Source organism: Pseudomonas sp. RC10-4-2, assembly GCF_050433085.1.
GTDB lineage: Bacteria > Pseudomonadota > Gammaproteobacteria > Pseudomonadales > Pseudomonadaceae > Pseudomonas > Pseudomonas aeruginosa.
Genome location: NZ_JBNPXX010000001.1, coordinates 55,823 through 168,574 on the forward strand (window position 1 = coordinate 55,823; position 112,752 = coordinate 168,574).

Consider the following 112,752-nt stretch of genomic DNA (forward strand, 5'->3'; position numbering starts at 1 on the left):
GGTGAAGGCATCGCGCTGGGCCACCAGGTCCTTGAACGCCGGGCTGCCGGAAGCCGCGGTGAGGCCCTTGACCAGGTAGCTGTCCTTGGCGGTGTAGGGAATGCCGTCCAGCGGACCGAGGGGCTCGCCACGCGCCCGGCGGGCGTCGGAGGCCTGCGCTTCGGCCAGCGCATCGGGATTGCGCACCACCACCGCGTTCAGCGCGGTGGGCGTGCCGGGTGCATCGTAGGCGTCGATCCGCGCCAGGTAGGCCTGGACCAGTTCGACCGCCGTGGTACGACCGGACTCGAGCGCGTCACGCAGCTCGGCGATGGAAACCTCGGTGACCTCGATCATGCTGTCACCGCCTGGCGAATGGAGACGGGGAGACCGTTAGCGACGCTCATCATCGTTCCTCTTGTTCTCTGCTTGCTGCGACGGGGGCCGCGAGGCGGCCGGGTCGATACAGGGGATGCAGTGTACATCCTGGCCGGCGCTCGCGGCTTCCCTGGCGGGGCGCGGCAACGGCCTCGCAGGTCCTGGCCAGTGTCTGGGGTTGCCGCCGAAGCGCGGCGTCGGAGAAAGTCCGCGGGCTGTCGCCGGCCGCCGGCGAGGCGTAAGGTGCGGCGTCGGGGGGACCATTTCACACAGGGGAATCGTCATGACGAATCATCGTACCGCGCTGGTCACCGGCGCCACCCGTGGCATCGGCCTGGCCCTGGCCAGGCGCTTGGCGGCCTCCGGCTGGAGTGTAGTGGGCATCGCCCGCCATGCGAGCGACGACTTTCCTGGACGTCTGCTGTGCTGCGACCTGGCCGATCCTGCGCAAACCGCCGAGACGCTGCGCGGATTGCTCTCGGAAAGCGCCGTGGATGCCTTGGTCAACAACGCCGGGATCGCCTTGCCGCAAAGCCTGGAGAACCTCGACCTGGCCGCTCTGCAACAGGTCTTCGACCTCAACGTGCGGGTCGCCGTGCAGCTTGCCCAGGCCTGCCTGCCGGGGCTCAAGCGTTCGCCGGCGGGCCGCATCGTCAACCTGTGCAGCCGGGCGATCCACGGCGCCCGCGAACGCACCGCCTACGCCGCGGCGAAGAGCGCGCTGGTCGGGGTGACTCGCACCTGGGCGCTGGAGCTGGCGCCGCTGGGCATCACGGTCAACGCGGTGGCGCCCGGGCCGATCGAGACCGAGCTGTTCCGCCAGACCCGCCCGGTCGGCGGCGAGGAGGAACGGCGGATTCTCTCGACCATCCCCATGCAGCGGCTCGGGCGGCCGGACGAAGTGGCCGCGCTGATCGAGTTCCTGCTCAGCGAGGGCGCTTCGTTCGTCACCGGCCAGGTGATCGGTGTCGACGGCGGCGGCAGCCTGGGCGGTCGTTGAGGCCGGGGCTTCAGATCCGGCGGCTGCGCAGCAGTAGCCAGAGCAGGTAGAAACCGCCGAGCAGGCCGGTCATCAGGCCGATCGGCAGGTTGGCGACGTATGCCAGGCGCTGGCCGAGCAGGTCGGCGGCCAGCAGCAGGACCGCGCCCATCAATGCGCCGGACAGCAACGGCACCCCGGCCGAGCGGGTCAGGCGCCGGGCCAGTTGCGGGCCGGCCAGGGCGATGAAGGCGATGGGGCCGGCCGCGGCGGTGGCGATGGCGGTCATGCCGACGGCGACCATGACCATCTGCAAGCGCACGCGCTCCACCGCCACGCCGAGCTGGGCGGCGCTGGCATCGCCCAGCTCCAGCACTTCCAGGCGACGACCGTGGTACAGCGCCAGCGGCACGCTGGCGAGCAGGCCCAGCGCTGCCGGGACGACGTGCGACCAGGTCCGGGTGTTCAGCGAGCCGGCCAGCCAGAGCTGGGCGTACATCGCCTGGTCGAGGTTGCCGGTGACCAGCAGCAGGCTGTTCAGACCCGACAGGCTGGCGCCGACACCGATGCCCACCAGCACCAGGCGGTAGCCGCCGGCGGTGGCGCCCCGGCGCGCCAGCAGCACCACCGCCAGCGCCGTGCAGAGGCCGGCGGCCAGCGCCGCCAGCGAGGTGGCCAGCGGGCCGGCATCGAACAGGATGATCTGCACGATGGCGCCGCTGGCGGCGCCGGTGGTGAAACCGATGACGTCGGGCGAGCCCAGCGGATTGCGCGAGATCGACTGGAAGATCGCCCCGGCCATGCCCAGCGCGGCGCCGACCAGGCAGGCGGTGAGCACCCGTGGCAGGCGTACGCGCTGGACGATGCGCTGGGCGGTGGGGTCCTGGCCCTGGCCGAGCAGGCTGGCGAACACCTCTGCCGGGCCCAGCGCCAGGCTGCCGGTCCCCAGCAGCGCCGCCGCCAGCGCCAGTCCGACCCCCGCGAGGACCAGGCAGGCCAGCGCCGCCCGTGGCCGCCAACGCAGCGACAGGGAGCCCAGGCGCAGGGCGTGGAGACCGTTCACAGGCGGCTCAGGCGGAAGCGCCTGACCAGGACGATGAAGGCCGGTCCGCCGAGCAGCAAAGCGACGATTCCGGCGGCGATCTCCGCCGGCGCCGCCAGCAGCCGCCCGAGGATGTCGGCGCCGAGCAGCAGGCCGGCGGCGATCAGCGCCGAGAAAGGCAGGATCCAGCGCTGGTCCGGTCCGGCCAGCAGTCGCGCGAGGTGCGGGGCGACCAGGCCGACGAAGGCGATCGGCCCGGCCAGGGCGGTCGCCGCGCCGGCCAGCAGCATCACCGCCAGGCAGGCGAGCAGCCAGGTCAGGCGCAGGTCGACGCCGAGCGCCCGGCCGATCTCCTGGCCCAGGGCCAGGGCATTGAGCCTGGCGGCGAGGGCGAAGGCGGCGGCCAGCCCGGCGCCGATGGCCAGGCCCGGCCATCCGAGCAGGGCGAAGCCGCTGCCGGAAAGCGAGCCGGCGGCCCAGTGGCGGAAGCGGTCGAAGACTTCCGGCGGGGCGTTCAGCACGATGATCCCGGTCAGCGAGGCGAGCATCACTGACAAGCCGGCACCCGCCAGCACCAGGCGCACCGGGTTGGTGCCGGTCTCGCGGGCCTGGCCGAGAAGGAATACGGCGATGCCGGCCAGGCCGGCGCCGAGGAAGGCGCAACCGAGGTACTGGCCCATGCTCGCCAGGTCGAACAGCGCGACCCCGACGATCACCGCCAGCGCCGCGCCGGCGTTGATCCCCAGCAGGCCGGGTTCGGCCAGCGGATTGCGCGTCAGCGCTTGCATCAGCGCGCCGGCCACTCCCAGCGCCGCGCCGGCCAGCAGCGCCACCAGGGTGCGTGGCAGGCGCAGTTCGCGTACCACCAGGTGGCGATCATCGTGCGGATCGACGGCTTGCAGGGCGTCCAGTGTGACCGCCAGGGGCACCGGCCGCGAGCCCAGCGCCAGGCTGGCCAGGGCCGCCAGCGCGAGCAGCAGCGCGCCGGCGAGCAGGCCCCAGGCGCGCAGGCGCCGGCGGCGCATCGGGGACGCCTGCATGAGCGGACTTCCGGCGAACGGGCGCATGGCTCAGCGGAAATGGCGGGCGACGTTGTCGATCATCTGCCGTCCCGAGTAGTAGTCGATGCGGAAGGAACTGGGGCCCAGGGCGTACACGCGCTTTTCGCGGACCGCCGACAGGTTGGCCAGTACCGGGTCGGCGAGGAACGCCTGCACGTCGTCGTCGCTGGCGCCGAGCAGGAACACGCTGTCGCCGGCGATGGCGGCGGGCAGGTTTTCCCGCGAGATGAACTGGAAGTCCGAGGCGCGCGTCACCTTGCCCGCCAGCGCCTCCGGCAGTTCCGCCACCTGGAAGCCGAGGGCCTCGAGCAGGCGTGCCTGGGGGCTGGCCTGGCGGCCGATGGAATAGCTGCCGGCGATGTTGTAGCCGACCACGCTGACCGGGCCCTGCGGCGGCGCGATGGCCGCGGCGACTTCGGCGGTGTAGGCGTCGAAGCGCTGGATGGCGGCCTGCGCCTGGCGTTCCAGGCCGGTGTGCCGGCCCAGCTCGGTAGCCAGTTCCTGCCAGCTGTGTTTCGAGTAGTCGACCACCAGCGTCGGTACGCCCTGCGCCTCCAGCTCCGCACGGTATGGCGCGGCGCTGTCGGCGCCGGTGGCGGAGGCGACCAGCAGGTCCGGATCCTGGGCGATCACCGCTTCGATGTCGAAGCGCAGGTTGCGGTAGAGCACCTCGACGCCACGTTGGTCGGCGACCTTCGCCCATTGCGAGAAGAAGCCCTTGGCGTCGGTCAGGCGACTTGGCGTGGTGGCGGCGCTGGCCACCAGCGGTGCGTCCATCGCCAGCAGGATGCCGGTGACGCTCGGGGTGGTGGAGACGATCCGCGCCGGCTTCGGCTCCCCGGCCGCGGCGAGGGTGGCGAACAGGCTCAGGGCGAGGGCGAGTAACGGCAGGGCGGAGCGGCGGCGGGTCGGCATGAAGGCTGTTTTCGCTGTAGGGGACGCCGGGCGGACGGATTCATATGATAATGCTTCTCATACAGTCTATTCCATAATGTAGAATCGATTCCACATATTCGAGCCATTCTTATCCAGGAACCTCCCATGACCCATCGCCTGCACGCGGACGCCGTGACCTTGCGCCGCGACGCGCGGACCGTTTCGCGGAATCTCTCGCTGGCCATCCCCGAGGGTTCGTTCAGTGTGATCGTCGGGCCCAACGCCTGCGGCAAGTCGACCCTGCTGGCGGCATTGTCGCGCCTGTTGGCGCCGGCCGAGGGCCGGGTGGTGCTGGACGGCAGGGATATCCACAGCCTGCCGGGACGGGAAGTGGCGCGGCGTCTCGGCCTGCTGCCGCAGAGCGCGCTGGCGCCGGATGGCATCACGGTGGCCGAGCTGGTGGCGCGCGGGCGCTATCCGCACCAGTCGTTCCTGCGCCAGTGGTCGCCGGCGGATGAGCGCGCGGTAGCGGCGGCGTTACGCGCCACGCGGGTCGACGGCCTGGCCGAGCGACCGCTCGATGCGCTCTCCGGCGGCCAGCGGCAACGCGTGTGGATCGCCATGGTGCTGGCGCAGGAAACCCCGTTGCTGCTGCTCGACGAGCCAACCACCTACCTGGATATCGTCCACCAGATCGAATTGCTCGAACTGCTCGCCGAGCTGAATCGCCAGGGGCGCACCATCGTCGCCGTGCTGCACGACCTCAACCAGGCATGCCGCTACGCCTCGCACCTGATCGCCATGCGTGACGGCGCGATCCTCGCCGAGGGCGCGCCGGCGCATATCTTCACCGAGCGTCTGGTGGAGGAGGTGTTCGGCTTGCGCTCGTTGATCATCGCCGACCCGGTCAGCGGCACGCCGCTGCTGGTGCCGCGCGGGATCGCCGCCGACGCGCCGGGCTGAGGTGGCTCAGCGCGGCGGCGGCCGCATGCCGGGGTGGAGTACCAGGCCACCGGTGGACTGGTTGACCTGCAGCGCCTCGTGGAACAGCGCGTCGCGGTCTTCCGCCGACTGCAACTGGCCGAGATCGGTCACCGTGGTCATGGCGCAGACGATCTCCTGCTGGGCGTCGAACACCGGCGCCGCCTGGCCGGTGACATTCGACAGCAGGTGGCTGGTCAGTTCGGCCCAGCAGCGCTCACGCACCTCGTCGAGCAGCGCGCGGCTCGGCGGGCTGCCGCGGAAGTGCGCCGGTTGCTGCTTGCGCGCGGCGTCGACCACGGCCTTCGGCAGGAAGGCCTGGAACACCAGGCCGCAAGCGGTATTGTCGATGGGCAGGATATCGCCCAGGGCCAGCGGGTTGATCGAGAAATAGGCGCTGCGGTACCAGCGCACCAGGGTCGGGCCGCGCTCGGTCCAGATCGCCACCCCGCCGCTGGCGGCATGCCGTTGGGCCAGGGCCTTCATGTGGCGGGCGGCGATATCCACCGCGTCGATCCGCTTCAGCGCGCCTATGCCGATGCTCAGCGCCGCCGGCCCGAGGTCGTAGAGACCGCTGAGCGGGTCCTGGCGGGCCAGGCCTTCCTTCACCAGGCTCTGCAGGTAGCGGTGCGCGGTGGAGCCGCCGGTGCCGGTGCGCCGGGCCACTTCGCCGAGGGCCAGCTCGCCTTCGGCGTTGGCCAGGGTCTTCAGGAAGCGCGCGGCGATGGACACCGACTGGATGGTGCCGGAGCGCTTTTCGCCCGGGGCGTCCGGCATCTCGTCCGCCGGGGGCTGCGAAGTATTCAACGGCTCGGTCTCCTCACCACGGTTGATCCATAGGCTTCGGTCCGCGCTGCGGTGGCGCGGGCGGCGCCCATGATACCGATTCCCCGGGGCGGTGGGGCGCCGCGGAAGGGACGGGTGTAGGAGATCTCATATTTCGCAATGAGGAATCTATTCCCCATTGAGGAATGTTCTGGTGGCGTGATAGCCTGAATGTAAAAGAGAGTCATTCCCATTTGGAGAAGATCCTTGAACGCCCGCACGCACCGCACGCTCAACCGGGGAATCGGCGTCGTCACGCTGTCCACCCTGCTCGCCTCGCCATCGGCACTGGCCCGGGAAAACCCGCCCGCCGAGGACGAACCCGCCGCCCTCGAGGCGCTGGTCGTGACCGGCGAGAAACGTGAACGCTCGCTGAAGGACACGGCGTCCTCGGTATCGCTCACCAGCGCCCGCGACATCGACCGCAAGCAGACCGGCAACGCCTCGGTCGCCGAGGTGATCAATGGCAGTCCCAACGTGGTCTACACCGACTCGGTGGGCGCGCCGATCATCCGCGGCCAGGACACCCAGGGCCCGAACAACGGGCAGAACGTGTTCTGGGGCGGCACAGTGCCGCGGGCGACGATCAACCTCGATGGCCACTACCTGAACTACAACGAGATGTTCTTCGGCGCGACCTCGGTCTGGGACGTCGACAGCATCGAGGTGTTCCGCGGCCCGCAGACCACCTCCCAGGGCGCCAACGCCATCGCCGGGGCGATCATCGTCAACACCAAGGACCCGACCTTCAGCCCCGAGGCTGCCTACCAGGCGGAGATCGGCAGCTACCATTCGCGGCGCAGCTCGATCGCAGTGTCCGGCCCGCTGGCGCAGGACTTCGCCGGGCGCCTGGCGGTGGACTACGCGGGCCGCGACACCTTCATCGACTACGACAACCCGAAGTTCCAGGACAGCGGCACCGACCAGGACTTCCGCGCCCTCAACGCGCGCGCCAAGCTGCTCTGGCTGCCCAGCGGAATTCCGGGCCTGGAGAGCAAGTTCACCTTCTCCCACAACGACAGCAACCGTCCGACCCAGGAAGCGGCGACCCGCCCGTTCGACAAGCTCGACCATCGCTCGACCACCATGCCCAGCTGGGAGCAGGACACCAACACCAGCATCCTCGACGTCGCCTATGACCTCGACAACGGCATCCGCCTGTTCAACCAGGCGCAGTACTCGCTGTCCTCGGTGCACCGCACCACCGGCGCGGGCGGCGAGGGCGACGCCGACATCCGCCAGAAGAACGCCTCCAACGAATCGCGGGTCAGCTTCGGCGAGCAGGAGGACCGGATCAGTGGCATGGGCGGGGTCTACTACGCCCGCACCCGCACCGACGAGACACTGCACCTGCGCGGGCTGTCGGCCTTCGACGACACGAAGAAGAACCTCGGTGTGTTCGGCGAGCTGAACTACCGCCTGAGCGACCGCTGGACCCTGACCACCGGCCTGCGCTACCAGGAGGATCGCATCGAGCGCAGCGGCAACTCGGTGCTGGCGCCGCGTCCGCTGGACTACCAGAAGACCTTCTCGGCCTTCCTGCCGAAAGTCTCCCTGGCCTTCGCCGCGACCCCGGACTGGACCGTCGGCGGCCTGGTCAGCCGCGGCTACAACCCCGGCGGCGTGTCGCTCAACCTGACCACCCGCAACTGGGCCTACTTCAAGGAAGAAACCATCTGGAACTACGAACTGTTCACCCGCGCCAGCCTGCTCGACGGCCGCCTGGTGCTGAACGGCAACCTGTTCTTCATGGATTTCAAGGACGCCCAGTACAACATCCCGGTGGTGGTTTCGCCGGGGGTGGCGCAGTCGTACACCATCAACGCCGAGAAGGCCCACGCCTACGGCATGGAGCTGGACCTCGACTATCGCCTGCGCGACGACCTGCGGCTGAAGGCCAGCGCCGGCGTGCTACGCACCCGGATCGACGAGATGTCCGGCAATACCGGCTACGAGCACAACGAGTTCGCCCGCTCGCCGGGCTATACCCTCAGCTTCGGACCGAGCTGGGACGTCACCGAGCGCCTCAACCTGAACGCCCAGGTGCGCTACCTGGACGGCTACTACTCGGACACCGCCAACACCAAGGCCTACTCGATCAAGGCCTACACCCTCACCGACGCCCGCGCCAGCTACCGCTTCAACGACCAGGTGCAGCTCTATGGCTACGTGAAGAACGTGTTCGACGACCGCTCGCCCACCTACATGCAGGAAAACCGGGGGATCGGCGGCATCGAGGCGAGCATGACGCAGCCGCGGACCCTCGGCATCGGCATCAAGGGCACCTTCTAGGCGCCCCGAGAAGCCGGCCCCGCGCAGGGCCGGCCCAGCCCCAGAGCCCATACAGGAGATTGGCACGATGAGTACCCCGAAACGCCTGCACATCGGCATGTCGCTGGCCCCCACCTGGCTCAGCGGCGATGCCTGGCGGCGCCCCGACAGCAATATCGAAGGCATCTTCGGCAGCGATTTCGCCGTCGACATCGCCAGGCGCTCCGAAGCCGCCCACCTCGACTTCGTGTTTCGCCCGGACGTCAGCAGCCTGCCACTGGACGTGCTGGAGACCGGCTCCGGCTTCGCCAGCCTGGATCCCACCGTACTGCTTGCCGCGGTCGCCCGCGAAACCTCGCGGATCGGCCTGGTGTCGACGGTCTCCACCACGTTCTATCCGCCCTACGTGGTGGCCCGGCAGCTGCAATCGCTGCACTGGATCAGCAACGGCCGCGCCGGCTGGAACATCGTCACCGCGCTGCAGGGCCACGAGAACTTCGGCCTGGACGCGATGCCCGATGCGGAGCAGCGCTACGCGCGCGCCGCCGAGTTCACCCGGCTGGTGCACGACCTGTGGGACAGCTTCCCCCGCGAGGCACTCCTGGTCGACCGCGAGAGCGGCCGCTACGCCGACGTTTCCCGGGTGCACCCGGTCGACCACGACGGCGAATTCCTCAAGGTCAAGGGACCGCTCAACCTGCCGGCCTTCGGCGAGGCGCGGATTCCCCTGGTGCAGGCCGGCGCCTCCGAGAGCGGGCGCGACTTCGCCGCCTCGGTGGCCGACCTGGTGTTCGCGCCGACCCCGGACAAGGAGGCTGCCCTGGAACTGCGCCGCGACCTTTCCTGCCGCGCCGAACGCCACGGTCGCTCGCCGCGCGACGTGCGCCTGCTGCCGGGCTTCAGCCTGTACCTGGCGGAGAGCCGCGAGGAGGCGCGGGAAATCTTCATGCAGACCCACGCGCGCCTGGACCGCACGCGCAAGTTCGCCACGATCAGGCAGATGCTCGGCCTCGACCTCAGCGACTGGCCGCTGGACCGGCCGATTTCCGCGGCCGACCTGCCGCCGCCGGTGGCCAACCCCGGCAGCCGCACCCACACTGACCTGCTGCGGCGCCTGATCGAGCGCGAGACGTTACGCCTGGACCAGTTGCTGCTGCGCCCCGAGGTGGTTTCCGCGGCGCACTGGCAGGTCATCGGTACGGTGGACGATGCCGTCGAGCAGATCGTCGACTGGGCCGCCGCCGGCGCCATGGATGGTTTCATCGCCGCGCCGGGAGGCTCGGTCGGCTCGCTGCGGCTGTTCCTCGAACAGGTGGTGCCGCGCCTGGTGGAAAAGGGGCTGTTCCGCGAGCGCTACAGCGCCACTACCTTCGCCGGGCACCTGGCAGAGGAATGATGGAAAGGGCCGGCGACGGCCGCGTCCTGGCGGCGATGGCGAGCGAGTGACCGCCTGCGGATTGGCCGCCTGACGGGCCCGCTGTATCGCAGCACGCCATCCGACCGGTGGGACGTGGTACAGGCGAGGGAGCCTCTGCCTTGGCGTAGATACCGTCGTACCCCGGGGATCATCCGGACAGGTCGCAGCCTGGGCAGCGCTGGCCGTCGGCAGGCCTGGCATTCTGCTGTTACAACCATCCATCCATTCCTGCGGAAACGAGTGAACTCAATCGCCCCGAGCGCTGTCTGTCAGCCGTCGGCCCAACCGGGCCGGGCGCATGGCCCTTGGCCATGCGGTAGCCCCGCCCCGGTCGCGCGCTTGTCCATAACAATTCGACTGGCCGGCTTTTTCGCTCCCCTTTGCGGGTTTCGTTCTCTCGCCATGTGAAGATTGCCATGTCCCTATCCCGTCGCATCCCCGCCGCTCTTTCCCCGTTCCAGAACCGCGTCATCGGAGCCTGCCTGCTCGGCGGCCTGCTGGCGGCCGGCGCCCCGGCGCAGGCCGAGGAGGCGACCGGCAACGCGCGCTGGGTGAGCGACAGCCTGACCACTTTCGTGCGCAGCGGCCCCACCGATGGCTATCGCATCGTCGGCACCCTCACCTCCGGGCAGAAGGTCGAGCTGCTTGGCACCCAGGGCAACTACAGCCAGGTGCGCGGCGAGAACGGCAGCACCGTGTGGATTCCCAGCCGCGACTTGCAGGAGGTTCCCGGCCAGGCCGAGCGCCTGCCGCAACTGGAACAGAAGGTGGCCGCCCTGACCGCCGAGCTGGACGGCATCAACGACACCTGGAAGACCCGCGTGCAGGGCATGCAGGAAACCCTCGACACGCGCAAGAAGCTGATCGACGAATTGCAGGCGGCGCGCAGCAACCTGGACGCCGAGCTCGGCAAGGCCCGCTCCGACCTGCGTGCGGTGCAGGCGCAACTGGGCGACGAGAACAAGCAGGTGCTGATGCGCTACATGGTCTACGGCGGCAGCATCGCCGGCGCCGGCCTGTTCGCCGGGCTGATCCTGCCGTCGCTGCTGAGGGTGCGGCGCAAGCGCAACGACAAGTGGTTCTGAGCCTCCGCCCGCGTCTCTGCGTTTCGTAAAGCAAGCCCCGCCGGCCGCGGGGCTGTGTCGCAAGCGCGACAAGGGCTGAAGCGTCAGCCGCCCGGCGAGACGATGATCTTCACGTTGTGCTCCTTGTTGTTCACCAACTCTTCGAAACCGCGCTCGACGATTTCTTCCAGGCCGATGCGACCGGTCACCAGCGGTGCGATGTCGAGGCGGCCGTCGGCTATGAAGGCGATCACGTCGGCGAACTCGCCGTTGTAGGCGAGGGCCCCGAGCAACTGCTTCTCGGTGGAAACCAGCTCGAAGAAATTGAATTCACTGGGCTCCTCGAAGATTCCCACAAGCACGCATTTGCCGGCCTTGCGGATGGCATCGATGGCCAGCTTGGCGGTGTGCTTGTTGCCGATGCATTCGAAGCTGACGTCGGCGCCAAGCCCGCCGGTGAGGGCGCGGATTTCGCCTAGGGCGTCGCACCGCGAGGGGTCGAGCACCTGGCTGGCGCCGACCTCCAGGGCCTTGGCCTTGCGCGCCGAGGACATCTCCAGGGCGATCACCTGTGCCGCGCCGGCGGCGCGCGCGCACATGATGGTGCTCAGGCCGATGGTGCCGGCGCCGACCACTACCACGTTCTGCCCGAGCAGGCTGCCGGCCTTCTTCACCGCGTGCATGCCCACCGCCAGCGGCTCGATCAGCGCGCCGGCCTCGCTGGGAAATCCGGCCGGCAGGGCGTAGAGCAGGTTGGCCGGTACGTTGACGTATTCGGCGAAGGCGCCGTTGTTCATCAGCCCGGTGAAGGCCAGGTTCTCGCAGATGTTGTACAGCCCATGCCGGCAGTAGTAGCAGGTGCCGCAATGCTGGCAGGCGTCTGCGGCGACCGCCTGGCCGACGGCGAAGCCGGTCACGCCGTTGCCGAGGCGGACGATTTCGCCGCTGAACTCGTGGCCGAGGATGCATTGATCCTTGAGGCCGGTGAGCGGGTGCGGCGCCTCCACGGGGATGAATACCGGGCCGGCCAGGTATTCGTGCAGGTCGGAGCCGCAGATGCCGCACCAGTGCACACGGATCTGCACCCAGCCGGGCGGCGGCTCGGCCGGGAGCGGCACGTCTTCCACGCGGATATCGTGGCGGCCGTGCCAGACGGCGGCGCGCATCGCCGCGTTGGCTTGCGGGGAACTGTTCATGTCGGTCGTCTCCTCAAAGCTGGCGGAGGAAGTCGAGCAGCAGGCGGTTGACCTGCTCGGCGGCTTCCATCTGCACCATGTGCGCCTGTCCGGGAATGATCTCCACCTGGGCTGGCAGGCCCTCGGCATGCCGCGCCGGGATGATCGCGTCATCGCTGCCCCAGATCGCCAGGACCGGCTGGCGGCCCTCGCTCGCCACGGCACGCAGGTCGTTGCGCTGGCGACCGTCGGCGAACAGGTTGTCCAGCAACTGGCGCAGGGCCGCATCGACGCCTTCCAGGCGCTTGTAGCGGAGCATGTCCTCGAGCATCTGCCGGGTGACCAGCGCGGGGTCGGAGAACAACTGCACCAGTTGCGGCTTCAACGCGTTGCGGTTGGCCGCCTCGACGAAGCCGCGCAGGTAGTCGCCGTTGATCTCCTCGCCGAGGCCGGCGCTGCCGATCAGGCTCAGCGACAGCACCCGCTGCGGCGCCAGGCGCGCGCAGTTCAGCGCCACCGCTCCCCCCATGGAGTGACCGGCCAGGTGTACCTGTTCCAGGTCGAGGTGGTCGAGCAGGGCCAGCACGCTGCCGCTGAGTTCATCGAGGTCGCCGCGCACCAGGGCCTTGCCGGACTCGCCGTGGCCCGGCAGGTCTAGAGCGATCACCCGCCGCTCGGCGGCCAGCGCCTCGTGGTTGAACAACCAGTTGTTCAGGTCGCCACCGAAACCGTGGATCAGCAGTAGCGCCGGATCGCCCTCGCCGCGGTCGAAATAGCGCAGGAGGCGCCCGTCCAGCTCGACTTTCCGCGGTGCCGGTCCGCTATCCCCAGCGTCCTCGTCGGCGGGTACGAATTCGGCCTGGAAGCGTTGCACCAGTGCGTCGATCTCCTCGTCGCTCGCCTCGCCCTCGACCACCACGCCGAGCAGCGCGCCGACCGCCAGGGTCTCGTCCTCGCGCGCCACCTTGCGCCGCAGCACGCCCGAGAAGGGCGCCTCGACGCTGCTGGAGATCTTGTCGGTCTCCACGTCGAGCACCTCGTCGCCTTTCTCGATATGCGCGCCCTCTTCCTTGAGCCAGGCGTCCACCCGACCCTCGGTCATCGACAGGCCCCACTTGGGCATGGTCAGTGTATGGATCCGGCTCATGCCGCGTCCCTCCCTTCCAGGGCCTGGCGCACGGCTGCCTCGATCTTCGCCGCGTCGGGGATGTAGAGGTCTTCCAGGGCGTCGGAGAAAGGCACCGGCGTATGGGGCGCGGTGACCCGGCGGATCGGCGCGCGCAGCGCGGAGAAGGCCCGTTCGGCGACCAGCGCGGCGATGTCGGTGGCCATCGAGCAGCGTGGGTTGGCTTCGTCGACCACTACCAGGCGGCCGGTCTTTTCCACGCTTTCGAGAATGCTGTCCTCGTCCAGCGGGCTGGTGCTGCGCAGGTCCAGTACTTCGCAGGATATGCCCTGGCGCGCCAGGCTGGCGGCGGCGTCCAGCGCCAGGTGGACCATGCGGCCGTAGGTCACCAGGGTGACGTCGTCGCCGTCGCGGAGGAAGTTCGCCTCGCCGAAGGGTACGCTGTACAGCTCCTCGGGTACCTCGCCCTGCATCGAATAGAGCAGCTTGTGCTCGCAGAAGATCACCGGGTCGTTGTCGCGGATCGCCTGGACCAGCAGGCCCTTGGCGTCGTAGGGCGACGACGGGCAGACCACCTTGAGGCCGGGGATGTGGGTCCATAGCGAAGTGAGCATCTGCGAATGCTGGGCGGCGGCGCGCAGGCCGGCGCCGACCATGGTACGGATCACCAGCGGGGTGACCGCCTTGCCGCCGAACATGTAGCGGAACTTGGCGGCCTGGTTGAGGATCTGGTCCAGGCAGCAACCGGCGAAGTCGACGAACATCAGTTCGCACACCGGGCGCATGCCGCGGGTGGCGGCGCCGACCGCGGCGCCGACATAGCCGATCTCTGACAACGGGGTATCCAGCACACGGCCGGGGAACTGGTGGTAGAGGCCCTTGGTGACCCCCAGCACGCCGCCCCAGGCGTCGTCCTCGCCGGGCGCGCCGGCGCCGCCGGCATTGTCTTCGCCCATGATGAAGACGCTCGGGTCGCGGCGCATTTCCTGGGCCAGCGCCTCGTTGATGGCCTGCTGGTAGCTGATCTTTCTCGCCATGATGGTTCTCCTCGTTCTTGTTTTCGGGCGGCTCAGGGATAGGACACGTAGACGTCGCGCAGCAGGTCGTCCGGCTCCGGCTTGGGATCGTTCTTCGCGCGCTGCACGGCATCCTCGATGCGCGCCTCGACCTCGGCGTCGATGGCGTCCAGGTCGCTGGCGGAGAGCAGGCCGGCGTGGCAGGTGCGTTCGCGGAACTGCTTGAGGCAGTCGCGGGTTTCCCGGTAGTGCTTTACTTCGTCGGGATCGCGGTAGGTCTGTGCGTCGCCCTCGAAGTGTCCGTAGTAGCGGGTCAGCTTGACTTCGATCAGCGACGGCCCCTCGCCGGCGCGGGCGCGCTCGATGGCGGCGCCGGCAGCCTCGTGGACGGCGAAGAAGTCGAAGCCGTCGACGGTCACCCCGGGCATGCCGAAACCGGCGGCGCGGTCGGCGATGTGGTCGCAGGCCACCGACCAGTTGGCCGCGGTGGCCTCGGCATAGCCGTTGTTCTCGGCGACGAACAGGCACGGCAGGTTCCACACCGCGGCCAGGTTCATCGCCTCGAACACCGCGCCTTCGTTGGAGCCGCCATCGCCGAAGAAGGCCACCGCCACCGCATCGCTGCCTTTCAGCTTGGCCGCCAGCGCGGCGCCGGCGGCCAGCGGCGCGCCGGCGCCGACGATTCCGTTGGCGCCGAGCATGCCTTTCTCCAGGTCGGCGATATGCATGGAGCCGCCCTTGCCCTGGCAGACCCCGGTCTTCTTGCCATAGATTTCCGCCATCATGCCGTGCACGTCTACGCCCTTGGCGATGCAGTGGCCGTGGCCGCGATGGGTGGAGGCGATGCAGTCGTCGTCGCGCAGGTGCGCCATCACGCCGGCGGCGGAGGCTTCCTCGCCGGCGTAGAGGTGGACGAAGCCGGGTATCTCGCCCGTGGCGAACTCGACGTGCAGGCGTTCCTCGAAGGCGCGGATGGTGCGCATCACGCGGTAGGCATGGAGCAGTTGGTCGGTGCTCAGAGTGGACATCTTGTTGTTCTCCAGGTTGTCTTCACGGGGTCATCGGGGTTCGCTGGCCGGCCAGCAGGCGGTGGCGGGCGGCGTAGGCGAGGGTGGCCGGCACATCGACGCTGAACGGGCCGGAAGGGTCGAGGGTGATGCTCGGGCGGTCGGTGGCGCTGAACTCGATCTCGCGCTCTCCGTCCAGCGCCAGGGTCCCGCTGGACAGGCTCGGTGCGTGGGCCACGCCGGGTTGCAGGTAGCCGGCGGCAGAGACCCCGCAGCCCACCAGCAGGCCCGGCGCCAGCGGCACCAGCAGGCTCTCGCGGGCGTCCGGATGCAGGCGCATCCAGGCGCCGTGGGGCTCCTCGCGGCTCACCGGCGACCACAGTCCGCAAAGCGCCGAAAGGCCGATGGCGTGGGGTTCGGCGAAGCTGACGAAGACTTCGGCGAGGTCTTCGGCGCGACTGATGGCGCGGGCGCCGATGAACGGCTGCGGCGACACCGCGACGTCCACCAGCGCCCACTCGCAGAGCCCGCGGCGCGGCTCGCGCACCAGCAGGCGCTTGTTGCGTCGCAGGCCGATCTCCGGCGGCACCCGGTTGCTGGCGCAGAGGCCGCCGGCGAGCCCCGCGCCGGTGGCTTCGCGCAGCTCCGGGAAGGCGTTGTTGGTCCCGGTGGACAGCGCCAGCAGGGGGACGTCGCCGACCTCGGCGGCCACTGCCTTGTGCGTGCCGTCGCCGCCGAGCACGGCGATCAGCGCCACGCCGCGCTCGACCATGCGCCGCGCCGCCAGGCGGGTATCCTCGACGCTCTGGCGCAGCGGCATGTCGAGGAACTCCAGGAACGGCCAGTGGCCGTCGCGGGCCTGGCGGGTCTGGCTGGCCCGGAGCACGGCGGCGGCGATGCCGGTCATGTCCGGCGGCAGCAACGCATGGCGGATGCCAGTGGCGCCGAAGGCGGCGAGCAGGCGTTGCACCACCGATGCCTTGTCGGTGCTGGAGTGCAGCCCGGCATGGGCGGTGAGGCGACGCAGGTCGCGACCGGAGGCCGGGTTGGCGATGATGCCGACGATCGGCGAGGGCGGGGTCATAGCGAGAATCCGCCGTCGACGGCGATGGCCTGGCCGGTGACGTGCGGCGCGCAGGCCAGGTAGACGACGAGCTGGCCCATGTCTTCGACGGTCTGCGCCTCGCCCTGGGGCAGCAGGCTGGCCTGGTGGCGTTCCCAGGACTGCGCCTCGCTTTCGCCGGCCTGCCGCCAGCGGCCCGACAAGCCGTCCTCGCCGCGCCACATTCCGGTGCCGACGATTCCCGGGCAGAGCGCGTTGACCGTCACCCCGTCGCGCGCGACCTCCTTGGCCAGGGCATTGCTGAAACCGATCACGGCAAACTTCGAGGCACAGTAGTGGGCGAGGTCGGGGAGACCGACCTTGCCGGCGATCGATGACAGGTTGACGATCCGCCCCCAGCGCTGCGCCTGCATCAGCGGCAGTTCGGCCTGGCAGCAGAGGAACACGCCGCGGGCGTTGACGTTCATCACCCGGTCCCAGTCGGCGAGGCTGAGTTCGGCGACCTTGCGGATGCTGATCACCCCGGCATTGTTCACCGCCACGTCGAGCCGGCCGAACTCCGTGGCGACCCGCTCGACCATCGCCCGGACGCTGTCGCCGTCGCTGACGTCGACCCCAAGGGCCAGGCTGCGGCGACCGAGGCTGCGGATCGCGGCGGCGGTTTCCTCGGCGACCTGCGGATCGAGGTCGGCCACCGCCACGTCGGCGCCGGCGCGCGCCAGGGCGAGGGCGATGCCCCGGCCGATGCCGCGTCCGGCGCCGGTCACCAGCGCGACCCGGGAAGACAGGGAGAAATCGTCGGACGACGTAGCGTGCATGCTTCACCTCTGATTGTTCTTGTAGGTGTATGCGGCAGGGCGTTGGGAGGAGCGGACAGTCCGCCCTGCCGTCGCCGTGGCTGGAGCAAGGCCGATGCCAGGTTGCGGCGTGGCGGCCGGAAGGCCCGTCGTAGAGCGCCGGCATGGGAAGGCCGGCGACCGCCGGGGCGACGTCCGGCGAGACAACCCATGTCATCGCGCACGGGTTCCCGGCGAGACGCTGAGACGCTCCGTCTCAGTCGTCGGCTGTGGCGGCCCGGCGCTTGTCGAGGGTCGCCGATGGGCGCTTAATGGGCGGCACAACAACAAGATGCCGAGCAACGGAGGCCCCATGCTTTCCGCACACTCGAAGGACCATGTGGACTGTGTCAGCCGTGTCCTGAGGAACGCCGCGCGCCTGCCGCAGGCGCCGGTGCCGACGCCGATCCTCGACTCCTGGCGCCGCTCCATGGAGCAGCACCGTCTCGACCCGGGGTCCCTGCAAGGGCCGCGGATTCTCTCGCAGACCCTCCTCGACGAATGTCGCGAGCGTTCCGAACTGTTCCTGCGCATCGCCAGCGAAGAGGTGGCGCGACTGCATGGACGGGTGCGCGATGCCGACTACTGCGTACTGCTCACCGATGCCCAGGGGCGGACCATCGACTACCGTGTCGAGTCGACCATCCGCAACGACTGCCGCAAGGCCGGGCTGTATCTCGGCACCTGCTGGTCGGAAGGCGAGGAGGGCACCTGCGGGGTGGCCGCCGTACTCACCGACAGGACTGCGGTGACGGTGCACAAGCGCGATCACTTCCGCGCCGCCTTCATCGACCTGACCTGTTCCGCGGCGCCGGTCTTCGATCCGCAGGGCGAGTTGCTCGGTGTGCTCGACGTTTCCGCCGTGCAATCGCCGGACGACCGCCGTAGCCAGCATCTGATCCGGCAGATGGTGGCGCAGAGCGCGCGGGAGATCGAGAACGCCTTCTTCATGCACAGCGCCCAGGGCCATTGGGTGCTGCGCGCGCACCGTGCGCCGGGCTACGTCGACAGCCAGCCGGACTACCTGTTCGCCTGGGACGCCGATGGGCGCCTGCTGGCGTTGAACCCGGCGGCGCGGCACTACCTGCGGCAGCGCCTGGGGCAGGTGCCGAGCCACATCGGCGAGGTGTTCGACCTCGACGCCCTGCACGCCGCCGCCGACCAGGCGCCGTGCCTGCTGCGCGGCCAGGCCGGCGAGCTGCACGTGCGTCTCAGCGCGCCGCGGGCCAAGGCGCGGCGGCTGGAGCGCGAGGTGCCCGACGACGCTGCGCTCGACCCGCGCATCGCCGAAAGCCTGCGCCTGGCGGTGCGGGTCAAGGACCGCAACCTGCCGGTGCTGATCCAGGGCGAGACCGGCGCCGGCAAGGAGGTTTTCGCCCGCCAGTTGCACCAGGCCAGCGCCCGTCGCGACAAACCCTTCGTCGCGCTCAACTGCGCGGCGATTCCCGAAAGCCTGATCGAGAGCGAGCTGTTCGGCTACGTTGGCGGAGCCTTTACCGGCGCGGCGGCGAAAGGGATGCGCGGCCTGCTCCAGCAGGCCGATGGCGGTACCCTGTTCCTCGACGAGATCGGTGACATGCCGCTGGGCCTGCAGACCCGCCTGCTGCGCGTGCTGGCCGAGGGCGAGGTGGCGCCGCTGGGGGCTGCGCGCCGGCAGGCTGTGGATATCCAGGTGATCTGCGCCACCCACCGCGACCTGGCGGCGCTGGTGGCGGCCGGCGGCTTCCGCGAGGATCTCTACTTCCGCCTCGGCGGCGCTCGCTTCGAACTGCCGCCGCTACGCGAACGCAGCGACCGGCTGGCGCTGATCCGGCGCATCCTCGACGAGGAAACCGCGCACTGCGGCGTACGCATCGAACTCGGCGAGGCAGCCCTGGAATGCCTGCTCGGCTATCGCTGGCCGGGCAATGTCCGCCAGTTGCGGCATGTGTTGCGCTACGCCTGCGCGCTGTGCGGCGGCGCCACCCTGCAACTCGCCGACCTTCCGGCAGAGCTGCGTGGCGAAGGCCGGACACCGACCAGTGCGTGCGAGAGCGGCGGCGGTCCGGAGCGCGACGCCCTGCTCGACGCCCTCGTGCGGCATCGCTGGAAACCCATGGCCGCGGCGCGGGAACTGGGTATCTCGCGAGCGACCCTGTATCGGCGGGTGCGCCGGCATGGCATCCGCATGCCGGGCCAGGCGGACGACTGAGGTGCGCCGGCGGCCGGCGCAGTCGTCAAGCGCGGAAAATCAAAACCAGCCTTGAGCCTTGCCCCGTTAATGCCGGTGGGCTTTCCCTGTAGCGTTCCGGGCAGCGGCGCAACCCGTTCGGTCGCGCCCCGCCAGGAGCCTACGGAGGAAACCCATGCCCGCCCCGCACCAGCCAGCCCGCAATCCGACCGGGGAGTTCGACCCATGCCGCTAGCCCTGCTGCTCGCCATGGGCGCGTTCTCCCTGAGCCTGTCGATTTCCCCCGGTCCGGTGAACCTGACCATCGTCGCTTCCGGCGCCAACCATGGTTTCCGCCGGACCCTGCCGTTCGTCACCGGCGCCACCCTCGGCTTCGTCCTGCTGCTGGCCTTCGTCGGCTTCTGGTTCGTCCGCGCGATCGAGGCCTACCCGCGCTTCTTCGACTACCTGGGGATGGCCGGCGCGGCGTTCATCGCTCATGTGGGCTACCGCATCGCCACCGCGGATCCACGCCTGGCCCTGGAGGAAAACGGGGTCCCCGGGTTCTTCCAGGGCGTGCTCCTGCAATGGCTCAATCCCAAGGCCTGGATCGCCTGCGCTTCCGGCGTGGCCTTGTTCGCCAGCCCGAGCACGCACGCGCCGCTGCTGGTCTTCATGGCCATCTACCTGGTGGTCTGCTACCTCTCGCTGGCCGCCTGGGCACTGCTCGGTGACCGCGTGGCGCTGCTGCTCGACAGCCCCCGGCGGGTGCGCCTGTTCAATCGGGCGATGGGCGGCACCCTGGTGCTGACCGCTGGCTACATGCTCTACCTGGAGCTCGCCGCTAGCCCGGATTGAAGGCCTCGTAGAGGCGATTGATGAGGGTATAGGCGATGCTGCTGGCGGGTACGTTGGGCGGCCACACCGCATACACCTTCAACGGCTCCAGGCGCCATTCCGGCAGCACCGCGCGCAACTCGCCGCGGCGGATCGGCTTGTCGCTCAGGTAGGTCGGCGGCGCGGCCAGGCCGACGCCGAGGCGGGCCAGGCGGCAGGAGGCTTCGACGCTGTCGACGCGCACCCGCGCGGTGTAGTCGACGCGTACCTCCTCGTCGTCCCGCGCATGACGGAATAGCCGGCTGTCGGGGCGCATGCCGAGCCCGATCCATTCCAGCCGCTGCAGGTCGCGCGGGTGTTCCAGCGGCGCGTGCCGGGCCAGGAATGCCGGTGCCGCCACTACCTGGCGCGGCAGCAGGAACAGGTGACGGGCCTTCAGCGAGCTGTCCGGCAGGTCGCCGATGCGGAAGGCGATGTCGATGCCGTCGCCGATGATGTCGTGGCGGCTGTCGTCGCAGGCGATGCCGAGGTCGAGGTCGGGATGCTCCTCGATGAAGGCTGCCAGGTGACGGGTGAAGTCGCCGTTGACGAACACCGCGGGCATCGAGATGCGCAGGCTGTTGCGGGTCGAGACGGCGCGCTGGCGGAACTCGATGAAGCCCTTCTCGTAGAGTTCCAGCATGGAGCGGGCGGTGTCCAGCAACTGCGTGCCGTCCTGGGTCAGCGACAGCTTGCGGCTGTTGCGGTAGAGCAGCGCACGGCCCAGGTTCCGTTCCAGCCTGGACAGGTGCAGGCTGGCGGTCGCGGCGCTCAGGCCCAGCGCCTCGGCGCCGCCGGAGACGGAGCCGGTCTCGGCGATCTTGGCGAATACGATCAGGTAGCGGATGTCGTCGATCATGCGGTCTCTCGTCGCGGGGGCTGGGTGCATCCTGCGCGATGGCGGCCAGCCGGACAAGCGCGAGAGGTAGAGAGCGGCGGCGCTTCCCGGGCTTTTCAGCGCAGGCTCCAGAAACCCAGGCGACCGAGGCTCGCCGCCAGTCGCAGACGCGAGGTCTGCCAGTTGCCGAGGGCGCGGATGTGCTGGTCCTCGGCGCTGGCGTAGGCGGTCAGGGCGTTGAGCAGCTCGATCATGCTGCCGACCCCTGAGCGGTAGCGGCCCTGCACCACCTCCAGGCTTTGCCGCGACTGTTCGACCAGTTCGCGGGTGCGCGCCAGGCTGCGGGTCTCGACGCTGAGCGACTGGTAGTTGTTCCACACCTCCAGCGAAACCTGCTGCTCGGTGTCGGCCAGCTCCGCTTCGCTGGCTTCGCGGCGGGCCAGGGCGTTGCGGACCTGGTAGGTGCGTTCGAAGCCTTCGAACAACGGGATGTTCAGTTGCAGGCCGATGCTGCGGTCGCGTTCGCGGGTATCGCCGTTGAACGCCATCGCCTGGTCGCTATGGCTGCGTGCCAGGTTGGCGCTCAGCGCCAGGCTCGGCCGGCCGGCGGCGCGGCTTTCCTCCACCGAGGCGGCGGCGGCTTTCAGCCGCGCCTGGGCGGCGAGCAGCGCCGGATGCTCGCGGCGGGCTTCGGCGAGCATCTCGTCGATGGCCTTGACGAAGCCGGTGTCGGGTTGCGCCTCCAGCTCGCCGGAGAGGCGCAGCGGGGTATCCGGCGCCAGGCCCATGCGCAGGGCGATGACGCCGAGGGCGTTGCTCAGGGCGCCTTCGTCGCGGACCTGGGCGAGGCTCGCCTGGGACAGCGCGGTCTGCGCCTGCAGGCGATCGGAAAGGGCGGCGGCGCCGGCCCGGTACTTGGCGTCGGCGGCTTCCAGGTTCTGCGCCGCCAGCTCCGCGACCTGCCGCGAGGCGGCCAGGCTGCGCTGGGCGGCGAGGGCGTCGTAGTAGGCCTGGGCGGCGAGGGCGAAGGTGTTCTGCAGGGTCGCGTCCTGGCTGGCGTTGGCCGCCAGCAGCAACTGCTGGGCGTTGCGCAGGGCGGCGCTGCGGCGGCCGAAGTCGAACAGCACCCAGCTCAATTGGAGGCTGGCGCCACGCCGGTGGCGATGGCCGTCGCCGGAGAGGTAGGGGGCATCGCGATAATCCATGTCGCTGTAGCCGCGACTGGCGTCGAGACGGCCGTCCAGGCGCGGCAGGTAGGCGGACTTGCCGATCCCGACCTGGGCCGCCTGGGCCTTGGCATTGGCCCAGGCGAGGCGGGTCTGTGGGTCGTGGCAGAGGATCCGCTCGATGGCTTCCTCCAGGCTCAGCTCGGTCGGTGGCGGCCCGCCGCGGCAGGGCAAACCGCTGCCGCCGAGGTCGTAGACCGCCTGGCCGGCGACCTGGCCGGCGGTGCCGAACACGTCCGGCTCGTAGGCGGCGGCGCCGGGAACCAGGCCGAGCAGGCCGCACAACAGGCCGGCGAGGGCACGCATCAGGCCTGCTCCCGCGCCGCGGCGGCCTGGCGTTCGGCCAGGCGCGCGGTGCTTTCGTCGAGGCTTACCTTGCCCTGGCCGAGGACTATCACGCGGTCCGCCGAGGCGATGGTCTCGGGCCGATGGGCGACCATGATGCGGGTGATGCGCAGCGCGCGAATGGCGGCGTTGACCCGCTGTTCGCAGTGTACGTCGAGATGGCTGGTGGCTTCGTCGAGGAACAGGATGCGCGGCTTCTTGTACAGCGCCCGGGCCAGCATCACCCGCTGCTTCTGGCCGCCGGAGAGCACCGTGCCCATGTCGCCGACCAGGGTGTTGTAGCCCATCGGCATGGCCTGGATGTCATCGTGGATGGCAGCCATCTGCGCGCACTGCAGCAGCCAGGGCATGTCCGGTTGCGGGTCGAAGAAACTGATGTTGTCGCTGAGCGAACCGGCGAACAGCACGTCGTCCTGCAGCACCGTGCCGACCAGTTCGCGCAGGCCGTCCAGGCCCAGTTGCGCAAGGTCCAGGCCGGCCATGCGGATCTGTCCCTCCACTGGCGGGAGGATGCCCAGCAGGACGTTGAACAGGGTGCTCTTGCCGCAGCCCGAGGGGCCGACGATGGCCACCGACTCGCCGCCGGCGATGCGCAGGTCGAGGCCGTCGAGGACCCAGGGCTCCTGTTCCGCGTAGCGGTAGCGCAGGCCCTGGATCTCGATGCTCGCCTCGCGCTCGCGGAGGTTCTCCGGGAGGATGTCGCCGTGGCTGACCTCCGGGGCCTGGAGCACGATGTCGGCCAGGCGCTCGCCCTGCAACTGGAGCATGCGCAGCTCGAAGAACTTGTCGATCAGGCTGCCGACGCGGCTGTCGAACTGCGACTTGTAGGCGTTGAAGGCCATCAGGATGCCGACGCTGAACTGGCCGTCCATCACCATGGTCGCGCCGAGCCAGATCACCAGCAGGTTCTCCACGCCGAACAGCAGGCCGTTGAGCTGCTGGTAGAACAGTTGCAGCTTCTGCGTACGCAGGCCGGCGTTGATCTGTTCCACCAGCAGGCCGAGCCATACCGAGCGGCGCTCGTCCTGGCGCTGGAACAGCTTCAGCGGGCGGATGCCGCGCACCGTCTCGAGGAAGTGGCTCTGCTGGCGCGCGGCGTGGACGATCTGCTCCTCGGTGGCGTTGCGCAACGGCCGGTACCAGATCCAGCGACCGAGGGCGTAGAGGCTCATGGCGGCGATGGCGATGGCCGCCAGCGGCGGACTGTAGAGCAGCATCATGCCGAGGGTGGCGACGGTCATCAGGCCGTCCAGCACCGCCGAGAGGAAGGCCGCGGTGAGGGTCTGCTGGATGCTGTTCACCGCGCCGAAGCGCGACACCACGTCGCCCAGGTGGCGCTTCTCGAAATACTGCGCGGGCAGCCGCAGCAGGTGGCTGAAGACGTTGGCCTGCCACTGCACGCCGAGCAGGGTGCTCATGTGCATCATCACCCAGGCGCGCACCCCGCTGACCGCCTGCTGCATCAGCAGCAACAGGCCGAAGCCGATGGCCAGGGTGCTGAGCAGGTCACGGTCTTCGCTGACGATGACGTTGTCGATGGTCCATTGCAGGAAGAACGGACTGATCAGCGAGAACACTTCCAGCGCGCCGGCGAGCAGCAGCACCTGGGCCAGCGAGCGGTACAGCCCGGTGACCTTGCCGAGCATGCCCAGCAGCTTGATCCGCGGCGGCGCCTCCTGTTTCTCGAAGCCGCTCTCCGGCCAGAGTTCCAGGGCTACCCCGGTGAAGCTCCGCGAGACTTCCTCCAGGCCCAGCCGGCGCTGGCCGTGGGCGGGGTCGTGGAGCACCGCGCCGCGCCCGTCGACCGCCTTGAGCACGACGAAGTGGTTGAAGTTCCAGTGCAGCACGCAGGGCAGCTTGAGCTTGCCGAGGTCGCCGAGGTCGAGCTTCACCGCGCGGGTGCCCAGGCCGAGGCGGTGGGCGGTCTGGATCAGTTGCTTGAGGGAGATGCCCTTGAGCGATACGGAGAAGCGCCGGCGCAGTTCCATCAGGCCGGTATGGTGGCCGTGGTAGCCGGCGATCATCGCCAGGCAGGCCAGGCCGCATTCGGTGGCTTCGGTCTGCAGCACCAGCGGCAGGCGGCGGCCCAGGCGCAGGGCGAGAGCGTCGAGAAAGGCCATGGGTCGTTCCTAGAGTTTGCCGGTCAGGCTGTAGAGCGGTTCCAGCACCCATTCGTAGAGGCGCCGGGTGTCCTGGAGGATGTCGGCGTCCAGCAGCATGCCGCTCTGCAGCGGACGCGGCTGGCCGTAGGCGGTCACCGCCTGGTCGTCGAGGGTTACCCGCAGCCGGTACAGCTGCTCGCCATCCTGGCCGAGCCCCGGTACGCCGCCGACCATGCTGGAAAGCTCGGCATAGGAGACGCTGGCGCGGGAGATCGACTGCACCTTGCCGTGGTACTGGCCGAACTTCTGGTACGGATAGGCCTGGTAGCGGATCAGCACCGCGTCGCCCGGCCGGATGAAACCGATGGACTTGCTCGGCGCGTAGAGTTCGGCCTGCAACGGGGTGTCGGCGGGAACGATGCTCAGCAGCGGACGCGAGCTGTCGACGGTCTGCCCGGCTTCGGCGAGCACGGCGGTGGCGATGCCGCTCTCCGGCGCGGTGACCAGCAAGGTGCGCTTGGCTTCGCTTTCGGCCAGGTCCTGCTCCACCGCGCTGAGCTGGCGGCGGGTTTCCGCGAGCTGGTTGGCCTGGCGCGCGGAAAGCCCGGCGAGTTCGTTGCGGCGCTCGGTCAACTGCTGCCGCAGCGACGTGCGTTCGCGCTCCAGGCCTTGCAGGGTCTGGCGCTGGCCGAGCAGCTCGGCCTGGCGCTGCTGCAACTGGTCCATGGAGATGTAGCCCTTGTCCATCAGCCCCTGGTAGCGCGCGGCGGCGTCGCTGGCCAGCGCCAGCAGGCGTCGCTGGCTGTCGGTCTGGGCGGCGAGGGTGGTGAGTTCGCGCTGCAGGCTGGCGACCTTGCTGGTCAGGCTGTCGCGCTCGTCGTCTTGCAGGCGGCGAAGCTTTTCCAGTTCGTCGCGCAGGGAGTCGCGGCGTTGTTCCAGGCGCCTGCTGATACCGGCCTGCACCGGGCCGGCATCGCTGCCGTAGCGTTCGCTGGAAAGCACCATCAGGCGCTCGCCGCGTCGTACCGCCTGGCCTTCCTGGACGAACTTGCGCAGCACGATGCCGGCCTGCGGTGCGTGCACCTTGACCTGGCCGCTGGCGGGCACCAATTGGCCGCTGACGGTGCTGCGCTTGGTGTAGCTGCCGAACAGGAAGAAGCCCACCACCAGCAGCGCCATCGCCGCGGCCAGCAGGGTGAGAAAAGTGAAGGAGACCGGGCGGATCAGCACGATCTCGCCCAGGCCGCCGGCATGCTGGGCGTCGAGGGCTTCCTGGCGAAACATGGTGGCTGGATCCTGGATTCGAATAATACTTGCATGACACTCCGACACCCTTGCGAAAGTTCAAACGCATGAAGTGCCGGAGTGCGACTTTTCTAATTAGATGGTGGTGCGGCCTACATCACCGGGACCGAAGTTTTCCCGGTATTGGCCCAAGTAACCGACAGCCGTCTCTGCATTGGTGAAGAGACCGACCGTGCCCCCGGCAATAGCACCCATGGCGGTTGGCACGATCAGGCCGACCAACTGGGAAAGAGCGCCGAAGCCGAAGCCGCCGGCACCGCCCCATTTCCCGCCGATTGCCATGCCCGTCGCGGCGCCGTCGACGGCGCCTACGATCATGCCGGAAAGAGTTCCACCCGAAACGCAGGTGACTTCAATGTCATTGAGTTCTTTCATTTCATATATCTCCTTTAGGCTTTCCGTGAGTCTGGAAAGCCATTCGATGGTACTAATCCGAAAGAGTGGGATGAACTGCCAGGATTAGCGGTTTTTCATGGGATCGATAATTCGTTTGACAATGAGTTTCAATATTCGGCGGATGAAGGTTTGCCACTCCGGGTAAACTTTGCGAATGATTAAGGCCGGTTCGTGCGACACCTCGATAAGACCTGTTGAACAAGTCAACGCCGTATCGAGGGCTCATTCATATCGGCTCCGGCCAACCGCTCTTCGTCCGAGTCAGTACGGCCTCGCATAGCGGCATTTCATGGCATCAGCCGGTCGAGCAGCGGCGAGCTGAACAGCCGATGCGGATCGGCTTCGTTCAACTGGCGCACCGCGCTGTCCCAATCGTTGTCTGCGACCAGGCCCTGGCGTAGCGACTGCGCCACCAACTGGTCGACCACCGTCGGCTCGTCCCAGGCGGCGGCGGGGCTGTAGCCCCAGCCCTTGCTCCACTCCACCCGCAGCGAGGCGTAGTCGCCGCTGAAGTGGTCGAACAGCCAGGCCTCGAACTCGTGGTAGAAGGCATTGGCCTGCGGGGTACCGGGCAGGCTGAGGATGTCCAGCCAGATCGCCGTGTCCCACTCCGGTTGGTCGGGGCGCGGACGGATCGCCGACAGGCTGGGCACCTGGGCGCCGGGAACGATCGACTCGCCGGGCTGGTCGAGCCCGCTGACGCGAATCTCCACCGGGCCGTTCATGGGGTAGTGGCCGTTGGCGCGGTAGGCGGCGACCATCGTCTGGTACTGCAGGTAGAACTCGTTGATCACCCGCTGCACGTCGCGACGCCGGGTCAGCACCGCGTAGCCGTTGGCGGTGACGCGCAGGGTGCTGGGCTTGATGTACAGCAGCAGGTCCTTGCTCCAGCCCCACAGGTCGTAGCCCAGGGTCAGCGCCATGCCGCCCACTACCAGGTCGTACTGCAGCTTGCCGAGCAGCGGGGTGAGTTCCGGGTGGCCGGTGTTGATCGCCGCCAGCAGGTCGGACAGCGCCTTGGGAATGTTGTCGGAGAAGGGGTAGTTGAACGGGCCGTTGACCGCGCGGGCGCCGAACGGGCAGCGCGGGGTCGGCGTCCAGACCTTCAGCCAGGGCTTGTCGGTGAAGGGGAACCAGATGGCCTCGGCGCGTCCGCTTTTCTGCAGGAAGCTGTCGAAGGTCCTTCCGCCGCTGCCGGCCGCGGCGAACATCTCGCTCGCCGGGATGTTCACGTAGCTCTGGCAGCGCATGCGCTTGTTGACCCCGGCCTGGAGGGTCGCCTCGACGATGAAGGCGCGTCCGAGGTGGACGAGGAACGGCGCGCAGGCCGGATCGTCGCGGCGGAAGGTCTTCAGCACGTATTGTCCGGCGGCGCCGTCCCAGACCACCGCGGTCAGCGCCACGATGCTGTTGCTCAGGGAGCCGTAGCTCTGCCCCGGCAGGCGGCTTTCGCCCTGCGCCGGGATGCCGGTGCCGTGGCCGTCGATGGCGAGCACCCCGCCGAGGGTCAGGTCGCCCGGCGCCGGCGTGGCGACGAAGCCGAGCTTGACCCGCTCCAGTTGTTTCAGCAGGGCTTCCATGGTGACGCCGGTCTGCGCGCTGAACAGGCCGAACTCGCCCTGGGCGTCGATCCGTACGCGGGTCAGGTAACGGCTGGTTTCCACCAGCACGATGCGGCTCTCGCAGTTCTCGCCGCCTTTCAGCAGCAGCGGGGACCAGTTGTGACCCATGCCGCGCGGGCGCACCTTGAAGCCGTTCTGCCAGGCCCAGTTGACCACCGCGAGAACCTCTTCGTTGGTGCGCGGGGCGCAGCTCCAGAGGTCGTCGGCGGCGATTTCCCCCGACCAGTTGCGGAACGCCCGCCGATAAAGTTCGAGGCCGGCCGGAAAGCCTGCCGGCGCCGGACAACTGCTGGCGGCGGCTTCGGCGGGCTGGATGACGAAGGCCGGGGTCCAGCCGGCCACCAGGCCGACCGCGCCGAGCGTGGCACTCTTGCCGAGGAAGCTGCGGCGCGACAGGCCGCCGGATTCCTGGTCGGGATCGCCGACGAAGGCGTCGGCGTGCTGGATGAGGTCGTGCATGGCGGTTCTCCTGATCGGGGCGCTGGTCGCCCCTTCCCGGTTGCCGGGTCCTAGGTCGCCGCCGGGGGCGTCCGGGTCTCCGGCGACGGTGGAGGCCCGCTCCGCGACGGGAGCGGGCCGAGGTCCTGGGATCAGGTCCACTCGGTGTCGTAGTGGTAATCGATGCGGCTGGTGTCGCCGCCGAGCAGGCCGCCGACCGCGGCGACGCCCTTGAACACGCCGTAGCCGAGGGTGTCGGCCAGTTGATGGATGGGGGTCAGGCCGACGGCGTTGAACACCTTGCCGACCGAAGAGATGACCGACGTGTTGAGCAGGTCGTTGGACACCTTGACCACATCGACGATGGCATCGCCGACGAAGCTGAAGAGTCCGGCGCCCGATACCTGGTCGATTTCATCGAAGCTCAGTTCCTGAAGTGTGGCGAGTTGCATGGCGCTATTCCTTCATCAATCAAGTTTTGAGCGATAGCCGGCCCTCTCGCATAAACATCGGTTTGCGAAGATAGAGTGACTATCGGTTGCCAGCCGCTCTGGAAAAGTACTTTGCCGGCTGGTCGCTGAAAATTACTGATCTGCCGGCGAGAGTGTCAATCTGGGAAGTTGATAGGGTGAACTTGGAATATCCATGCTAGGCAAATGACGCCGATATTCTGTCAGTGGAATTGGTCGATGTTTTTTCGAATGCCGCGATAAGCATCTGGATATTGCTGATCCATTGATATTCGTGGGTACTGGGAAGCGGTTCGCTATTTTTATGAGATGATGCGCCAATCCAGAAAAGTATCGAATTATTGCTTTCGGAAAAAATTCAACTGCCTTGCTGATAGGTTTCTTCCGGTCGAGTTATTGAAGTCCATGTCCGGTCTTGCGTTGTTTTTCAAAGTAGAGAAACCGGCGTCATAAATTTGTGCGGATAACTGGCGGGCAAACTTTCCCAGGCTGCGCTTCTGTTGCGGGGAAGTGCTTCGGTTCGTGTCGAGGCGCTTTCCAGTCTTGACAGCCCGGCACAGGCGCGTAGAGTGCCGCGCATGAATCGTGCAGCCCTGACCTTCAAGCGCTATTACGCCTATCTGCTCCCTCATTGAGGCGGTAGATGCGTCGCTGCATTCCCGAACCGCCCGAGGCGGCGGTCCGGTGAACTCCCTCCCAACCTGTCTCCTCGGGCATCCACCGTGCCAAAGGAGATACCCGTGTCCGTCCCGACCCATCAGCAAGACCTGATCGCCCTGCTCGAAGAGCGTGGCTTCGTCCACCAGTGCACCGACCGCGACGGCCTCGCCGCGCACCTGGCCGCCGGTCCGGCAACCGCCTACCTGGGCTTCGACGCCACCGCCGACAGCCTGCACGTCGGCCACCTACAGGGCCTGATGCTGATGCGCTGGCTACAGAAGGCCGGGCACCACCCGTTGCTGCTGATCGGTGGCGCGACCACCCGGATCGGCGATCCGAGCTTCCGCGATTCGAGCCGGCCGATCCTCACCGAGGCGCAGATCCAGGCCAACATCGACGGCATCGCCCGGGTTTTCTCGCGCTACGTCGAACTGCACGACGACAGCCTGGTGAACAACGCCGAATGGCTGGACGGCGTCGGCTACCTGGAGTTCCTCGACCGGGTCGGCCGGCACTTCTCGATCAACCGCCTGCTGACCTTCGACGCCATCAGGCAGCGCCTGGACCGCGAGCATTCGCTGTCGTTCCTCGAGTTCGGCTACACCCTGCTGCAGGCCTACGATTTCGTCGAACTGTCGCGCCGGCGCGGCTGCACCCTGCAACTCGGCGGCGCCGACCAGTGGGCGAACATCATCAACGGCGTGGAGCTGTCGCGACGCCAGGGCGGCGCCCAGCTGTTCGGCCTGACCATGCCGCTGCTGGCCACCAGTGACGGGCGCAAGATGGGCAAGTCGGCGCAGGGTGCGGTATGGCTCAACGCCGAGCGCCTGGCGCCGTTCGACTTCTGGCAGTTCTGGCGCAACTGCGATGATCGCGACGTCGGTCGCTTCCTCGCCCTGTTCAGCGAACTGCCGATGGATGAGGTGCGCCGCCTGGGCGCCTTGCAGGGCGCCGAGCTGAACGAAGCGAAGGTGGTCCTGGCCAATGCCGCCACCGCCCTGGCGCACGGCGAGCACGCCGCGCGATCCGCCGCCGATGCCGCGCGCGGGGTGTTCGCCGACGGTACGCGGGACAGCGGCCTGCCGGTGATGAAGCTATCCCGCGCGCGCCTGGCGCAGGGACTGTCGCTGACCGACCTGCTGCTGGAACACGCGATCCAGCCCTCCCGCAGCGCGGTCCGCCGCCTCGCCGCCGGCGGCGGCCTGCGCCTGGACGGCACGCCGGTCAGCGATCCGGACACGCCGCTGGCGGGCGAGGTCGACGGGCTGCGCTTGAGCCTGGGCAAGAAGCAGCATTTGCACCTGCGACTCGAGGATTGAGGTGCCTGCGGCCCCAAGGGGCCGCGCTTCACCAGAGCTTTAGCGTGTAATTGACGATGAAGCGGTTCTCGTCCAGGTCCGCACCGTAGCGGCTGCGGTAGGTGATGTTGCGCCATTTCAAGGCGACGCTCTTCAGCGGTCCGCTCTGGATCACGTAGGACAGGTCGGTGTTGCGCTCCCATTCGCTGTCGTCGGCGCGGCCGGCGCCGCGGTCGATGTCGCGGCCCTGTACATAGCGGGTCATGAGGTTCAGGCCGGGCAGGCCGAGGCCGGCGAAGTCGTAGTCGTAGCGCAGTTGCCAGGATTTCTCCTGCGGTCGGGTGAAGGTCTGGTAGGCCATGAGGTTGGCCACGTAGGGCGTGGTGTAGCCGTTGAGCACCGGAAAGGCGTCGTTGCCGATCATCTTCTGGACACCGATGCCGAAGGCGTGGGCGCCGGCGCGCAGGGTGAGCATGGCGTTGAGGTTGCGATTGTCCACCGGCCCGGAGATCGCCGCGCCGTCTTCGCCGCTGTCGAAGTAGCGCAGGTCGCTGCGCAGCGACAGCCCTTCGCCCAGCGGCAGGGTGTGCAGCAGGCCGAGATAGTGCTGCCGGTAGATGTCCTTGAGCTGGCCGTAGTAATAGCTGGCGCTGAGCCGAGGGGTGAAGGCGTAGGTCGCGCCGGCGAGATTGAACTCGTCGCTGGCGTGGGCCTTGTCGCGGCCCATGATGTACATGTCGTCGCTGCCGGCCGACTCGCGAGTGCGCGACTTCCACAATTGCCCCGCGGTGAGGGTGAGACCCTCGATCTCGCTGGAGGTCAGCAGCGCGCCGTCGAAGGTCTGCGGCAACAGGCGCACGTCGTCGCGGAACGCCACCGGCAGTTGCGGCATGAGGATGCCGACCTGTAGCTGGGTCTGCGAATAGCGCAGCTTGGCGGTCAGGCCGAGGTGACTGTAGTCGTCCACCGGCTCCTTCGAATTCGCTCCGAACGGCAGCGTGCCATCGTTGCTACGCCCGCGTCCCGAGTCGAGCTTGACGCCGAGCAGCCCGGTAGCGTCCAGGCCGAAGCCGAGCGGGCCGCCGGTGAAACCGGATTGCAGGCGCAGGACGAAGCCCTGCGACCAGTTGCCGGCCTGCGATTGGGGCGCATCGTGCTGGCGGTAGTCGCGCAACTGGTAGAAGTTGCGGAGGTCGAGGTGGGCGCTGCTGTCCGCGAGGAATTCCGCTTGCGCGGCGAGGGGCAGGAGGCCGAGGCCAAGCGCATAGCTGCGCCAGGCGCACGGGCGGGGGCATGCCGTGATCATCGATTCTTCCCTTGGTTGTTGTTCTTGTAGGTATGGGTGACGCCGATTGCACGGTGAGTTTTAGCATATTGTTAACTTGTTAATGAAGTGTTGGCGATCCTCCCGGAAGCTTCGCTAGCCTCTGCCCCTTTCCATGCTCATCGAGCATTGACGGTAAGGCGCTGGAGAGCGAAGCTAGCCTGGAATCTTTCGCCTTCTGCGCATTTGGTTAATCTGTTAACGTTGTCGGCCCGCGAAAGGAGCCAGGCCCGCGCGCTGCCAGGGTGAACGAGGTCGCGGCGCGAGGATTTCCCGGACGGCGAACTTGCATCCGCGTGCACGGCGGTGTCGTCTGGACCGAAAGGCGAAGAAGAGGAGGGCGAGCGTGCCTGCGAGTGCATCGAAGATTCAGGTCGGAAGCGGCGAACGACGCCTGTTGCTGCTGTTGTCGGCGCTGGTGGCGTTCGGCCCGCTGTCGATCGACATGTACCTGCCGAGCCTGCCGGCGATCGCCGCCGATCTCGGCGCCAGCGATGCCCAGGTGCAGCGGAGCATCAGCGGCTTCCTGGTCGGCTTCTGCGTCGGCATGCTGTTCTACGGCCCCTTGTCCGACCGTTTCGGCCGGCGCCCGGTGCTGCTGGCCGGTATCGCCTTGTACCTGTTCAGCAGTCTGGCCTGCGCGCTGGCCGACAGCGCGGGGCAACTGGTCCTGCTGAGGGTGCTCCAGGCCCTCGGCGGCGGCGCCGCGTCGGTGCTGGCGCGGGCCATGGTGCGCGACCTCTATCCGTTGGGCGAGGCCGCCCGGATGCTGGCATTGATGCACATGGTGACCATGCTGGCACCGCTGGCCGCGCCGCTGCTCGGCGGCTACCTGATGCTCTGGGCCGGCTGGCGCGCGTTGTTCGTGGTCCTGGCGCTGTTCGCCGGGCTCTGCCTGCTGGCGGTCTGGCGGGTCGCCGAAAGCCACCCGCCGGAGCGCCGCGGCGGCAGCCTGGCCCAGGCCTTTCTCGCCTATGGGCGGCTGCTCGGCGACCGTCGCGCGCTGGGCTACGTGCTGTGCATGGGGCTGGCGTTCGCCGGGATGTTCGCCTACATCAGCGCCGCGCCCTTCGTGTTCATCGAGCATTTCGGCGTGCGCGCGGAGCGCTTCGGCTGGTTCTTCGGCCTGAACATCCTCGGCGTGATGCTCGCCACCTGGTGCAGCGCGCGCCTGGTGCGCCGCCACGGTCCGCGGCCGCTGCTGCGGGCCGGCAGCCTGCTGGCCTGCGTGTCCGGGCTGTTCCTCCTCGGCTATGCGGCGCTCGGCGAGCGGGGCGGGTTGTGGGCGCTGGTGCCCGGGCTGCTGTGCTTCGTCAGCGTCACCGGCCTGCTCGGCGCCAACTGCATCGCCAGCCTGCTGGCGTTGTATCCCGGACAGGCCGGGGCGGCTTCGGCGGTGGCGGTGTCCGGGCAGTTCGGCCTCGGCTGCCTGGCCAGCCTGGCGGTCGGCTGGCTGGCGCTGCCCGGCGTGCTGCCGATGGCGCTGGTGATGGCCGTCTGCGGCGTCGGCAGCCTGCTCGCGCTGGGCTTGGCCCTGCACGGCGGAAACCGTTGATTTCCTTCTGCATACCCGCATGCAGCCTGTGTTTTTTCCGCTACTCTTCTGCACTTTCGAAACCAGTCATCCAAGCTCGGACCCTATGTCAACGCCAAGACCCTCCCTGACCCTGACCCTGTTGCAGGCTCGCGAAGCCGCGATGAGTTTCTTCCGCCCCTCCCTCAACCAGCACGGCCTCACCGAGCAGCAGTGGCGGGTGATCCGCATCCTGCGCCAGCAGGGCGAGATGGAGAGCTACCAGTTGGCCAACCAGGCCTGCATCCTGCGCCCGAGCATGACCGGCGTGCTGGCGCGCCTGGAGCGCGACGGCATCGTCCGGCGCTGGAAGGCGCCCAAGGACCAGCGGCGGGTCTACGTGAACCTGACGGAAAAGGGCCAGCAGTGCTTCGTCTCCATGAGCGGCGACATGGAGAAGAACTACCAGCGCATCCAGGAGCGGTTCGGCGAGGAAAAGCTCGCGCAGTTGCTGGAACTGCTCAACGAGCTGAAGAAGATAAAGCCCTGAAGCGACTGGCCGGCGTCATGCCGGCCAATTCTTGTCCCAGTGCCGGCAGTCGCCCTGGCAGCGACCGGGACAGCCGCAGCCGGTGCGGCTCCTGCCGGTTTCCCGCTCGACCCGGCGGGCCACCTCCTCGTCGTCGGCGAACGGCAGCATGCTCGCCTGGTCCAGGGTCTTGGCGTGGCGCAGGCTCCAATGCACGCCGAAGAACAGCACGGCGACCGCCAGCAGCTCCAGCAGGATCTCGCTCCAGCTGAATTCCATGATGATTCTCCTCGTCGGCTGTCGAGCCTTGCCCGCAGCGTGGCGGGCGAGGCTCGGGAAGGGAAGGGACGCGCTGTCGCGGCTCAGGCCATGCGGGCCGCCGCGAGGATTCCTTCCGGGCGCGCCTGGCGTACCGTGCGCCAGGTGTTGTAGCTCATCAGCAGCATGCCGGTGAGGAAGAACCCGCCACCGACCAGGCGCACGATGAAGCCCGGATGGCTGGCCACCAGCGACTCGACGAAGGAGTAGGTCAGCGTGCCGTCCTCGTTGACCGCGCGCCACATCAGGCCCTGGGTAATGCCGTTGACCCACAGCGAGGCGATGTACAGCACGGTGCCGATGGTGGCCAGCCAGAAGTGCGCATTGATCAGGCCGACGCTGTGCATCTTCTCGACCCCGTAGACCTTGGGAATCAGGTGGTAGAGCGAGCCGATGGTGATCATCGCGACCCAGCCGAGGGCGCCGGCGTGGACGTGGCCGATGGTCCAGTCGGTGTAGTGGGAGAGGGCGTTGACGGTCTTGATCGCCATCATCGGGCCTTCGAAGGTGGACATGCCGTAGAACGCCAGGGACACCACCAGGAAGCGCAGTATCGGGTCGTCGCGCAGCTTATGCCAGGCCCCGGAGAGGGTCATCATGCCGTTGATCATGCCGCCCCAGCTCGGCGCCAGGAGGATCAGCGACATCACCATGCCCAGCGACTGCGCCCAGTCCGGCAGCGCGGTGTAGTGCAGGTGGTGCGGGCCGGCCCAGATGTACAGGGTGATCAGCGCCCAGAAGTGGACGATGGACAGCCGGTAGGAGTAGACCGGGCGCCCGGCTTGCTTGGGCACGAAGTAGTACATCATGCCGAGGAAGCCGGTGGTCAGGAAGAAGCCTACGGCGTTGTGCCCGTACCACCACTGGACCATGGCATCGGTGGCGCCGGAGTACATCGAGTAGGACTTGAACCAGCTCACCGGCAGCGACATGTGGTTGACGATGTGCAGCATCGCGGTGGTCAGGATGAACGAGCCGAAGAACCAGTTGCCGACATAGATGTGCTTGACCTTGCGCTTGATCAGGGTGCCGAAGAACACCACCGCGTAGGCGACCCAGACGATCGCCAGCCAGATCGCGCCGGTGAACTCGATCTCGGCGTATTCCTTGGTGGTGGTGTTGCCCAGCGGCAGGCTGACCAGCAGGATCACCGCCACCGCCTGCCAGCCCCAGAAGGTGAAGGCGGCCAGGGTGTCGGAGAACAGTCGCACCTGGCAGGTACGCTGCACCGTGTAGTAGCTGGTGGCGAACAGCGCGCAGCCGCCGAAGGCGAAGATCACCAGGTTGGTATGCAGCGGCCGCAGGCGGCCGAAGCTGGTCCAGGGCAGGTCGAAGTTCATCTGGGGCCAGACCAGTTGCGAGGCGATCAGTACGCCCAACCCCATGCCGATCACGCCCCATACCACGGTCATGATGGCGAACTGGCGAACCACCTTGTAGTTGTAGGCAGGTTCCGTCGTTGCTTTGTTCATCTGTACAGTCCCGAAAGAAATGAACAGCCGGCGACCGCCGTCGAGGGGGGAGACGGGGCGCCGGCCGGAGCCTGCAATCTAAGGGCTGGGGCGGGGGTAAAACAGCTTCAGGTCGATATGGAATTTGGGTATCAGATGGGGCGGGGGAAGGCGTTCGTGCAGGGCGGCGGCGCATACCGGGATGGGGGACGCGAGCCGATCATGGCGGATGACCGCGCGCGGTTATCCGCCCTACGCCGGGGTGGCTTTCCGTCTGCGGGGCGTCATCCCGCCAGCGACTGGGTGATCCGCCCGAGTGTCTCCATCGCCTTCTCCTGCCGCGCGCTCCACGGGTGCCCGTAGTTGAGCCGGGCGCAATGGGCGAAGCGGCGGGTGGCGGAGAAGATCGGCCCCGGGGCGAGGCTGATGCCCTGGGCCAGGGCCAGTTGGAACAGGCGCAGCGAGTCGACCGCCTCGGGCAACTCCAGCCAGAGGAAGTAGCCGCCGCTGGGACGGCTGACCCGGGTCTGCTCGGGGAAGTAACGCGCCACCGCCGCGAGCATGGCGTTCTGCTGGGTCTCCAGGGCGTAGCGCAGCTTGCGCAGGTGGCGGTCGTAGCCGCCGTGCTGGAGATAGTCGGCGATGGCCGCCTGGGCCGGGATCGACGCCGACAGGCTGGTCATCAGCTTCAGTCGCTCGATCTGCTCGGCGTAGCGTCCGCCGGCCACCCAGCCGACCCGGTAGCCCGGCGCCAGGCTCTTGGAGAAGGAACTGCAGTGCATCACCAGGCCTTCCTGGTCGTAGGCCTTGACCGGTTTCGGCGCCTGCTGGCCGAAGTACAGCTCGGCGTAGACGTCATCCTCGATCATCGGCACCTGGTGGCGCGCCAGCAGCTCGGCGAGGGCGCGTTTCTTCTCGTCGTCCATGCTCGCGCCCATCGGGTTCTGGAAGTTGCTCATGAACCAGCAGGCCTTGATCGGCAGGCGCTCCAGGCTGTCGGCGAGCACTTCCAGGTCGATGCCTTCGCGCGGATGCACGGGGATTTCCACCGCCTTCAGCTTCAACCGTTCCAGCACCTGCAGGGTGGCGTAGAACGCCGGCGCCTCGATGGCCACCAGGTCGCCGGGACGGGTGACCACCTGCAGGCAGAGGTTGAGTGCCTCCAGCGCGCCGTTGCTGATGACCAGTTCTTCCACCGGCAGCAGCAGGCCGCCGACCATGTAGCGCAGGGCGATCTGCCGGCGCAGGCCATGGTTGCCCGGCGTCATGTCGGCGACCACCGATTGCGGGTCCATGTCGCGCACCGCGTGGGCCATCGAGCGCGCCAGGCGCGGCAGGGGAAACAGTTGCGGACTGGGGAACGCCGAGCCGAAGGGTACGGTGTCCGGGTCCTTGATCGAACTGAGTACGGAGAACACCAGCTCGCTGACGTCGACCTCGGTGGCGTCGGCCTGGCGCGGGCTGATCTCCGGTTCCGGCAGCGGCCGCTGCACGTGCTGGCAGACGAAGTAGCCGGAGCGTGCGCGGGCCATGATCAGCCCACGGCTTTCCAGCAGGTAGTAGGCCTGGAACACGGTGGAAGCGCTGACCCCGTAGGTACGGCTGGCGTGCCGTACCGAGGGCACCTTCTGCCCGGGGGCGAGGACGCCGGTGCGGATCAGCTCGGCAATCTCGTCGGCGAATTTCTCGTAGCGCTTCATCTTGTCCTGGCCGCTGTCCTGGCTGGCCGTGGGCACGGCCGCTGGCGCCCACTCTATGCGCGCCGGGACCGTGTTGTCATGCCTCATCGCGGCCTCCTCAGCGCGCCGGCGAAACGAAGGTGCTGGTGCTGCCGACCGCCAGGCTCGGGTCGTCGATGCCGCGCAGGCTGAACGCCAGCGGTTGCGAGCCGGCCCTGGCGCGTTCGGCGGTAGAGGCCACCGACACCGGGAAGTCGAGGATCTCGCCGGGCTTCAGGCTCAGGGTGTGCTCGCCCTGCAGGCGGAACTCCGGCGCGTCGTCGAGTTGCAGGCGATAGCGCTGCGGCTGCTGGGTCTTGTTGATGACCTTGAGGGTGTAGATGTTCTCGATCTGCCCGGCGGCGTTCTCGCGGAACAGCCCACGGTCGCGGGTCACGTCCAGCGAGGCCAGCGGGCGGGCATCAAGGGCGACGACGAAGGCGCCGATCATCGCCAGCATCACCGCCGCGTAGCCGACCAGGCGTGGACGCAGGAAGCGGGTCTGGCCACCTTCCAGGGCGCGTTCCGAGGTGTAGCGCACCAGGCCGCGTTCATAGCCCATCTTGTCCATGATCGAGTCGCAGGCGTCGACGCAGGCGGCGCAGCCGATGCAGGCGATCTGCAGGCCGTCGCGGATGTCGATGCCGGTGGGGCAGACCTGCACGCACTGCTGGCAGTCGATGCAGTCGCCGAGCCCCTGGGCGCGCGGATCGCTGCCTTTCTTGCGGGCGCCGCGGGACTCGCCGCGGGCGGCATCGTAGGACACGATCAGGGTGTCCTTGTCGAACATCACGCTCTGGAAGCGCGAGTAGGGGCACATGTGGATGCACACCTGCTCGCGCAGCCAGCCGGCGTTGACATAGGTGGCGGCGGTGAAGAACAGCACCCAGAACAGGCTTTCCAGGTCCAGCTGGAAGCTGAACAGGTCGGCCACCAGCGGCCGCACCGGAGTGAAGTAGCCGATGAAGGTGATCGCCGTGACCAGGCTCACACCCAGCCACAGCGCGTGCTTGGCCGTTTTGCGCAAGAGCTTGGCGGCGCTCGCCGGACCCTGGTCGAGCTTGATCCGCGCATTGCGGTCGCCCTCGGTGACCTTCTCGCACCACATGAACACCCAGGTCCACACGCTCTGCGGGCAGGTATAGCCGCACCAGACGCGGCCGGCGAACACGGTGATGAAGAACAGGCCGAAGGCGGCGATGATCAGCAGCGCCGAGAGCAGGATGAAGTCCTGCGGCCAGAAGGTCGCGCCGAAAATGTAGAACTTGCGTTCGGGCAGGTCCCAGAGCACCGCCTGGCGGCCGTTCCAGTTCAGCCACAGGGTGCCGAAGAACAGCAGGAACAGCAGGCCGCCGCCGAGGCGGCGGAAGTTGCGGAACAGACCGGTGAAGCTGCGGGTGTAGATCGGGCCGTTCACCGCCGACGGCAGCTTGCCGGGCGCGGGCGGCTGTTTCGACGGAGCGGCCGGTGCGGCGGGCTCGACCTGGATCGCGGGAATTCTTTCGCTCATTTTTCGTAGGCCCATCAGGCTGGAGAGGCGGTTGCGACTATAGGAACCGGCTGATGGGCGAAACAGCGGCAGATCGAGCGGGAAAAACCGTATCAGATGCCTCCGGAAAGCAGCGGCCCAGCATTGCCGCGGGTTGCCGGGCGACCTCGGGCAGTACAGATATGCGCCCCGTGGCAACCGGTCGCAGGCGGCACGAATTCGCCGCCGTCGGCCATCTGATGTGTTTTTTTCGGCGGAATCTGCCGCTGTTTCGCTGTCTGTACGCGGGCGATAGTGGGTGCCAGTGAACACCGGCCCATCCTGTCGCCAGAAACAGGGGCGCAGCCGGTCCCCGGTTTCTTCGCCACGCACCCTGCCCGTCATCGGTGGAGAAACCCTGTCGATGAGGGCTTTGCGATGTACCAGTACGACGAATACGACCAGGCGCTGGTGAGCGAGCGGGTGGCGCAGTTCCGCGACCAGATCGCCCGCCGCCTCGACGGCGAACTGAGCGAGGAGGAGTTCCTCCCGCTGCGCCTGCAGAACGGCCTGTACCTGCAGAAGCACGCCTACATGCTGCGCGTGGCGATTCCCTACGGCACCCTCTCGTCGCCGCAACTGCGCGCCTTGGCGCACGTCGCCCGGCACTACGACCGCGGCTACGGGCACTTCACCACGCGGCAGAACATCCAGTTCAACTGGATCGAACTGGAGCAGGTCGGCGATATCCTCGAACACCTCGCCGGCGCGCAGATGCATGCGATCCAGACCTCCGGCAACTGCGTGCGCAACATCACCACCGAAGCCTTCGCCGGGGTCGCCGCGGACGAATGGACCGACCCCCGGCCGCTGGCCGAGATCCTGCGCCAGTGGTCGACGGTGAACCCGGAGTTCCTGTTCCTCCCGCGCAAGTTCAAGATCGCCCTCAGTTCGGCGGTGGAAGACCGCGCCGCGGTGCAGATGCACGACATCGGCCTGTACCTTTACCGCCACCCCGACGCCGGCGAGTTGCGCCTGCGGGTCCTGGTCGGCGGCGGCCTGGGACGCACGCCGATGCTCGGCCAGGTGATCCGCGACGACCTGCCCTGGCAGCACCTGTTGTCCTACGTCGAGGCGATCCTGCGGGTCTACAACCGCTACGGCCGGCGCGACAACAAGTACAAGGCGCGGATCAAGATCCTGGTCAAGGCGCTGGGCATCGAGGCTTTCGCCCGCGAGGTGGAGGAAGAGTGGCAGCACCTGCGCGACGGCCCGGCGCAACTGACTGCCGAGGAGTGCCAGCGGGTCGCCGAGCGCTTCGTATTGCCGCGCTACCTGCCGCCGGCCGGCGGCGAGCTGGCCTACGGCAGCGCCCGTGCGGCCGATCCGGCCTTCGCCCGCTGGGCCTCGCGCAACGTCCAGGCGCACAAGGTGCCGGGCTACGCCTCGGTGGTGCTGTCGACCAAGCCCGGCGCCAGCGCGCCGCCGGGCGACGTCACCGCGGAGCAGATGGAACGTGTCGCCGACTGGGCCGAGCGCTACGGTTTCGGCGAGATCCGTGTGGCCCACGAACAGAACCTGGTGCTCCCCGACGTGCGCCTGGAGAACCTCCACGCGCTGTGGCGCGAGGCCTGCGCAGCCGGCCTCGGCACGCCTAACCAAGGCCTGCTCAGCGACATCATCGCCTGTCCCGGCGGCGACTACTGCGCGCTGGCCAACGCCAAGTCGATCCCCATCGCCCAGGGTATCCAGCAGCGCTTCGAGGACCTCGACCACCTGCACGACATCGGCGAGCTTAGCCTGAACATCTCCGGCTGCATGAACGCCTGCGGCCACCACCACATCGGCAACATCGGCATCCTCGGCGTCGACAAGAACGGCAGCGAGTGGTACCAGGTCACCCTCGGCGGCGCCCAGGGCAAGGACAGCGCGCTGGGCAAGGTGATCGGGCCATCGTTCAGCGCTGCCGAGGTGCCGGCGGTGATCGAACGGATCGTCGAAACCTTCACCGACCTGCGGGTCGGCCCGGAACGTTTCATCGACACCTTCAACCGGGTCGGCCTGGAGCCGTTCAAGGCCCGGGTCTACGCCAGGATGGAGGAACCGGCATGAACAACCTGATCCGTTTGCGCGATGGCGTCGCCGAGGTCTGCCGCGACGATCCCTGGCAACTCCTGCGCGAGTTGCCCGACGCGCTGCCGCCGGGGCCGTTGCTGCTGCCTCTGGCGGCCTGGCTGGAGCGCCGCGGCGAGGCCGGAGCCGCCGCGCCCTGGCTGGCGCCGGACGATGAGGTGGAGGCCTTGCTGCCGCACTTCGCCGAGCTGCCGCTGATCGCCGTCGACTTCCCCAGCTTCCGCGACGGTCGTGGCTACAGCCTGGCCTACCTGCTGCGCGTGCGCCTGGGGTGGAGCGGCGAGTTGCGCGCAGTGGGCGACGTGTTGCGCGACCAGCTCAGCCATATGCGCCAGTGCGGCTTCGATGCCTTCGCGGTGCGCGAGGACAAGAACGTCGAGGATGCGCTCAAGGGGCTGGCGGGCTTGAGCGTGCTCTACGGCCGCTCGGCGATCGAGCCGCGACCGTTGTTCCGCCGACGCTAGGCATACGCCCCCGGACCGACGCCGATACCTGCCGCAACGCCGACCTGGCCCCTCTCCCGCAGCGGGAGCGGGGCGCACCCCTCAGCCGTAGACCGAGGAACTGGCGGACGGCGCCGGCGCGCCGCCCTTGAAGCGCCCCGCCAGCTCGCGCAGCGAACGCATCAGCAGGCTGGTGTCCACGCCCACCGCGACGAACGCGCAGCCCAGCTCCAAGTAGCGCCGCGCCAGTGTCTCGTCGGCGGAGAGGATGCCGGCGGCCTTGCCGGCCGTGCGGATGCGGTGGATGGCGTCCTCTATGGCCGCCTGCACCTCGGGATGGCCTGGATTGCCGCGATGGCCCATGGCTGCGCTGAGGTCGGCCGGACCGATGAACACGCCGTCGACGCCCTCGACGGCGGCGATCGCGTCGAGGTTGGCCAGGCCCTCCAGGTTTTCCACCTGGACCAGCAGGCACATCTGCTCGTCGGCGTGGTTCAGGTACTCCGCCACGCTGTTCCAGCGCGAGGCCCGGGCCAGCGCACTGCCGACCCCGCGTACGCCCGCCGGCGGATAGCGCACGGCGCGCACCAGCCCTTCGGCCTGGGCGGCGCTGTCGACCATCGGTACCAGCAGGGTCTGCGCGCCGATGTCGAGCAATTGCTTGATCAGCGCAGTGTCGCCCTGCACCGGGCGGATCACCGGCTGGCCGGGGTAGGGCGCCAGCGCCTGCAACTGGCCGAGCAGGCTGCGCAGGTCGTTGGGCGCGTGCTCGCCGTCCAGCAGCAGCCAGTCGAAGCCGGCGTTGGCGGCCAGCTCCGCGCAGTAGGGATCGGCCAGGCCGAGCCACAGGCCGATCTGCGCCTCGCCGCTGCGCAGGCGTTGCTTGAAGCGATTGACGGGCAGGTCCATGGAAATGCCTCCTCAGACGAAACGGCAGGAGATGCTGCCGAGCAGGTCGTAGTCGACGTGGAAGGTGTCCCCCGGCGCGGCCGCCACCGGGCGGGTGAAGGAGCCGCCGAGGATCACCTGGCCGGCCTCCAGGCAGACGCCGTAGGGCGCCAGCTTGTTGGCCAGCCAGGCGACGCCCTTGGCCGGGTGGTTGAGCACCGCGGCGGAGACGCCAGACTCCTCGATCACGCCATTGCGGTAGAGGATCGCCGGTACCCGCCGCAGGTCGATATCGCCTGGCCGCACGGCCCGGCCGCCCATCACCACGCCGGCGTTGGCGGCGTTGTCGGAGATGGTGTCGAAGACCTTGCGCGTGACTTTCGTTTGCGGGTCGACCTGCTGGATGCGCGCATCGATGATCTCCAGCGCCGGGATCACCCACTCGGTGGCCTCGAGCACGTCGAACAGGGTGCAGCCCGGTCCCTTCAGCGGCTTGCCGAGGATGAACGCCAGCTCCACCTCGACCCGCGGCACGATGAAGCGCTGGAAGGGGATGTCGCTGCCCTCCTCGAAGAACATGTCGTCGAGCAAGGCGCCGTAGTCCGGCTCGCTGATGTTCGACGAGACCTGCATGGCGCGCGAGGTCAGGCCGATCTTGTGGCCCTTGAGCACGCGCCCGTCGGCGATCTTGCGCTCGACCCAGGCGCGCTGGATGGCGTAGGCGTCCTCGATGGCGATGTCCGGGTAGTCGAGGGAGAACTGCCTTACCTGCTGGCGCGAGCGTTCGGCGGCGTCGAGGCGGTTGGCGGCTTCCTGGATCAGACGGGGATCGAGCATGGTCGGGGTCTCTCGGTTCAGCGTGGGTTGACCACGGCGGCGGGGGTCCGCAGGACCAGGCCGGCGCCGAGGGCGATGAGGATGGCCAGCAGGTACAGGGCCAGGCTGGCGCTCTGGGTGGTGTCGCGCATCCAGCCGATCAGGTAGGGCGCGAGGAAGGCGGCGATGCTGCCGAAGGAACTGATCAGGGCGATTCCGGCGGCCAGGGTGGCGCTGGAAAGGAAGGCCGGCGGCAGTTGCCAGAACATCGGCAGGGCGGCGCTGGCGCCCATCCCGGCGATCACCAGGCCGCCCATCACCAGCCAGGCGCTGGTCGGTGCCAGGGCCGCCAGGCTGAGCCCGGCGGCGGCCATCAGCAACGGAATGCCCAGGTGCCAGCGGCGCTCGCGCAGGCGGTCGGAGGAACGGCCGATGAAGATCATGAAGGCGCAGCCGGCGAGATAGGGCACCGCGCTGAGCATGCCGATGCGGCTGTCCTGGGCGATGCCGGCGCCATGGATCAGGCTCGGCATCCAGAACGCGATGGTGTTCACCGCCAGCATCACCGCGAAATAGATCGCCACCAGCAGCCACACCTGCGGATTGCTGAAGATGCCGGAGAAGGAGGTGATGGTCTTGCGCTGCTCCTCGCCGGCCAGTTCCTCGCGCAGCAGGTGCTTCTGTTCGTCGCTGAGCCACGTCACCCGTTCGAAGCTTTCCGGCAGCGAGCACCAGACCACCACGCCGAGCAACACAACCGGCAGGCCTTCGATCAGGAACATCCACTGCCAGCCGCGCAGTCCGAGGGCGTCATGGAAGCCTTCTAGGATCCAGCCCGAAAGCGGTCCGCCGATCACCCCGGCCATGGGCACGGCGATGGCGAACAGAGCGGTGATCTGCCCGCGTCGGCGCGCCGGGAACCAACGGTTCAGGTAGACCAGGATACCGGGGAAGAAGCCGGCCTCGGCGACCCCCAGGAGAAAGCGCAGCAGGTAGAAGCCGCGCGCGGTCTCCACCAGCAGCATGGCGGTGGAGAGACAGCCCCAGACCAGCATCAGGCAGGCGATCCAGCGGCGCGGGCCGATCCGTTCCAGCATCAGGTTGCTGGGCAGGCCGAACAGCGCATAGGCGATGAAGAACAGCCCGGCGCCGAGACCGTAGACGGTGTCGCTGAAGTGCAGGTCGGCGCTCATCTGCAACTTGGCGAAACCGATGTTGATGCGGTCCAGATGGGCGAAGACGTAGCACACCAGCAGCAGCGGCATCAGCCGCCAGGTGACGCGGTCGTGGGTGCTGTCGCTGAGAGGCAGGGTGGTGCTGTTCAGGGTGCTGGCTGTGCTCATGATCTTGTACTTTTTGTGAGCGCCCGGACGTCCCGGCGACCTGTCGGTGGCCGGGAGGCGAGCTGGGTGAGTGCAGCGTTATGGCGGGCTGGTCAGTCCGCCGGGTTGTTCAGGAATTCATGCACGTTGTTGCGCTTGTAGTTCAGCTCCGCGTCCAGTTCGGTGAGTTCGAAGGACAGCGCCAGCAGGCGTCGCGCCTGGAGCTCGGCGAAGTGCGCGGTGATCACCTCGAAAAGTGCCTCGGCGACTTGCCGGCGAGTCTCCAGGTCGCGACCGGCGCCGACCTTCAGGGTCATGTGGACGAAGGCGTAGTCGTGCCTGCCGTCGGCCATGCGCCAGGTGTCCAGGCGCACGCCGCGGCTGCGGATGCCGCCGAGCGGGAAAACGCCGCTGGCGCCGAGGCAGGCGTGGACCTTCTCGAACAGGCCGGGCAGGTCGGCTTCGGCTTCGATGTTGTCGGTGTATTCGGCGATGAAGTGCGGCATGGTGGTGTCCTCAGAGGCGGCTGGCGCAACTGGCGCCGGCCGGGTTGCCGGCCTGGGCGGCGGGGATCGCCGAGCCGTCCTGGGCGGTGACCGGGAATACCGCGTTGATCTGCCCGGTGCCGGAGGAGCCGAAGTAGGGCGTCACGACCTCCGCCTTGCCGTCGTAGGCCGACCAGCCGAGGGCGCCGAGGAGCATCGCGGTGTCGTGCATGAAGCCTTCGCCATGGCCCTTGGAGGCGTACTCGGGGAGCATCCCGCAGAACTCGGCCCAGCGGCCCTCCTGCCACATCTGCACGACTTCATGATCGAGAACCTCGAGGAACGGGCTCCAGATGCGGTCGGAGAAGTCCGGCGCCTGGCCGTTCTGGGCGAAGCGGTGGGACAGCGAGCCGCTGGCGAGGAACGCCACCGTGCCGTCGTAGTGCTCTTCCACCGCCTTGCGCATGGCCCAGCCCAGGCGCGCGCTGTCGTTCAGGTAATGCACGGTGCACAGGGCGGAGACCGAGACCACCTTGAAGTGGCGGTCCTGGTTCATGTAGCGCATCGGTACCAGGGTGCCGTACTCCGGGCCGAGGGTGGTGGCGTCGTGGGCCAGGGTCTCCACGCCGAGCGCGTTGCAGCCCTCGGCGAGGATGCGGCCCAGCTCCGGGTTGCCGGGGAAGCCGTACTCCATGTTGGCGATGAAGTGCGGCAACTCGTTGCTGGTGTAGAGCCCCTCGAAGTGCGGCGCGCAGTTGATGTGGTAGCCGGCGTTGACCAGCCAGTGGGTGTCGAACACCACGATGGTGTCGACCCCCAGTTCGCGGCAGCGCCGGCCGATCTCGCGGTGCCCGTCGATCGCCGGCTGGCGGCAGCCGTGGCGCGGGCCGGGCAGCTCGGACAGGTACAGCGAGGGTACGTGGGTGATCTTGGCAGCCAGAGCGACTTTGCCCATGACGATTCTCCTGGTGGCCCGTTGGGCCTGGCAGCGGGCGCGGCCGTTGGCGGCTGGCCCGGATTCTTCTGATTGTGTCTGCACGCCGGCGCTGCTGGCGGCCTCGGGCGGCCGCTCTGCACGAGCGCGCCCTACACGCCCCAGCGGGGGATGTGATGGCTGCCCATGGATATACACACGTTCTTGATCTCGGCGAATACCTCGAAGCTGTATTCCCCGCCTTCGCGTCCGGTGCCCGAGGCCTTCACCCCGCCGAACGGCTGGCGCAGGTCGCGCACGTTCTGGCTGTTGATGAAGACCATCCCGGCCTCGATGCCGCGTGCCAGGCGATGGGCCTTGCCGATGTCCTGGGTCCAGATGTAGGAGGCCAGGCCGTATTCCACGTCGTTGGCCAGGCGCAGCGCCTCGGCTTCGTCCTTGAACGGGATCAGGCAGACCACCGGGCCGAAGATCTCCTCCTGGGCGATGCGCATGCGGTTGTCCACGTCGGCGAACACCGTGGGCTGGATGAACTGCCCCTTGCTCAGGTGCGCCGGCAGGCCGGCCGGACGCTCCAGGCCGCCGGCCACCAGGGTGGCGCCTTCCTCGAGGCCGATGCGGATGTAGCCGGTGACCTTGTCGTAGTGGGCCTGGGTGATCATCGAGCCGACCTGGGTCTTCGGGTCCTGCGGATCGCCGACGATCAGGCGCCTGGCGCGCGCGGCGAACTCGGCGACGAACTGCGGGTAGACGCTTTCCTGGACGAAGATGCGACTGCCGGCGGTGCAGCGCTCGCCGTTCAGCGAGAAGATGGTGAACAGCGCGGCGTCCAGCGCCCGCTCGAGGTCGGCGTCTTCGAAGACCAGCACCGGCGACTTGCCGCCCAGTTCCATCGAGTATTTCTTGATCCCGGCCGCCTCCATGATCCGTCGCCCGGTGGCGGTGCCGCCGGTGAAGGACACCGCGCGCACGTCGCGGTGGCGAACCAGCGCGTCGCCGGCGCTGGCGCCGTAGCCCTGGACCACGTTGAACACCCCCGGCGGAATGCCCGCCTCGTGCACCAGGCGGCCCAGCTCGTTGGCGGTCAGCGGCGACAGCTCGGACATCTTCAGCACCGCCGTGTTGCCCAGCGCCAGGCACGGCGCGGTCTTCCAGGTGGCGGTCATGAACGGTACGTTCCACGGCGAGACCAGGCCGCAGACGCCCACCGGCTGGTACAGGGTGTAGTTGAGCATCTGGTCGTCGACCGGATAGCTGTGCCCGTTCATCCGCGTGCAGACTTCGGCGAAGAACTCGAAGTTGTGCGAGGCGCGCGGGATCAGCACGTTCTTCGTCTGGTGGATCGGCAGGCCGGTGTCGAGGGTCTCAAGTTCCGCCAGGTGCGGCACGTTCCGGTCGATCAGCTCGCCGAGCCGGCGCATCAGGCGCGCGCGCTCCTTGGCCGGGGTATTGGCCCATTTCGGGAAGGCTTCCCGGGCCGCCGCCACCGCCGCGTCGATTTCCGCCGCGCCGCCGCTGGCGACCTCGCCGATCAGCTCGCCGGTGGCCGGGTTGTAGTTCTCGAAGACGTCCTTGCTTTCGACCTCGCGGCCATTGATCCAGTGTTTGATCATTCTGCGTGCTCCTGTGCGCGGGCGCGGAAGAATTCGGCCTCGCTGACGATTCGGTTGACCAGGCGACCGACGCCTTCCACCTCCACCACCACTTCGTCGCCGGGGACCACGTCGGACAGGCCTTCCGGGGTGCCGGTGGCGATCATGTCGCCCGGCTGCAGGGTCATGAAGCTGGAGAAGTATTCGATCAGGTAGGGAATGTCGAAGATCATGTCCGCGGTGCTGCCTTCCTGGCGCAGCTCGCCGTTGACCCAGGTGCGCAGGACCAGCCGGTTCGGCTCGGGAACCTCGGCCGCGTCGACGATCCACGGCCCCACCGGGGTGGTGGCGTCGCGGTTCTTCACCCGCAGGTTGGGCCGGTAGTAGTTCTCCAGGTAGTCGCGGATCGCGTAGTCGTTGCACACCGTGTAGCCGGCCAGGTAGCCGAGGGCGTCCTCGCGGCGGACGTTGCGCGCCGGCTTGCCGATCACCGCCACCAGTTCGCACTCGTAGTGCATGTAGTCGACGTTGTCCGGACGCCAGCTGACCTGGCGGTGGCCGGTGTAGGTGCCCGGCGACTTGATGAACGCCAGCGGTTCGCTGGGCGCCTTGAACGACAGTTCGGCGGCATGGTCGGCGTAGTTCAGGCCGAGGGCGAACATGCTCCCGGTGGCCGGCGGCAGCCACTCCACCCGGTCCTCGGCGAGCAGGGTGCCGTCGGCCAGGCGGACGACGTTGGCGTCTTCCACGGTGACCTGGTGAACCCGGCCCTGGTAGCGGATGCGTGCGTGTTTCATGGTCGGTTCCTCATTCCGCGACGATGCTGTTGGCGAGGCGGCCGAGGCCGTCGATCTCGACCTCGACGCGGTCGCCGGGATGCACGTCGACTCGCCCTTCGGGGGTGCCGGTGATCAGCACGTCGCCGGCGTGCAGGGTCATGAACTCGCTGATCTCGGCGATCAGCCGCGGGATGTCGCGCACCAGGTTGGCGGTGTTGTTGCGCTGGCGCAGTTCGCCGTTGACGTACAGCTTCAGCTCCAGCGCATGGGGATCGGCGATCTCCTGCGTCGGCACCAGTTGCGGACCGAACGGGCAGAAGCCGTCGCGGCACTTGGCTTTCACCGCCGGGCGGTAGTAGCTGTCTTCCGGCAGGCTGAACTCGTTGACGATCACGTAGCCGGCGACATGCGCCATGGCCTCTTCCTCCTTCACCCGGCTGGCGTCGCGAGCGATCACCACGCCCAGCGCCGGGCCCGGTTGCAGGCGCTCGACGCCGCGCGGGAAGAGCACCGGGGCGTCGTGCTCGTTGCGGGTATTCGGTGTCTTGATGAACAACACCGGCTTCACTGGCGGCTTCTGGTAGGGCGGCTGCTGGAACTCCGGCAGGCGGCTGTCGAGCAGGCCCTTGTAGTTCAGCGCGACGCCGAACAGGGTGCCGGCGGCGACGTCATTCAGTGCGCGGCTCATTGTGGTGGTGTCTCCTGGCGCGATAAGCGAACGGCGAGGGGGGCGTCCTGGCGAAAACTCGTTAATGTGTTAACGTTATATTTAACATGTTAATGATCGTCAACCCCGGTTGCTGCGCCATTCGTCCCGGGGAGGTGGCAAGAGGCGCCGTCTGCGGTATACGGAAGCCCGCGACGGCTTGCGTGCGCAGCCGGGAAGAACAACAAAGAGAAGATCGCCATGCCAGAGCGCCAGCCGATCCCCAACATCAACATCGGGCAGGTCTACGACCAGCGCTATGCCGACGCCGAGGTGCACTACGATGCGCTGGGCAACCTGGCCGGATTCTTCGGTCGCAACATGCCGGCGCACCGGCACGACCGCTTCTTCCAGGTGCACTACGTGAAGAACGGCGCGGTGCGGGTCTATCTCGACGAGCGCCAGTACCTGGAGTCGGGGCCGATGTTCTTCCTCACCCCGCCGACCGTGCCGCACGCCTTCGTCACCGAGGCGGACGCCGATGGCCATGTGCTGACCGTGCGCCAGCAACTGGTGTGGAGCCTCACCGAGGCCGAGCCGGGCCTGGCGCCCGGCCCGCAGGTGGCGCCGGCCTGTGTGGCGCTGGGCAACCTGGAGGGCGGCGCGGCCGAGGAGGCGGCGCGCCTGGCGCTGCTCTTCGAGCAGTTGCGCAGCGAGTCGATGGCCAGCCGTCCTGGCCGCCAGCAGACGCTGCTGGCGCTGACCCGCCTGGTCATGATCAGCCTGCTGCGTCTCTCGGCCAATTCGGTGGCTGCGCGGCCGATGCGCCACGAAGACCTGCAGATCTTCCAGCGCTTCAACGCGCTGATCGAGGAGCGCTATGCCGAGCACTGGCCGCTGTCGCTCTACGCCAGCCGGATCGGCGTCACCGAGGCGCGCCTCAACGACGTCTGCCGGCGCATCGCCGACCTGCCGTCGAAGCGCCTGGTGTACGAACGGCTTATGCAGGAGTCCAAGCGCCTGCTGCTGTTCACCGGCGGCTCGGTGAACGAGATCTGCTACCAGCTCGGCTTCAAGGACCCGGCCTACTTCAGTCGTTTCTTCGTGCGTTACGCAGGGCTTACCCCCAGCGCTTACCGCCAGCGACAGGCCGACGGGGAGTCCCGTCGCTGAGCGGGTGGGCGGGTATACTCGCGCTCCCACTCGAACAGGAAGCGTTTCTCCATGCATGATGCAGCCACCTCCATGCCGCCGCAGGCTCCCTCAACCTGGGCCGACTACCTTGCCGGCTACCGCTGGCGAGGGCAGGGCGAAGGATGTTCCGCGGCCACGGTCCACCGCCTGGAGGCTGCGCGGCGGCCGACCCTGTTCGTCAAGCAGGAAGTGCTGTCCGCACATGCCGAGCTGCCCGCCGAAATCGCCCGCCTGCGCTGGCTGCACGGTGCCGGCATCGATTGCCCGCAGGTGCTGAACGAAACCCAGAGCGACGGCCGGCAATGGCTGCTGATGAGCGCAGTGCCGGGGGACACGCTGTCCGCGCTGGCGCAGCGCGGCGAGCTGGAGCCCGAGCGCCTGGTGCGCCTGGTGGCCGCCGCCCTGCGCCGGCTGCACGATCTCGATCCGGCCGCCTGTCCCTTCGACCATCGCCTGGAACGGCGTCTGGACACCGTGCGCCAGCGGGTCGAGGCCGGGCTGGTGGACGAGGCGGACTTCGACGACGACCATCGCGGTCGCAGCGCCACGGAGCTGTACCGCCTGCTGCTCGACCGGCGTCCGGCGGTCGAAGACCTGGTGGTCGCCCATGGCGACGCCTGCCTGCCAAATCTGCTGGCGGAGGGGCGGCGCTTCAGCGGCTTCATCGATTGCGGGCGGCTCGGCGTCGCCGACCGGCACCAGGACCTGGCCCTGGCCGCGCGGGACATCGAGGCCGAACTCGGCGCGGCCTGGGCCGCGGCCTTCCTCGTCGAATACGGCGGCGATATCGACGGCGAACGGCTGGCGTACTTCAGGCTATTGGACGAGTTCTTCTAGAGTAGGGCCGGTTCGGATCCGGACTGGATTCGGCCTGCCGTTGCACGAAAACGAGGTACAACGGCATCGGCCACTATCGCCAACGCCACCGCGCGCCCTCGCTCGTTCCGCGGAGTCGCCGGTTCAGTTCAGCCGGTACTGCGCCAGTTCCTTCGCCGAAAGCACGCGCATCCGTTTGGGATCGGTGCTTTGCATGGCCTGTACCAAGGTGCTGGGGATATCCATTTCGCGGAAGTAGGCGGCGGAGTCGTAGCGCATGCCGTTGGCCGAGCGCGAGTGCAGCGAGTCGCCGTGGGCGTAGTAGGGACGGTGCAGGCCGACGTAGCCGCGTACGGTCTTGCGCTTGCCGGCCGCCAGCAGGTAGACGCAGGTGCCCTGGCAGACGCTGCTCGACGGCACCAGCGCGTCGAAGCCGGATTCGCGCAGCAGGCGGCCCATGCGGATCGCCTCCGGCACGCTGCCGCCGATGCTGTTCAGCAGGAGCAGCTTGCGCGAGTAGGTTCCCGGATTGTTGCGCAAACCCTTGAGCAGCGTCTCGTAGTCGCCCGGCGCGATCTCCTCCGAGACGCGGACCGTCAGCACCCGCCCCATGCTCTTGTGTTGCAGCGAATGCACTTCGACCCTGGCCAGTGCGGGAGCCGCGCAGAACACGGCGAGGCAGGCGAGGACGGTCCGGAGGCGGAGGCGGGGCATGGAACGGGGCGATCCTGTCAGACGGCGATGGCTGCCGAAGATACCTGCAAGCGTTGCATTGTGCACGGTCCTCGTCGTCAGGACGAGGAGCCGGTCTCCGCCTGGCGCACCGGCAGGCGCAGGCAGAAGGTGATGACGTCGTCGCGGCAGTCCACGTCGATACGCCCCTGGTGGGCCTGGGCGATGGCCTGGGAGATGTACAGGCCGATACCGAGGCCGTTGCGGTTGCGCTGGTTGTCCGCCGACTCGCGCTTGAACGGTTCGAACAGGTTGGCCAGTTGCGCTTCGGAGAGGCCGCTGGTTTCGTTGAGCACGCTCAGGCACACCTCGTCGCCCTGGCGGGTCAGGGTGACCAGCACCGGCCGGCCGGGCAGGCCGTGATGACGGGCGTTGCTCAGCAGGTTGGCGGCGACCTGGGCGTAGCGGTCCGGGTCGACCACGGCACGAACCTGCGGGTCGATGGCGATCTCGATCACCAGGCCGGGATAGGCGACGTCGGTTTCGCAGACGATCTGCCGCACCAGTTGCGAGACGTCGGTGTCGACCGGGTTCACGGTGAGGCCGATGCCCGATTGCAGGCGGCTCATGTCGAGGATCTGGCTGACCAGCCGTTCCATGCGGCTGCTGGACGCGGAAATGTGTTGGCGCAGTTCGGTGGTGCGGGTGTCGCTGGAGGACAGCAGGGCCGCCGCCATGGAGATCGACTGCAACGGGTTGCGCAGGTCGTGGCCGAGCACCGCGATCAGGCGCTGGCGCATGCGGTCGACCTCGGCCGCATGGTTGAGGCACAGTTCCATCAGGTCCAGGCGCAGCTTTTCGGCGATCGCCAGGTCGGTTTCGCTCCAGGGCGTGGAGTGGCCGCGGACCACTTCCTCCCAGGCCTCGAACGAGCCGCGCGGGGTCAGCCGCGGGCCGGAGGGGCCGATGGTCAACAGCTTTTCCGGCTTGCCGCCCCAGCGGATGCGGTGCACTTCCTCGTGGCGGAACCAGAAGATCCAGCCCGATTCCTGGCGGTGGAAACGGATCGCCAGCACACCGCAGCAGTCGCCGCCGTCCGGAGAGTCCTCGCTGGGCTGCGGCCAGTTGTCGGTGTGGTAGATGTCCCGTTCCGGGTCGCGCTGCAGGCGTTGCAGGACATTCCCGGCCTGGCGCTCGAAGTCGCCGCGGATGCTCAGGGTGCGGCCGCCGAGCATGACCAGGGCGCCGTCGCAGGGAATCAGTGCGGCGATGCCATCGTCCGGGTGGGCCAGTGCGCCGAACAGGTCGTCGGCGTCCCGCGCGCGGCGAGCCAGGGCCAGCCTGCGCTCGGTGGACACGCGCAGCAGTTCGGCGATACGCCCCTGCTCCAGGCGCTCGACGATGGCGCTGCAGACCTGGGAGAAGATCTGGAACGACATGCGCACCGGGTAGGGAATCAGTTTGGGCGACATGTGATGGCAGGAGAACAGTCCCCAGAGCTTGCCGCCGACCACGATGGAGATGCTCATCGAGGCGCGCACGCCCATGTTGGTCAGGTATTCGCAGTGGATCGGCGAAACGCTGCGCAGCACGCTGTAGCTGAGATCGAACGATTCGTTGGTCTCCGGGTTCAGCGCGGGAAACACGCGCATCGGCGTATAGGCCACGTCGGCGATCAGCCTGATCGGGTTCTGGATGTACAGGCGACGCGCCTGGGCCGGGATGTCCGAGGCCGGGTAGCGTTGCCCCAGGTAGCTTTCGAGGTCTTCGCGACGGCTCTCGGCGACCACCTCGCCGGAGTCGTCATGACGGAAACGGTAGGCCATCACCCGGTCGTAGCCGGTCATCCGGCGCAGTTCGTCGGTGACGTTGCTGAGCAGGCTGGCGGTGTCGTTGTGCAACTGGACCTGGGCGATGATGCGCTGGGCGTTGAGGGTGAAGGAGGTGATCGACAGCGTGTCCGCGGTGCGGATCTCGAACTCCAGGTAGAACACTTCCTTGTAGCTGTGGCCGATCACGTCGAACAGGTGTTCGCCGATCCGCGTCTCGACGCTGTTCGACCATGGGCCGTTGCCGGTCAGTCCCTCTTCGAGCATGCGCAGGACCTCCGGCCCCACCTGCTCCTGCGTCAGGTAGGAACCCGGCGAGGCGACGAAACCCAGTAGCGCCTGGATGTTCTCGCTTGCCGCGAGGACCATGCCGTCCGCGCGCAGGGCGATCAGCGCCCCGTGCGGCTGGATCGCGCCAGGCACGTGGATGGGTTCGTCCTCGCAGTTCGCCAGGGTAACCGGGGTGATGCTCGTCATCTATCGTCCAGCCTGGTCTCCAGGCAGTCAGGCTTCGTCGAGAACCCATCGACGAAACGAAAGGAATGTAGCCTGTGCCGCATCCTGCGCAAGGCCGATGGCTTCGGGGCTGTCGATCTGCCGGGCGAGCTGTTCGAGAAACTCCTGCCAGCGCACCCCGGTTGCCTGGCCGTAGCCCCGCAACCACTGTAGCGGCAGACCGGGCAGGCGTGGAGCTAGTCGTTTGTAGAGATACGCGCCGCCCAGCGTCGCGCCTTCCATCACGTAGGCCACCCCGAAGACCTCCGCGGCCCGTGTCGCATTCGGCAGGTCGGCGCAGCGCGGTAGCGCCTCCACCTGCGCGCGGCTCATGCCGCCGGCCAGCAGGTCGCTTTCCAGCCAGGCGCTCTTGACCAGCCGCGCTTCGGCCCGCAGCGCCGCCGGCCAGCCGCTGCGGTTGTCGCGCAGCGCGCGCTCCAGGGGTTCGAGCCAGCCAAGGATGCGTCCGGCATGGTCGAGGTAGGCGCGGTCGTCGAGATCGTCGTCGCCCAACGGCGAACGGCGGTCCAGTTCTGCGTGCAGGTCACGGGTGGCGTCGCGGAGTGCGGCGAGGGCTGGCGATGGAGATGGGGACATGAGGTCAGGGCCAGCGATTCGAGGCATGAACGGAAAAGAGTAGCAGGAAGCCGTACGCCCGGCTCGGAATAAATGGGCATCCCCGCGCGCGGCGCAGGGATGCCGGAGCGGGCGCGCTCAGGCCGCCTCGGTCTGCACCACCCGGTAGCAGGGGACGTAGGCCGCGCCGCCGGGCAGCTTCATCCGGTGCTGCTTGACGAAGGCCTGCAGCAGGCGGTCCAGCGGCAGCATCACCGCCGGGTCGCCGTGGATCTCGTAGGGCCCGTATTGCTCGATCATGCGGATGCCGTTGTCCTTGACGTTGCCGGCGACGATTCCGGAAAACGCGCGGCGCAGGTTGGCCGCCAACTCGTGGGGCGGCAGGCTGCGGCTGAGCTGGAGGCTGGCCATGTTCTCGTGGGTCGGCTCGAACGGGCGCTGGAAGCTTTCATCGATCTTCAGCATCCAGTTGAAGTGGAAGGCGTCGTTGCGCTCGCGGCGGAACTGCTTCACTTCCTTCAGGCCCTGGGCCATCTGCTTGGCCACCTCGGCCGGGTCGTCGATGACGATCCGGTAGTGGCGCTGCGCCGCATGGCCGAGGGTCGCCCCGACGAATTCATGGAGCTGCTGCAGGTAGGCTTCGGCGCTGCGGGGACCGGTGAGGATGACCGGGAAGGGCAGGTCCTGGTTGTCCGGGTGCATGAGGATGCCCAGCAGGTAGAGGAACTCTTCCGCGGTCCCGGCGCCGCCGGGGAAGATGATGACCCCGTGGCCGACGCGGACGAAGGCTTCCAGGCGCTTCTCGATGTCCGGGAGTATCACCAGTTCGTTGACGATCGGGTTCGGCGCCTCGGCGGCGATGATTCCCGGTTCGGTCAGGCCCAGGTAGCGACCGCCGACGATGCGCTGCTTGGCGTGGCTGATGGTGGCGCCCTTCATCGGTCCCTTCATCACCCCCGGTCCGCAGCCGGTGCAGACGTCCAGGCTGCGCAGGCCGAGCTCATGGCCGACCTTCTTGGTGTACTTGTATTCCTCGCTGCTGATCGAATGACCGCCCCAGCAGACGACGATCTTCGGCTCGACGCCGGGGCGCAGCGTACGGGCGTTGCGCAGCAGCTGGAAGACGTAGTCGGTGAGGCCCTGGGAACTGTCCAGGTCGACGTGCTGGCTGTCCAGCCCGCTCTGGGTATAGACGATGTCGCGCAGGGCGCTGAACAGCATCTCGCGAGTACTGGCGATCATCTCGCCATCGACGAAGGCGTCGGCCGGCGCGTTGATCAGCTCCAGGCGCACGCCGCGGTCCTGCTGGTGGATACGCACCTCGAAGTCCTTGTAGGCGTCGAGGATGGTCTTGGCGTTGTCGCTGTGGGCGCCGGTATTGAGGATCGCCAGGGCGCACTGGCGGAACAGTTGGTAGGTCTTGCCGTTGGCGGTTTCGCTCAGTTGTTGCACTTCGCGTTGGGAGAGGGTTTCCAGCGTGCCTTTCGGACTGACCGAGGCGTTGATCACAGGGCGATGAGACATGTGCGATTCCATGCAGGGGATGCGGCGGCGTAGAAGAGCCGCGGCATCCGGATAAGGGAGCGCCGGGCAGGTTGCGTGCCGGGGGAGAGGGCGATCAGCCGTCGGAGTGGGGCGACGAGGCAACCGTGCGCTGGGGCTTGGCTCCAGGGTCTTGGTTAAATGTAATAGCGAGAACCTGACTGATCTGACAAGGAAAATCTCGAATTTATCTGTCGCCGGCCTGGCACCGGGGAAATCCTGCCACTAGCCGTGGACGAAAAGATCCGGCATCGGCTGGGATAATCGACTCTTCTCCTGATATCGTTGCGTTTCCGCCGGATGCTCGGCCAGTCGAAGGGAGGAACGAAGCATGTCGTATGAACAGTCCAGCAGCGTACCTAGCGACTTTCTTTCCTCCTTTTTCCAAGAGCCTGTCATCCATGATCGAACTCAGAACCATCACCCGCGACGATTGGGAAACCTGCATTGACCTGAAGGTCGCCCGCCACCAGGCGCACTTCGTCGCTTCCAACCTCTATTCGCTGGCCCAGAGCCGCTTCCTGCCGGGGTTCCGCGCGGTCGGCATCCACCACGGCGGGCGCATGGTCGGCTTCGCCCTCTACGGCCCCGACGCCGACGACGGCCACTACTGGCTCTACCGTCTGATGATCGACCGCCGCTACCAGGGCAAGGGGCATGGCCGCGCCGCCCTGCAACGGATCATCGCCAGCGTGCGCCGGACGAGGCGGCGCAGCGATCGCCTGATGGTCGCCTACGCCGTCGACAACGACGTGGCCCGCCAGCTTTATCGGGATGCCGGCTTCGTCGAACAGGGCCTCGCGCCCTGGGGCGAGACGATGGCCTGCCTGATGCTGCCGGAGCCGTCCCATCGCTCCGGGAAGGTCGCCGGAGCGCCGGGCGGGCGTGCAGCGCACGGCGTCCCGGCGTAGAATCGCGGGATTCGGCAGTTCCCTCCAATACCTATAACGACCATCCAACGCACATCGCCGCCCCGGACCCTTGCGTCCGGGGCGTTTTCCGTCGTGCGTGGCGAGGGTCGCGGGACCTGCCCGTCCGCCCCCTGCTCCGGAACCGAACGCCCCATGGACAGCACCTCCGAAACCCGCAGCGGCAGCTGGCTGAGCGTGATCGCCCTGGCCCTGGCCGCCTTCATCTTCAACACCACGGAGTTTGTCCCGGTCGGCCTGCTCAGCGACATCGGCCACAGCTTCGAGATGCCCACCTCGCAGGTCGGCCTGATGTTGACCATCTATGCCTGGGTGGTGTCGCTGGCCTCGTTGCCGATGATGCTGCTGACCCGCAATATCGAGCGGCGCAAGCTGCTGGTCGGGGTATTCCTGCTGTTCATCGCCAGTCACGTGCTGTCCGGGCTGGCCTGGAGCTTCCAGGTGCTGATGCTCAGCCGGATCGGCATTGCCTTCGCCCACGCGGTGTTCTGGGCCATCACCGCTTCGCTGGCGGTGCGCGTGGCGCCGCCGGGACAGCAGGCCAAGGCGCTAGGGCTGCTGGCCACCGGCACCACCCTGGCGATGGTCCTGGGCATCCCGCTGGGGCGGGTGGTCGGCGAGGCCCTAGGCTGGCGTACCACCTTCATGGCCATCGCCGGACTCTCGGTGCTGACCCTGCTCTACCTGGCGCGCTCCCTGCCGCTGCTGCCAAGCCAGAACTCCGGTTCCCTGCGCAGCCTGCCGATGCTGTTCCGACGCCCGGCGCTGGTTTGCCTGTACGTGCTGACCGTGGTGGTGATCAGCGCCCAGTTCACCGCCTACAGCTACATCGAGCCCTTCGCCAAGCAGGTGGCGCGGATGAGCGGCGAGGCGACCACCCTGCTGCTGCTGTTGTTCGGCGGCGCCGGGATCTTCGGTTCGATCCTCTTCAGCCGCTACAGCGAGGCTTTCCCGCGAGGCTTCCTGCTGGCCGCGATCCTCGTCTTGGGCAGCAGCCTGGCGCTGTTGTTGCCGCTGTCCGCGCAGCCGACCTGGCTGATGGCGCTCAGCCTGCTCTGGGGCATGTCGATCATGTGCTTCGGCCTGGCCCAGCAGTCCCGCGTCCTGCGCCTCGCCTCGGACGCCACCGACGTGGCCATGGCGCTGTTCTCCGGCCTGTACAACGTCGGCATCGGCGCCGGCGCGCTGCTCGGCAGCGTGGTCAGCGAACGCATGGGCCTGGCCTCGATCGGCAACGTCGGCGCCGTGCTGGCGCTGGCCGGCCTGCTGCTCGCCCTGTTCGCCGCACTGCGCTACGCGGAGGCGCTGAAAAGCACGTCGTTGTGAGCGGTCATACCTGGGGTCGGATGATTCGGCGGAGGAATCCGCCCGCTTGATCTAGTCTTCTGGGACGAAAAGGCGCAGGGAGTGCGGGATTGCCCCGCGCCGGGCCGGCGCAGGGACGGAATATCGGGTGAACGTACAACAGAGCAAGTTCAGGCTGAGCCGCTGGGCGGGCGCGACACTGGCGCTCGGACTGCTGCTGTCCGGGCTGGGCGCCTGGGGGCTGGCGCTGGTCAACGAGCAACAGGCGCGGATGGCGCTGGAACGCGAGGCGGAACTGCTGGCCGAGGCGGTGACCCGCCGCGTGGAACTCTACCAGTATGGCTTGCGCGGGGTGCGCGGTGCCTTGCTGACGGCGGGCGAGGCGCACATCGACCGCGAACTGTTCCGCCGCTACAGCCTGACCCGCGACATCGACCGCGAGTTTCCCGGCGCCCGCGGCTTCGGCTTCATACGCCGGGTGGCGGCCGCCGACGAGGCCGGGTTCCTGCGCCAGGCGCGGGCCGACGGCCAGCCGGAGTTCCGCATCCAGCAACTGACTCCGCACGATGGCGAGCGCTACGTCATCCAGTACATCGAGCCGGTGGCGCGCAACGGCCAGGCGTTGGGCCTGGACATCGCCTCGGAAGCCAATCGCCGGGAGGCCGCCCGCGCCGCCCTGGAGACCGGGCAGGTGCGCCTGACGGGGCCGATCACCCTGGTCCAGGCCAGCGGCTTGCGCCAGCAATCGTTCCTCATCCTGATGCCGATCTACCGCAGCGGCATCACTCCACCGCCGGGGCCCCAGCGCGAACTCGAAGGCTTCGGCTGGAGCTATGCGCCGCTGCTGACCGGCGAGGTGCTGGCCGGGTTGCCCATCGACAACGCGGCGATCCACCTCGAACTCAGCGACGTCACCGGCGACGGCGCTGCCGTGCCCTTCTTCGTCAACGGCGCCGCGGCGCCGGCTCAACGCCTGTTCGGCCACATGCTGCGGCGGGAGATCTACGGTCGGCACTGGCAGATGGCGTTCAGCGCACTGCCGCTGTTCGTCCAGCGCCTGCACCAGCCTTCGCCGCGCATCCTGTTCCTGGCCGGCAGCCTGGTCAGCCTGTTGCTGGCGGCGCTGGTCAACGCCAGCGCCCTCGGCCGCCTGCGCCGGCGTCGGGAGGCGGCGACCCAGGCGCGGCTGGCGGCGATCGTCGGCAATTCGGCGGACGGCATCATCGGCGTCGGCCTCGACGGCGTCATCAGCGACTGGAATCGCGGGGCCGAGGCGTTGTTCGGCTACCGCGAGGAGCAGGCGGTCGGGCGGCGGGTGGTGGACCTGCTGGTGCCGCCATCCAAGGAGAACGAGGAACTCGACATCCTCGCCCGCATCGCCCGTAAAGAACAGGTGGTCAGCTTCGATACCGTGCGCCGGCACCAGGATGGCCACCTGCTCGACGTGGCGGTGACCGTCTCGCCGATCCTCGGTCCGGACGGCGGCGTGGTCGGCGCCTCGAAGACCGTACGCGACATCTCCGCGAAGAAGGCCGCCGAGGCCCGCATCCGCGAACTCAATACCGGCCTGGAGCACCAGATCGCCGAGCGTACCGCCGAACTGCGTCGGTTGAACGTACTGCTCGGCAGCGTGCTGCAGGCGGCGTCCGAGGTGTCGATCATCACCCTCGACCGCGATGGCATCATCAGCGGCTTCAATCTCGGTGCCGAGCGGATGCTCGGCTACCGCGCCGACGAGGTGGTCGGCAAGGCCTCGCCGACCCTGCTGCACAGCGAGCGGGAGTTGCTCGCCCGCGGCCAGGAGCTGGGCGAGGAGGGTTTCCGCGTGCTGGTGGCGCGGGCCGAACAGGAGGGCGCCGAGACCCGCGAATGGACCTATCTGCGCAAGGACGGCTCGCCGCTCAGCGTGACGCTTTCGGTTACCGTCCTGCGCGACGAGGCTGGGGCGATCAACGGCTACCTGGGCATCGCCGTCGATGTCACCGAATGGCGCAACGCCGAGCGCGAGATGGCCGCGGCGCGCGACCAGTTGCAAATGGCCGCCGACGTGGCGCGCCTGGGCATCTGGCGCTGGAACCTGGCCGACGACAGCCTGCAGTGGAACGAGCGCATGTGCGAGCTGTATGGCCAGCCGCTGGCGTTGCGCGACGGCGGCCTGGTCTACGAGCATTGGCGCAGCCGCCTGCATCCGGAAGACCTCGAGCGCACCGAGGCCAGCCTGCGCGCGGCGGTGGAGGGGCGCGGCAACTACGATGTGATCTTCCGCGTGGTGCTGCCCGACGGCGGCATCCGCTTCATCCAGGCCGGCGCGCAGGTCGAGCGCGACGCCGACGGCAACCCGCTGCAGGTCACCGGGATCAATATCGATATCACCAGCGACCAGCAACTGCAGGCGCGCCTGCGCGAGGCCAAGGAGCAGGCGGACGCCGCCAGCGCGGCGAAGTCGTCGTTCCTGGCGAACATGAGCCACGAGATCCGCACGCCGATGAATGCCGTGCTGGGCATGCTGCAACTGGCCCGGCAGACCGATCTCAACGAACGCCAGCGCGACTACCTGGACAAGGCCAGCTCGGCGGCAACCTCGTTGCTCGGCCTGCTCAACGACATCCTCGACTACTCGAAGATCGAGGCCGGCAAACTGGTCCTGGAAATGCTTCCCTTCGAGCTGGAGCCGCTGATGCAGGACCTGGCCGTGGTGCTCTCCGGCAACCAGGGCGACAAGGACGTCGAGGTGATCTTCGACATCGATCCCGAGCTGCCCAGCGCGGTGGTCGGCGACCGCCTGCGCCTGCAGCAGATCCTCATCAACCTGGCCGGCAACGCACTGAAGTTCACCGCCCGCGGGCACGTCCTGGTGAGCTTGCGGCGGCTGGCGCACGACGCCCACCTGGTGCGCCTGCGGGTGCTGGTGGCGGACACCGGCATCGGCATCAGCGCGGAACAGCAGCAGCGCATCTTCGAAGGTTTCACCCAGGCCGAGGCGTCCACCTCGCGACGCTTCGGCGGCACCGGCCTCGGCCTGTTCATATGCAAACGCCTGGTCGACCTGATGGGCGGTGAATTGCGGGTCGAGAGCGCGCCGGGCAGCGGTAGCCGGTTCTGGTTCGACCTGGACCTCGACGTCGCCCACGACCAACCGCTGCGTGCGGCCTGCCCCGGGGCCGGAGAACCGCTGCGGCTGCTGGTGGCGGACGACAACCTGGTAGCCGGCGAGCTGCTCGAACGCACGGTCGGCGCCCTCGGCTGGCGCGCCGACTGCGTCGGCAGCGGCAGCGAGGCGGTGGCGCGGGTCCAGGCGGCGATGGCCGAGGGCCGTCGCTACGACGTGGTGCTGATGGATTGGCGCATGCCCGATCTCGACGGCCTCAGCGCGGCGCAACTGATCCGCCAGTTGCAGGGCGACCTGCCGCCGCCCATGGTGATCATGATCACCGCCTATGGCCGCGAGGTGCTGGCCGATGCGCGCGACCACAGCGCGCCGCCCTTCGTCGATTTTCTCACCAAGCCGGTCACGCCCAAGCAACTGGCCGACTCGGTGCTGCATGCGTTGCACGGCGAACAGGGCGCCCCGGCCAACCCGCCGCCGCGCCCGGTGGAGCGCACCCAGCGGTTGCGGGGCGTGCGTCTGCTGGTAGTGGAGGACAACGCGCTGAACCGCCAGGTCGCCGCCGAGCTGTTGAGCAGCGAGGGCGCCCGGGTGGCCCTCGCCGACGGCGGGCTGGCGGGCGTTCAGCAGGTGCTGGAGGCGAGCGTGCCGTTCGACGCGGTGCTGATGGACATGCAGATGCCGGATATCGATGGTCTCGAGGCGACCCGGAGAATCCGCGCCGACGGGCGCTTCGCCGGGCTGCCGATCCTGGCCATGACCGCCAACGCCTCGCTGGCCGACCGCGAAGCCTGCCTGGCGGCGGGCATGAACGACCATGTGGCGAAGCCGATCGACAAGGAGCGCCTGGTGCTTTGCCTGCTCGGTCATCTCGGCAGGAGCGGCGCCAGGGGCGCGCCGGCAACGGCAGCGGACGCGGGCGAACTGGTCGAGGCGCGGGGCGATATCGTCGGGCGTTTCGGCGGCAGCCTGGAGCTGATCGTCCAGGTGTTGCGGCGCTTCGTTCCGGACATGCAGGACCTCTTCGCCCAGCTCGAACGCCAGCTCGGCGAGGGCGATGTCCAGGGCAGCGCCGCGACCCTGCATACCATCAAGGGCAGCGCTTCCACCGTTGGCGCCAGCGCCCTGGCCGGCCGTGCCAGCGAGCTGGAGCAGGCCCTGCGCCGCGCCGATCCGCTGCGCGGCATGGAAATCCTCGCCGGCATCCGCCTCGACGAACTGCGCACCCTGTGCGATGCCTGCCTGCTCCGCCTGCAGGCGATGTTCGGCGACGTGCAGGCGGAGTCGGCGAGCTGAACCCCGGCGCGGTGGCCAGTCCCGCCAAGGATTCAGGCGGACCCGGGGCTCGCCTGCATCCGCTGCGGCCTGTAGGGCGAATAACGCCATGGGCGTTATCCGCCGATACTCCTGAAGCCCGCCCAGGTCTTGAGCGACATCCTCTTCCTGTCGTTCAGTACCTTCAGGCGTCGCGCAGCAGGTCATGGGCGTTGAGCAGGGCGTAGGCGACTTCCGGGCGCTTCTCCAGGCCGCGGCGGATGGCGGCGGGAATCGCCTGGCGGGTCTTGCGGCAGAGCCCCGGCTGCTCCTCGAAGCGCATGCGGATGCCGCGCATGCTGCGCACCTCGCCGAAGGCCGGGGCGATCCGCAGGCGGATGCCCAGTTGTTCCTCCATGCGCCGCAGCAGGTGTTCCAGGTCTTCCAGGCTGCGCAGGGCTTCCAGGCGAGCGGCCAGGCGCTGCTCTTCCTGGCGGGTCAGGAGGAGGATGCGACGGTCCGCGCCGGGCGCCTCCAGGCGCTCGCGTTCGCAGACGCAGGCGCCGGGCGGGCAGGGCTGGCGGAGGGGCGGGGAAGCGCTCATGGCACCATCATAGCCAGGACCGGCGTCCCGCGCCGCTACGCTCCGTCGCCCTCGCGAGCGCGCTTCAGCGCTTCAGCGGCACCTTGCCCTGCTGCTCCAGGCCGCTGAGGATGGCGTAGGCGATCTTCACCCGCTCGGCATTGGGATAGTTGCGGTTGGCCAGGATCACCAGTCCCAGGTCGCGGCCCGGGACGAACGCCACGTAGGCGCCGAAGCCGTTGGTGGAACCGGTCTTGTTCAGCAGGCGCTGGCCCTCCAGCGCCTGTGGCGCGGGCAGCCTGGCGATCCTGTGCGGTTGCAGCGCCATCGGCGTCGAGTTGCCGGCCTGCAGGCGCTTCAGGGAGATCGGCCAGTCGTAGGCTTCCCAGCCCAGGCCCTGGGTCATGTCGCCGACCTTGTAGTAACCGCGATGGGTGGCATCGAGCGCCTGCGCCCAGGGCCTGTCCAGGCGCTCCGGATGCAGGTTGGCATCGACGAAGCGCAGCAGGTCGGCCGCGCTGGTCTTCACCCCGTAGCCTTCGGCATCCAGCGGGCCGGGACCGACCCGTAGCGGGCGGTCGTCCTTGCCGTAGCCCTGGGCGTACTGCGCCAGCGCCGCCTCGGGCACGTCGAGGTGGGTCTGTTCGAGGCCCAGTGCCGGGAACACTTGCTGCTCCATGAGTCGTTCGAACGGCTGGCCCAGGCTGCGCGCGGCGAGATAGCCGAACAGGCCGATGCTCGGGTTGGAATAGAGGCGCTGGCTGCCCGGCGCATAGGTCGGCTGCCACTGGCGGTAGTAGTCGCGGATCTGTGCCTGGTCCTTCTGCACCGAGTCGGGGAACTGCAGCGGCAAGCCGCCGGCGGTATAGGTCGCGAGGTCGAGCAGGCTGATGCCGTCGAAGCGGCTGCCCTGCAGTGCCGGCCAGTGCTGGCTGGCGCGGTCGTCGAGGCGCATCTTGTCCTGGGCCAGGGCATAGCCGGCGAGGGTGGCGGTGAAGGTCTTGCTCACCGAGCCGATCTCGAACAGGGTCTCCGGCGTCACCCGGCGGCCGTCCTCTTTCGAGGCCAGCCCATAGCTGAAGTAATGCGGTTCTCCTTTCAGGCTGATGGCTACGGCCAGGCCCGGAATGTCATTGGCCTTCATCACCGGTTGTACGGCGGCGTCGACCAGTGCCTTCAGGCGATCCGCCGGGGCCTCGCCGGCAATGGCCGGGGTGGTGGCGAACAGCAGTGTGGAAGCGGCGATGCCGCACAGGCAGGGGAATCTGGTATCGCGCATGAGGATTGGCGTCCTTTGTCGTTGGCTGCATGAGAAACCGCCCCGGGAGCGCTCCTTGATCGGCGGGCGGGGAAAATCTAGGCTTGCGCAGGATTTGCGGCAAACGACGAATACTCGCGGCAGCCATTAGAAAAATTTGGAGCAGAGATTGGTTCGACCCCATTTGCCGCTGAACGCCCTGCGCGCCTTCGAAGCTTCGGCCCGGCACCTGAGCTTCACCCGCGCGGCCATCGAGCTGTGCGTGACCCAGGCGGCGGTCAGCCACCAGGTGAAGAGCCTCGAGGAGCGTCTCGGCGTGGCCCTGTTCAAGCGTCTGCCGCGCGGCCTCATGCTGACCCACGAGGGCGAGAGCCTGCTGCCGGTGCTGTGTGACTCCTTCGACCGCATCGCCGGCCTGCTGGAACGTTTCGAGGGTGGCCACTACCGGGACGTGCTCACCGTCGGCGCGGTCGGAACCTTCACGGTCGGTTGGCTGCTGCCGCGGCTGGAGGACTTCCAGGCGCGCCATCCCTTCATCGATCTGCGCCTGTCCACCCACAACAACCGCGTCGACATCGCCGCCGAGGGGCTCGACTACGCGATCCGCTTCGGCGGCGGCGCCTGGCACGGCACCGAGGCGCTGGCGTTGTTCGAGGCGCCGCTGACGGTGCTCTGCTGCCCGGAGGTCGCCGCCCAGTTGCACAGTCCCGCCGACCTGCTGCAGCACACCCTGCTGCGCTCCTACCGCGCCGACGAGTGGCCGCTGTGGTTCCAGGCGGCCGGACTGCCGGCGCACGCGCCACTGACCCGGAGCATCGTCTTCGACACCTCGCTGGCCATGCTCGAGGCGGCCCGCCAGGGTGTCGGCGTGGCCCTGGCGCCGGCGGCGATGTTTGCCCGGCAACTGGCCAGCGAGAGCATCCGGCGTCCGTTCGCCACCGAAGTGAGTACCGGCAGCTACTGGCTGACGCGCTTGCAGTCGCGGGGGGAGACCAGCGCGATGCTGGCGTTCCGGGGGTGGTTGCTGGAGATGGCTGCCGTTGAGGCGCGGGGGAGATAACGGTTATGCAGGCGATTCAAGTGTCGATGAAGAAGTAATCACCTTCCTCGCGCCTTTTTTTATACGCTCGGGCCCTCCCAAGGTTGATACGGTTTGAGGCGTTGGGGTTGTGATTGGAATTGCTGACGGCGTGGCGGATATGGACCGGCTCGTCGGCGTTGCTGATCGCTCCGCTAAGCGTCACTCCCAGGCTGGCGGCATAGGCCCGGCGTGCCGCAACGATCTCGCTCTCGAGCATGCCTGCTTTCCCTGCTGCGGCAACGACGGCAAGTTCGCATAGGCGGCCAGCCTTCCTCGGGGAAACCCTCAGGTCGGCGCCTGCGGACCACAGGGCAATCAACGCTTTGGATGGAGCACAGCCATTTCTGCTGTGCTCTTCGATTGTCTCCAGGAGCGGACTCATATGGCCTCTTGAAAACTGTCGGCGGATTGCCAGCAGTATCGACGATGGTGCGCTTAAAGCAACGCGGAGCAGGCGGAGATTGCGGCGAAACGGCGGATAACGCTTCGCGTTATGCGCCCTACGGGAGCGGTGCTCGGCTTGCGGGCGGAAGGCGTCTACGGATTTCCGGTTCCCGCGTCGAAATAAGAGCCCGTGGACTTGGCCAGTCCCGTCCACATCTCGTCGAGATTGCGGAAGTTCCAGGCTTCCGCCGGCTCGAAGCCGACGATTCGGTCGGTCTGTCCGGCCCTACCCAGGTCTACCACCTGCTGCGGGATCGGCACCTTCGAGCGGGCCGAGAAGAATACCTTGACCCGTGGCGTCAGCAGCGAGCGGCCGTGTTGTTCGAGGACCACGCCGAGGCGCCCGCTTTCCAGCCTGACCAGCGCGCCGACCGGGTAGATGCCCACCGCCTTGACGAAGGCGCGGAACACCTGCGGGTCGAAGTGCCCGTTCCATTCGGCCATGCGTCGGATCGCCTCGGCGGCGTTCCAGCCCTTATTGTAGGGACGGTCGGAGGTGATCGCGTCGTAGACGTCGCACACCGCGCCCATTCGCGCCAGCAGGCTGATCTGCTCCTGCGCCAGGCCGAAGGGGTAGCCGGTGCCGTCGATGCGCTCGTGGTGGTGCAGGCAGACATCCACCACCAGGGCGCTGACCTGGCGGCAATCGAGCAGCATCCGCGCGCCGTTCTGCGGATGCCGGCGAACCAGGCCGAACTCCTGGTCGGTGAGCTTGCCGGGCTTGTTCAGGATCGGATCGGGCACCGCCATCTTGCCGATGTCGTGCAGCAGTCCGGCCAGCCCCGCCTCGCGTACCAGCGGGTCGGGCAGTTCGAGCTGGCGGGCGAGGGCGATCATCAGCGCACAGACCGCCACCGAATGCATGTAGGTGTATTCATCCGAGGTCTTCAGCCGTACCAGGCTGAGTAGCGCGTTGGGATGGCGCAGCACCGAGGCGGAGATTTCGTCCACCAGGTCCGATGCATGCGCGGTATCGATGGCCTGGCCCATGCGCGCGTCGCGGAACATGCTGACCACGGCGGCCTTGGCACGGCTGCAGAGCAGGGCGGCGTGGCGGATTTCCTCCTCCAGGGCGACCCGCGCCGGCGAAGGGCCGGCCGGCATGGTGACCGGCAGGACCGCAGCGGCCGAGACCGCCGCTTCCTCCGGGAGGTCGAGGCCCTTGCTGGCATCGATCCAGACCTCCTTCACGGCGCTTTCGCGCAGGCGCTGCAGGTCGGCCTGGCTGTCGAGCAGGAAGCCACCTCTTTTCCAGAACGGGTGGTCCAGCCACGAGCCGCAAAGGCTCTGGACGAACATACCGAGGCGAAGCTGGGTTACCGGAATGCGTTTCAGCACGATGGGCTCGACCTCGAGACTGGGCCAGGTGGCTGTCTCCTAACGGTAGCCGAGATGGGCCGGCGGGAGTGAGAGATGCCCGGCACTTCGTCGGCATGCCCGCGCTCGATTGCGTATCGCTTTGTATCCATGCGCGGTTTCGATACCTCCGGCGTACAAATCCACGTGTCGGGCGATACACCCCCGATACATCTCCCAGGCGAAATGGCCACATCCGAACCGCGGCGCCCGGGACGACCCCAGAAGGTCCCGCCGCCCGGTTCGTACCGGCGCCCACCAGCGCCGCGCCTGCGGCCCGGCCGCGTTTACTGTGGAGAAGAAGCATGTCCGTTTTCGATTCGCGTCAAAAGACTTCCGCTAGCCTGCTCGGTGCCGTACTGGTGGGGGGAATGCTGCTCGGCGGTTCGGCGTTCGCCGTCGAGCCGCTGGGCCAGGGGCTGCAAGTGGCGGCGGCGAGCGCCGGCGAAGGCAAGTGCGGAGAAGGCAAGTGTGGTAGCGGCGGCTCCGCGAAGACCCCGGCCAAGGCCGGCGCCGAGGGCAAGTGCGGGGAGGGCAAGTGCGGCGACGCCTCCTTTGCCCGAACCGACACCGATCACGATGGCAAGGTCTCGCGCGCCGAGTTCCTCGCGGTGGCCAAGGACCGTGCCGGTGAGTTCGACAGCATCGATAGCGACCATGACGGCTTCATTTCCGAAGCCGAGGCCTACGAACACCTGCGCAAGACCTACGAGGCCAACGGCAAGCCGATGCCCGCCGGGCTGTTCAGCAAGCTGGAGCAAGGCCGGCACTGAGCCTTTCCACACCCTGGCGGCGCCCTCTCTTTCCCCTGGGAAAGCGGGGGCGTCGCCGTTTCCGGAGCTATCCCATGACCCTGATCGACAACGCCGCCGGCCTCGGCCTGAGGCGCGGCCTGCTTCCGCAACTGCTGGCGATGGCGCCCGGCGCGGTGGACTTCCTCGAATGCGCGCCGGACAACTGGATCGGCGTCGGCGGTGCCTTCGGTGCCGACCTGGAGCGCCTGGTGGAGCGCTTTCCACTGACCTGCCACGGTCTCTCGCTGTCCCTCGGCGGCTCCACACCGCTGGATGCCGCCTTCATCGAGCAGACCCGACGCTTCCTCGTCCGCCACCGGGTCGCGTTGTACAGCGAGCACCTCAGTTACTGTTCCGACGATGGCCATCTCTATGATCTGTTGCCGCTGCCGTTCACCGAGGCCGCGGTGCGTCACGTCGCGGCGCGCATCCGCGAGGCGCAGGAACGCCTGGAGCGGCGCATCGCGGTGGAGAACATTTCCTACTATGCAGCGCCGTACCGGGAGATGAGCGAGATCGAGTTCGTCAACGCGGTACTCGACGAGGCCGACTGCGACCTGTTGCTGGACGTCAACAACCTGTTCGTCAACGCCTGCAACCACGGCTACGACGCCCTCGACTTCCTCGCCCGGCTGCCGCCCGGGCGGGTCGCCGCCTACCATGTGGCGGGGCACTACGACGAGGCGCCGGACCTGAAGATCGACACCCATGGTGCCGCCGTGAAGCCCGGCGTCTGGGCCTTGCTCGGAGCCGCCTATCGTCGCTTCGGCGTGCGCCCGACCCTGCTCGAGCGGGACTTCAACTATCCGCCGCTGGGCGAACTGCTGCTGGAAGTGGAGCAGATCCGCCAATGGCAACGCGACGAGGGACGCCGTCATGGATGAGCGCCTGCGCCAACAGCAGTTCAGCCTCGCCCGGCACCTGCGCGACCCGCTTGGCAATGCGCCGCCGCCGGACATCGAAGAACGTCGCCTGCGGGTCTACCGCGAGCTGTTCTACAACGCTATCGAAGGCCTCCTTGCCAGCGGCTTCCCGCGCTTGCGCGGGCTGCTTGGCGAGCAGCAGTGGCATGGCCTGGTGCGCGAGTTCTATCGCGAGGAGAGAAGCCATACCCCCCTGTTCACCCGTATCGCCGGGGTCTTCGTCGACTACCTGCGGCAGCGGGGCGAGTATCGGCCGGCGTGGCAAGCCGAGTTGGCCCACTTCGAATGGAGCGAAACGCGCCTCTACCTGGCCGAGCCCGACGATCCGCCGTATCGGCGTGAAGGCGACCTGCTCGACGGGGTGCCGCTGCTGTCGAGCCTGGCGCTGCCGCTGGGCTATCGCTGGCCGGTGCATCGGCTCGAAGAGGACGTCGCGCTCGCCGAAGCGCCTGCGGAACCGACCCTGCTGTTGATGCACCGCGATTCCTCGCATCGCGTGCATACCGCGCGCCTGACTCCGCTGGCCTACCGCCTGCTGGAGTCGCTGGCGAGACGGCGCCTGAGCGGGCGCGAGCACCTGGCGGCGCTGGCGCTCGAGGCGCGGAGTGCGCCCGGAGCGCTCGACGCGGCGGGGCTGGAGTTGCTGGCAGCGTTGCGGACCCAGGGTGTCGTGCTCGGAACCCTGGAACGCGATTGGGCGGGCGGATGACGACGCAGCCCTTGTGGAGTCGATGCATCGGCGGATAGCGCCTTTGGCGCTATCCGCCCTACGTGGTGGGTGGGACGGTCTTGGTGTAGGGCGGATAACCGCTTGCGGTTATCCGCCGGGGTGGGTCCGGTGTATCGGCGAATAGCGCCGTTGGCGCTATTCGCCCTACGCGGTGGGTGGGATGGTTCTGGCTTGCTGTGAAAAACCCCGGAGGCGATCGCGTTCCGGGGTTTTTCCGTGGCTGGCCGAATCCTAGCGGGACAGGCCCAGGCGCCGCCCGAGCCAGTGGTCCAGGCTCAGCTTCCCCGCCCCCGCCAACAGCAGCGGCAGCAGCGCCGCCAGGTAGATCGCCGGGAGCTTGAAATTGCCGAAGCCGTGGTCGGTGATCGAGTAGCCGCGGGCCAGTTCCGCCAGGCTCGACCACTCCGCCGGCCAGTGTACGGCGGCGGTCGCCACCAGGGTGACGACGATCAGCACCAGGGCGGTCAGGCGGGTACCGAGGCCGAGCAGGAGGAACAGCGCGCCGAGCAGTTCGGCCCACAGCGACAGTTCCCAGTTGAAGGCGGCGGGCAGGCGGTCGAAGGGAAAGGGGAAAGCCGACTGGATATCGCCGAACCAGTTCTCGCCGTTCCACTTTTCCCAACCGGACTCGAAGAACTCCCAGGCCAGGAACAGTCGCAGGGACAGGTCGGCGCTCCAGCCGCCGCAGCGGTCGAGCAGGGCGAAGGGTCGGCGCCAGGCGCGCAGGTCGGATGCTTGCATGATCGATGTCTCGTTGAGGGCGGTGGATGGGTCAGGCCGGCTGTACGTCGCGACGACGCAAGCGCACGGCGAGCTTGGCGGTGAGCTTGAGGACGATGGCGGAGAAGATCGTGGCGAACGCCAGTACGTACCAGCCGCCCATGGGGATGCGTTTGAAGAACGACAGGCAGAAGATGCCCGCCAGCACCCAGGTGCCGGTCGAGTGCAGGGCTTTCCAGGCGCGTGGGCCGAGCAGTCGGGCCGGGGTGCGGAAGGAGGTGAGGGTGAGCAGCAGGATGAACAGGTAGCCGATCGAGCCGGGGATGTTCGCCGCGACCGAGCGGCCGCTCCAGAATGTCTCGGGGAACAGCTTCCAGTAGGCCAGGATCAGCAAGGCGTGTACTGCGTGGGAGAAGGCGAAGGCCAGGCCCAGGTAGCGCCTTTCACGGAGCAGCGCGCGGGTCCCCGGGCCGGGCACCAGGGTCGCCAGCGAGGACGCGAGGAAAGCGGCGAGGAACAGCGCGAAGGAACTGCGCGCGGTGGCGCGGATGGCGCTGCGCAGGCCCTCCACCGGTTGCGCCTGGAGAGCCAGGACGAGGGCGGTCATGCACAGCACGGCGACGGCGAGGACGGCGAACAGTCGCCAGCCGTGCCAGGCGGATTGAGAGGTTGGGACGGTCATGGTGGGGCTCCTGGTTGCCGGGAGCGGCTCGGCGATGTGCCGCCGCTTCCCGTGGCCAGGAGTGTTGCAAGCGGGTTTATCCGCAGTGTGTCCGCCGAGGGCGGTTATGTATCGCTCTGTACAGGCGCCTCAGGGGTCCAGCTCGATGCGCGCGCAAAGCCCGCCGCCGGCGCGGTTGGCCAGGGTCAGGCGGCCGCCGAGGGCCAGGCTCAGCTGCTGCGCGATGGCCAGGCCGAGGCCGGTGCCGCCGGTGTCGCGATTGCGCGAGTTTTCCACCCGGTAGAAGGGCTTGAGCACCTCGTCGAGTTCCTCGGCGGGAATCCCCGGGCCATTGTCCAGCACCTGGATTCGCGTGCCGCCATCGGTACGGCGTTCCACTTCCAGGCGCGCGGCGCCGGCGAACTTCAGCGCATTGTCGACCAGGTTCACCAGCACTCGGCGCAGGGCGTGCGGACGGGTGTCGATCACCGCGCCGGTACGGCCGTCGAGTTGTACCTGCTTGCCGCTGTCCTGATAGTCGAAGACCAGGCTGTCGAGGAAGGCGTCGAGGTCCACCCGGCAACTGGTCTCGGTGCTGCCGTGCATGCTGCGGGCATAGGCCACGCCTTCGCGGACCAGGTGCTGCATCTCTTCGAGATCATTCCACAGCTTGTCCCTGTCGCTGGAGGCGTCCATGAACTCGACGCGCAGCTTCATCCGCGTGATCGGCGTCTGCAGGTCGTGGGAAATCGCCGCGAGCAATTGCATGCGCTCCTTGAGGTAGTCGGCGATGCGCGCCTGCATGGCGTTGAAGGCCGCCGCTGCATGCGCCACTTCGCGTGGGCCGGTTTCCGCGAGAGGCTGTGCCGGACGATTCGGATCGAGATGTTCCACGGCCTTCACCAGCCGGGTCAGCGGGCCGATGGCGGTGCGCACCGCGAGGCCGGTGCAGAGCAGCAGCAGGAGCAACTGCACCAGCAGTACCAGCGGCAGCCAGCCGGACAGCGGCACCGGGGCCGGCGTGACGTCGATGGTCAGCGGGCTGCCGTCGCGCAGGCGCAGGAGGACCTGGAAGTGCGGACGGCTGTCGGCCACCGTGCGCAGGGTCAGCGGGTATTGACCGTCGAGGGCGCGTTCGATGGAGTGCGCGGCAACCGGCGCGTCGGCCAGCGCCAGCGGCTGGCCGGGCTCGCCGGCGTCGAGGCGATAGCGGTAGGTGCGTCGTTCCAGGCGCGGCAGCCAGGCCTCGCGCTCGGCGGGCGTCAGGCGGTCGAGCATGGCTACCGAGATCGCCACGTCCTGTTCGAGGCTGTCGAGCATCATGTGCTTCGCGGTCTGGTAGCGCTCGTAGAACTGCGAGGCGAAGGACAGCCCGTAGGCCAGCACCAGCCCGGCGAAGAGGATCAGCGCCAGGCGCGCGGCGAGGCTGCGCGGGCGCGGCACGGCGAGCTTCATGGATGGGCCTCGACCAGTCGCACCGGCAGCGAGAACACATAGCCCTCGCTGCGCACGGTCTTGATGTACTCCGGTTCGCGGGCGTCGTCGCCGAGGCGTTGGCGCAGGCGGCTGACCAGCAGGTCGATGGAACGGTCGAAGATGTCCGCCTCGCGGCCCTGGGTCAGGTTGAGCAACTGGTCGCGACTGAGTACCCGTTGCGGATGATCGAGGAACACCCGCAGCAGGCGGTACTCGGCGCCGCTGAGGGCGACCACGGTGCCGGCGTCGTCGAGCAGGTGGCGGGCGCTGGTGTCCAGTTGCCACTGGCCGAAGCCGATCAGCCGGCTGCTCTCGCTCACGGTGAGGTTCGGCGGCAGCATCCGCGTACGCCGCAGCACGGCGTTGATCCGGGCAAGCAGTTCGCGGGCGGAGAAGGGCTTGGTCAGGTAGTCGTCGGCGCCCATCTCCAGGCCGATGATGCGGTCGGTCTCGTCGTTGCGCGCGGTGAGCATCAGCACCGGCGTGGCCTTGTGCTTGCCGACGCGCAGCTCGCGGCAGAGCAGCAGGCCGTCGTCGCCGGGCATCATGATGTCGAGGACGATCAGGTCCACCGTGTTGGCTTCGAGGAACGCGCGCATCTGCCGGCCATCGGCGACGATGGTGGTGCGCAGGCCGTTCTTCTTCAGGTAGTTGCCTACCAGCTCGCGAATCTCGCGGTCATCGTCGACGATCAGGATGTGATCGACATGCTCCATTGCCTGGCTCCCGTGGCGGTTGGTGTGCTTGCAAGCAGTGTATCCGCGCCCGCGGCGCTTGCCTGCCGGGGTTTGTATTGCACTGTATCCGGAGCCGGGGCGAATACCGGGGCGTGCAAAAAAGCCCGGTTGTCGCTGTCGCGAACGGGGGAGACGACGGATGGCGCCGGGCGCGATTCGTCCGGCGGGAGCGGGGCGGCGAATGTACGGCCATGTATCGGCCGGCAGCGGCGATACAGCGGCTGACGAATCGGGCATTCCAGCGACACATCCGGGACAACTCCGCGGCCTGGAATAGGCCTCGACGAAGGCATGTCGCCTTCCACCGACGCGGTCCTGCCGCCAGGATATCCCCCATGACTCGCACCCTGCTCGCCACCACCCTGCTCGCCGCGCTTGCGCTTCCCGCGTTCGCCGCCCAGGCCGCCGCACCGGTACCGACCGAAAGCTACCGCTACGGCATGCCGCTGGATGTGCACAAGGTGGTGGCGACCCAGGAACAGGCGTCGACCACCTGCGAGATCGTCGATGCACGGATGGACTACCTAGACTCCGCCGGCAAGCTGCATTCGCTGGCCTACCGCAAGTACGCCAGCGCCTGCAGCCAGGGCGGCTAGTCAGGCGCCGGCCAGAGCCTGCACGGCCGGTTGTCGCGCGGGCGGTGCATGGGGCGCCGGCTTGCCGAGGATCAGGTCGGCGGCCTTCTCGCCGATCATGATCGCCGGGGCGTTGGTATTGCCGGTGATCAGCGTCGGCATGATCGACGCATCGGCCACCCGCAGGCCTTGCAGGCCGTGCACGCGCAACTGGTCGTCGACCACCGCGAGCTGGTCGTGGCCCATCTTGCAGGTGCCCACCGGATGGAACACGGTGCCCAGGTTGGCGCGGATCCAGGCCTCGATCTGGCCGCGGCTGGAAACCTGCGGGCCCGGTACCAGCTCGCCCTTGAGGTGACGGGCGAAGCTGCGGCTGGCGGCCAGTTTGCGGACCAGTTGGAAACCCCGGACCAGGGTATCGAGGTCGGCAGGGTGGCTGAGGAAGTTGGCTTCGATCAGCGGCCGGTCGTGCGGGTCCGGCGAGTTCAGGCGGACCCGCCCGCGGCTCTGCGGGTGCATCACCGCGACGTGCAGGCTGACCCCGTGGCCGAAGGGGACCAGGCGCTGCGGCTGGTTCTTCAGCGCGGGGGCGACGATCAGACCCAGCTCCGGGGTCTCTGCCTGCGGGTCGAGGCGGAGGAAGCCACCGGACTCGACGGTGTTCGAGGTCAGCGCCCCGCGCCGGCCGAACAGGTACTGCCAGGGCGAGCGCAGCAGCGGCAGCCAGCCCTTCGGCGAGAAGCCCAGGCCGTAGCCGAGCTTGGCCTCGGTGCGGTACATCAGCACGATGTCCTGGTGGTCCTGCAGGTTCTCGCCGACCCCAGGCAACTCATGGCGCTGGACGATGCCGTGGCGCGCCAGTTCCGCCGCCGGGCCGATGCCGGAGAGCAACAGGAGCTGCGGCGAGTTGATCGAGCCGGCGCTGAGGATCACTTCGCGGCGTGCCTGTAATTGCACGACCTCGCCAGCCTGGCTGATCTCCACGCCGGTGGCGCGGGTACCTTCCAGCAGCACGCGCAGGGTCAGCGCCGAGCTGAGCACGGTGAGGTTGGGCCGCGCCAGGGCCGGGTGCAGGAAGGCGCGCGCCGCGCTACAGCGTTCGCCGTTGACCTGGGTGACGTGGAACGGGCCGATGCCTTCCTGGCGCTCGCCGTTGAAGTCGGCGTTGTACGGCCAGCCCATTTCCTCGGCGGCCTGGAAGAACACCTGGTTGATCGGGCCCGGGCTGCGCTGCGCGGCGACGTTCAATTCGCCGCCGCGCCCGTGCCAGGGCGATTCGCCCGGCTCGAAATGTTCCGAGCGGCGAAAGTAGGGCAGCAGCTCGTCGTAGCTCCAGCCACGGTTGCCGAGGGATGCCCAGCGGTCGTAGTCGTGGCGGTCGCCGCGGATGTAGATCATCCCGTTGATCGCGCTGGAGCCGCCCCAGACCTTGCCGCGCGGGCAGGCGATCGGCTGGTTGGCGGTGCCGGGCTGGGCGGCGAAGCGATGCATCCAGTTCCACTTCGGGTTGGCGATCAGGCGGATGATCCCGGCCGGCGTGCGGATGTAGGCGGCGGGGAGCGGCGTGCGGTCGCTGGGGCCGGCCTCGACCAGGCAGACCGAGACGGCGGGATCGGCGGAAAGACGGTTGGCCAGGACGCAACCGGCGGAGCCGGCGCCGACCACGATGTAGTCGAACGAACGGCGGGCAGTGGAAGTCATGTCGGCACCTTTCTGGGTGTGCTGCCGGGCCTCGCCCGGCGTTCTTTTTCGCCCCGCGCCCATGGGCGCGACGCTACTCCATTGGACGGGGAAGCGCGCCCGGCCGCTTGTCCCAGCCTGCCGGCGGGGTTGACCGAGGCTGCCAGGCGGCGCGCTAAAGCCCCAGCAGCGAGCCCATGTCGACCATCAGTTGCAGGCCGACGACGAAACCGTCTCCGCTCAGTTCGCGAGCGCCGGGGTTGTAGTAGTTGTCCGGGTTGAAGATGTACTGCACCGACGGCTCCAGCGCGATGTGCGGGGTCAGTGCGATGTGCGCATTGGTTTCCAGGGCGTACACGTCGCGCTGGCCGAGTTTCGCATCGCCGCCAGCGGCGATCCGCGCCTGGCGCTGGAACTCCAGCTGGTGATCGTTCAGGCGCAGGTAGCTGGCCTTGAGGTTGAGCTTGTCCCGCGTGCGGTCGAAGGGCGCATGGTAGGTCAGGCCCAGCTCGGCGAAATGACGGAACGGCTGCTTGTCGTCGGCCGATACCGACAGCGAGCCGAACAGCCCCAGCGCCCTCGGCGAATCGAGGCGGCCGCCGTCGGCGCGCCAGAACAGCTGCTGGAACTTGAAGAAGCCGCCGGCGCTGCCGTGGTCGCTGGCGCCGGTGAGCGGGTCGACCTGGTTGGCGGTGTTCAGGTAGGCGTTGAGTTCATAGTGCGAGCGGTAGGGATCGAGGCTTTCCTCGCGCTTGTCGCCGATCCCCAGCAGCAGGCTGGTGCCGCTGGCGTCGTCGGTGCCGAAATCGAGGCCATGGCGCTTCTTCAGGTAATCCACCGGGTTGGACTCGAAGGCCCCGGCGTGCAGGTACAGGGTCGGGGTCGCCCGGTACTTCAAGTAGCCGCCCCAGGCGCCGTAGGGCGGCGGCAGGATGCCGGTGGAGGCGTCGATGATCGGGTCGTTGCAGGTGACCACGGTCTCGCAGTTGTAGATCAGGAAATAGCGCCGCGCATTGGTCCGTCCGAGATGGCTGTCGAGGCGTCCGCCCAGCCACTGCTGCTGCCAGGTGAGCAGGCTCAGCTGGTTGGCGCCGATGTCGTTGTGCAGCGGCGCGCCGCCGAAGTAGCTGCCCACCGCGCCCTGCCAGCTCGGCCCGGTGGGCTGACCGGTGCCGCGGTCGAGGATGAACAGGGTTTCCTCGATGTGCAGCGAGGCGCCGTCCAGGCCGGCGAGGGTGGCGAGGTCGAGGTCGGCGCCGAGGAACAGGTCGCCGCTGTTGCCGAAGCTGTGCTGGCGCGGGCCGGTGTCGAGGTTCTTCAGCGACAGGCTCCAGAACTGCGCGTGGGTCTTCACGCCGTGGCGCTGGAGTCGTTCGCCGAACCCGGCCAGCGGGCCGCTGCGGCTGTCTTCGGCGGCCTGCGCGGAGAGACCGAGGAAACCGGCGCAGAGCAGCGCCGGCAAGGTGCGGAGGGTTTTCATGGCAAGGCACTCGTCTTGTTGTTGTTCTGTCGTGCGAATCGCTGTCCGCCCCAAGCGGACAGGTGCATCCGGAGCGAAGGCGGCTCAGGCGCAGAGATAGCCGCCGTCCACCGCCAGCACGGCGCCGGTGACGAAGCTGGCGCCGGGACCGCAGAGGAAGGCCGCGGCGCTGGCCACCTCGGGCGCCTCGCCCCAGCGCGCCAGCGGCGTGCGCTGCATGATCCGGCGGGTGGCCTCGACGTCGGCCTTGAGCCCGGCGCCCAGCGGCGTGTCGATCCAGCCGGGGGCGATGGCGTTGACCCGGATGCGCTCGGCGGCATACTCGCAGGCCAGGGAACGGGTGAGCTGGACGATGGCGCCCTTGCTGGCGCTGTAGGCCGGGCGGTCGGCGGAACCGAAGGTGCTGTACATCGAGGCGATGTTGAGGATGCTGCCGCCGCGCTGCGCCAGCAGCGGCCGGGCCAGTTGGCTGGCGAGCATGGCGGCGCTCAGGTTGAGGCGCAGCACCCGTTCGAAGGTAGCCAGGTCGTATTCCTCGCGGTCGCGGCTGATGCCTGCGTTGTTCACCAGCACATCCAGGCGCGGCAGCGCTTCGAACAGCCGTTGCAGGCGCTGGCTGTCGGTGATGTCCAGTTCTTCCCGGCGAATCCGCGGATGACGCGGTGCGTGCACGCCGTCGGCGTCCAGGCCGAGGGCGACGACTTCGGCGCCGAGTTCGGCGAACTGCATGGCGATGGCCGCGCCGATGCCGGAGCTGCCGCCAGTGACCAGCACCTGCTGGCCGGTGTAGATATCGTGTTGGAAAACCATCGGCGATCGTTCCTTCAGGCGTCGGCCAGGGCCGGGTTGGGATTGACCAGCACCTTGACCTGCGACTTGTCGCGCAGCAGGGCCTCGAAACCGTGCTCGACGGCCTGCTCCAGGGGCACGCTGCGGGTCACTGCGCGGGCCAGGTCGAGGCGGCCGTCGGCGAGCAGGGCGATCAGCTCCGGGTAGGCGTCGCGGTAGCCGACGCTGCCGAGCAGGCGCAGTTCGCGGTTGACCAGGTCGAAGGCGTCCAGCCGGACCTCGCCCATCAGGCTCACCAGCACCAGCTCGCCACCCTTGCGCAGGCTGGCCAGGGCGGCGTCGAGGCTGGCCTGGCTGCCGGCGGCCTCGAAGGCGCAGTCGAGCGCGCCGCCCTCGTGCAGGCGCGCCGCCGTGTCGCCGTCGCGGGCGTCGAGCGCCCGGCTGGCGCCGAACTCCCCGGCCAGGGCGAGGCGCTCGGGACTGACGTCGATCGCGACGATGTCCTCGATTCCGCGCAGGCGGGCGAGCATCACCAGCAGCAGGCCGATCGGGCCGAGCCCGAACACCGCGCAGCGCTGGCCCGGCGCCAGGCTGCTGCGGCGCAGCGCGTGCAGGGCCACGGCGGCCGGTTCGAGCACGGCGGCCTGGCGGAAGCCCACCGCGTCCGGCAGGCGGTGCAGCATGTAGGCCGGCACCCGCGCGCGCTCGGCGAAGCCGCCGTCGCCCATCAGGCCGATGAAGCCCATCGACTCGCAGAGGTTGTAGCGGCCTTCCCGGCAGTAGCGGCATTCGCCGCAGCGGTATTCCGGCTCCACCGCGACGCGGTCGCCGATGCGCAGTCCCTCCACGCCAGGGCCGAGCGCGGCGACCACGCCGCAGAACTCATGGCCGAGGGTCAGCGGCGCGCGGCAACCGGACAGCGGGTGCGCCTCGGCCTGGGGAATCGAGTGCGGGCCGCTCTGGTATTCGTGCAGGTCGCTGCCGCAGATGCCGCAGTAGGCGACTTCCAGTTCGACTTCGCCGGGCCGCGGCGCCTGGCGTTCCAGTTCGCTCAGGCGGAGGTCGCGGGCAGCGTGCCAGCGCAGTGCTTTCATGGTTGGTTTCCTTGCAGGACGGAGGTAGGCGCGCTGCGCTGGCGCGCCAGCACGGCGGGCGCGGTTTCGCGCAGGAACAGCGAGAGGAACGCGGCGAGCAGGGCGCCGCCGCAGGACATCCACATGACGATGGACAGGCCGAAGCGGTCGGCGGCGAAGCCGGCCACGGTCGGCGCGAGGAAACCGCCGACCAGTTCGCCGAGGCCCATGATCAGGCCGAGGGCGGTGGCGATGACGCCGCGCGAGACGGTCTCCGCCGGGATGGTCGCCATGAACAGGGTGAAGCAGCCGAGCCCGGTGTAGGTCAGCAGCAACAGCAGGCCGAGGCTGGTCGCGTTCGGCGCATAGAGCAGCGCCAGCGGGCAACACGCGGCGAGCAGGGAGAACGCCACCAGGGTCGGTCGACGGCCGATGCGATCGGATATCGCCGGTACGGCGAAGCCCCAGACCACCCAGGCGACGCCCAGGCAGCTCATCAGCCTGCCCATGGTCGCCGGGCTGAAGCCGCGGGCGTTGACCAGGAAGGTCGGGGTAAAGGAAATCAGCACGATGAACCAGGTGACGAATACGCAACTGATCAGGGTGCAGAGCAGGATGTTGCGGCTCTTCAGCAGTGCCAGGCGCTTGCCTTTCGCTTCTTCTGCGCGCGGCGCCGGGCGCTGCGCGCGGGGCGGGTCGGGACGCACATGGCGCCAGATCAACCAGGCGATCAGCAGGCCCGGCAGCAACGAGACGATGAAGGCGTGACGCCAGCCGAGGGTTTCGGCCAGGGCCACCAGCAGCGGCGGGCCGATCACCGCGCCGAGCAGGCCGGCCGCCGAGCCCTGTAGCAGACCCATGTTGAGGCCGCGGCGATGTGGCGAGGAGGCCTCGACCATCAGCGATTGCGAGAGCGGCAGGATCGGCCCCTCGGCCAGGCCCATGATGCCGCGGAACAGCAGCAGGCTGAGGAAGCCGCCGACCAGCCCGGACAGCGCCGAGCACAGCGAGAACAGGATCACCGCCACGATCAGCAGCGGCTTGCGCTGCCCGCGGCGGTCGGACCAGGCGCCGACCAGCGCGCCGGATACCGCCCAGGCCAGGGCCAGCACCGAGGAGAGCATGCCCAGGTGGCTGTTGCTCAGTTGCAGCTCCTGTTCCATGAAGGGAAACAGGAAGGACAGCGCCAGGCGGTCGAAGAAGACGAAGCCGAAGGTCAGGAACAGCACGCAGAGCAGGACGTTTTCGTAACTGGCGGAATTGTTGTTATGCGCCATGTCGGTCTCCAGGCCGGGCGGGCCGGCCGGCGGGGAGGCGCGCGTCCGCCAGGGCGGCGCGCGCCCGGGGTCAGCGGAACAGGGAGTCGATGTAGGCGGCGCCGACGCCGATCTTGTCGTAGTGCTCACGGCACATCGCGATGTAGTCGTGGACGTCGAAGATGCCGTCCGCGTTGCCCTTCTCGTCGAGCCAGACCAGCGGTCCCTTGACGATGAAGAATGCACGCATCGGCTGCTCGTGCTCGTAGGCCACCAGGGTGTGGCCCTCGCCGGGCGTCTCGTAGACGAAGTCGCCGGCGGTGGCGGTCCAGTCGTGTTCCAGGTAGCCCCACTTGCCGCTGATGGTGTAGGCGAACACCTCGTGCGGGTGGTAGTGGCGGTTGACCAGGCCGGCGCTCGTCGCCATCAGGATGTCGCACCAGCGGTTTTCGCTTGGCGAGATCCACAGCGGACGCGACTTCACGGTCTCGGTGAAGGGCACGTAGAGGCGCTCGTCCTCGGTCGGCGCGTTGCGCAGGTAGACCTCGGGCTTGGCGTCCGGCTTGAAGCAGTCGGGAATCGGTTGCAGGTCTTTCCAGAATTCACGGGTGGCGAGTTCGGGCATGGGGCGGCCTCTGTCGTTGTTATCGTCGAGCCGACTCTAGCCATGGGCGGGCCTCCGGGTTTGACCCTGGCGGCCAGGAAGCTTGCGCTTTTCGGACATGGCCTGGCGCGACCCGCGACGCGCCGCCAAGCTGGCCTGCCCAGCGTCGGAGCCGGCTGGAGGGCGATTGACGGAGGAAAGGATTCAGATGTTAATGACGGGGTGCCAGGCGCCTCGCCGACCGACCGCGACAGGTCGGCGGAGCGGCCCGGCGCCTGGCCCCGGAGGCCTTGCCTGAGGTCCGGGAGGTCCACGCAGCGTTCGACGAGAAGAATAAAAATGCCCGCACATGCCTTGCTCGAAACCCGGCGGGCCAGCACCCAGGACATTCCCCTGGAGCAGCGGCTGGCGTTCTGGGAGGACTACAACGCTTCCATCCTGGTTGGCCTGAAATGTTCGTCGTATTCCCAGGCCGGCTTCGCCGCGACCCAGGACAACCTCTGCCTCGAACGCCTGCGGCTGGCCCGCATCGGCGGCAACGAGCACGTGGTGGAGCGCGACCGCTCGATGATCCGCGCAGTGCCCAAGGAGTCGATCTTCGTCTCCCTGGTGCAGGGCAGCCAGTCGTTCTTCTACCAGGACAACGGCTGCAACCTCCTGCAACCGGGCGAGCTGGTTATCTACCGGACCGACAAGCCCTACCTGTTCGGTTTTTCCGGACCGATGCGGCAGTTCATCTTCGACATTCCCCAGGACGATTTCGCCGAGCGCTGCCTGCGCGACTTCAAGGGACCGCTGAAGATCGGCGCGGAAAGCCCGGTGCAGCGCCTGCTGGTGCGGACCCTCGGCGAGCGTACCCGGGATTTCCTCGACAGCCCCCATGGCGAGGATGCCGAGCGCTACCAGGAGGAAGCCTACGACCTGCTGGCGAGCATCATCAGCGACCATGCCGGCGAGCACCGTGCCAGCGCCCTGGGCGCGTCCTACCTGCTGGCGGCCAAGCAGTACATCCAGCAGCACCTCGACGAACCCGCCCTGAGCTGCGAGCGGGTGGCCGCCGCCACTGGCGTCTCCAGCCGGCACCTGGCGCGGCTGTTCGCCCAGGAAGGCAGCTCGCCCGGGCGCTACCTGCAGGAGCGGCGCCTGGAGCGGGCCCGCCAGTTGCTCGCTTCGCCCCAGGGCCGGCGCCTGGATGTCGCCGAGGTCGCCTATCGCCACGGCTTCTCCAGCCAGGCGCATTTCGCCCGGGCCTTCAAGGCGCGCTACGGGATGACGCCGAGCGAGGCGCGTGGCCGCTAGACCCGACTACCGTACCTTTCCTCCTCCTACTGCCAAGGACCCGTTCCGTGACCGACAAGAAAGAGCAGATCGCCCGTTTCATCCAGCGCGAATTTCCCCAGACCCGGGTCGTGGTCGAAGCCGTCGGCGAGCGTAGCGCCACGGTCTGGCAGGCGGTCGACGCCAGCGACCTGCGCCCCGGCGGCACGGTCTCCGGGCCGACCCTGATGGCCATCGCCGATGTCGCGCTGTACGTGGCGGTACTGGGCGAGATCGGCATCGTCCCGCTGGCGGTGACCACCAGCCTGACCATCAACTTCCTGCGGCGTCCCGCGGCGGACCGCCGGGTGGTCGCCGAGTGCCGCCTGATGAAGGTCGGCAAGACCCTGGCGATGGGCGAGGTCTCGCTGTTCTCCGAAGGCGACGCGGAACCGGTCGCCCATGTGGTCGGCACCTACTCGATCCCGCCGGCGCACCGCCGCTGAGGGCGGCGCTCAGGCCACCCGGTGCGCCGCGCGCTGGCGCGCTTCCTCATCGGCGCGGCGCTTGAGGTAGGTGCGGGTGGCCACCGCCGGCGCGTCGCTGGCGACGGAGATCTCGTAGCTATCCTCATCGGCCTCCGCGAGTACCTTTTCCAGCGCGCCGAGGCCTTCCACGTCCTCGACGAAGGCGGCGAACAGTTGCTCGTGCATGAAAGCGCCGACGGTCTCGTCGTCCTGGGCGAAATCGCGTCCGTGGACGATGAAGTAGTGCATGCTGCCGTGGGTCTCCGGGGTGAGGATGTGCGCCGTGCGGATGTGGAATTCCGGTCGCCGCTCGGCGGGCAGGGCTGTGTCGTAGAAGGTCGCGCTGACCTGGTGCAGGCCTGGCGAGAGAAACTCCGAGGTGGTGATGCGCGCCGCCGTGGGACAGCCGTCGAGGCCGGTGGTGCGGCCCCAGACCGGCGACAGGGTGGTCGGCAGCACGTGCCGTACCAGCCGGTAGTGGCCTTCCTTCAGGTCCAGCTCATAGGGCGCCCCGGCGTAATCCGGGGTGCCGATGGTATTGGCGTGGAGGTAGGTGAGATGGGTCAGGTCCATCAGGTTCTCGTGCATGCTCACGTAGTTGCCCGGGTGTAGGAAGTAGCCCTTGGAGCAGGCCCAGCCCGGATCCTCCAGCCAGGGCCGCTGCGGCAGTCGCTTCGGGTCGGCCAGTCGCGGGTCGCCGAGCCAAATCCAGACCAGCGGGCCGCGCTCCAGAAGCGGGTAGTGACGGATGCCGACGCCGCGCGGACAGGCTTTCTGCGACGGTGTCTCGATCAACTCGCCCTGGCTGTCGTAGCGGAAACCGTGATAGCCGCAGACGATCCCGTCCCCCTCCAGGCGACTGCGCGATAGCGGGAAGGAGCGATGCGCGCAGCGATCTTCCAGGGCTACCGCCTGGCCGGCGAGGGTGCGATAGAGCACCACGCGCTTGCCGAGCAGAGTGCGCGCGAGCAGTTCGCGGCCGACCTCCTCGGCGAAGGCGGCGACGTACCACTCGTTGAAGATGAACGACGTGTCGCGCGTGGCCATCTGCGCGGCGGCCTTGCGTGAACTGGCGATGAGATTGGCGTTGGGCAGGCTCATGAGGCGTCTCCGTGGTTGTTCTTCGGGGTCAGAGATCGAGTTCCAGGTAGTTGCCGCGGCAGCGTGATACGCAGATCAGCAAGGTTTCCCCGCTGGCCCGCTCGGTGTCGGAAAGCACATGGTCGAAGTGCTCCGGCTCGCCGGCGCAGACGCGTGTCTCGCAGGTCCTGCATATCCCGGCGCGGCAGGCGTAGGGAGGCTCCAGGCCCTGTTCCTCGAGGACTTCGAGGATGCTCTGGTGGCTTTCGACGCGCAGGCTCAGGGCGCTGCGGCGCAACTCCAGGCGGAAGGCGTCGGTGCCGCCGGACGAGGACGCCGGCGCTACTGGAGCGTCGAAGCGTTCGAAGTGCAGGCGTTCCGCGCAGCCGCTCCCGGCGTCGCGGATGGCCTGCATCAACCCGTCGGGTCCGCAGCAATAGAGTTCTTCGTCGGCACCTAGGCCGGCGATCAGCGCGGTACTGTCGAGTGGGTCGCCTTCGTCGCTGCAATGCAGCCGCGTCCGTTCGCCACCGAGCGTCATCAGTTCGGCGAGGAAGGCTGCGCGCTGGCGTTCGCGGACCGCATACAGTAGGCGCCAGTCCTTGCCCTGCGCCTGGCACCAGCGAACCATCGAGAGAATCGGGGTGATGCCGATGCCGCCAGCGACGAAGCAGTAGCGCGCGGCGTCTTCGCGCAGCATGAAGTGGTTGCGCGGTGCCGCCGCGTGCAGGCGGTCGCCCGTGCGCAGTTGGCGGTGGATGAAGCGGGCGCCGCCACGGCTGTCGTCGCCAAGGCCTATCGCCAGTTGGTAGCGCTGGCGTTCGCGGCAGTCGTTGAGCAGGGAGTAGTGGCGGATCAGGCCGTTGCCCAGGTGAAGCTCCAGATGCGCGCCGGGGGTGAAGGCCGGCAGCTCGGTGCCGTCCACGGCGGCCAGCTCGACCAGCACCACGTCGCGCGCAACAGCGCGGAAATCGGTGACCTGCAGGTGCAGGCGGGAGGAAGGCGATGCGCTCATTGTCGGGGGTTCCTTCGGCAGACATGCAGCGAGGCTAGCGCTCCTCCAGTGCCGGCCTGTCCCCCCAGAGGTGGACAGCGGGTTTACCGGCGTCCGTCGCGGTTGCTAACGTGTCGGTCGAGGCCTGGACAGGACCTGCCCTTCCTCACCCATTACAACAAGAACAACGATGCGTGCCCGCAACCATGATCAGCTTCTGGAATGCCCCGCCGGGGTTGCCGTCGGCGGACCTGCGCCCCTTCGTCGAGCTGGCCTGCGCCTTGGGTGGCGAAGGCTTCCCCGCCGCTCTGCTGGAAACCCTTGGCCATTGGGTTGCCGCCCGTCATTTCAACGTGCTGCGCATCGGTGCACCGCGCCCCGAACTGCTCCTGGCCGGCACTCGCCATCGCGACGCGCAACTAGTGTGGCGCTGCTGGCAGGCCTATTCGCGGTACTACCACAGCCATGACCCGCTGTTCCTGCGCATGCAGCGCCAGCGCCGCGGCCCGGTGCCGCTGCTGGGCCACCTGCTGGCCGAGGACATCGAGTTCGATGCTTACCGCGAGGCGATCTATCGGGACAATGGCCTGAGCGAGCGGCTGTCGAGCCTGCATTGGGACGAGGAAGGCCGGCCGCTGCTGTTCAATCTCTACCGGCACCGCGAGGACGGCTATTTCAGCGAGCGCGAGATCGCCGCCTTCGAGCAGTGGGTGCCGGCCCTGCTGCAACTGCTGAGGGGGCACCTGGCCTTGCGCCGGGGACGCAGCGCGACCGACGAGTGGCGGCTGGCGCTGTTGCACCGGGCGACGGACCTGACACCCCAGGAGCTGGCGGTCTGCCTGCACCTGCTGCGCGGGTTGAGCCATGCCGGTATCGCCGCCGAGCTGGGGCTCAAGGAAAGCACGGTGAAAACCTACCGCAACCGCGCCTTTGCCCGCCTGGACATCCATTTTCGCAGCCAGCTTTTCGCCCTGGTGCAGGGCTGAGGAGGGCCGGACGCCGCCTGTGGGGCGGCTCCGGAGAGAGGGGTCAGGCGGCTCGGCAGGCTCGCTGCAGGCGATGGAAGCTGCGGCTGAAGTAGACCAGGCCGTCGCCCTGTTCGAGGACCTGGATGTCCTCCAGTTCCAGCAACAGCACCGAGTGGGTGCCGATCTCCTGGACCTCGGCGATGCGTCCCTGCAGGTTGGCCAGGGCGCCGTGCAGCACCGGCAACCCGGCGAGGCCCTCGCGCCAGTCGTGGAGGGCGAAGCGGCGTTCCATCGGGACCTCGGTCATGCCGGCGAAGTGGCGGGCCACCTCTTCGTGTTCGCCGCTGAGGACGTTCACGCAGAGTCGACCGTTGGCCTTGAACACCGTGTTCATCTCGCTGTTGCGGTTGATGCAGAGCATCAGCGTCGGCGGGCTGTCGGTGACCGAGCAGACCGCGGTGGCGGTGATCCCGCAGCGTCCGGCCGGGCCGTTGCTGGTGATCACGTTGACCGCCGCCGAAAGATGCGCCATGGCGTTGCGGAAGGCTTGCTGCCTGGGTTCGAGCTGGGACATGGGGATAACCTCCGGAGGCGACGCGGGCGTCATTGGCGGATGCGATCGAGCACGTTGATGTCGTCCGGGTTGTGCAGGTGCGGCACGGTCCAGCCGTTCTCGTCGTAGTCGCCCATGCACTGCTCGACCATGCCGAGCATGCCCTTCATCGCCCCGCTGCCGATCGCCTGGCGCAGGGCCTGCATGCGGATCTCGTCCTGGCTGCCGGCGTAGTTGATCTCGTACAGCTCGTGGCGGCCGCCGAACTCGCTGCCGATGGCGTCCCAGAGCAGCTTGAGGATCTTGATCCGCTCCCGGTGGCCCATGCCGCCGGAGCCGCGGCAATAGGTGGAGAGGTACTTGTCGAGTTGCGGATTGTGCAGGTCGCGAACGCCGGAGGGCAGGTAGATCAGGCCGCTGGCGACCACCTGCTCGATGGTCTTCTTGATCTCCGGGTAGGCCTGCGGCGCCAGCACGCGGTAGGCCTGCAGGGCCTCGGCGCTGGGCAGGAAGGCGCCGCCGTGCCATTCGCTGGCGTTGCCGTACATGGCGTCGGTCAGCGACCAGAACAGGTTGCGCCAGGCCACCACTTCGCCGACCTGCGCCTGCACGCCGCGGAACTCCAGGGAGCCGGTGCATTGCAGGGCCTTGTAGAGGGCGCCGGTGATGAAGTCGAGCTTGACCGCCAGACGGGTGCAGCCCTGCATCGGGAACAGCCGGCCGAAGCCACCCTGGGGGAACCACTGCTTGCAGCGCTCGAAGTCGCGGTAGATCAGTACGTTCTCCCAGGGGATGAACACCTTGTCCATCACCAGGATCGCGTCGTTCTCGTCGAAACGGCTGGACAGCGGGTAGTCGAACGGCGATCCGGCGATACCCGCCACCAGTTCGTAGGAGGGGCGGCAGATCAGCTTCATGCCGGGGGTGTTCATCGGCGCGATGAACATCAGGGCGAAGTCGGTGTTGTCGCCGAGCAGTTGCGCCGAACCCTGGCCGACGAAGTTGTAGTGGGTCAGCGCGGAATTCGTGGCGACCACCTTGGCGCCGCTGACGACGATGCCGCCGTCGACTTCCTCGTCCACCGAGATGAACACGTCCTTGACCTGGTCCACCGGCTTGTCGCGGTCGATCGGCGGGTTGACGATGGCATGGTTGAGGTACAGGCAGGCTTCCTGGATGCGCTTGTACCAGGTTTTCGCGTTGTCCTCGAAACGCCCGTAGAAGCCCGGGTTGGCGCCGAGGGCGCTGCCGAAGGCGGCCTTGTAGTCCGGGGTGCGGCCCATCCAGCCGTAGGTCAGCCGCGACCACTCGGCGATGGCGTCGCGCTGCTGGCGCAGTTCGTCGGCGCTGCGCGCGTAGCGGAAGAACTTGTGGGTATAGCCGCCGTTGCCGGTATCGGTCTCCCAGCAGAGCTTTTCCTTGCTCTGCGGATCGTGCAGGGCGTCGTAGAGCCGGGCCATGGAGGCGGCCGCGTTGCGGAAGGCGGGGTGGCTGGTGACGTCCTTGACGCGGTCGCCGTAGATGTAGATCTCACGGTCGTCGCGCAGGCTGGCGAGGTACTCCTCGCCGGTGAACGGACGGGTGGCAGAGGCACGGAAATCTTCGGGTTTCATCATCGTCTCCAGTCATTGTTGTTATCTGCGCGAGAGCGCCTGGAGGGGATGATGGGACGGGGGCGGAGCGAGCTGAATGGCTTTTCCGGGGAATGAATTGCACTTTCCATGGCCCCGCGTGACGCCCGGCGCCCGGCCGCGAAGGGCGGCCGGGTGGCGGCGCGTTCAGCTTTCGGCGGGCTGCCAGGCAATCTCCAGGCTTTCGCTGTTGGCCATACGTTGCAGGTGATCGGCGACCACGTTCTGCATGTGGGCGAGGCTGTCCTCGTCGGGGCTGTTGAGAATCATCAGGACATGGTCGGGGTGGGCGAGCAGCTCGCAGTTGGAGTCGCCGAAGTCGATGAAGCCGCGCTCGGGAGTGAGTTCGACTTCGAACTTGTGGCCCCAGTGCTTGCACAGGCGATTGACGTAGCGTGCGGCCGATTCGGTACGGACATGGGAGGTGGAGCGGAACATGAAGCGAATCCTCTCGGTTGGGGATTTCCGATACTAACCTGCTGAGAGTCATTCTTATTCATCCATTTTGCAGGGGCTTTCGATAATCGCCCGGCAAATGGTCGGCCCTTGTCCGTGGGACAGGGCGAGCGCCCTACCGGAGCCGGCGGAAGTGTTTGCCGGATACGTCGGAAGGCGCTCTCTCTGGAGGGAGAGGGCGAACGCCAGCGGCTTCAGGCCAGCCCGCCGTTCTCCGGCAGCAACGCGCCGCCATCCACAACCAGGGTCTGCCCGGTGATGTAGCTCGCCTCGTCGGAGGCGAGGAAGAGCATGGCTTGGGCGATGTCCAGCGGCTGGCCGACACGCCCGAGGGGGATGTGCGCGGCCAGCGCGGCGGCGTCGCCGAGGCTGCCCAGCGCCGGAGTCGCGACCAGGCCGGGCTCGACGCCGTTGACGGTGATGCCGTCGCCGGCCAGCTCCAGCGCGGCGGCGCGGATGAAACCGTTGACCCCGGCCTTGCTCGCCGCATAGTGCGAGAGCCCAGGGATCGCCGTGCGCGGGCCGGTCACCGAGGAGGTCACCAGGACGCGCCCGGCCACGCTGCGGCGCAGGGCGGGAAGGGCGGCCTGGGTCAGCCGAAAGCAGCTTTTCAGGTTCACCGCCAGGGTCCGTTCCAGGGTGCCTTCGTCCAGTTCCGCGAGGGCGCACTGGGGAAAGGCAGCGGCGTTGTGCAGGAGGATGTCCAACTGGCCGAAGCGCTCCAGGGTCGCGCTCACCGCTCGTCTCGCGGCGTCGTACTCGCTCAGGTCGACGGCCAGCAGTTCGGCCGTGCCTCCGCCCAGGCGGATCGCCTCCAGGACGGCCTGGCCGCGGCTGGCGGTACGCGTCGCCAGCAGAACCCTGGCGCCTTCGGCGGCGAAGCATTCGGCGATGGCCCGGCCGATGCCCTGGCCGGCGCCGGTGACCAGTGCGACGCGGTTCTCCAAGCGCCTCACGATGGGCGCTCCAGCAGTTTGCCCAGGCAATCGCGGAGCAGGCGGTCGTGCAGTTCGACGTCCTCTGCGCGGGTCGCCGGGCAGGTCAGCGCCATGTTGTGGAATGGCGTCAAGAGCACGCCGCGGTTGAGCAGGTAGAGGTGCAGGCAGGCCTCGATCAGGCCGTTGCGTGCGTGGTGGGCCTCGCCGCCGTTGCGCGGGGCGTGGGTCATGAACAGGTACTCGACGCGCGCGCCGATGCGCGTCACGTGCCAGGGCAGGCGCAGTTCCTCGAGCGTCGCGCGGACGCCCGCCTCGAGCTGCGCGGCGAGCTGGAACATGTGCCGATAGGCGTCCTCCGTCATCACTTCGGCGAAGGTCGCGCGCATCGCCGCCAGTTGCAGCGCGTTGCCGGCCAGGGTGCCGCCAAAGCCGAAATGGTTGATCGCCTGCCCCGGTCGGAAGTGCGGCAGTACCGCCCAGATCCGCTCCGCCTGCGCCTGGCTGCATCCCCAGACGGCGCTGGGAATGCCGCCGGCGATGCATTTGCCGAGGACGAAGAAGTCCGGCTCGAGGCCATGCGCGCCGCTATAGCCGGCGGGACCGCAGGAGATCGTGTGGGTCTCGTCGATGATCAGCGCCACGTCGTGGCGGCGGGTCAGTTCGCGCAGGCCGGCGTGGAAGCCTTCGGCCGGCGGGACCATGCCGACGTTGGTCATGAAGGGTTCGGTGAGCACCGCGGCGACGTCGCCATGGGCGAGGGCGGCCTCCAGCGCGTCGAGGTCGTTGAACTCCACCAGGCGGGTGGTGGTGGCGTGGCGTACGCCATTGGGGTGAACGCCCGCGCGCGGAACCATGCGCCCGGCGGCGTCGAATTCCACCTGCGATTCGTCGACGCTGCCGTGGTAGTTGCAGTTGAACACCACCACCTTGTCGCGTCCGCTGAGCATCCGGCACAGGCGCAGGACGAAACGGTTGGCGTCGGTGGCCGAGGTGGTCACCTGCCAATAGGGCAGGCCGAAGCGCCGCGCCAGTTCGGCGCCGACCCACAGGCTGTCCTCGGTCGGCAGCATCAGGGTCGAGCCGCGCCGCGCCTGGCGGGCGATGGCGTCGGCCACCGCCGGTTGGGCGTGGCCGAACATGGCGCCGCTATCGCCGAGGGCGAAGTCGACGTACTGCTGGCCGTCGATGTCGGTGACGCGCGCGCCCTGGGCCTCCTTCACCAGCAGCGGGCAGTTGCCCGGCCACTGTTGCATCCAGTGCAGCGGTGCGCCGTACAGCCAGTGGCGGCGGTTTTCCCGGTAGGCCTGGGCGGAGCGCGGATGCAGTTCGTCGAAGCGTCGCAGCTCGCGCTTGAACAGCGCTTCGACGCGGGCCAGGTCGAGGCCGAAGGTGGTGTCCATGGGCGTCCTCACAGGTCGTGGCGGGTCTGGTTGAGCACCTGGGCCAGGGCGCCGACCGGGAAGTTCACCGGGGTGGCGAAGTCGTCGTCCTGGTAGCCGAAGATCTTGCCGTCGGTGCGCCCGGCTTCCAGGTCGATCAGCAGCACGCCGAGGGTCGGCACGATCTTCTCGCGCCAGACGAACAGGTACAGGCGTTCGGCCAGTCGGTAGCAGTGGCAGCGGTCGGTATCGGCCAGCCCTCGCTCGGCGCCGCGCAGGCATTGCCAGGTGTAGAAGGCGGGATTGAGGTAGATGTGTTCGTAGGCCTCGCTGGCGCTGTAGACGTAGCGGTTGCGCAGGCCGACCAACTCGTCGCTGGGGACGTGCGGGCAGGCGCCGGGCTGCCACGGGCGGTCGAGGCTGCCATGCAGGAACTCGGCCTCCACGCCGGTCAGTTCCCGGCCGGCCAGGGCCCGGGCGAACAGGCCCTGTTCGCAGGCCGCGCGGTCGGGCAGATGGCCGAGCACCGCGGTGAACGCCTGGTTGTCGAAGTCCAGCACCAGGCTGACCGAGACCGGCCGGCCGTTTTCCTGCTTGAGGAAATCCACCAGGTAAAGGTTTTCCCGCAGTGAACTGGCGCGGTAGTCCGACTCGCCGCTGGCACTGCCGTCGGCCAGGCGCCAGCGCAGGCGCTGCGAGTCGAAGGCATGTTCGATGACCCAGCCGTTGGCGAAGTGCAGGACCCGTTCGAGCCCGGCGAGATCGCCGCAGGCGGGAAGGACGTGGTTGTCCGGAGCGAAGCCGTCGGCCAGGGCGCCGACGGTGATCCATCCGGAATGCGAGTGGGCGGACATAGGGTTCTCCTCGTCGTGGGAAACCCATGCTGGCCTGTCTTCGAGTATCCCGATATCGACCGGATGGTTGATAGGTCGATATGCCACGGAAATAGCACGGAGCGGCGAAGGGAAAGTTATCGAAGGTGAAGTATTAGATGAGTTTTCGTTTCTTCTTTTTTGGTTTTTTAGTTAATGGGTTCCTGTTCTTCTATAAGTATTTTCTGAATTTATTCTTATGTACCTATTGGCTGTTATCGGAAATGGACTACATATGTTTTCGTATGATTATTATTTTTAAATCCTGTCTTTCTTTCTAGTATTTGGGTCTGCGTTTATCAGGGCGCAATCTTCGGCTGTCGCGTAATGGTCGGAGGCGTTCTAGGCGGCCGTCCCGGTTGCGCGCAAAGGCTTGGCTACCTTGGCCGGTTCGTACTGCATCGGCTCTCCAGGGAGCAGCCAGGATGTTCCACAACTCCAAAGGAAATCAGATGAACAAGTTCAAACGTGCAATTCTTGCGCCCCTCGTTGCGTCGGGCACCCTTCTCGCGCTGATGTCCCCCGTGGCCCATGCGGTCGATGGGATCGTCAACTTCTCGGGCAACATCACCGACGTCGCGTGCGATATCAACGGTCAGGCGCCGGGTGCGGGCAACGTCACCAACGTCGACCTGGGTATTGTGGCGCCGACCCATTTCACCGCCGTCGGAACCAACTCCACTTTCCAGGAGTTCGACCTGGTCCTCTCCGGTGCCGGCTGCACCAATGACAAGAAGGTTTCCATCGCCTTCGATACGGTCACCAACGTCGACCGTATCAGCGGCAACCTGATGCTGATGGGGCCGTCGAAAGCCAAGGGCGTGCAGATCCAGATCTTCAACAATTCGGCGGCCAACACCACGAAGATCCCGCTGGGCTTGGTCGAGGCCGCCCCGCAGAAGGCAACCATCGACAAGAACACGGCGACCCTGAAGTACAAGGCCTCCTATGTGTCCACCGAGAAGACCGTGATCGCGGGTACCGGCCTGTCCCATATCCGCTACCTCCTGGCGTACGAGTAAGCGGCGGTCGACGGACGAAGAGGTGAGGCCATGGCGCCGCTAATGCATCGTTTTCATTCTTTCGTGGCGGCAAGCGCCGTGGCCATCGCCCTGTGCGTCGGAACGGCTCACGCCGGGCTGATCGCACAGGGCACTCGCGTCGTCTTTCCGGCCAGCGAGCGCGAGGTCACCTTGCGGGTCAGCAATACCTCCGGCACTCCCGTGCTGGCGCAAGCCTGGATCGACGATGGCCGGCAGGACGTTCCCCCCGAGGAACTGCAGGTTCCCTTCAGTGTCACGCCGGCCGTGACGCGAGTGGACCCCAATGGCGGCGCTGTATTGCGCATCGCCTACCTGAAGGCCCCGTTGCCGACGGATCGCGAATCGCTGTTCTGGCTGAATATCCTGGAAGTTCCGCCCAGGGACGAAGACGAAAACAATGCATTGCAGTTTTCCTTTCGTTCGCGCTTCAAACTCTTCTTTCGACCCAGCCAGTTGAAGAGTGTCGATTCGGCTGCCGGGAAACTTCAATGGAAGTTTCTGGAGTCAGGGGGAGCAGGAAAAAAGACCGTAGTACAGGTAAATAATCCGACGCCTTACTACGTTTCGTTCGCCAGCGTCGAATTGATTGTCGATGGCCGTGTCATGTCCGTGGGAAAGGGAATGGTCGCGCCATTCTCGACGAAGGAGTTCGACTGGCAGGGAAATCCGAAGAACCTGGAAGCCGCTTCCGTCAGATACGAAGTCATCAACGATTACGGTGGCCGCAATACCCTCGATAGGGCACTCGGCAAATAACCCCTCCGTTTCCCCGCTTTCTACTTACGGCCCGACATATGAGTGGCGATTTTAAAATCGCTGCAGGGATTACATATGCCCAAAGTTTCTCTTCATAGGTGCCTGTCCGCTCCCGCTTACGGTGGGCAGGTCGCCCTGTTGCGAATGGCGATGCAGGGAGGGATCGCCGTTCGTTCCCTGCGATTCGCCTGTCTGCTGGCACTGTTTCCTTCGCTGTCCTCCTGCCAGTCCTGGTCCTCCGTCGGCGCCGCCGGCGTAGCCGGGGCGAAGGCGAAGGAGGCCAGGACGGGAGCACCGGCGAAACAGCCGCAGGCGCCCGCGGCGGCCGTTGCGTCACCGGCCGGTGGGTTGGACGCACCGTCGCGGCGGATCGTCTTCGACGCGCAGATGCTGGCCCTGGGGCCGGGCGGACGCTCGATCGATACGTCGCGTTTCGAGCGCGGCGACGTCATCGAGCCAGGCCGCTATCGCCTCGACCTGCTGCTCAACAGCCGATGGCGTGGCGTCGAGGAAGTCGAGCTGCGCCGCCAGCCGGGGCGGGAAAGCGCGGTCTTCTGCTACGACCGGGGCCTGCTGGAGCGGGCGGGCATCGACCTGGAGAAGAGCGCGCGTGGCCAGGACCGTTCCTCGGCTCGCGATCCTCTGCCCGAAGGTTTGCACTGCGACCCGCTCGAGCGCTATGTGCCGGGGGCCCGGGTCAAGCTCGATATCGCCGAGCAGTCGGTCTATGTCTCGGTGCCCAGCTATTACCTGAGCCTGGATTCTTCGAAGACCTATGTCGATCCGGCGAGCTGGGACAGCGGCATTTCCGCCGCCTTGCTCAACTACAACAGCAATCTCCACGTCAGGGAAAACCACGGCAGGAGCGCCACCAGCGGCTATGCCGGGATGAACGCCGGCTTCAATTTCGGGCGGGCGCGCCTGCGCCACAACGGCACGGCCACCTGGTCGCGCCGCATGGGCAGCCATTACCAGCGTAGCGCAACCTATGTGCAGACCGACCTGCCGGCCTGGCGTGCGCAGTTATTGCTGGGAGAAAACTCCACCAGCAGCGAGTTCTTCGATGCGGTGTCCTTCCGTGGAGTGCAGCTTTCCAGCGATGACCGGATGCTGCCGGATTCGCTGCGCTACTACGCTCCGGTGGTCCGTGGGACCGCCAGTACCAATGCGCGGGTATCGGTCTACCAGCGCGGCTACCTCATCTACGAAACCACGGTGGCACCCGGGGCGTTCGCTCTCGACGAACTGCAGACCGCCAGCTATGGCGGGGACCTGGAAGTGCGGGTGACCGAAGCCAGCGGGGAAGTCCGCAGTTTCATCGTGCCGTTCGCCACCACCGTGCAACTGCTGCGCCCCGGAACCACGCGCTACAGCCTGACGGCCGGGCGGCTCAACGATCCCAGCCTGGAGCGTCGGCCGAACATGCTGCAGGGCGTCTACCAGCGCGGCCTGGGCAACGACGTCACCGCATACGCGGGCGGGGCCTTCACCGGCAGCTACATGTCCGGATTGATGGGCGCGGCGCTGAACACGCCGGTGGGCGGATTCTCCGGTGACGTGACGCTGGCGCGTACCGAGGTTCCCGGCGACGACCGCCTTAGCGGCTCCAGCTACCGTCTCGCCTACAGCAAGAACCTGCCGAACACCGGCACCAACTTTTCGCTGCTCGCCTATCGTTACTCCACCGGTGGCTATCTCGGCCTGCGCGACGCGGCCTTCATGCAGGACCGGGTAGAGCGAGGCGAGCCGCTGGAGTCGTTCTCGCGCTTGCGCAACCGTCTCGACGCCAACATCAGCCAGCAACTGGGCAACGGCGGCAACCTGTACCTGAACGGCTCCTCGCAGCGCTACTGGAGCGGCGGCGGGCGGGCGGTCAACTTCTCCGTCGGCTACAGCAACCAGTGGCGCGACGTCAGTTACTCCATTTCCGCGCAACGCCTGCGCAGCCACTACGAAGGCTTTTCCAGCGGTGACAAGCGCGGCGAGACCAGCACGCTGTTCAGCCTGAACCTGTCCATTCCGCTGGGCGGCGCGGGACGCGGGTCGCCGACCCTGAGCAGCTACCTGACCCGCGACAGCAACAGCGGAACCCAGCTCACCAGCGGGGTTTCCGGCATGCTGGGCAAGCGTGGCGAGGCCTCCTACTCGCTGTCGGCCTCCCATGACCGCGACAGCCGGCAGACCTCGAAGAGCGCCAGCCTCGACTATCGACTGCCGCAGGTCGAACTCGGCTCCAGCCTCTCGCAGGGACCGGGCTATCGGCAGTTGTCGGTCAAGGCCGCGGGGGGCCTGGTCGCGCACAGCGGCGGGATCACCGCGGCACAAACCCTGGGCGAGACGATCGGCCTGGTCCACGCGCCAAATGCCAGGGGCGCGGCTGCCGGCTACTCGGGAAGCCGGATCGACCGCCACGGCTATGCGGTGATTCCCAACCTGCTGCCCTACCAGTTGAACAGCGTCGACCTCGACCCCAACGGCATGGCCGACGAGATCGAACTGAGGTCCAGTTCGCGCAACGTGGCGCCCACCGCCGGAGCGGTGGTGCGCCTCGACTATCCGACGCGGGTGGCAAGGCCCTTGCTGGTGGATAGCCGGATGCCCAGCGGCGAGCCCCTGCCGTTCGCCGCGGAAGTGCTCGATGCCCACAGCGGGCAGTCGGTGGGCGCCGTCGGCCAGGGCAGCCGCCTGGTGCTGCGGGTCGAGCAGGATCGCGGCTCGGTTCGGGTGCGCTGGGGCAACGAGCCGCAGCAGCAGTGCCTGGTCGACTATGCGCTGGGCCCGCGCGAGACGACGCCTCCCGTCCTGCAACTGGCATGTCGCCCGACGTCGGCCGCCGACCGGGAGCGCACGCTGTGACCGGCGTCGGCCTGGGACGATGCGGCACGGCCTGGGTCCTGCTGGTGGCGCTGGTGGCCGATGCCTCCGCCTCGCTGTCCGTGATCGGGACCCGTTTCATCTATCCGGCGGGCGTTTCCGCGCTGACGATCCGCGTCGGTAACGTCGGGACGCGCCCGGCCCTGGTCCAGACCTGGCTCGATCGCGGCGACGAGACGGCGGACCCGAGCGCTGTCACGGTGCCGTTCATCCTGTCGCCGCCGCTGTTGCGTATGGACCCGCAGGAGACCCAGGCGCTCCAGCTTCGCCATACCGGCGAGCCGCTGCCGGACGACCGGGAATCGCTGTTCTGGGTCAACCTGCTGGAGGTGCCGGGGCGGGAGGACGGCAGCGGCAACCTGCTGCTGGTGAGCTACCGCCTGCGGATGAAGCTCCTGTTCCGTCCGCAGGGTCTGGCCGGCGATCCGCGAGCCGCCGCGCGCCAGGTCGTCTGGCGCCTGCGTCCGGCGGTACGGCCGGGGCAGCGGGCGCTGCTGGAGGCGGACAACCGCAGTCCCTATCACGTTTCCCTGGTGCGCCTGGAGCTGGGCGAGGGCGACCTCGCCATGTCCCTCGGCAGCGTCACCCTGCCGCCTTTCGCCCTTACCCCGTTGAGTCTGCCGGCCGTGCCCGGCGAGGCGGCGCGGGTCCATTTCGATGCGGTGGGGGATGACGGCCAGATCGAGCGTGGCGACGCGCCGGCAGAGAGATACCCGTAGGAGTTCGGCAGGGCCCGGGGAGTTGGGCTCCTGCCGTAGCACGGCCCTGCGAATAGGTCGCGGGGTTTCACTGGAGGAAGGAAGCACATGAACAAATGCTATGCACTGGTCTGGAACGTATCCCAGGGCTGCTGGAACGTCGTCAGCGAAGGCAGTCGCAGGCGCGGCAAGCCCGCCGGCGCCAAGGCGGCGATCGCCTCCGCCCTGGCCCTGCTGGGCGCCACGGCCCTGGCTCCGGCCTATGCGCTGCCAAGCGGGGGAACGGTGGTCGGCGGGAGCGCGAACGGGGAGATACACCTGTCGGGCGGCAACAGCCTGTCGGTCAACCAGAAGGTCGACAAGCTCATCGCCAACTGGGATTCCTTCAGCGTTGCCGCCGGCGAGCGGGTGATCTTCAACCAGCCGAGCAGTAGCTCGATCGCCCTGAATCGGGTGATCGGCACCAAGGCCAGCGATATCCAGGGTCGGATCGATGCCAACGGCCAGGTCTTCCTGGTCAACCCCAACGGCGTGCTCTTCGGTCGCGGTGCCCAGGTCAATGTCGGCGGCCTGGTGGCTTCCACGCTGGACATCACGGATGCCGAGTTCAACGGCAACTCCTCCAGATACCGTTTCACGGGTCCCTCTACCAACGGTGTCCTCAACCACGGGGGCGCCATCACCGCGGCAGAAGGCGGCAGCATCGCCCTGCTGGGCGCGCAGGTCGACAACCGCGGGACGGTCCTGGCGCAGATGGGCGGTGTCGGGCTCGGCGCGGGCAGCGACCTGACGCTGAATTTCGACGGCAACAAGCTGCTCGACATCCGCGTCGACGCCGGGGTCGCCAATGCGCTGGCAAGCAACGGCGGCCTGCTCAAGGCCGACGGGGGGCGAGTCCTGATGGCGGCCAGGACCGCCAATGCGCTGCTCAACACGGTGGTGAACTCCCAGGGTGCCATCGAGGCCCGTTCGCTGCGCGGCAAGAACGGGCGGATCGTGCTCGATGGCGGCCCGGACGGCAAGGTCATGGTGGGAGGCGCCTTGTCCGCCAATGCGCTGAAAGGTCCGGGGCACGGCGGCACGGTCGAGGTCCGGGGGCAGGCGGTGGAAGTGGCCCTGGGCACCCAGGTGAACACGCTCGCCAGCAATGGCCTCAACGGCACCTGGAAGATTGCCGCCGACAAGATCGACGTGCGCCCGTCGGCGGTGTCGGATGGCGTCACCGTTCATGCCGACACCCTGTCGCGGAACCTGGCGAGCACCAATATCGAACTGGTTTCGACCAAGGGCGACCTGGACCTCGACGGCTCGGTGAGCTGGGCATCGGGCAACCGGCTGGGGCTGGGCTCCGCGGCCGACCTGACGTTGAATGGCAGGCTGAATGCCAGTGGCGCCAAGGCTGGGCTGGAGCTGAAGGCCGAAGGCGCTATCGATATCAATGACAAGATCGTTCTCGGCGGGGCTGGCAGCGCGCTGGCCATGGATGCCGGCGAAGGCCACCGGGTGAACGGCACGGCGTCGGTCTCCCTGGCCGGGGCCAACGCGACCTACGTCTCCGGTGGCTATTACTACACGGTGGTGCAGAACCTGGCGCAGTTGCAGGCGATCAACAAGAACCTGGACGGCCTGTACGTGCTCGGCGGCAATATCCTGGGCGGCAGCTATTACTGCACGGCGCTGCAATCCATCGGCGGGCCCGCCGGCGTTTTCAGCGGCACCCTGGACGGTCTCGGCAACAGCATCGGCAATCTCTCGATCAGCAACACCGGGCCGAATGTCGGGCTGTTCGCCCGCTCCTCGGGCACCCTGAGCAACCTGAAGCTGAACAACCTGCGGGTATCCGATAACACCTACGGCTCCGGACCGTCTTCGCTCGGCGCCCTGGTCGGGATCAACAGCGGCCGCATCGCCAACGTCAGCGCCAGCGGGGTCTCGGTCGTCGGCAGCCGACTGCGCTCCAACGCACTGGGCGGCCTGGTCGGGCGCAATATCAGCGGGCAGATCGCGAACGCATCCGTCAGCGGCGGCGTCACCGGTTATGCGGCGAGCACGGCGGTCGGCGGTCTGGTGGGGGAGAACTTCACCACTGCCTGGGGGCCGGAGGCGGTCATCGAGAACGCCCACAGCAACGTCCATGTGGCTGCACAGTCCACCGAGCGCAACAGCCTGGGCGGCGTCGGCGGCCTGGTCGGACTGAATGCGAAGGGCATGATCAGGGCGTCCGGCAGCCAGGGGAAGGTCGAGACCTACCGGCCCGGCCTGAACGTCGGCGGCCTGGTCGGCTACAACATGTTCGGCCACGTCTCCGATAGTAGCGCCAGCGGCCAGGTGGAGGCCGGCGGCGCGGGGAATACCGGCGGGCTGGTCGGCCTGAGTTCCGGCGGCGAGATATTCCGCTCGCAGGCGAGCGGGTCGGTGTACAGCAAGGGCGGCCTGGCGACCGGCGGGCTGATCGGCAAGGCAGAAGGCAACGGCATGCTCGGAAACCTGAAAGCCAGCGGCAGCGTCACGGACCAGGGCGGCGCGGATCTGGGCGGGCTGGTCGGCAACAATAGCCAGAGCGCCATCGAGACCGCCGAGGCGACGGGCAAGGTCAGCGGCGGCAGCAACAGTCGCGTCGGCGGGCTGATTGGACACAACCTCGGCGGTTCCGTCGCCCATGCGATCTCGCGCGGCGACGTGAGCGGCGGCTTCAACAGCCTGGTGGGCGGGCTCGTCGGCCACAACGGCGGCGAACTGTTCAACGTGGATGCCAGCGGCAGGGTCAGCGCCGCTGCGAGTGCGTCGGTTGGCGGCCTGGTCGGCAGCAACGCCGGTTCGATCCTGTCGGCGCGCAGCAGCAGTACCGTCAGCGGCGGCGGGCGCAGCCGCATCGGCGGCCTGGTCGGCGAGAACCAGATCCAGGGACGCATCGTTTCGTCCATGTCGGAAGGCACCGTCAGTGGCGACTACTACGTCTCCATGGGCGGGCTGGCCGGCGTCAACCTGGGATCGATCAAGTACTCCGGCGTTAGCGGCAAGATCGACTTCAAGCCTCAGTCCCATTACGGCCAGATCTACGGTGCGCAGGTCGGCGAGAACCATGGGGTCCTGGGCGGCAACTACGTGATCGGCGAGGCGGCGCTCCTGCCGCCTGCCGGTATCGACTACGGCAACATCTGGTAAGGCCGGCAGGGGAGGTCCCTGGCGGACCTCCCTTCCCGGCCGGGGCCGCTCTCGCCTGGAGTGTGGCCCTCTTCCGCAGGCGCAATCTTGGAGAGTTCCATGAGCATGAGGTTATTTCCCGGCCGCGTTTCCCTGCGCCGCCGGCCTGGCGCGCAGGCTCGGCAGGCGCTCGTTCTCGGCCTCTGCTGCCTGACCGGCGGCCAGGCCTGGGCCCTGAACGAGGTCGCCCTGAACTGCTCGTTCGGCAATGGCAAAGGCTTGCCCTGGCGTGTGGTGAACGAGCTGACCAGCGGCACGGCGAAAGGCACGGTGCTGTTCGCCAGGCCGGTGAGCCTGTTCCTGAACTACAAGCCCCAGGCTTCCCAGGAGGCGCATGAGCTGGTCATCGGGGGGAACTGGTCCGGGGTGGGCTTTCCGGGGCCTTACGGCACGGTGGCGTCCGACGTCAAAGGCATCGGCTATCGGATCTCGGTGGATGCCCAGGACGGCGTCAAGCGGGTGATTCCGGTCGACAACCAGCCCCATGCGCTGGACAAGCGAGTCACGAGCTTTTCCGGAAGCACGACCAGCGACTACCTACAGGAACTGGTCCTGACGGTCGACCCCGGCGAGTTGCCTGCCGGCGACCTGAAGGTAACCAGCGTATCCGGCAGCGCCACCCTGAATCTCTGGGCGGTGGACAGGCTGAAGGGCGAAGCGTCCATCGGCAGCGTCCTGGCGGTGCCTGCGGACAACTACCCCACCGGGGTTTGCCGAAAGCCCTATTCGCTGATCGGCCCGGCCTCCATCGGGATCGGCGGCGGTCCCCCGCCGCCGCCGATCCCGAAGAAATGCAAGGTCGAGGTGGGACGGGAAATCAACGTCAAACTGGGTAGCGTCGCGTTGAAGAACTTCCCGCGGGTCAACGACACCTCCACGGAGCGCTCCTTCGATATCTCTCTCAGCGAGTGTGCGGCGCTGGCCAAGCCGGAAATCGCTTTCCGCGACAAATATGTCTCGGCGCAGCAAGCGGACCCGACGATCCTCAGCTTGAAGAGCGGCGGCGCGGCGGGGTTCGGCATCGTCGTGAAGAACGGCCTGGACCAGCAGCGGATACGTTTCGACGGCACGCCCTACCCGATGCGGCGTGTCGGCGACAGCGCCGACCTTCCGCTGAGTGCCGCCTACATCCGTATCGGCGCGGAGGGCGAATTGAAGGCCGGGGTCGCCGACGGCGCCGCCGAGTTCACGTTTACCTTCCCCTGAGCGGCGCCGCCGCTCTTTCCCCGGCGTTTCCCGCCCCGCCTCGGGAAGCGCCGTCGGCCGCTTTCGCGCCAGCCCTCGCGAAGGCTCGGCCCCTCACCTCCAGTGGTTGCAGATCGCCGAAGGCGCTCTGCATATCGCTCCGCTGCTCGTCCTGGGTCTCGTGCGCACATGCCATTCCCGCACACGGAATACCGATATTGCGTATGGGCGAAGGCTTTCTGAGGGATATGCAAGTTTCCTCGGTAGGATTTCGCGCAAATAAACGAACGCTATTTTCCAGGCGATAGTTTCAGCTTGTCGCGGAACTCTTTTTTCAAACTTTTTGCTGCTCTGGCTTGTCCGTTTCGTATTTCATCGTTTTTCATAAGTGTCTACGTAGACGTTTTTCGGGGGCTGTTTCAAGTGTCTTTGTTGTTAGTTTACGAGGCGAAAAAATAGTAGTTTTACTATATTAAATATCGTCGGTTTCACTAGAAAATACACATGTTCACTTTGAACCGGGGCAGTGGCGTCGGCGGATTCCGGACCGCGCTTTCCTCCTTGCCGGCCGAGCGGCGGCCGCCTGCCTGCGGCAGGCATGACCGAGACCACAGGTTTCCTGGTAACGCTTTCGCCTGCCGTGTACCGCTTAAGGAGACGCAAGGATGTCCCTACATCGCATTCGCGTAATGGTTGCGGATGATCATCCCGCCATTTCGCTGGGTATTTCCTACGAACTGAGTCAGTGCGGTTCTTTGGAGATGCTCGGTCAAGTTTCCAATTCTACCGAGTTGATCGGCCGGCTCGACGAAGGCGACTGCGATGTCGTTATCGTCGACTATACGATGCCGGGCGGGAAATATGGCGATGGACTGGCATTGTTGTCATTGCTGCGGCGACGTTATCCGCATCTGCAATTGGTTGTCTTTACCATGCTGAACAATCCGGGCCTTATCCGGGCCATTCTCAAGCAGGGTATCAATTGCATCCTCAGCAAGTCCGACTCGACCAGTCACCTGCTGGCGGCGGTGAGCGCGGCCTATTCGCGAAACCAGTATTTCTCGCCGTCGATCAGGGACATCTTCGTCAACCAGGTGCTTTCCTCGCACAACGAACGGCTGACGCCCCGGGAGGCGGAAATCGTCCGTCTGTTCGGCTCCGGACTGACCATCACCGAGATCGCCGAGCGCTCGCATCGCAGCGTGCAGACCATCAGTACGCAGAAGGTCAGTGCCATGAAGAAGCTCGGCATCAAGCGCGATGCCGACCTAATCAGGTATGCGGCCGAGGGCTATTGCCGGATGCCCTGACGGATCGGCCCGCTTCACCAGGGCAGCGGCTGGTTCCGATAATCGACGAAGCGACAGGCATTCACGCCCGCGGCATCCTCCACCGCCGCGACCAGTCCGGCGGCGCTTTCCTCGACGCTCAGCGGCGCGCTGTCGCCGCCCATTTCGGTACGCACCCAGCCGGGATGCAGGAGCAACAGGCTGAACGGCAACTCCTCGAACTCGCCCTCCCAGCTGCGTACCAGGCTGTTCAGCGCCGCCTTGCTGGCGCCGTAGAGCGGCATCGTGGCCGACAGGCCCAGCGCCAGGCTGGCCATCTGCGAACTCATGAACGCCACCACGCCACCCCGGCTAACCCGGCCGGACAGTGCCCTGGCCAGGCGCAGCGGCGCGATGGCGTTGGTCAGGAATAGCTGGGCGGTCTGCTCGGCGTCGATTTCCGCCACATCCTGTTGCTGCGGGCCGTAGATGCCGGCGTTGACGATCAGGCGATCGATCCGCCGCTCGCCCAGCATCTCGCCAATGCGTTCGGCGCAATCGTATTGGTTGAGGTCGCCGGTCACCGCTTGCAAGCGCTCCCCGGCCCGCTCCGCCAGTGCCTGTAGCCCGGGAGAGCCTTGCGGTCGCCGGGCGACGGCGAATACCTGTGCGCCGCGTTGCAGGAAGGCATCCGCCAGTCCCAGGCCGATGCCGCGCGAGGCGCCGACGATCAGAACGTTGTGCATGAGGTTCTCCGGGCGATAAAGCGGACAGGATACCCAAGCGCGTCCCGCTGCGTAACCGCCGCGGCGACCTCGTTACCGCATGGCGCTGCCGCCCAGGCCGGCGAGGTACAGGTCGAGCAGGCGGTCGTCGAACTCCGGCTCGCGCACGGTGCTCCCGCGCAGGTGTTCCTCGACGTTGGTGCAGTCCCAGAGATAGGTATCCTGGTACAACTCGACGGTGCTGCGGCCGGCGTACATGTTGTCGCGGAACATACTCAGCAGGGGATAGAGCGGAGCGTCGCGATTGTCTTCCCAGAGACTTACCCAGTCGTCGAACGGCATCTGCCGGAGGGGACGCCCGGCGCGTCGCCCGAGACGGCCGAAGAATTCGTCCAGGGTCAGGCAGCGCGGAATGCTCGGCACCAGGTTGAATTTCTTGCCCAGCGCCGAAGGCTGGCGGGCGATGACGCTGATCGCCTCTACCATGTAGTCCACCGTGGTCAGGCCCTCGCGCAGCTCGCGCAGGAGCGGCACGGCCCGGTACTCCAGGCAGGTCCGCGCCAGCCGGCTCCACCACTGGTAGTCGGCGTAGGCGCCGGTACGGCTGTGGCAGGTGGCGTAGCCGAGGCGGAAGGTCATCAGCGGCAGGCCGCGTTCAGCGGCGAGGTCGGCGATCTTTTCCATCACCCATTTGCTGCGCACGTAGCCCATGTCGGTGACCACCGCCGGCAGGTTCTGGTCGATGTCGTCGTCCTCGCGCATCAGGCGCTTGCCGGTATGCAGGTGGCCCCAGCTGTACACCGAGATGCTCGACAGCAGCATCAGCGGCTTGCAGCGGCCGCTGGCGCAGAAGCGCAGGACCTGGCCGAGCCCCTCGACGTTGTCGCGCTTCATGTAGCTGTACGGCTGGATGAAGTTCACCGCGCTGGCGGAATGGAAGACCTGGTCGACGCTGCCGGCCAGCTCGCGATAGGTTTCCGCCGGTAGTCCGAAGCCTGGTTCGGCGAGGTCGGCGGCGTAGGCCCTGACCCGTCGCCAGTCCGACTCGGCGAGTTCGATGCGGTGCTGCCGGGCGGCCTGGCGCAGGCGTTCGAGGGCGTGGGCGTCGTTTTGCGCACGGACCGGACAATGCAGGTCGGCCTCGCGGCTGGCCAGCAGCTCGGCGAGCAGGTGGGCGCCCATCAGCCCGCTGGCGCCGGTGAGCAGGATGTGCCGTGGCGCGAGCACCTGGGCGGCGTCCATGGGCCGACTGAAATCCACGTCGGCGGGCAGGCGCACGTCCCGTTGCAGCTCCTGGGCCGGTTCGCTGTCCAGCGCCGGCGGCGCTTCGCCGGCGCGCCGCGCCAGGCTGGCCGCCAGTTGGCGTACGCTCGGGGTGCGGTAGATGTCGTGGATGTAGGCACGGTTGCCGAAGCGTCGGCTCAGTTCGCGCACCAGGGCGGCGGCCAGCAGGGAATGGCCGCCGACCTCGAAGAAGCTGTCGTCCAGGCCGAAGTCGGTATGCCCCAGCACTTCCTGCCAGGCCAGGGCCACTTGCAGTTCGCCGGGGGTGCCGAAGCGTTGCTCGTCGAGTCGTTCCTGGCATTGTTCCTCCAGGCGTCGACGCAGGGCCTGGCGGTCGATCTTGCCGTTGACCGTGGTCGGCAGGCTGTCCAGCGACAGATAGCGGCTGGGCAGCATGTAGTCGGGCAGTTCCTGGCGCAGTGCGGTCTTGATGGCGGCGAGCACGGCCCTGGCATCGCCGTCCTGCTGGCGGGGGACCACGAAGGCGCTCAATTGCTGGCTACCGGAGCGTGGGTCGGCATGCGCCAGCACCACCGCGCCGTGGATAGCCGGCTGGCGCAACAGCGCGGCCTCGACGTCGCCGAGTTCGACGCGGTGGCCGCGGATCTTCACCTGGTCGTCCAGCCGACCGAGGAACTGCAGGCTGCCATCGGCCAGCCAGCGGGCCTTGTCGCCGGTGCGGTAGAGCCGACGCCGCAGTGCCTGCGAGTAGTGGAAGCGCCTGGCGGTCATGTCCGGGTCGCGCAGGTATTCGCGCGCCAGGCAGACGCCCGCCAGGTTCAGCTCACCGGGTCGGTCGCCATGGCAAGGCCGGTCGTCGGCGTCGAGGATGAATGCCTCGCAGCCGTCGATGGGCGTGCCGATCGAGGCGGGTCGCCGATGTGCTTCGGCGTCGACGATGCGGCAGGTGGCGAAGACCGTGGCCTCGGTCGGGCCGTAGTAATCCACCACGGTATAGGGCAGCCCGCCGGTTGCGACCGGCGGCAGTTTTTCCCCGGCGCAGAACAGGTAGCGCAGCGCCAGCGACGGCGGGGCGGGCTGCTCCGCCAGCGCGGGCACCATCACGGTAGGCGCGAAGGCGTGGCTGATCCGCTGCTCGGCGAAGAATGCCAGCAGCGCCGCCGGGTCTGGGCGCACCTCGTCGGGCACCAGGTGGAGGCAGGCGCCTGCGCACAGGGTGGACCAGATTTCCCATTGGGAAACGTCGAAGCCGACGCCGGCCATCAGGGTGGTGCGGCTCCGTTGATCCATATTGAAGCGCCGGTTGTGCCAGCCCACGAGGTTGGCCAGGGAGCGACTCTCGATCACCACGCCCTTGGGTTCGCCGGTGGTGCCCGAGGTGAAGATCACATACAGCGCTTCGCTGCCGTCGAGCGCCGGTCTCGGCGCGGCACCCGCCGCACTCGTCGCGAGCGCCTGTGCGATGACCTCCACCGGTTGCCCCGGCAGGTCCTCGGCCTGGGTGGCGAGAACCACGGGGGCCTGGCACTGGCGGAGGATTTCCTGCTTGCGCCTGTCGGGTTGCCGACGGTCCACCGGTACGTAGGCCGCTGCGCACTTGGCGGCCGCCAGGATGGCGATGACCAGTTCGGCCGAGCGTTCGGCCAGCAGGGGCAGCAGCTCGCCCCGGGCGACGCCGCGCCTGGCCAGGTGGGCGGCCAGCCGGTCGCTGAGCCGGTCGAGTTCGCGGTAGCTGAACGAGCGCTCGCGATCGACGAGGGCGGGGCGTTCGGGATGGGTATCTGCGTGTTGCCTGAATAAGCCAAGAACAGAATCTTTCGACATGGCTGAGACTCCTGTCTTGCCGGTGGAAAAGACGTTATCCGTGGTTTTTCAGCGTATCGAGCGGGGACCAGGGGGAAGGCTGGCGATAGGCCTGGTCCAAGGCTAGCCCCGAGGGGAAATGCGGCAACTGCCATTTGGTACAGGGTAAGGGGGGCTTGCCGCCGGGGTCGCCAGGGGCGCCCCGGAAGTTTTCGGAAGCGGGACCGGACTCAGTCCAGCTGGCCTTCCCGGTCGTCGAAGATCGCTTCTATGGCCAGTCCGAACACCCGGGCGAGCTTGAACGCCAAGGGCAGGCTTGGATCGTAGCGGCCGGTTTCGATGGCGTTCACCGTCTGCCGCGATACCTCCAGCTTTCCGGCCAGCTCCGCCTGTGACCAACCGCGCTCCGCGCGCAACTCGCGAACGCGGTTCCTCATGCGTAGCGCCTCAGTCCCAGGACGCAGCCGATGACCCAGAACGCGCCCATCAGGGGCCAGACGAAGAACATCGAGAGTTTCGGAAAGCCGGTGGTTTCGAGGAAACCGTAGGCGAAGGTGAGCAGGGCGGTGCCGACGAAGGCCAGGGCGAGGGCTTCGAGATGGATGCGCCGGGCCATTTCGTCGAGGCGCCGCAGGTAACGGATCACCACCAGCGCCAGGGCGACCATCGGTGGCACCGGCAGCAGGGCGAGGAAGACCCGGCCGGCGCCCGGTTCCGTGCCCGCCAGCGACTGGCCGCTGATCAGAACGGCAGCGGCATAGCCGACCAGCGCGAGAAGCAGTTCGAGGAAGAAACGTTTGTGGGTCATGGTTGAACCGTCCATGTAAAGGGGGCTTTACATTGGCCGGGATGCTCTTCTTTGTCAAGCAAGCTTTACATTCTCCATGGGCTTGCCTTGGCGAGGAGACTCGGGGATGGTAGCGGGCGGTCTCTGGGAGAACGGCGAAATGGCGACGGGCGACGAATTCGACGCGCTGCTGGTGGAAGCCGGCCGCACACCGATGCGCGGCTGGGAATACGACTATGGCGGACGCATCCGCCTGGAACCGCCGCCATGGGATTTCCCGGGGCGCATGCTGGAGCGCTGCCGGGCCGCCGCCAGCCTGCTGGACATGGGCACCGGCGGCGGCGAATGGTTGAGCCGGCTGCCGTATCGTCCGCCGCTCACCGTGGCTACCGAGGGCTGGGCGCCCAACCTGGAGATTGCCCGGGGGCGCCTGGAGCCCCTGGGCATCCGCGTGGTCGAGGTGGAGGGCGCGCCGGACAACCATCGCCAGGGCCGGGAGGGCGATGGCGGCGGGGCGTTGCCGTTCGCCGATGGCACCTTCGACCTGGTCGGCAACCGCCACGAGTCCTATCTGCCATCGGAGGTCCGGCGGGTGCTGGCGCCCGGCGGCTGTTTCCTCACCCAGCAGGTGGCCGGCGACTTCAACCGCGAGTTCTATGCGTTGCTCGGCGAACCGGCGCCGACGCCGGAGGCGCCGCACTGGAACCTGGGTTTCGCCCGGGCCCAGCTGGAGGCCGCGGAGTTGCCGCCGGTGGCAGGCGGCGAAGGTTGGGAGGTGTTGCACTTCGCCGATGTCGGCGCCCTGGCCTGGTACCTGTTGAACCTGCCCTGGGTATTTCCCGGTTTTTCCTTCAGGCGCCACCGCGAGCGCCTGCGCGGCCTGCACGAGAGCGGCAAGCCGCTGGCGGTGCGGCAGTTCCTCTTCTGGCTGGAGGCGCGCAGCCCCCAGGCCGCGCGCGGCTAGAGGAAGAGTCGCTTCACCAGCTCGGTGCGGCTGCGCGCGCCGGTCTTGCGGAACAGGTTGAGCAGGTGGGTCTTCACCGTCGGCAGGCCGAGTCCGAGGCACTGCGCCAGGCATTTGTTGCTGACGCCGTCGCGCAGCAGCAGGGCGATCTCCCGTTCCCTCGGTGTCAGGCCTTGCAGGCGCTCGGCGCTGGCCGTTGGCGTGGCGCATGCCTGCGCCGCCAGCTCCATCAGGCCATGCAGGGCGCGCAACTGTCGCAGCTCCTGGTCGGAGAAGGCCCCTAGGCGGGCGTCGCGCAGCAACGACAGGGCCGCGACCGGACGCTGATGCGCATGCGCCAGCACCTCGACCACGTCGCAGATCCCGTGGCGTCGCAGGAAGCCCTGGTACAGCGCGCTGTCCTTCGCGGGCTGGCGGGCGATGCCCTGGCGCAGCGGCACTACCGGCGAAGCGCTGGCCAGGCAGTGGCGCGGCTGCAGCGGATCGTAGTCGCGGTAGTGGCGCAGGTAGTCGCGGTGCATGCCGGCCGGCATCCGCAGGAGCTGGAAGTCGTGTGCGCGACAGTCCTCGTCGATGCGATAGAACACGCACAGGCTGGCCGGCACCACCTGGGTGAAGGCCTGCATGCAGCGCAGGCCGAGGTCGGGCGACAGGGTCGAAGACATGGCGCGGGGCTCCCGTGGGACGAGGCGGCGGTACGTCCACTGTCCCGCCTGTCGGGCAGAATGTCCATGCCCCGGCGTGCCGTCTTGTCTTTCTCTGCCTGGCTTGGCAGGCAGCGGCAAGAAACCCGGCAGGCTGGAGCAAGCGAGCGGGGGAGCGGCGGGTCCAGAGTATTCCCGGGTAGTAGGCGCATGCACGACGCAGCGCCGTCGCCAAGCCGAGGAGCACACATGAGTATTGCCATCGACCCGTCCGTCAGCGCCTTCTTGCGCAGTCCCCATGGCCTGCTGATCGACGGTGAGTCCGGGCCGGCGCGTTCCGGCGCCGACATGCCGCTGTACGACCCGGCGACCGGCGCCGAGCTGGCTCGCGTGGCCCGCGCCGGCGCCGAAGACGTCGACCGGGCAGTCGCTGCCGCGCGGCGCGCGTTCGAAGGCAGCTGGGCAGGCCAGCGCCCGGCCGATCGCGAGCGCCTGCTGCTGCGACTGGCGGAACGGGTCGAGGCGCATGGCGAGCAACTGGCGCAGTTGGAAACCCTGAACAACGGCAAGTCGATCAACCTGTCGCGGGCCCTGGAGGTCGGCGCCTCGGTGGAGTTCATCCGCTACATGGCCGGCTGGGCGACCAAGATCGAGGGTCGCAGCCTCGACCTGTCGATCGCCGCGGTCCCAGGCGCGCGCTACCGGGCCTACACGGTGCCGGAGCCGGTGGGCGTGGTCGGAGCCATCGTGCCGTGGAATTTCCCCCTGCTGATGGCGATCTGGAAGATCGTCCCGGCCCTGGCCTGCGGCTGCACCGTGGTCCTCAAGCCGGCCGACGAAACCCCGCTGACCGCCCTGCGCCTCGGCCAGTTGTGCCTGGAGGCGGGGATTCCGCCAGGAGTGGTGAACATCGTCACCGGCACGGGCGCCGAGGCCGGCGCGGCACTGGCGGCGCACCCGGGCATCGACAAGCTGGCGTTCACCGGCTCGACCCCGGTGGGCAAGCTGATCGGGCATGCGGCGGTGGAGAACATGACGCGTTTTTCCCTCGAACTCGGCGGCAAATCCCCGGTGATCATCCTCGATGACACCAGCCTGGACATGGCTGCCGCCGGTTCCGCCGGCGCGATCTTCTTCAACCAGGGGCAGGTCTGCACCGCTGGCTCGCGCCTCTATGTGCAGCGCAAGCGTTTCGACCAGGTGCTGGAGCGCCTGGCGGCCATCGCCGGCGACCTGAGCATCGGCCCCGGCCTGGATCCGACCACGCAGATCAACCCGCTGGTCTCGGCCAGGCAGCAGGAGCGGGTGCTGGGGATGATCGAAAGCGGGGTGGCCGAGGGCGCCAGCGTGGTCTGCGGTGGGGCGCGCCAGGGCGAGACGGGGTTCTACGTGCAGCCGACGATCCTTGCCGACGTCACCCCGGGGATGCAGGTGGTGCGCGAGGAAATCTTCGGGCCGGTGCTGGTGGCGACGCCCTTCGACGATCTCGACGAAGCGGTGCGCCTGGCCAACGACAGCATCTACGGGCTCGGTGCGAGCATCTGGTCCAACGACCTGCGCCAGGTCATGGACCTGGTACCCAGGATCAAGGCCGGCACGGTATGGGTGAACGCCCACAACCTGCTCGACCCGTCGATGCCGTTCGGCGGCTTCAAGCAGTCCGGCATCGGACGCGAGATGGGCCATGCGGCGATCGAGGCGTACACCGAGAACAAGTCGGTGTGCATCGCCTACTGATATCGATGAATCGGGGGGAGCCGATTCGTTCGGCTCTTTCGCTGCCCTCCGCGGCAGCCTTTTGTTCGACACGCCTCGCCTGCCGGCGGAGCGTACGGGACGCCGGCGCGTCCCGCAGGGCCTGACGCAAGAACAACAACAGCAACGCTGCCGTCGAGGATACGTCGATGTCCAACTCCAGACTCACCCAGCACCTGCTCCGCGGGCGGGTTGGTTTCCCCACCGCCCTGGCCAGTTCGGTCGGGTTGATCATGGCCAGCCCGGTGATCCTCACCGCCACCACCGGCTTCGGCCTGGGCGGCGGAACCTTCGCCGTGGCGATGCTGGTGGCGCTGCTGCTGATGCTGGCGCAGTCCACCACCTTCGCCGAGGCCGCCTGCCTGCTGCCGACCCGTGGCTCGGTCTACGACTACCTGTCGTGCGGCCTCGGGCGCTTCTTCGCGATCACCGGCACGCTGTCGGCCTACCTGATCGTCCATGTGTTCGCCGGCACCGCCGAGACCATGCTCAGCGGCACCATGGCGCTGGTCAACTTCGAGTCGCTGAATACCCTCACCGAGCCGGGCGGCGGCGCCTGGCTGGTGGGCGTCGGCATGGTGCTCTGCTTCGGCCTGCTGAATGCGCTGGGGATCACCGCCTTCGGTCGCGCCGAAGTGATCCTCACCTTCGGCATGTGGAGCACCCTGATGATCTTCGCCGTGGCCGGCCTGTTGCGCCTGCCCGCGGTGGAGTTGCAGGGCTGGTTCGGGGCCTCGATGGTCGGCGACGACCTGCCGACCCTGCTGTCGCTGGTGGGCATGGCGATGTTCATGTTCGTCGGTTGCGAATTCGTCACGCCGCTGGCGCCGGAGGTGCGCCACGCTTCGCGGACCCTGCCGCGGGCGATGGCCCTGGGGTTGATCGGGGTGGCCTGCTGCATGTTCCTCTATGGCGCGGCGATGCGCCGGCAGGTGGAAAACCTCGACCTCGGCGGCGGCCTGCACCTGCTGGAGACGCCGATGGCGATCCCGCGATTCGCCGAGCAGGTGATGGGACCGTTCGGACGCATCTGGCTGGGCGTGGGCCTGCTGTTCGCCGGGGCCGCCACCATCAACACCCTGATGGCCGGCCTGCCGCGGATTCTCTACGGGATGGCGCTGGATGGCGCCTTGCCGAAGGCCTTCACCTACCTGCACCCGCGCTTCAAGACACCGTTGCTGTGCATCGCCGTGGCAGCGGCGATTCCCTGCCTGCACGCCTGGTGGCTGGGCGGCGACAGCGAAGGGATCATCCACCTGGTCCTGGCTGCGGTCTGCGCCTGGGGCACCGCCTACCTGCTGGTGACCCTCTCCGTGGTGCTGCTGCGCATCCGTCGCCCGGACCTGCCGCGCGCCTACCGCTCGCCGCTGTTCCCGTTGCCGCAGCTATTCTCCAGCGTCGGAATCCTGCTGGGGATGTTCTACATCACGCCGCCGGGGATGAATCCCGCCGACATCTACCTGCCGTTCGCCCTGATGCTCGGCCTGGCGGCCGCCTACGCCCTGTTCTGGACCCTGTGCGTACAGCGGGTGAATCCGTTCCGTCCGCTGGCGGTGGAAGAGGTGCTGGAGAAGGAATTCGCCGAAGAGGACCAGCAGCAGCGGGAGAGGGCGCATGTCCGCCTGGGCGCGCTGGTATGAGCGTCACTGGCGCGACTGGCGGCCAGCCGCCTATCGCCCCGGAGCCACCCTGGCCCTGGTGCGGCGCAACCTGGCTGCGTGCGACGGCGAGGCGCAGGACGGCAGGCTGTTGCTGCGTACGAAAGAGCTGAGCCTCGAGGTTCGCGAGCGGGTCCAGGCGCACCTGTTCATGCATATCGTCAGCACCGAGTTCAGCCTGTTCGTGGCGGCGCCCGGGGGGCCGCCGGCCAGCCTGGAGCTGCGTCACGCCGGTTGTTTGCGGCGTCGCGGCATCCTTTGCAAGGTACGCAGCGGGAGCGGGCTCGAGCCGTTGCGGGAGGCCTTGCAGGGGGGCGACCGGGCCTTGCTGGAGCAGCTCATGCCGCTGGACTTCCGGAGCTTGCGCCTC

General features: G+C 67.9%; 98 protein-coding genes (2 of these 98 only partly in view). 36 read left to right on the forward strand and 62 right to left on the reverse strand.

Annotated features, from left to right (window positions below; translation table 11 throughout):
• Positions 1-336 carry the beginning of an amidase gene (locus tag FHW81_RS00250; RefSeq protein WP_003101313.1) on the reverse strand. 1,374 nt of this gene lie to the left of the window's left edge, so only the first 336 of its 1,710 coding nucleotides appear in the window; the start codon lies at positions 334-336; its stop codon lies beyond the left edge, outside the window.
• Positions 337-640: 304 nt separating this feature from the next.
• Between FHW81_RS00250 and FHW81_RS00255 the strand changes: the two genes are divergently transcribed.
• Entirely contained in the window at positions 641-1,357 is a 717-nt protein-coding gene (locus tag FHW81_RS00255; protein ID WP_003101310.1) for an SDR family oxidoreductase, read from the forward strand.
• A 10-nt stretch (positions 1,358-1,367) separates the two neighbouring features.
• Here FHW81_RS00255 and FHW81_RS00260 read toward each other — a convergent pair whose 3' ends face one another.
• Genes FHW81_RS00260 through fepB form a run of 3 tightly spaced genes read right to left on the reverse strand, consistent with a single transcriptional unit; the run spans position 1,368 to position 4,354 of the window.
• The gene (locus FHW81_RS00260; protein WP_003118180.1) at positions 1,368-2,399 is read right to left on the reverse strand and encodes a FecCD family ABC transporter permease; all 1,032 of its coding nucleotides are present in this window, start codon (positions 2,397-2,399) and stop codon (positions 1,368-1,370) included.
• Complete coding sequence (locus FHW81_RS00265; protein WP_003118181.1) at positions 2,396-3,418, reverse strand: FecCD family ABC transporter permease; 1,023 nt, start codon at positions 3,416-3,418, stop codon at positions 2,396-2,398. Before FHW81_RS00265 ends, FHW81_RS00260 begins: the two co-directional genes overlap by 4 nt.
• Positions 3,419-3,448: 30 nt before the next feature.
• Complete coding sequence (fepB, locus tag FHW81_RS00270) at positions 3,449-4,354, reverse strand: Fe2+-enterobactin ABC transporter substrate-binding protein (RefSeq protein WP_003093531.1); 906 nt, start codon at positions 4,352-4,354, stop codon at positions 3,449-3,451.
• Between the two features lie 126 nt (positions 4,355-4,480).
• Here fepB and FHW81_RS00275 point away from each other — a divergent pair, with 126 nt between their 5' ends.
• A complete protein-coding gene (locus FHW81_RS00275; protein ID WP_003093530.1) occupies positions 4,481-5,278 on the forward strand; it encodes an ABC transporter ATP-binding protein in 798 nt (265 codons plus the stop codon).
• A 6-nt stretch (positions 5,279-5,284) separates the two neighbouring features.
• On the opposite strand, the gene FHW81_RS00280 is transcribed toward FHW81_RS00275, so the two are convergent.
• Entirely contained in the window at positions 5,285-6,073 is a 789-nt protein-coding gene (locus tag FHW81_RS00280) for an IclR family transcriptional regulator (RefSeq protein WP_003119004.1), read from the reverse strand.
• Between the two features lie 255 nt (positions 6,074-6,328).
• Between FHW81_RS00280 and FHW81_RS00285 the strand changes: the two genes are divergently transcribed.
• The 3 genes from FHW81_RS00285 to FHW81_RS00295 all read left to right on the forward strand — a co-directional run bounded on the left by FHW81_RS00285 (position 6,329) and on the right by FHW81_RS00295 (position 10,894).
• Positions 6,329-8,413 (forward strand): TonB-dependent receptor, encoded by a 2,085-nt coding sequence (locus FHW81_RS00285; protein WP_003118182.1) that lies wholly within the window; start codon positions 6,329-6,331, stop codon positions 8,411-8,413.
• A gap of 67 nt (positions 8,414-8,480) precedes the next feature.
• On the forward strand, positions 8,481-9,788 hold the full coding sequence (locus FHW81_RS00290; protein ID WP_411311289.1) for an NtaA/DmoA family FMN-dependent monooxygenase: 1,308 nt from the start codon (positions 8,481-8,483) through the stop codon (positions 9,786-9,788).
• 437 nt (positions 9,789-10,225) lie between these two features.
• Positions 10,226-10,894, forward strand: a complete 669-nt coding sequence (locus tag FHW81_RS00295; RefSeq protein ID WP_003104779.1) for a TIGR04211 family SH3 domain-containing protein — start codon at positions 10,226-10,228, stop codon at positions 10,892-10,894.
• An 83-nt stretch (positions 10,895-10,977) separates the two neighbouring features.
• Here the strand turns inward: FHW81_RS00295 and FHW81_RS00300 are convergent, their stop codons facing one another.
• The 6 genes from FHW81_RS00300 to FHW81_RS00325 are packed head-to-tail and all read right to left on the reverse strand — an operon-like array spanning position 10,978 to position 17,078.
• Positions 10,978-12,039 carry a 2,3-butanediol dehydrogenase gene (locus tag FHW81_RS00300; RefSeq protein WP_003104781.1) on the reverse strand — a complete coding sequence of 354 codons (1,062 nt, stop codon included), beginning with the start codon at positions 12,037-12,039 and terminating at the stop codon, positions 10,978-10,980.
• A 43-nt stretch (positions 12,040-12,082) separates the two neighbouring features.
• Positions 12,083-13,195: an acetoin dehydrogenase dihydrolipoyllysine-residue acetyltransferase subunit gene (locus FHW81_RS00305; RefSeq protein ID WP_009877081.1), complete on the reverse strand. Its 1,113-nt coding sequence runs from the start codon at positions 13,193-13,195 to the stop codon at positions 12,083-12,085.
• The gene (locus FHW81_RS00310; protein WP_003104786.1) at positions 13,192-14,211 is read right to left on the reverse strand and encodes an alpha-ketoacid dehydrogenase subunit beta; all 1,020 of its coding nucleotides are present in this window, start codon (positions 14,209-14,211) and stop codon (positions 13,192-13,194) included. The genes FHW81_RS00305 and FHW81_RS00310 overlap by 4 nt, the downstream gene beginning before the upstream one ends.
• Positions 14,212-14,243: 32 nt before the next feature.
• The gene (locus FHW81_RS00315; RefSeq protein WP_003093507.1) at positions 14,244-15,218 is read right to left on the reverse strand and encodes a thiamine pyrophosphate-dependent dehydrogenase E1 component subunit alpha; all 975 of its coding nucleotides are present in this window, start codon (positions 15,216-15,218) and stop codon (positions 14,244-14,246) included.
• 22 nt (positions 15,219-15,240) lie between these two features.
• Positions 15,241-16,281, reverse strand: a complete 1,041-nt coding sequence (locus tag FHW81_RS00320) for an ATP-NAD kinase family protein (RefSeq protein WP_003112999.1) — start codon at positions 16,279-16,281, stop codon at positions 15,241-15,243.
• Entirely contained in the window at positions 16,278-17,078 is an 801-nt protein-coding gene (locus FHW81_RS00325; RefSeq protein WP_003104791.1) for an SDR family NAD(P)-dependent oxidoreductase, read from the reverse strand. Before FHW81_RS00325 ends, FHW81_RS00320 begins: the two co-directional genes overlap by 4 nt.
• A gap of 331 nt (positions 17,079-17,409) precedes the next feature.
• On the opposite strand from FHW81_RS00325, the gene FHW81_RS00330 reads away from it, so the two are divergent.
• Together FHW81_RS00330 and FHW81_RS00335 are read left to right on the forward strand one after the other, a co-directional pair.
• The gene (locus FHW81_RS00330) at positions 17,410-19,287 is read left to right on the forward strand and encodes a sigma-54-dependent Fis family transcriptional regulator (protein ID WP_034013370.1); all 1,878 of its coding nucleotides are present in this window, start codon (positions 17,410-17,412) and stop codon (positions 19,285-19,287) included.
• Between the two features lie 204 nt (positions 19,288-19,491).
• Positions 19,492-20,103, forward strand: a complete 612-nt coding sequence (locus FHW81_RS00335; RefSeq protein ID WP_034013372.1) for a LysE family translocator — start codon at positions 19,492-19,494, stop codon at positions 20,101-20,103.
• Here the strand turns inward: FHW81_RS00335 and FHW81_RS00340 are convergent.
• The 7 genes from FHW81_RS00340 to FHW81_RS00370 all read right to left on the reverse strand — a co-directional run bounded on the left by FHW81_RS00340 (position 20,090) and on the right by FHW81_RS00370 (position 28,845).
• On the reverse strand, positions 20,090-20,980 hold the full coding sequence (locus FHW81_RS00340; RefSeq protein ID WP_151896904.1) for a LysR family transcriptional regulator: 891 nt from the start codon (positions 20,978-20,980) through the stop codon (positions 20,090-20,092). The two genes, FHW81_RS00335 and FHW81_RS00340, sit on opposite strands and share 14 nt — an antisense overlap.
• A gap of 95 nt (positions 20,981-21,075) precedes the next feature.
• On the reverse strand, positions 21,076-22,491 hold the full coding sequence (locus FHW81_RS00345; RefSeq protein ID WP_003118187.1) for a TolC family protein: 1,416 nt from the start codon (positions 22,489-22,491) through the stop codon (positions 21,076-21,078).
• Complete coding sequence (locus FHW81_RS00350) at positions 22,491-24,650, reverse strand: peptidase domain-containing ABC transporter (RefSeq protein WP_003105688.1); 2,160 nt, start codon at positions 24,648-24,650, stop codon at positions 22,491-22,493. Before FHW81_RS00350 ends, FHW81_RS00345 begins: the two co-directional genes overlap by 1 nt.
• 9 nt (positions 24,651-24,659) lie before the next feature.
• Positions 24,660-25,916: an HlyD family secretion protein gene (locus FHW81_RS00355; RefSeq protein ID WP_004351723.1), complete on the reverse strand. Its 1,257-nt coding sequence runs from the start codon at positions 25,914-25,916 to the stop codon at positions 24,660-24,662.
• Between the two features lie 96 nt (positions 25,917-26,012).
• On the reverse strand, positions 26,013-26,312 hold the full coding sequence (locus FHW81_RS00360; RefSeq protein WP_003093484.1) for a DUF5862 family protein: 300 nt from the start codon (positions 26,310-26,312) through the stop codon (positions 26,013-26,015).
• A 308-nt stretch (positions 26,313-26,620) separates the two neighbouring features.
• Positions 26,621-28,414: a cholesterol oxidase substrate-binding domain-containing protein gene (locus FHW81_RS00365; RefSeq protein WP_003113002.1), complete on the reverse strand. Its 1,794-nt coding sequence runs from the start codon at positions 28,412-28,414 to the stop codon at positions 26,621-26,623.
• A gap of 131 nt (positions 28,415-28,545) precedes the next feature.
• A complete protein-coding gene (locus FHW81_RS00370) occupies positions 28,546-28,845 on the reverse strand; it encodes a hypothetical protein (RefSeq protein WP_003093477.1) in 300 nt (99 codons plus the stop codon).
• Positions 28,846-29,603: 758 nt separating this feature from the next.
• On the opposite strand from FHW81_RS00370, the gene tyrS reads away from it, so the two are divergent.
• Positions 29,604-30,842, forward strand: coding sequence for a tyrosine--tRNA ligase (gene tyrS, locus FHW81_RS00375; protein WP_171893955.1), 1,239 nt, complete (start codon positions 29,604-29,606; stop codon positions 30,840-30,842).
• Between the two features lie 28 nt (positions 30,843-30,870).
• Here the strand turns inward: tyrS and FHW81_RS00380 are convergent, their stop codons facing one another.
• A complete protein-coding gene (locus FHW81_RS00380; RefSeq protein ID WP_003105682.1) occupies positions 30,871-32,127 on the reverse strand; it encodes an OprD family porin in 1,257 nt (418 codons plus the stop codon).
• A 364-nt stretch (positions 32,128-32,491) separates the two neighbouring features.
• Here FHW81_RS00380 and FHW81_RS00385 point away from each other — a divergent pair, with 364 nt between their 5' ends.
• A complete protein-coding gene (locus tag FHW81_RS00385) occupies positions 32,492-33,700 on the forward strand; it encodes a Bcr/CflA family multidrug efflux MFS transporter (protein ID WP_023085635.1) in 1,209 nt (402 codons plus the stop codon).
• An 85-nt stretch (positions 33,701-33,785) separates the two neighbouring features.
• Complete coding sequence (gene hpaR, locus FHW81_RS00390; protein WP_003093470.1) at positions 33,786-34,208, forward strand: homoprotocatechuate degradation operon regulator HpaR; 423 nt, start codon at positions 33,786-33,788, stop codon at positions 34,206-34,208.
• Between the two features lie 15 nt (positions 34,209-34,223).
• Here hpaR and FHW81_RS00395 read toward each other — a convergent pair whose 3' ends face one another.
• The 4 genes from FHW81_RS00395 to ccoG form a co-directional block, all read right to left on the reverse strand.
• On the reverse strand, positions 34,224-34,466 hold the full coding sequence (locus FHW81_RS00395) for a hypothetical protein (protein WP_003093468.1): 243 nt from the start codon (positions 34,464-34,466) through the stop codon (positions 34,224-34,226).
• 83 nt (positions 34,467-34,549) lie between these two features.
• A complete protein-coding gene (gene ccoN / locus FHW81_RS00400; protein ID WP_003093467.1) occupies positions 34,550-35,977 on the reverse strand; it encodes a cytochrome-c oxidase, cbb3-type subunit I in 1,428 nt (475 codons plus the stop codon).
• A 263-nt stretch (positions 35,978-36,240) separates the two neighbouring features.
• Positions 36,241-37,656 carry a GntR family transcriptional regulator MpaR gene (gene mapR / locus FHW81_RS00405; RefSeq protein WP_003113004.1) on the reverse strand — a complete coding sequence of 472 codons (1,416 nt, stop codon included), beginning with the start codon at positions 37,654-37,656 and terminating at the stop codon, positions 36,241-36,243.
• A 97-nt stretch (positions 37,657-37,753) separates the two neighbouring features.
• Positions 37,754-39,475, reverse strand: coding sequence for a cytochrome c oxidase accessory protein CcoG (gene ccoG, locus FHW81_RS00410; protein ID WP_003137552.1), 1,722 nt, complete (start codon positions 39,473-39,475; stop codon positions 37,754-37,756).
• 105 nt (positions 39,476-39,580) lie between these two features.
• Between ccoG and FHW81_RS00415 the strand changes: the two genes are divergently transcribed.
• Both FHW81_RS00415 and FHW81_RS00420 read left to right on the forward strand, forming a co-directional pair.
• On the forward strand, positions 39,581-41,254 hold the full coding sequence (locus FHW81_RS00415) for a nitrite/sulfite reductase (RefSeq protein ID WP_003101256.1): 1,674 nt from the start codon (positions 39,581-39,583) through the stop codon (positions 41,252-41,254).
• Complete coding sequence (locus FHW81_RS00420; protein WP_003093457.1) at positions 41,251-41,739, forward strand: DUF934 domain-containing protein; 489 nt, start codon at positions 41,251-41,253, stop codon at positions 41,737-41,739. The genes FHW81_RS00415 and FHW81_RS00420 overlap by 4 nt, the downstream gene beginning before the upstream one ends.
• A gap of 81 nt (positions 41,740-41,820) precedes the next feature.
• Here FHW81_RS00420 and hpaI read toward each other — a convergent pair whose 3' ends face one another.
• From hpaI to FHW81_RS00460, 8 genes are all read right to left on the reverse strand, one after another.
• Positions 41,821-42,627 (reverse strand): 4-hydroxy-2-oxoheptanedioate aldolase, encoded by an 807-nt coding sequence (gene hpaI, locus FHW81_RS00425; RefSeq protein WP_003113007.1) that lies wholly within the window; start codon positions 42,625-42,627, stop codon positions 41,821-41,823.
• A 12-nt stretch (positions 42,628-42,639) separates the two neighbouring features.
• Positions 42,640-43,443: a 2-oxo-hept-4-ene-1,7-dioate hydratase gene (hpaH, locus tag FHW81_RS00430; protein WP_003101261.1), complete on the reverse strand. Its 804-nt coding sequence runs from the start codon at positions 43,441-43,443 to the stop codon at positions 42,640-42,642.
• 17 nt (positions 43,444-43,460) lie between these two features.
• Complete coding sequence (locus FHW81_RS00435) at positions 43,461-44,765, reverse strand: MFS transporter (RefSeq protein ID WP_003101263.1); 1,305 nt, start codon at positions 44,763-44,765, stop codon at positions 43,461-43,463.
• A gap of 92 nt (positions 44,766-44,857) precedes the next feature.
• A complete protein-coding gene (locus FHW81_RS00440; protein WP_003101265.1) occupies positions 44,858-45,250 on the reverse strand; it encodes a 5-carboxymethyl-2-hydroxymuconate Delta-isomerase in 393 nt (130 codons plus the stop codon).
• 10 nt (positions 45,251-45,260) lie between these two features.
• Positions 45,261-46,184, reverse strand: a complete 924-nt coding sequence (hpaD, locus tag FHW81_RS00445) for a 3,4-dihydroxyphenylacetate 2,3-dioxygenase (RefSeq protein WP_003093449.1) — start codon at positions 46,182-46,184, stop codon at positions 45,261-45,263.
• Positions 46,185-46,315: 131 nt separating this feature from the next.
• Positions 46,316-47,776, reverse strand: coding sequence for a 5-carboxymethyl-2-hydroxymuconate semialdehyde dehydrogenase (gene hpaE / locus FHW81_RS00450; protein WP_003110130.1), 1,461 nt, complete (start codon positions 47,774-47,776; stop codon positions 46,316-46,318).
• The gene (locus FHW81_RS00455; protein ID WP_034002832.1) at positions 47,773-48,552 is read right to left on the reverse strand and encodes a fumarylacetoacetate hydrolase family protein; all 780 of its coding nucleotides are present in this window, start codon (positions 48,550-48,552) and stop codon (positions 47,773-47,775) included. The genes hpaE and FHW81_RS00455 overlap by 4 nt, the downstream gene beginning before the upstream one ends.
• A 10-nt stretch (positions 48,553-48,562) precedes the next feature.
• Positions 48,563-49,222, reverse strand: coding sequence for a fumarylacetoacetate hydrolase family protein (locus FHW81_RS00460; protein WP_003110133.1), 660 nt, complete (start codon positions 49,220-49,222; stop codon positions 48,563-48,565).
• A gap of 219 nt (positions 49,223-49,441) precedes the next feature.
• On the opposite strand from FHW81_RS00460, the gene hpaA reads away from it, so the two are divergent.
• Both hpaA and FHW81_RS00470 read left to right on the forward strand, forming a co-directional pair.
• Positions 49,442-50,353, forward strand: a complete 912-nt coding sequence (hpaA, locus tag FHW81_RS00465; RefSeq protein ID WP_003093443.1) for a 4-hydroxyphenylacetate catabolism regulatory protein HpaA — start codon at positions 49,442-49,444, stop codon at positions 50,351-50,353.
• A 51-nt stretch (positions 50,354-50,404) separates the two neighbouring features.
• Complete coding sequence (locus tag FHW81_RS00470) at positions 50,405-51,211, forward strand: APH(3')-II family aminoglycoside O-phosphotransferase (protein ID WP_033998715.1); 807 nt, start codon at positions 50,405-50,407, stop codon at positions 51,209-51,211.
• A 123-nt stretch (positions 51,212-51,334) separates the two neighbouring features.
• Here FHW81_RS00470 and FHW81_RS00475 read toward each other — a convergent pair whose 3' ends face one another.
• From FHW81_RS00475 to ppnN, 4 genes are all read right to left on the reverse strand, one after another.
• A complete protein-coding gene (locus tag FHW81_RS00475; protein WP_003101275.1) occupies positions 51,335-51,904 on the reverse strand; it encodes a hypothetical protein in 570 nt (189 codons plus the stop codon).
• A gap of 77 nt (positions 51,905-51,981) precedes the next feature.
• Positions 51,982-54,168 carry a bacteriophytochrome BphP gene (bphP, locus tag FHW81_RS00480; RefSeq protein ID WP_003454244.1) on the reverse strand — a complete coding sequence of 729 codons (2,187 nt, stop codon included), beginning with the start codon at positions 54,166-54,168 and terminating at the stop codon, positions 51,982-51,984.
• Positions 54,169-54,195: 27 nt separating this feature from the next.
• Positions 54,196-54,783 (reverse strand): biliverdin-producing heme oxygenase, encoded by a 588-nt coding sequence (locus FHW81_RS00485; RefSeq protein ID WP_016263088.1) that lies wholly within the window; start codon positions 54,781-54,783, stop codon positions 54,196-54,198.
• Positions 54,784-54,900: 117 nt separating this feature from the next.
• Entirely contained in the window at positions 54,901-56,286 is a 1,386-nt protein-coding gene (ppnN, locus tag FHW81_RS00490) for a nucleotide 5'-monophosphate nucleosidase PpnN (protein ID WP_003121931.1), read from the reverse strand.
• Positions 56,287-56,705: 419 nt separating this feature from the next.
• On the opposite strand from ppnN, the gene FHW81_RS00495 reads away from it, so the two are divergent.
• The 3 genes from FHW81_RS00495 to FHW81_RS00505 all read left to right on the forward strand — a co-directional run bounded on the left by FHW81_RS00495 (position 56,706) and on the right by FHW81_RS00505 (position 62,940).
• A complete protein-coding gene (locus tag FHW81_RS00495; protein WP_003101282.1) occupies positions 56,706-57,215 on the forward strand; it encodes a GNAT family N-acetyltransferase in 510 nt (169 codons plus the stop codon).
• Positions 57,216-57,368: 153 nt separating this feature from the next.
• Positions 57,369-58,559: a sugar transporter gene (locus FHW81_RS00500; protein WP_003119093.1), complete on the forward strand. Its 1,191-nt coding sequence runs from the start codon at positions 57,369-57,371 to the stop codon at positions 58,557-58,559.
• 127 nt (positions 58,560-58,686) lie between these two features.
• Positions 58,687-62,940 carry a PAS domain-containing hybrid sensor histidine kinase/response regulator gene (locus FHW81_RS00505; protein ID WP_003101286.1) on the forward strand — a complete coding sequence of 1,418 codons (4,254 nt, stop codon included), beginning with the start codon at positions 58,687-58,689 and terminating at the stop codon, positions 62,938-62,940.
• Between the two features lie 163 nt (positions 62,941-63,103).
• On the opposite strand, the gene FHW81_RS00510 is transcribed toward FHW81_RS00505, so the two are convergent.
• Together FHW81_RS00510 and FHW81_RS00515 are read right to left on the reverse strand one after the other, a co-directional pair.
• Positions 63,104-63,502, reverse strand: a complete 399-nt coding sequence (locus FHW81_RS00510; protein ID WP_003093424.1) for a hypothetical protein — start codon at positions 63,500-63,502, stop codon at positions 63,104-63,106.
• A 64-nt stretch (positions 63,503-63,566) separates the two neighbouring features.
• Entirely contained in the window at positions 63,567-64,760 is a 1,194-nt protein-coding gene (locus FHW81_RS00515; RefSeq protein ID WP_003121934.1) for an extended-spectrum class C beta-lactamase PDC-3, read from the reverse strand.
• A gap of 148 nt (positions 64,761-64,908) precedes the next feature.
• Between FHW81_RS00515 and ampR the strand changes: the two genes are divergently transcribed.
• Positions 64,909-65,799: a LysR family transcriptional regulator AmpR gene (gene ampR, locus FHW81_RS00520; RefSeq protein WP_003101291.1), complete on the forward strand. Its 891-nt coding sequence runs from the start codon at positions 64,909-64,911 to the stop codon at positions 65,797-65,799.
• A gap of 16 nt (positions 65,800-65,815) precedes the next feature.
• Here the strand turns inward: ampR and FHW81_RS00525 are convergent, their stop codons facing one another.
• Together FHW81_RS00525 and FHW81_RS00530 are read right to left on the reverse strand one after the other, a co-directional pair.
• Complete coding sequence (locus FHW81_RS00525) at positions 65,816-66,202, reverse strand: hypothetical protein (protein ID WP_169917315.1); 387 nt, start codon at positions 66,200-66,202, stop codon at positions 65,816-65,818.
• Between the two features lie 155 nt (positions 66,203-66,357).
• Complete coding sequence (locus FHW81_RS00530) at positions 66,358-67,602, reverse strand: cyclic di-GMP phosphodiesterase (RefSeq protein WP_003118204.1); 1,245 nt, start codon at positions 67,600-67,602, stop codon at positions 66,358-66,360.
• A 323-nt stretch (positions 67,603-67,925) separates the two neighbouring features.
• On the opposite strand from FHW81_RS00530, the gene FHW81_RS00535 reads away from it, so the two are divergent.
• The 3 genes from FHW81_RS00535 (at position 67,926) to FHW81_RS00545 (ending at position 70,046) form a co-directional block, all read left to right on the forward strand.
• Positions 67,926-68,393, forward strand: coding sequence for an HvfA family oxazolone/thioamide-modified RiPP metallophore (locus FHW81_RS00535; protein ID WP_003121936.1), 468 nt, complete (start codon positions 67,926-67,928; stop codon positions 68,391-68,393).
• 74 nt (positions 68,394-68,467) lie between these two features.
• Positions 68,468-69,298 (forward strand): HvfB family MNIO-type RiPP peptide maturase, encoded by an 831-nt coding sequence (locus FHW81_RS00540; RefSeq protein ID WP_003118206.1) that lies wholly within the window; start codon positions 68,468-68,470, stop codon positions 69,296-69,298.
• Positions 69,291-70,046 (forward strand): HvfC family RiPP maturation protein, encoded by a 756-nt coding sequence (locus FHW81_RS00545; RefSeq protein ID WP_003118207.1) that lies wholly within the window; start codon positions 69,291-69,293, stop codon positions 70,044-70,046. The genes FHW81_RS00540 and FHW81_RS00545 overlap by 8 nt, the downstream gene beginning before the upstream one ends.
• Before the next feature lie 252 nt (positions 70,047-70,298).
• Here the strand turns inward: FHW81_RS00545 and FHW81_RS00550 are convergent, their stop codons facing one another.
• From FHW81_RS00550 to bfmR, 4 genes are all read right to left on the reverse strand, one after another.
• Positions 70,299-70,808 (reverse strand): HvfX family Cu-binding RiPP maturation protein, encoded by a 510-nt coding sequence (locus FHW81_RS00550; protein ID WP_003113020.1) that lies wholly within the window; start codon positions 70,806-70,808, stop codon positions 70,299-70,301.
• Positions 70,809-70,839: 31 nt separating this feature from the next.
• Positions 70,840-71,469, reverse strand: coding sequence for a ferric reductase-like transmembrane domain-containing protein (locus tag FHW81_RS00555; RefSeq protein ID WP_003113021.1), 630 nt, complete (start codon positions 71,467-71,469; stop codon positions 70,840-70,842).
• A 129-nt stretch (positions 71,470-71,598) separates the two neighbouring features.
• Complete coding sequence (locus FHW81_RS00560) at positions 71,599-72,903, reverse strand: sensor histidine kinase (protein WP_003113022.1); 1,305 nt, start codon at positions 72,901-72,903, stop codon at positions 71,599-71,601.
• Positions 72,900-73,640, reverse strand: a complete 741-nt coding sequence (gene bfmR, locus FHW81_RS00565; protein WP_003113023.1) for a two-component system response regulator BfmR — start codon at positions 73,638-73,640, stop codon at positions 72,900-72,902. The genes FHW81_RS00560 and bfmR overlap by 4 nt, the downstream gene beginning before the upstream one ends.
• Positions 73,641-73,996: 356 nt before the next feature.
• Between bfmR and FHW81_RS00570 the strand changes: the two genes are divergently transcribed.
• Positions 73,997-74,257: a DUF2790 domain-containing protein gene (locus FHW81_RS00570; protein ID WP_003113024.1), complete on the forward strand. Its 261-nt coding sequence runs from the start codon at positions 73,997-73,999 to the stop codon at positions 74,255-74,257.
• Here the strand turns inward: FHW81_RS00570 and FHW81_RS00575 are convergent, their stop codons facing one another.
• The 6 genes from FHW81_RS00575 to FHW81_RS00600 form a co-directional block, all read right to left on the reverse strand.
• Positions 74,258-75,937 (reverse strand): GMC family oxidoreductase, encoded by a 1,680-nt coding sequence (locus FHW81_RS00575; RefSeq protein WP_003118209.1) that lies wholly within the window; start codon positions 75,935-75,937, stop codon positions 74,258-74,260.
• A gap of 154 nt (positions 75,938-76,091) precedes the next feature.
• Complete coding sequence (locus tag FHW81_RS00580) at positions 76,092-77,396, reverse strand: carbohydrate porin (RefSeq protein WP_003093407.1); 1,305 nt, start codon at positions 77,394-77,396, stop codon at positions 76,092-76,094.
• Positions 77,397-77,480: 84 nt separating this feature from the next.
• Complete coding sequence (locus FHW81_RS00585; RefSeq protein WP_016852460.1) at positions 77,481-78,206, reverse strand: SDR family NAD(P)-dependent oxidoreductase; 726 nt, start codon at positions 78,204-78,206, stop codon at positions 77,481-77,483.
• A gap of 14 nt (positions 78,207-78,220) precedes the next feature.
• A complete protein-coding gene (locus FHW81_RS00590; RefSeq protein WP_171893945.1) occupies positions 78,221-79,279 on the reverse strand; it encodes a 2,3-butanediol dehydrogenase in 1,059 nt (352 codons plus the stop codon).
• The gene (locus FHW81_RS00595; protein ID WP_003158816.1) at positions 79,276-80,535 is read right to left on the reverse strand and encodes an MFS transporter; all 1,260 of its coding nucleotides are present in this window, start codon (positions 80,533-80,535) and stop codon (positions 79,276-79,278) included. Before FHW81_RS00595 ends, FHW81_RS00590 begins: the two co-directional genes overlap by 4 nt.
• A gap of 70 nt (positions 80,536-80,605) precedes the next feature.
• Positions 80,606-81,139, reverse strand: coding sequence for a 2,4'-dihydroxyacetophenone dioxygenase family protein (locus FHW81_RS00600; RefSeq protein WP_003113028.1), 534 nt, complete (start codon positions 81,137-81,139; stop codon positions 80,606-80,608).
• 318 nt (positions 81,140-81,457) lie between these two features.
• Here FHW81_RS00600 and FHW81_RS00605 point away from each other — a divergent pair, with 318 nt between their 5' ends.
• Both FHW81_RS00605 and FHW81_RS00610 read left to right on the forward strand, forming a co-directional pair.
• Complete coding sequence (locus FHW81_RS00605; RefSeq protein ID WP_003093398.1) at positions 81,458-82,417, forward strand: helix-turn-helix domain-containing protein; 960 nt, start codon at positions 81,458-81,460, stop codon at positions 82,415-82,417.
• A 47-nt stretch (positions 82,418-82,464) separates the two neighbouring features.
• Positions 82,465-82,881 (forward strand): PaaI family thioesterase, encoded by a 417-nt coding sequence (locus FHW81_RS00610; RefSeq protein WP_003104529.1) that lies wholly within the window; start codon positions 82,465-82,467, stop codon positions 82,879-82,881.
• A 9-nt stretch (positions 82,882-82,890) separates the two neighbouring features.
• Here FHW81_RS00610 and FHW81_RS00615 read toward each other — a convergent pair whose 3' ends face one another.
• Positions 82,891-84,003: a Rieske 2Fe-2S domain-containing protein gene (locus FHW81_RS00615; protein WP_003119104.1), complete on the reverse strand. Its 1,113-nt coding sequence runs from the start codon at positions 84,001-84,003 to the stop codon at positions 82,891-82,893.
• A 28-nt stretch (positions 84,004-84,031) separates the two neighbouring features.
• Positions 84,032-84,997, reverse strand: coding sequence for a PDR/VanB family oxidoreductase (locus tag FHW81_RS00620; RefSeq protein ID WP_003093396.1), 966 nt, complete (start codon positions 84,995-84,997; stop codon positions 84,032-84,034).
• Positions 84,998-85,170: 173 nt separating this feature from the next.
• Here FHW81_RS00620 and FHW81_RS00625 point away from each other — a divergent pair, with 173 nt between their 5' ends.
• Positions 85,171-85,962: a helix-turn-helix transcriptional regulator gene (locus tag FHW81_RS00625; RefSeq protein ID WP_223699703.1), complete on the forward strand. Its 792-nt coding sequence runs from the start codon at positions 85,171-85,173 to the stop codon at positions 85,960-85,962.
• Between the two features lie 43 nt (positions 85,963-86,005).
• On the opposite strand, the gene hpaC is transcribed toward FHW81_RS00625, so the two are convergent.
• The 6 genes from hpaC to FHW81_RS00655 form a co-directional block, all read right to left on the reverse strand.
• A complete protein-coding gene (gene hpaC / locus FHW81_RS00630) occupies positions 86,006-86,518 on the reverse strand; it encodes a 4-hydroxyphenylacetate 3-monooxygenase, reductase component (RefSeq protein WP_003093392.1) in 513 nt (170 codons plus the stop codon).
• A 29-nt stretch (positions 86,519-86,547) separates the two neighbouring features.
• Positions 86,548-88,110, reverse strand: a complete 1,563-nt coding sequence (gene hpaB / locus FHW81_RS00635) for a 4-hydroxyphenylacetate 3-monooxygenase, oxygenase component (protein WP_003104533.1) — start codon at positions 88,108-88,110, stop codon at positions 86,548-86,550.
• Between the two features lie 165 nt (positions 88,111-88,275).
• Positions 88,276-88,566, reverse strand: a complete 291-nt coding sequence (locus FHW81_RS00640; protein WP_003093387.1) for a DUF2218 domain-containing protein — start codon at positions 88,564-88,566, stop codon at positions 88,276-88,278.
• A 212-nt stretch (positions 88,567-88,778) separates the two neighbouring features.
• Positions 88,779-89,540 carry an SDR family oxidoreductase gene (locus FHW81_RS00645; RefSeq protein ID WP_023088060.1) on the reverse strand — a complete coding sequence of 254 codons (762 nt, stop codon included), beginning with the start codon at positions 89,538-89,540 and terminating at the stop codon, positions 88,779-88,781.
• A complete protein-coding gene (locus tag FHW81_RS00650) occupies positions 89,537-90,922 on the reverse strand; it encodes an aspartate aminotransferase family protein (protein ID WP_058197841.1) in 1,386 nt (461 codons plus the stop codon). The genes FHW81_RS00645 and FHW81_RS00650 overlap by 4 nt, the downstream gene beginning before the upstream one ends.
• An 8-nt stretch (positions 90,923-90,930) precedes the next feature.
• Positions 90,931-91,755 carry a molybdenum cofactor biosynthesis F family protein gene (locus tag FHW81_RS00655; protein ID WP_003113031.1) on the reverse strand — a complete coding sequence of 275 codons (825 nt, stop codon included), beginning with the start codon at positions 91,753-91,755 and terminating at the stop codon, positions 90,931-90,933.
• A gap of 470 nt (positions 91,756-92,225) precedes the next feature.
• Here FHW81_RS00655 and FHW81_RS00660 point away from each other — a divergent pair, with 470 nt between their 5' ends.
• The 7 genes from FHW81_RS00660 to FHW81_RS00690 all read left to right on the forward strand — a co-directional run bounded on the left by FHW81_RS00660 (position 92,226) and on the right by FHW81_RS00690 (position 102,843).
• The gene (locus FHW81_RS00660) at positions 92,226-92,795 is read left to right on the forward strand and encodes a fimbrial protein (RefSeq protein WP_003111034.1); all 570 of its coding nucleotides are present in this window, start codon (positions 92,226-92,228) and stop codon (positions 92,793-92,795) included.
• 30 nt (positions 92,796-92,825) lie between these two features.
• Positions 92,826-93,572 carry a molecular chaperone CupB2 gene (gene cupB2 / locus FHW81_RS00665; RefSeq protein ID WP_003118217.1) on the forward strand — a complete coding sequence of 249 codons (747 nt, stop codon included), beginning with the start codon at positions 92,826-92,828 and terminating at the stop codon, positions 93,570-93,572.
• Between the two features lie 387 nt (positions 93,573-93,959).
• The gene (gene cupB3 / locus FHW81_RS00670) at positions 93,960-96,428 is read left to right on the forward strand and encodes a fimbrial biogenesis outer membrane usher protein CupB3 (RefSeq protein ID WP_031640120.1); all 2,469 of its coding nucleotides are present in this window, start codon (positions 93,960-93,962) and stop codon (positions 96,426-96,428) included.
• The gene (locus tag FHW81_RS00675) at positions 96,425-97,165 is read left to right on the forward strand and encodes a fimbrial biogenesis chaperone (protein ID WP_003104547.1); all 741 of its coding nucleotides are present in this window, start codon (positions 96,425-96,427) and stop codon (positions 97,163-97,165) included. The genes cupB3 and FHW81_RS00675 overlap by 4 nt, the downstream gene beginning before the upstream one ends.
• A gap of 87 nt (positions 97,166-97,252) precedes the next feature.
• Complete coding sequence (locus FHW81_RS00680; RefSeq protein WP_033980021.1) at positions 97,253-100,309, forward strand: GLUG motif-containing protein; 3,057 nt, start codon at positions 97,253-97,255, stop codon at positions 100,307-100,309.
• Between the two features lie 99 nt (positions 100,310-100,408).
• Positions 100,409-101,554, forward strand: a complete 1,146-nt coding sequence (locus tag FHW81_RS00685) for a fimbrial protein (RefSeq protein WP_003158814.1) — start codon at positions 100,409-100,411, stop codon at positions 101,552-101,554.
• A gap of 644 nt (positions 101,555-102,198) precedes the next feature.
• The gene (locus FHW81_RS00690) at positions 102,199-102,843 is read left to right on the forward strand and encodes a response regulator transcription factor (protein ID WP_003093364.1); all 645 of its coding nucleotides are present in this window, start codon (positions 102,199-102,201) and stop codon (positions 102,841-102,843) included.
• Positions 102,844-102,857: 14 nt separating this feature from the next.
• Here the strand turns inward: FHW81_RS00690 and FHW81_RS00695 are convergent, their stop codons facing one another.
• The 4 genes from FHW81_RS00695 to FHW81_RS00710 all read right to left on the reverse strand — a co-directional run bounded on the left by FHW81_RS00695 (position 102,858) and on the right by FHW81_RS00710 (position 107,382).
• Positions 102,858-103,547 (reverse strand): SDR family oxidoreductase, encoded by a 690-nt coding sequence (locus tag FHW81_RS00695; RefSeq protein ID WP_033980023.1) that lies wholly within the window; start codon positions 103,545-103,547, stop codon positions 102,858-102,860.
• A gap of 72 nt (positions 103,548-103,619) precedes the next feature.
• Complete coding sequence (locus tag FHW81_RS00700; protein WP_171893947.1) at positions 103,620-106,595, reverse strand: non-ribosomal peptide synthetase; 2,976 nt, start codon at positions 106,593-106,595, stop codon at positions 103,620-103,622.
• A gap of 209 nt (positions 106,596-106,804) precedes the next feature.
• Positions 106,805-107,011, reverse strand: coding sequence for a helix-turn-helix transcriptional regulator (locus FHW81_RS00705; protein WP_003093358.1), 207 nt, complete (start codon positions 107,009-107,011; stop codon positions 106,805-106,807).
• A complete protein-coding gene (locus FHW81_RS00710) occupies positions 107,008-107,382 on the reverse strand; it encodes a hypothetical protein (protein WP_023130925.1) in 375 nt (124 codons plus the stop codon). Before FHW81_RS00710 ends, FHW81_RS00705 begins: the two co-directional genes overlap by 4 nt.
• Before the next feature lie 106 nt (positions 107,383-107,488).
• Between FHW81_RS00710 and FHW81_RS00715 the strand changes: the two genes are divergently transcribed.
• On the forward strand, positions 107,489-108,325 hold the full coding sequence (locus FHW81_RS00715) for a class I SAM-dependent methyltransferase (RefSeq protein ID WP_003132375.1): 837 nt from the start codon (positions 107,489-107,491) through the stop codon (positions 108,323-108,325).
• Here FHW81_RS00715 and FHW81_RS00720 read toward each other — a convergent pair.
• Positions 108,322-108,990, reverse strand: coding sequence for a helix-turn-helix transcriptional regulator (locus FHW81_RS00720; protein ID WP_023120203.1), 669 nt, complete (start codon positions 108,988-108,990; stop codon positions 108,322-108,324). The genes FHW81_RS00715 and FHW81_RS00720 overlap by 4 nt on opposite strands.
• Positions 108,991-109,218: 228 nt before the next feature.
• On the opposite strand from FHW81_RS00720, the gene FHW81_RS00725 reads away from it, so the two are divergent.
• The 3 genes from FHW81_RS00725 to FHW81_RS00735 form a co-directional block, all read left to right on the forward strand.
• On the forward strand, positions 109,219-110,706 hold the full coding sequence (locus FHW81_RS00725; protein WP_003159318.1) for an aldehyde dehydrogenase family protein: 1,488 nt from the start codon (positions 109,219-109,221) through the stop codon (positions 110,704-110,706).
• Positions 110,707-110,873: 167 nt separating this feature from the next.
• Positions 110,874-112,364 (forward strand): APC family permease, encoded by a 1,491-nt coding sequence (locus tag FHW81_RS00730; protein ID WP_126895574.1) that lies wholly within the window; start codon positions 110,874-110,876, stop codon positions 112,362-112,364.
• Positions 112,339-112,752 carry the 5' portion of a DUF3156 family protein gene (locus FHW81_RS00735; RefSeq protein ID WP_003132379.1) on the forward strand. The gene runs 165 nt beyond the window's last position, so the window shows 414 of its 579 coding nt (coding positions 1-414); it begins with the start codon at positions 112,339-112,341; the stop codon falls past the right edge of the window. The genes FHW81_RS00730 and FHW81_RS00735 overlap by 26 nt, the downstream gene beginning before the upstream one ends.

Excerpts from the sequence above, each read along its gene's own strand:
- hpaE (WP_003110130.1), bottom strand. The coding sequence starts at position 47,776 with ATGATCAAACACTGGATCAATGGCCGCGAGGTCGAAAGCAAGGACGTC.
- FHW81_RS00525 (WP_169917315.1), bottom strand. The coding sequence starts at position 66,202 with ATGAGTCCGCTCCTGGAGACAATCGAAGAGCACAGCAGAAATGGCTGT.
- FHW81_RS00570 (WP_003113024.1), top strand. The coding sequence starts at position 73,997 with ATGACTCGCACCCTGCTCGCCACCACCCTGCTCGCCGCGCTTGCGCTT.
- FHW81_RS00485 (WP_016263088.1), bottom strand. The coding sequence starts at position 54,783 with ATGTCCCCATCTCCATCGCCAGCCCTCGCCGCACTCCGCGACGCCACC.
- FHW81_RS00575 (WP_003118209.1), bottom strand. The coding sequence starts at position 75,937 with ATGACTTCCACTGCCCGCCGTTCGTTCGACTACATCGTGGTCGGCGCC.
- hpaC (WP_003093392.1), bottom strand. The coding sequence starts at position 86,518 with ATGTCCCAGCTCGAACCCAGGCAGCAAGCCTTCCGCAACGCCATGGCG.
- hpaH (WP_003101261.1), bottom strand. The coding sequence starts at position 43,443 with ATGCTCGATCCCCGTCTGATCCAGGAAGCCGCCAACCGCCTCGACGCC.
- FHW81_RS00640 (WP_003093387.1), bottom strand. The coding sequence starts at position 88,566 with ATGTTCCGCTCCACCTCCCATGTCCGTACCGAATCGGCCGCACGCTAC.
- FHW81_RS00440 (WP_003101265.1), bottom strand. The coding sequence starts at position 45,250 with ATGCCGCACTTCATCGCCGAATACACCGACAACATCGAAGCCGAAGCC.
- FHW81_RS00560 (WP_003113022.1), bottom strand. The coding sequence starts at position 72,903 with ATGAAGCTCGCCGTGCCGCGCCCGCGCAGCCTCGCCGCGCGCCTGGCG.
- FHW81_RS00605 (WP_003093398.1), top strand. The coding sequence starts at position 81,458 with ATGCCCGCACATGCCTTGCTCGAAACCCGGCGGGCCAGCACCCAGGAC.
- FHW81_RS00690 (WP_003093364.1), top strand. The coding sequence starts at position 102,199 with ATGTCCCTACATCGCATTCGCGTAATGGTTGCGGATGATCATCCCGCC.
- FHW81_RS00325 (WP_003104791.1), bottom strand. The coding sequence starts at position 17,078 with ATGCACGCTACGTCGTCCGACGATTTCTCCCTGTCTTCCCGGGTCGCG.
- FHW81_RS00600 (WP_003113028.1), bottom strand. The coding sequence starts at position 81,139 with ATGCCCGAACTCGCCACCCGTGAATTCTGGAAAGACCTGCAACCGATT.
- ccoN (WP_003093467.1), bottom strand. The coding sequence starts at position 35,977 with ATGAACAAAGCAACGACGGAACCTGCCTACAACTACAAGGTGGTTCGC.
- FHW81_RS00360 (WP_003093484.1), bottom strand. The coding sequence starts at position 26,312 with ATGAAAGAACTCAATGACATTGAAGTCACCTGCGTTTCGGGTGGAACT.
- FHW81_RS00695 (WP_033980023.1), bottom strand. The coding sequence starts at position 103,547 with ATGCACAACGTTCTGATCGTCGGCGCCTCGCGCGGCATCGGCCTGGGA.
- hpaI (WP_003113007.1), bottom strand. The coding sequence starts at position 42,627 with ATGGACCTGCCCGTCAATCGCTTCAAGCAACGCCTGCGCAGCGGCGAG.
- FHW81_RS00680 (WP_033980021.1), top strand. The coding sequence starts at position 97,253 with ATGAACAAATGCTATGCACTGGTCTGGAACGTATCCCAGGGCTGCTGG.
- FHW81_RS00725 (WP_003159318.1), top strand. The coding sequence starts at position 109,219 with ATGAGTATTGCCATCGACCCGTCCGTCAGCGCCTTCTTGCGCAGTCCC.
- FHW81_RS00555 (WP_003113021.1), bottom strand. The coding sequence starts at position 71,469 with ATGACCGTCCCAACCTCTCAATCCGCCTGGCACGGCTGGCGACTGTTC.
- FHW81_RS00705 (WP_003093358.1), bottom strand. The coding sequence starts at position 107,011 with ATGAGGAACCGCGTTCGCGAGTTGCGCGCGGAGCGCGGTTGGTCACAG.
- FHW81_RS00550 (WP_003113020.1), bottom strand. The coding sequence starts at position 70,808 with ATGCAAGCATCCGACCTGCGCGCCTGGCGCCGACCCTTCGCCCTGCTC.
- FHW81_RS00340 (WP_151896904.1), bottom strand. The coding sequence starts at position 20,980 with ATGATCGACGACATCCGCTACCTGATCGTATTCGCCAAGATCGCCGAG.
- FHW81_RS00350 (WP_003105688.1), bottom strand. The coding sequence starts at position 24,650 with ATGGCCTTTCTCGACGCTCTCGCCCTGCGCCTGGGCCGCCGCCTGCCG.
- ppnN (WP_003121931.1), bottom strand. The coding sequence starts at position 56,286 with ATGTCTCATCGCCCTGTGATCAACGCCTCGGTCAGTCCGAAAGGCACG.
- FHW81_RS00435 (WP_003101263.1), bottom strand. The coding sequence starts at position 44,765 with ATGAGCACAGCCAGCACCCTGAACAGCACCACCCTGCCTCTCAGCGAC.
- FHW81_RS00495 (WP_003101282.1), top strand. The coding sequence starts at position 56,706 with ATGATCGAACTCAGAACCATCACCCGCGACGATTGGGAAACCTGCATT.
- hpaB (WP_003104533.1), bottom strand. The coding sequence starts at position 88,110 with ATGAAACCCGAAGATTTCCGTGCCTCTGCCACCCGTCCGTTCACCGGC.
- FHW81_RS00650 (WP_058197841.1), bottom strand. The coding sequence starts at position 90,922 with ATGGACACCACCTTCGGCCTCGACCTGGCCCGCGTCGAAGCGCTGTTC.
- hpaR (WP_003093470.1), top strand. The coding sequence starts at position 33,786 with ATGTCAACGCCAAGACCCTCCCTGACCCTGACCCTGTTGCAGGCTCGC.
- FHW81_RS00515 (WP_003121934.1), bottom strand. The coding sequence starts at position 64,760 with ATGCGCGATACCAGATTCCCCTGCCTGTGCGGCATCGCCGCTTCCACA.
- hpaA (WP_003093443.1), top strand. The coding sequence starts at position 49,442 with ATGCCAGAGCGCCAGCCGATCCCCAACATCAACATCGGGCAGGTCTAC.
- bfmR (WP_003113023.1), bottom strand. The coding sequence starts at position 73,640 with ATGGAGCATGTCGATCACATCCTGATCGTCGACGATGACCGCGAGATT.
- FHW81_RS00615 (WP_003119104.1), bottom strand. The coding sequence starts at position 84,003 with ATGAGCCTGCCCAACGCCAATCTCATCGCCAGTTCACGCAAGGCCGCC.
- FHW81_RS00720 (WP_023120203.1), bottom strand. The coding sequence starts at position 108,990 with ATGTCTTCGACCCTGTCGCCCGACCTCGGCCTGCGCTGCATGCAGGCC.
- FHW81_RS00365 (WP_003113002.1), bottom strand. The coding sequence starts at position 28,414 with ATGCACGACCTCATCCAGCACGCCGACGCCTTCGTCGGCGATCCCGAC.
- cupB3 (WP_031640120.1), top strand. The coding sequence starts at position 93,960 with ATGCTGGCCCTGGGGCCGGGCGGACGCTCGATCGATACGTCGCGTTTC.
- mapR (WP_003113004.1), bottom strand. The coding sequence starts at position 37,656 with ATGAAGCGCTACGAGAAATTCGCCGACGAGATTGCCGAGCTGATCCGC.
- FHW81_RS00595 (WP_003158816.1), bottom strand. The coding sequence starts at position 80,535 with ATGGCGCATAACAACAATTCCGCCAGTTACGAAAACGTCCTGCTCTGC.
- FHW81_RS00715 (WP_003132375.1), top strand. The coding sequence starts at position 107,489 with ATGGTAGCGGGCGGTCTCTGGGAGAACGGCGAAATGGCGACGGGCGAC.
- FHW81_RS00305 (WP_009877081.1), bottom strand. The coding sequence starts at position 13,195 with ATGAGCCGGATCCATACACTGACCATGCCCAAGTGGGGCCTGTCGATG.
- FHW81_RS00730 (WP_126895574.1), top strand. The coding sequence starts at position 110,874 with ATGTCCAACTCCAGACTCACCCAGCACCTGCTCCGCGGGCGGGTTGGT.
- FHW81_RS00535 (WP_003121936.1), top strand. The coding sequence starts at position 67,926 with ATGTCCGTTTTCGATTCGCGTCAAAAGACTTCCGCTAGCCTGCTCGGT.
- FHW81_RS00500 (WP_003119093.1), top strand. The coding sequence starts at position 57,369 with ATGGACAGCACCTCCGAAACCCGCAGCGGCAGCTGGCTGAGCGTGATC.
- FHW81_RS00315 (WP_003093507.1), bottom strand. The coding sequence starts at position 15,218 with ATGTCCACTCTGAGCACCGACCAACTGCTCCATGCCTACCGCGTGATG.
- FHW81_RS00685 (WP_003158814.1), top strand. The coding sequence starts at position 100,409 with ATGAGCATGAGGTTATTTCCCGGCCGCGTTTCCCTGCGCCGCCGGCCT.
- FHW81_RS00420 (WP_003093457.1), top strand. The coding sequence starts at position 41,251 with ATGAACAACCTGATCCGTTTGCGCGATGGCGTCGCCGAGGTCTGCCGC.
- FHW81_RS00455 (WP_034002832.1), bottom strand. The coding sequence starts at position 48,552 with ATGAAACACGCACGCATCCGCTACCAGGGCCGGGTTCACCAGGTCACC.
- FHW81_RS00335 (WP_034013372.1), top strand. The coding sequence starts at position 19,492 with ATGCCGCTAGCCCTGCTGCTCGCCATGGGCGCGTTCTCCCTGAGCCTG.
- FHW81_RS00370 (WP_003093477.1), bottom strand. The coding sequence starts at position 28,845 with ATGCAACTCGCCACACTTCAGGAACTGAGCTTCGATGAAATCGACCAG.
- FHW81_RS00510 (WP_003093424.1), bottom strand. The coding sequence starts at position 63,502 with ATGAGCGCTTCCCCGCCCCTCCGCCAGCCCTGCCCGCCCGGCGCCTGC.
- FHW81_RS00320 (WP_003112999.1), bottom strand. The coding sequence starts at position 16,281 with ATGACCCCGCCCTCGCCGATCGTCGGCATCATCGCCAACCCGGCCTCC.
- FHW81_RS00290 (WP_411311289.1), top strand. The coding sequence starts at position 8,481 with ATGAGTACCCCGAAACGCCTGCACATCGGCATGTCGCTGGCCCCCACC.
- FHW81_RS00280 (WP_003119004.1), bottom strand. The coding sequence starts at position 6,073 with ATGCCGGACGCCCCGGGCGAAAAGCGCTCCGGCACCATCCAGTCGGTG.
- FHW81_RS00470 (WP_033998715.1), top strand. The coding sequence starts at position 50,405 with ATGCATGATGCAGCCACCTCCATGCCGCCGCAGGCTCCCTCAACCTGG.
- FHW81_RS00395 (WP_003093468.1), bottom strand. The coding sequence starts at position 34,466 with ATGGAATTCAGCTGGAGCGAGATCCTGCTGGAGCTGCTGGCGGTCGCC.
- FHW81_RS00265 (WP_003118181.1), bottom strand. The coding sequence starts at position 3,418 with ATGCAGGCGTCCCCGATGCGCCGCCGGCGCCTGCGCGCCTGGGGCCTG.
- FHW81_RS00345 (WP_003118187.1), bottom strand. The coding sequence starts at position 22,491 with ATGCGTGCCCTCGCCGGCCTGTTGTGCGGCCTGCTCGGCCTGGTTCCC.
- FHW81_RS00620 (WP_003093396.1), bottom strand. The coding sequence starts at position 84,997 with ATGAGCGCATCGCCTTCCTCCCGCCTGCACCTGCAGGTCACCGATTTC.
- FHW81_RS00700 (WP_171893947.1), bottom strand. The coding sequence starts at position 106,595 with ATGTCGAAAGATTCTGTTCTTGGCTTATTCAGGCAACACGCAGATACC.
- FHW81_RS00585 (WP_016852460.1), bottom strand. The coding sequence starts at position 78,206 with ATGGTTTTCCAACACGATATCTACACCGGCCAGCAGGTGCTGGTCACT.
- FHW81_RS00255 (WP_003101310.1), top strand. The coding sequence starts at position 641 with ATGACGAATCATCGTACCGCGCTGGTCACCGGCGCCACCCGTGGCATC.
- FHW81_RS00300 (WP_003104781.1), bottom strand. The coding sequence starts at position 12,039 with ATGCGCGCCGCCGTCTGGCACGGCCGCCACGATATCCGCGTGGAAGAC.
- FHW81_RS00475 (WP_003101275.1), bottom strand. The coding sequence starts at position 51,904 with ATGCCCCGCCTCCGCCTCCGGACCGTCCTCGCCTGCCTCGCCGTGTTC.
- FHW81_RS00540 (WP_003118206.1), top strand. The coding sequence starts at position 68,468 with ATGACCCTGATCGACAACGCCGCCGGCCTCGGCCTGAGGCGCGGCCTG.
- fepB (WP_003093531.1), bottom strand. The coding sequence starts at position 4,354 with ATGCCGACCCGCCGCCGCTCCGCCCTGCCGTTACTCGCCCTCGCCCTG.
- FHW81_RS00655 (WP_003113031.1), bottom strand. The coding sequence starts at position 91,755 with ATGTCCGCCCACTCGCATTCCGGATGGATCACCGTCGGCGCCCTGGCC.
- cupB2 (WP_003118217.1), top strand. The coding sequence starts at position 92,826 with ATGGCGCCGCTAATGCATCGTTTTCATTCTTTCGTGGCGGCAAGCGCC.
- FHW81_RS00415 (WP_003101256.1), top strand. The coding sequence starts at position 39,581 with ATGTACCAGTACGACGAATACGACCAGGCGCTGGTGAGCGAGCGGGTG.
- bphP (WP_003454244.1), bottom strand. The coding sequence starts at position 54,168 with ATGACGAGCATCACCCCGGTTACCCTGGCGAACTGCGAGGACGAACCC.
- FHW81_RS00330 (WP_034013370.1), top strand. The coding sequence starts at position 17,410 with ATGCTTTCCGCACACTCGAAGGACCATGTGGACTGTGTCAGCCGTGTC.
- hpaD (WP_003093449.1), bottom strand. The coding sequence starts at position 46,184 with ATGGGCAAAGTCGCTCTGGCTGCCAAGATCACCCACGTACCCTCGCTG.
- FHW81_RS00295 (WP_003104779.1), top strand. The coding sequence starts at position 10,226 with ATGTCCCTATCCCGTCGCATCCCCGCCGCTCTTTCCCCGTTCCAGAAC.
- FHW81_RS00590 (WP_171893945.1), bottom strand. The coding sequence starts at position 79,279 with ATGAAAGCACTGCGCTGGCACGCTGCCCGCGACCTCCGCCTGAGCGAA.
- FHW81_RS00355 (WP_004351723.1), bottom strand. The coding sequence starts at position 25,916 with ATGTTTCGCCAGGAAGCCCTCGACGCCCAGCATGCCGGCGGCCTGGGC.
- FHW81_RS00275 (WP_003093530.1), top strand. The coding sequence starts at position 4,481 with ATGACCCATCGCCTGCACGCGGACGCCGTGACCTTGCGCCGCGACGCG.
- FHW81_RS00710 (WP_023130925.1), bottom strand. The coding sequence starts at position 107,382 with ATGACCCACAAACGTTTCTTCCTCGAACTGCTTCTCGCGCTGGTCGGC.
- FHW81_RS00310 (WP_003104786.1), bottom strand. The coding sequence starts at position 14,211 with ATGGCGAGAAAGATCAGCTACCAGCAGGCCATCAACGAGGCGCTGGCC.
- FHW81_RS00580 (WP_003093407.1), bottom strand. The coding sequence starts at position 77,396 with ATGAAAACCCTCCGCACCTTGCCGGCGCTGCTCTGCGCCGGTTTCCTC.
- FHW81_RS00380 (WP_003105682.1), bottom strand. The coding sequence starts at position 32,127 with ATGATCACGGCATGCCCCCGCCCGTGCGCCTGGCGCAGCTATGCGCTT.
- FHW81_RS00460 (WP_003110133.1), bottom strand. The coding sequence starts at position 49,222 with ATGAGCCGCGCACTGAATGACGTCGCCGCCGGCACCCTGTTCGGCGTC.
- FHW81_RS00660 (WP_003111034.1), top strand. The coding sequence starts at position 92,226 with ATGAACAAGTTCAAACGTGCAATTCTTGCGCCCCTCGTTGCGTCGGGC.
- FHW81_RS00545 (WP_003118207.1), top strand. The coding sequence starts at position 69,291 with ATGGATGAGCGCCTGCGCCAACAGCAGTTCAGCCTCGCCCGGCACCTG.